We start from the raw sequence: 115343 nt of genomic DNA, 5'->3' as shown, positions 1-115343 counted from the left end.
CGGGATCAGCGCGGACTTCTTGCGCGGATACCGGGCGATGATCTCACGCGCCAGCGCGACGTTGGTGTCGTTGAGACGGCTCATCGGTCGACTCCACCGAGGACCGGGTCGACCGACGAGATGACGGCGACCGCGTCGGCGACGAGGCCGCCGCGCATCATGTGCGGCAGGCACTGGATGTTGGTGAACGATGCGTCGCGCATGTGCATCCGATACGGGGTCGGGGAGCCGTCGCTGGCGATGTAGCAGCCGACCTCGCCGCGGGGGCTTTCGATGCCGACGTACACCTCGCCTTCGGGCACCTTGAAGCCTTCGGTGAAGATCTTGAAATGGTGGATCAGCGCTTCCATCGACTCGTCGATGCGAGCGCGCGGCGGAGGCGTGACCTTCTTGTCCTGGATCCGGTAGTCGCCCTCTGGCATCAGATCGACGATCTGTCGAACGATCTTCATCGATTCACGGATCTCCGCGAGGCGGATCGCATAGCGGTCGAACGCGTCGCCGTACGACCCGACGATGACGTCGAAGTCGACCTGCTCGTACTCGAGGTACGGCATGTCGCGACGGAGGTCCCATTCGACGCCGGTCGACCGCACGATCGGCCCGGTCGCACCGAGCGCCAACGCCTCGTTCGGCGTGATGACACCGACGCCCTGGAGACGCTCGCGCCAGATCGGCTGGCCGGTCATCAAGATGTCGTACTCGTCGAGGCGAGGCGGCAGCATCTCGAGCAGGTCGAGCACGCCGTCGCGCCAGCCCGCCGGCAGGTCGGCGGCGACGCCACCCGGGCGGATGTAGTTGTGGTTCATCCGCAGGCCGGTGACCTCCTGGAAGAACCGCAGCACCTCTTCGCGTTCGCGCCAGCCGTAGATCATCATCGAGACCGCGCCGAGGTCCATGCCGTTGGTGGCCATGAACAGCAGGTGGCTGGCGATGCGGTTCATCTCGACCATCAGCATGCGGATCCACGTCGCCCGCTCGGGGATGTCGTCGGTGATGTCGAGCAGCCGCTCGGTCGCCATCGAGAAGACGAGCTCGTTGTTGAGCGGGCTCAGATAGTCCATGCGCGTCACGTTCGTGCCGCCCTGCATGAAGGTGAGCGACTCGGCGGTCTTCTCCATGCCGGTGTGCAGGTAGCCGATGATCGGCTTGCAACGCAGGACCTGCTCACCTTGCAGCTCGAGCATGAGCCGCAACACGCCGTGCGTGGAAGGGTGCTGCGGACCCATGTTGATGATCATCGTCTGATCTTCTTCGGGGTCGTCGGGAAGGTCGCCGAGCTTGGCAGCGTCGGCTTCCGACATCCGTAACACCGACCCGACCTCGCGCATCAACTCGCGCGCGGTCGTCTCGCTGCGCGGCTTGAGGAGCTGCGCGCCTTCGTAGGTGTTCGGGATGAACACCGCAAAACTCTCGGCTGGCGGCTCGACTGTCTCGTCGGTCGCTTCGACCAGTTCGTCTTCGGTGGTGCTCACGCGTGGGCCTCCTTGAACTGGACCGGGATCCGGCCGATCTCGTAGTCCTTGCGCAACGGATGACCGACCCAGTCTTCGGGCATCAGGATGCGGGTGAGGTCAGGATGCCCGTCGAAGACGATGCCGAACATGTCGTAGGTTTCGCGCTCGGGCGCTTCGGTGCCGGGGTGGAGATCGAACAGTGACGCGACCGTCGGATCGCCCTCGGGCACCTGGACTCGGATGCGGGTGCGGCGGCGGTTGCCGATGTCGAGCAGGTTGACCACCACCTCGAAGCGCTCGGGCACGATGCCGTCCGGCAGGGGACGCTGAAGGTAGTCGAGGTAGTCGACCCCGCACAGGTCGACGCAGATCGTGTAGCCCTCGTCGGCGAGTGCCTTGACGACGTCGACGTACTGCTCGCGCGTCGGGTGGATCACTTCCTGGCCGTGCGAGTCGGTGACCGGGCAACCGTGGATGACCGTCATCAGCGCTTCGCTCCCAGCAGGACCGGCGTCGTTCGTGCGTCGATTTCTTGCACGTGGACGTTCGCACCGCCGCCGTTCTCGGCGCGACGCTTCATGATCTCCTGCGTCTCGATCAAGCCGTGCAGCTGCTCGATCGCATGAATGAGCGTCTCGGGCGTCGGCGGGCAGCCGGGGGCGTACACGTCGACCGGCACCACCTGGTCGACGCCTTGCACGATCGCGTAGTTGTTGAACATGCCGCCCGAGCTGGCGCACACGCCCATCGAGATGACCCACTTCGGCTCCATCATCTGGTCATAGACCTGCCGCAGCACCGGTGCCATCTTCTGACTCACCCGGCCGGCGACGATCATGATGTCGGCCTGACGCGGGCTGGCTCGGAACACCTCCATGCCGAAACGAGAGATGTCATAGTGCGCGCCACCAGTTGCCATCATCTCGATCGCGCAACAGGCGAGACCGAACGACGCCGGCCACGACGAGCGCGACCGAGCCCAGTTGACGAGATCTTCGAGCTTGCCGGTGATGACGTTGTGCGTGAGACCGCCCATTCCGTCGTCGAGCACATCGTTGACGATGCCCATGATGATGACTCCTTAGGCTGCTGCGGTGTCGGTCGAGTCGCCAGGCGACTCAGCGAGGCGCCCTTCGGTCCCGACGCGACGCACGGTGGTGGTCAGGGTCCGCTCGGGGCTGATCATCGACGCTTCACGCTCGAGGCTCCGGTACTGCTGCAACGGGCCCCAGTCGAGGCCACCACGGGCGACCTCGTACACGAACGTGAGGAAGAAGATGACCGAGAAGATCAGCACTGCCCAGAACCCGTACGCGCCGAGTTCACCGCGTGACACGGCGTAGGGGTAGATGAAGATGATCTCGATGTCGAACATGATGAACAGCATCGCGACGATGTAGAAGCTCACCGGGAACCGTTCCGGAGGCTCGCGAGTGGGGACGATGCCGCACTCGTAGGGCGCCTCTTTGGCGGCCGACGGGCGGCGAGGTGCCAGCAGCTTCGAGGCCAGAAAACTGAGTACACCAAAGACGATGCCGAGCGCCAACAAGACCACGATGGGGAGGTACTGACCCATCAGGCGGTAGCGACTGCCTTGCTCGTCGACAAGTTCTCACGGAGGATCTGCTCACGGCGATGCAGCAGGTAACACAGTGCCAGGAAGATGGCGCCACCACCCAGCGTCAGCACGACGGCGGGCTGACGGCGGGCGCCGAGATCGCGGATCATGTAGACGTACTGGCGCTGCCGGGTGTCGTCGACCGACGGCGGCACCGGCGCTCGGCCCGGCTCGGTGCGCACCTGGATGATCGGTGCCGCTTCGGCCACCACGTAGTGCGGGGTGTGCCAGAACGCGAGGAAGTCGAGCTCCTCGCGGCCAGCGATCAGCGGGAACCGCTCACCACCGATGTCGAACACTTCGATGATCTGATATTCACCCGGGCCGAACGCGCCCTGTTCCTCGATGTAGACCGAGGCGGACGCCTGGGCCTGACCGAAGGCGGGAGACGCCGGGTCGAGGACGATGTAGCCCTCGTCGACGAACTGCTGAGCGACGAGCTGAGCTTCCTCCACGACGGTTGCGTCGTCGGGGACCTGGGGGAGTTGCTCGAGCGCTCCACCAGAACGGAGCGCCTCGGTGTCTTGCAGCACCGTGGCGCCGGGCACCGGCTGCCAACTCGGGTCGGGTCCGCGGAGACCGATGCCGTAGATCCACCACGTGGCGCCCATGAGCACCATCCAGCCGGCGAGGCCGGTGAGTGCGACGAGGAACGCCAGGCGTGAGCCCATGTTCGTCGCCATGATCATGTAGATCGATCCGCAGAGGATCACCACGGAGATGACGACCGTGAGCAGGCCGCGAAGTTCCGGCTCCCAGCCGATTGCCAACAGATTCATTTCAGATCACAGACTCCGTACGTATTCGACCACAGCGCGGATTTGGTCATCGGTGAGTACCGATCCGAACCCAGGCATGCGGCCGCTGCCCTGGGCATTGAGACCATACTGCCTGCCGAACTCCGAACCGTTCTTGATGAAGTTGACGAGGTCGTCTTCACTGGCGAAGTGCGCGTTGGCGGCGCCACCGGTCAGGTTCCAGCCGTAGGCACCCTGCCCGGGGACTCCGGGGTTGTCGTAGCTCCAGCCGAGCGTGTGGCAGCGAGCGCAGCTGTAGGCGCCGGCACCGAGTTCGAGGTTGTAGATCGCCTCACCCTCGGAGATTCCCTCGGCTTCCATCGCCTGCGTGATCGCCGTCTGGATGTCGTCCTTGTCCGCTTGCGGCAGGGTTCCCGAGCCGCACATCTGGACGTCGAAGAACTCGTCCCCGCCGAGTTCGTCCTCGGCGCAACCCTCGCGCGGGATCTGGATGCTCTTCAGGTACTCGATGAGCGTGTCGATCTGCTGTGTGGTCATCGGGCCACCGCCGACGGTACCCCACGGCGACATCGGCGAGAACGGGCGGCCGTAGTTCAAGATGAACTCGACCTCGGACTCGTCGAACTTGTAGAACACCGTGTCGAGCGCCGGCGCTTTCCAGTTGACAGCACTCACCTGGTTGGTGACCGGGTCGGTGACCGTGAACGGAGCTTCGCCTCCCGTTGCGGCCATACCGCCGTGGCAGCCGGCGCAGTTGAAGCCGCCGTCGGCGGTCGATGCGAACAACTGTGAGCCCCACGAGGCGAACCGGCGATCCCAGCCTTCTTGGGCCCCTGCCTGGCGACCTGGCTCGAAGATCCAGTAGAGCGGCAACCCGATCGTGATCACGATCAGCATCAACACGCCCATCAGCTGCAGGCGTTCGAGACGCGGGCCTTCGAGTTCTTCGTCGTCGACGTACTTCTTGCGGTTCGCGGCAAGCTCGATCTCCGAGCCGACTTCGGCGCGTCCACCCACGACGTTGAACGTCGCGTAGATCACGAAGAAGACGCAGATGATGACGAGCGCGATGACAGCGATCGCGGTCGTGGTGAGAGCGATCATCAGTGAGTGCCCTCGCTCGTGCAGTTCGGGCCTTCAGCTTCCTGGCCGGTCGTGTTGACGCCGATCGCCGGACCCGGCACGGTCACGCCGGTATCGATGACGACGTCGCCGCTCCCCGAGATCGTGGCGGGGTGACGGTCCATACCGCGCGGTGCGGGCCCACCCTTCTTCTCCCCGACCCGGTTGTACTGCGAGCCGTGGCACTGGCACTCGAACCACTGACTGGTCGAGCACTCCGGAATTCGGCAACCGAGGTGTGGGCACTTCTGGCTGAGGATGACGATCCCGTTCTCCATCGCTTCGAGCAGGTTCGCCGGGTAGATCGTGCGAGCAACGGGCAGCGCTTCTGCGGGGTACTCGGTGATCCACGAACGGGCGTCGGGTGCGTAGAAGAAGCCACCGCCGCTCTTGATGCCGGCCTTGATGGCCTCGAGCTTGCCGACCGGCACGGCTCCGCCGAACCCGCCGGTGCCGGACGGCCAGAGGAAGGCGACGAACGAGGCCGCCGCGAACGTGCCGATGCTCGCCGTCATCAACGTGACCGTGGCGCGGTTGAAGAACTGGCGGCGCGACACGCCGATCACTTCGGGGTCGGGCGCGGTCCAGGGAACGAGCGCGACGTCGTCGTCGACGGTGGCGAGCGCCGTTCCCGAGCCGCGGGCAGCGGTGCCCTCGGCCTCGGCGACGGCGGCGGTGCGCGAGCTGGTCTCCGCGGCCTCGAAGGCCTTGGAGTCCTTTCGCGCGTCCTTGTCGCGACTCAACGTCTCGTTGGACAACGCACCGGCGCCGCGTACGTCGCTGCGTCGGGCGAGCGTCAGGAAACTGACGGCGCCCAACACGACGACCACGGCGATGGCGATGGCGATGACTGCTGCGGTACTCATGATGTGTAGTGCTCCTTTGCTCGCTCAGAGCTCGAAGAACAGGCCCTCCACCCAGGGGAAGACGAAGTTGAAACCAGGGCCTCGGAAGAACGAACCGATGATGACCAGAACCGCCCAGAACATCAGGTGCACCGTCATGATCGACGTGGCGAACTTGCGATCCTCGGGCTTGTTCGACGGATTGCGGTCGAGGTAGGGCGTGAGCACCAGGGCGATCAGGCCGACACCCGGCAGCGTGACGCCGGCCACCATCGGGTGGAAGTAGACGAGCAACTCCTGCAGTCCGAGGAAGTACCACGGCGCCTTGGAGGGGTTGGGGGTCTGGTTCGGGTCGGCCAGCTCGAGCAGCGGTGCGTGCACGAAGATCGAGAAGATGAAGACGAACGCCGTCATCGCCAGCGCGGCGACGAACTCGGCGGCGAGCAGGTGCGGCCACGTGTGGACCTTGTCGACCGGTGTCGCCTTGACGTCTTGGATCGTGCCGGACTTGACGACGGTCAGCAACCGTTGCGTATGTCCACCCGGCCCGGCACCGACAGGCACACCGCCACCCGCAGGAGCGGCGGCGACCACGGCGCCGACCTTCTCGGCCACGGCGACGGCGCCGCCACCACCGGCCTCGGCTGCATCGGTCTTGGACTTGGCGGCCTTGCTGCGCTGCAACAGGTGCTCGGGGATGCGCGAGTCGCCAGCGGGCGCGGCAGCCTCGGCAGCCGGCTCTGGTTCGGCCTTCGCCTTGTCGCGTGCTGCAGCTGCTCGCTTCAGCAGGTGCTCTGGGATTTCAGTCATCGGACAGCCCCTTCGATCTTTCTTCGTTGCCAGTCATGCACCCGGATCACAACGGACCCGAGATACCGCCGTCTTTACGAACTCGCCAGAAGTGGATCGCCATGAAGATCACGATCACGAACGGCAGGAACAACACGTGGAGGACATACCATCGCAGCAAGGTCTCGGCGCCGATCTCGGCACCGCCGAGCAAGACGAATCTGACCTCCTCGCCGAACACGGGCGTGTACCCCATCATGTTGGTACCCACGGTGACCGCCCACAGTGCCAACTGATCCCACGGCAGCAAGTAGCCGGTGAACGAGAGCAGCAGGGTGAGGGTGAGCAGGATCACGCCGATCACCCAGTTGAACTCACGCGGCGGCTTGTAGGCGCCGTGGTAGAAGACGCGGGCCATGTGCAAGAACACGGCGAGCACCATCAGGTGCGCTCCCCATCGGTGCATGTTTCTGACCAGCAACCCGAAGGTCACCGACGTCTGAAGATTGTTGATGTCGTTCCACGCTGCGGTGGTCTCGGGCCGGTAGAAGAACATCAAGAAGATGCCGGTCACCGTCAGCAAGATGAACAAGAAGAAGCTGAGGCCGCCCAGGCACAGCGTGTAGCTGACCTTGACCGCGTGCCGCTTCACCTTGACCGGGTGCAGGTGGTACAGCACCGAGTTCATGATGACGTAGCTGCGGTTACGAGGGCTGTCGGTGTAGCCCTTGCGGAAGATCGAACCGGGCCGGAAGATGGAGCTCCACGCTTGGCTGCCCTGGGTCGCGTCGACTGCCTGGTTGACGCGATCCTTGATGGTCGGGCGTGGTTTGTCGTCGATGATCTTTGCCATTGTTCAGAGTTGCCTTACTCAGAGCCTCATGCCATAGCCGTAGCCGTGGTTGTTGGTTCGGGTGTGGGAATCGCCGACCGCCGTGGCGGTACCGGCCTTGCCGAGAATGATGACGCCGGTCGGGCAGCGGTCGACACAGAGCGCACAGCGCGTGCAGATGTCGTCGTCGATGGTGAACATGAACGCATCCGACGGGTCGGTGCCGGGCTGCTCGGTGCCGATCGAATCGGAGATCGCGTCGAGCGACACCATGTGGATGCACTTCCACGGGCAGATGTCGACGCAGCCTTCGCACGAGATGCATTCCGACTGGTCGATGTGGATGAACTGCTTCGGCTTGACGGCCTTGGTCAGGTAGTCCGCGTCGACTTCCACCAACGTGTAGTCGTCGGTGTAGGGCATCAACGGGGGGTTGGCGTCGGTACGTGCCATTCGATCAGGCCTTCTTCACCAGCGGACGGCCGTAGGTGGACGTGGGGAGCTCCTTCGCCTTGACGTCGCCGCGCTTCTGCCACCAGACGGCCAAGAAGATGTGCAGACCGAAGAAGAGTGCGTGAAGGAGCACGACCACGGTGTCACGGACCGCCTCGTACTGCAGCGTGAGCGGCAACCATCCGCCTTCGGCCTCCGGCTTCAAGATGCCGCCAGGTCCGAAGATCAGCTTGTCTTTCGACCACCCGAGGTTCTTGTCGGCGTGGTCGATGAACTGGTGCGGCATGATGCCGTACGCCAGGAACAGCACCCAGAACAAGTACGTGGCGCCGAGCATTGCCTCGCCCCAGGAGAACGGCGCACCGACCGGGCGGCGCTTGCCGTAGGGGATGATGGCCAGCGAGAGCAGCAGCGACGCGATGAACGACGCGATGAACGCCTGGTTGAATCCAGGCCATTCGAGGATGTCGATGCCGATCATTCGGTGGTGAGTCTCTCTCGGTCGGGGAACGGGACGGGAGCCACCAGACTAGTGGTCTCCCGACAGGTGAATGAAGTTTGGCAGAGAGGCTCGCAACGCGCGCCAGGTTGTGCACAAGTTCTCAGACCGTTCCCACGAGTCACAGGAGAGCCACACGGCGGGTGTGCCGAGATATCCCGCCGAGAAATTCCTCATCGGGGCGTTCGGCATCTATCCTCGGCCGGGTGACTGAGATCCCCGAGCATCTGCTGAAGCGGTCGCGCGAGCGGCGCGCCGCCATCGGGCAAGGCGGCGACGAGGGCGCCGACGCGTCGAGCCCCGCCGAGTCGGGCGCGGCGAAGGTACCTGCGACCACCGCGGCCGCGAGCCCCGCACCTGCCGCTGCCACCGGCCCGGCGGGTCGCTCCCCAGCCGCCGCTCCCGACGCTCCACCGCCACCGAAGCCCGATCCGCACTACGTGGTCGCCGCCAAGCAGCGGCGCAAGGTGCCGTGGTGGGCGATGGCGACGTTGTCGCTCATGCCGGTGTGGGGCTTCATGTACGTCCGGGCGGTCACCGAGCCGCCCGAAACGGTCGAAGGTCCGCTCGGCATCGGTTCCGAGGTCTACAACAGCTGCGCGAGCTGTCACGGCGCCGGCGGTGGCGGCGGCGTCGGTTATGCGTTCTCCGGCGGCGAAGTCCTCGCCACGTTCCCGAACATCGAGGATCAGCTCCGCTACGTCGAGTACGGCACCGAGGGCTACAACCTCGCCGGCATCGAGATCTACGGCAATCCCGACCGAGAGGGTGGCCCCCACCTCACCGGTGGCCTCGGCAACATGCCGGGCTTCGGCGGGCAGCTCACCGGCTACGAGATCCTCGGCGTCGTGTGTCACGAGCGCTACACGCTCGGCGGCGCCGATCCGACGAGCGAGGACTACGTCGAAGAGTACGAACGCTGGTGTTCACCCGAGTCGCCGATCTTCGTCGGCCTCCAGGCGGGTGAGGTCGGCCTCACCGACGACGAGTTCGGGCCCTTCGTCGACGCCGCCGGCGAGACCTTCGAGGTCATGCCCATCGGATCTGAGCCGATCCCCGGATCACCCTGATCCGAGGCGCCATGGGTCGCCTCGCTACCGATACGACCCGACACACCGACGTGCTGGTCGTGGGCGGCGGCCCCGCTGGCGCGTCAGCTGCCATTCGTCTCGCTCGAGCTGGCCATGCCGTCACGCTCGTCGAACGACGGACGGGACGCTCGCCGTTCACACGCGGCGACCTGCTCGATCCGACCGCGGTACGCGAGCTCGGCGATGTCGGGCTCGCGCCGGTCGAGCTCGGTGCGCATCCGTTACTCGGGCTGAGGATGTGGGCTGGAGATCGATCGGTCGCCGTTCGGTGGCCGAACGGCGGATCGCATCACACGCCCGGGGTGGCCTGGCGGCGCTCCGACCTCAACCGCGTGCTCCTCGACACGGCCACCGCCGCCGGCGTCGACGTGATCCTCGGCTACGAGGCGACGACGCCGATCGTCGAACGCGGTTTCGTGCGCGGGGCCGTGGTGGTGCCCACCGATGCCGACGCGTCCGACATGGCGGCAGACAGCGCGTCGATCAACTGCCGGTTCCTCGTCGTGGCCGATGGAGCGAACAGCCGATTCGGGCGAGGTCTCGGCACCACCCGCGACCGCCAATGGCCCTACGCGATCTCGACGAGTGCGTACTTCGACAGCGAGCGCAGCGGCGACTCCTGGGTCGATGCCGTACTCGGACTCCCCGACCGCAACGGCAACCCGATCACCGGGCACGGCTGGGTCGCCCCGGTCGGCGACGGCACGGTCAACGTCGGGGTCACGGTGCTGTCGACCTACCGAGACGTGCTCGGCGTCAACGCACTCAAGCTCCTCGATTCCTTCGTCGACGAGGTGGCAGCGCGCTGGCACGTCGACCCGGCGTCGCGCCTCACCGACCCGGTCCGGCGGCGCACACCGCTCGGCGGATCGGTCCGACCGGTGATGGGCCCGACCTTCCTGGTCGCCGGCGACGCAGCCGGCATGGCCAACCCGTTCAACAGTCACGGCGTCGGCGCCGCGCTGATGACGGGCCGGGTGACCGCCGAAGTGCTCGACGAAGCACTCACGGTCGGCAACTCCACCACCCTGCAGCGCTACCCGGCTCGCCTCGACGAAGAAATCGGTCGCTATCACAAGGTCGGCCGGCTGAGCATGCGGTTCCTCGGCCGCCCGCGCCTGATGCGCGTCGCTCTGCGATCCGGTATCCGCAGCGAAGACGCCATGGGCGCGGCGCTGCGAATCGCGTCGAACGACCTACGCGACGACGGCGCCGGTGGGGCCGAACGGGCCTATCGAATGGCCCGCATGATGACCCGTTTCGCGCCGAGCTGGTGATCGGTCACGTCTCCGAACGGTGGCGGGCGGAGCGACTCAGGCGAGGCAGCCGCAAGGTGATCACCGACAGCGCCAGGATCACCGGATAGATCTCGAGACGACCGAGCAGCATCTGCACCATCGCGATGGCGCGTCCGAGAGCGGGGATCGCACGGAAATCACCCGCGTGATCGAGATCACCCAGCCCCGGGCCGACGTTGCCGAACGCAGTGGCCGACGCAGAGAACGAGGTGATCAGATCGGGGCCCGTCGCCGCGATCATGATCGATCCGCCACCGAAGATGACCAAGGCGAGCAACAAGAAGCCGACGACCTTGCCGGCGACGTCGTCGGGCAGCAGTCCGTTGCCGACACGGATCGGGCGAACCAACCTCGGGTGCAGGTGCTTGAGCGCTTCACGGTGCGCGAAGCTCGATACGGCGAGCACTCGGATGAGTTTCACGCCACCGGCCGTCGACCCGGCCATCGCCCCGATCGGCAAGGCGACGAGCAACAACGACTGCGCGGTCTGGCTCCACAACCCGTACTCCGCGGTCACGTAGCCGGTCGTCGTGACCGTCGACACCGTGGTGAACAGCGAATCGCGAAATCCCGAGGCCTGGCCGCCCCCGTTGCCGGAGGTGACGTACGCCCACAGTGCGATGGCAGCGACGACGAGCCCGTAGACGCGGAACTCGGTCGATCGCAGCAGCGGTGCAGGGTCTCGTCGTAGCGCTCGGTAGTACAGGGTGAAGCTGCCACCGGCGAGGAACATCCCGACGATCGCGACCCACTCGATGACCGCGGAGTCGAAGTGGCCAAGCGACGCCTGATACGGCGAGAACCCGCCGGTCGACACCGTCGTGAAACTGTGGCTCACACCGTCGTAGAGGCTCATCCCGGCGACGCAATAGACGGCAGCGAGCACGACGGTGAACCCGATGTACACCGCCCAGAGCCGCCGGGCCGTCTCGCGGACGCGAGGGGTGAGCCGCTCGCCGGTCGGCCCGGGCGCTTCGGCTTGCAGCAGGCTCATCCCACCCGAGCCCACGGTCGGGAGGACCGCGACGACGAGCACGATGACGCCCATCCCGCCGATCCATTGCGTCGTCGAACGCCAGAAGAGCAGACCGCGTGACGTCGCTTCGATGTCGGCGGTGACCGTCGCGCCGGTCGTGGTGAACCCCGAGATGGCCTCGAACAGTGCGTCGTCGACACGTCCGAAGTGCCCCGTCAGGAGGTACGGGATGGCGCCGACGAGCGCCATCACGATCCACGTCACCGTGACCGCGGTGAACACGTCGAGCACACGGATCTGCTTGGGAGCGATCGTGGTGCGCCAGAGTGCGGAGCCGAGAACGGTCGCGACGACGCCAGAGACGAGCAACTCCCACACGTCGGGTCCGCCGTCGAACAACTCGACCACACCCGAGAGCGTGATCCCGACGCCGATGACCGCGACCGTGAGGCCCACGATGTGGCCGGTCAGCGTCGGCCGACGGCGCTCGGCGAGCAGGCGTTCGCCGCGCCGACCGAACACGCTCGTGCGAGCACTGACCAGCCCGTGCGGGTCGGCGTGGCGAAGAGAGCGTTGGCGTTGTCGATCCTCGCTGCTCACGGCGAGAACGCTCTGCGGAGTGCCGGGATCGAGTCGGGACGAGCGAAGACCACGACGTTGTCGCCAGCGTGCAACGTGGTGTTGCCGCGCACGATCTTGCCGGGAGACCCAGGCCGGATCACGGCGCCGAGCACGATCGAGTGCGGGAGGTGCAGATCGGCGACGCGGACCCCGTCGGCGGGGGCGCCCGCTTCGAGCAGGAACTCGTCGACCTCGATGTCGCTCTCGAGGAACGTGGCGACCGACGCCGTGCCGCCGCGCACGTGCCGGAGCACGGCGTTGGCCGACGCCGTGCGAGGGCTGAGCGCCGCGTCGATGCCGAACTGGCGAACGAGCGGCAACAGCGCGAGGCGGTGGAGCACGGCGACGGTGAACGCGGTGTTGCCCGCCGCGGCGACGGCGCACGCCAGGACGTTGGCCGCGTCGTCGCCGGTCGCCGCGATGACGAGGTCCATCCGGGTGATCGACTCCTCGGTCAGCAGGTCGACGTCCTCGATGTCACCGTTGACGATCGTGACGCGGGGCAGCCGTTCGCTGAGCACTCGGGCACGCTCGGCATCTCGTTCGATCAGCACGACTTCGGCACCCTCTGCGGTGAGTCGTTCGGCCACGCGCGATCCGACGGCACCGCCACCGAGCACCATGACCCGCTTGGCTCGACGGTGAGCGGCTCCGAGCAACTCGAGGATCTCCCGGCGCGCCGACCGCGAGGTGAGCACCCGGACGTGATCGCCGGCTTCGAGGCGTTGATCGCCGCGCGGGATGACGGTTTCACCATGCCGGGTGAGCGCGCCGAACAGGAACCGCCAATCGGGTTCGTAGAGCGCCCCGATCTCGCTGAGCGTGCTGCCGGCGAGGGGCGAACCCTCGGCGATCACGGCGCCGATCACGAGCAGGTCGCCGTCCGACATCGGATAGACCTCGTCGGCACCCGAGACGTGGGCGAGTTCCATGATCTCGTCGGCGGTGTCGGCGTCGGGGTCGATGATCAAGTCGGCGCGCATCGCGTCGAGCAGCGGTTTGCCCGCCGGACCGCGCAGTTCCTCGGTCTGGATTCGTACGACGGTCTGCGCGACGCCGGCTTCCTTGGCGAGCAGCGACGCGACCAGATTCACCTCGTCGTTCTGCGTGACACCCGCGAGCAGATCCGCCTTGTCGATCCCCGCCGACCGCAACGTCGACGGCACCGTGGCACTCCCGATGACCACCTGGACGTCGAGTTCGTCACCGATCGCCGCAGCGATCGCTGCGTTCTGCTCGACGACCACGACGTCGTTGCCCTCGGCGCCGAGCCGCTGAGCCAGATAGCGGCCGACTTCCCCGGCCCCGACGATGATGACGTGCATTCAGACCAGCATGCCCGATGGAGTGGCGGACGGCGACGATCGGCAGGTCAGGCCGACACGGACACGCTGGCGAGCAGCGCGCCGGGAGCCGACCGCAACGCCGCCGTGGCCGGCGTGTCGGGAAAGCCATCACATGCAGCGACGGCTCGCTCGACGTAGTCGTTGGCGGTCTCGATCGACGAGGCGACGCCCTCGTTGGAGCGCACGATCGACAGCGCCTTGTCTTGCTGGGCCGCATCGAGCGGCGCGCCGAGCAGATCGCGGAGTTCGTCGGCGGCCGAGGAGTCGAGCGCCAGCGTTCGCAGCACCGGCAGCGTGTAGACGCCTTCCACGAGGTCGTGTCCGGCCGGCTTGCCGAGCTGCGCTTCGGTGGATGTCGCGTCGAGGATGTCGTCGACGATCTGGAACACCATCCCGAACGCGTTGCCGAACTCCGTCAAGGACTCGATGGTGTCGAGATCGTGCCTGCCGACGATGCCGCCGATGCGAGCCGCGGTGCCGTACAGCGACGCCGTCTTACCGTGGATCGAGGCGTAGTAGCTCTCCTCGGTCCGGGCGACGTCGTAGGTGTAGCGCAGCTCCTCGATCTGGCCTTCGCACAACCAGCCGATCGTGCTGGCGAGCAGCCCGGCGACATCGGTTCCGAGCGACGCGGCGATGCCCGAAGCGCGGGCGAGCAGGAAGTCGCCGGCAAGAATCGCCTGCAGATTGCCCCACTTCGCGTTGACGGTTTCGACGCCGCGTCGAGTGTCGGCCTCATCCATGACGTCGTCGTGGTAGAGCGATCCGAGGTGGACCAATTCGCACGAGACGCCGCCACGCACCACGTCATCGGTGGCTGGCGCGCCGTGGATCTGGGCTGCGACCGTCGAGAGCACCGGGCGCAGGCGCTTGCCGCCCGCCACGATGAGATGTGAGGCGATCTCGGTGAGGTACGCGTCGGAGGTGACCACGGCCTCGAGCATCGCGGCGTCGATCCGCTCGCGGTCGGCGGCACTCGACGGGACCGCAAACAACGGCGACGCCTGTGAGTTCGACGTCACGTTCTCCAGTGGCACCTCGACAGGCTAGGCCGATATCACGAGCGGGGCATCACACAGCATCGATGAGCAAGGCAACGAGCGCCCGACCGACCGTGTCGCCGTACAACGTCTCTCCCGACCGGTTCGGGTGGATGCCGTCGTCGGGCCACCCCTCGACTCTGGTGTCGTAGTCGACGAAAAACGACAATTCGCCCGATCCGTCGCCATCGGCGTCGAGGCCGGGGAACCCGTCGACGAGCAGGAACAGGTCGCTGTCACGGAGCGCGTCGCCGAGCGCTCGCAGTCGTGCGCTGAGTCCGTAGCGCTTGGGCTCGTCGACGAAGGTGTTCTTCACCTCGTCGTAGAGCTCGTCGTTGACGCCGAACGGCGCGACGAAGGCGACCGGCGCCCCGACTGCAGCGAACAGGTCACGCCACCGTCGAAGCTCGTCGACGATCTCGGTCAACAGCTCCTGCGATGGCAACGGTTCGTCGTCCATCATCACGATCACGTCGATGGTGCTCACCGCGAGCACGACCAGATCTCCAGGTCGGACGAGCTCGGCCAGCAACACGGGCAGGTAGTCGGCGAGCGTGTCGAGGTATTGGTTCACATTCGGGTTGATCGCATGCTTCACCGCCAACCCCGGCAGGGCGGCGTTGCGCACCTCGACCGCGCCGAGCCCGGGTGTCGCCGCGAGATGCCGGGCGATCGTCGGAACGATCTCGTTCGGGCGCCCGCCCGACAGGTCGCGCCCATCGAACAGCAGCGAGTCGCCGACGACGATCACCCGCTCGATCGGCTGCGAGAGCTCGTCCGTCTCGACGATCGGCTCGGGCGGGGTCGTCGTGGTCGTCGTCGTCGTCGTCGTGGTGGTCGTCGTCGTGGTGGTCGTCGTGGTGGGGGCCGCCTCGGCGGGCCACGTCTGGACGACGCTGTGCTCGCTCGCGCACGCGGCAAGGCAGCACACCGCCGCGACCGTTGCCGCCAGCGTCCGACCCCCCGACCGCACGGCGGGACGCTACTTCGCGGACGGCGAGAACGCGACAACGATCGTCGCCCACTAGGTTCTGCGAGCGTGAGCGACATCTCGATCGACGAGCCGACGGCCGACACCCCATCGAACACGACACTCGACCTCGATGGTGTCGAGTCCGATCTCGACGGCGTCGAAGCAGCGCTCGCTCGCCTCGCCGACGACACGTACTGGACGGACGAGGTGACCGGTGAGCCGATCGCCGACGACGTGCTCGCCGCCGATCCCCTCACCCGTCGTACTCCGAGCGGCACCGCACAGGACACCTGACGTGCAGAAGAAGGCCGTCGCGTCCCTCGCCTCGATCGCAGCGCTCGCCGCGGGCCTGGCAGCTGCGGCCCAACGCGCCAAGGCGTCGCCGCTGACCAGCCGGTTCACCCGGTCGGCAAAGGTCTGGAAGCTCTCGGCACGCAACTCGGCGCGCTTCGCGGTGTCTCGCGCTCGCGGCATCGGGAGCGCCGCCGAGCGACGAGCCGAACTCGACGAGCAGTTCGCGATCCGCACGGCCGAAGACGTGGCGAAGGAACTCGGCGAGATGAAGGGGGTACTGATGAAGGCCGGCCAACTCATCAGCTTCATCTTCGAGGCCCTCCCCGACGAGGCCCAGGATGCCCTCGCCACCCTGCAGGCAGACGCCGCGCCGATGGCGCCGAGCCTGGCGGCCGGCGTCGTCACCGACGACCTCGGCCGGCCACCCGAACGGATCTTCCTCGACTGGACCGATCTCCCCGTCGCCGCCGCGTCGATCGGCCAGGTGCACCGCGCCGTCACCCACGACGGACGCGACGTCGCGGTCAAGGTCCAGTATCCGGGCGTGCACGAAGCGATCGAGAGCGACCTCGACGCAGCCGAGGTCATGTACGCCATGTTCTCGGCGATGATGCTCAAAGGCCTCGACGCCAAAGGTCTCGTCGACGAACTCCGATCGCGGATGCGCGAAGAGCTCGATTACCGGCTCGAGGCGCGCAACGTGGCCGACTTCGAGGAACGCTTCGCCGGGCATCCATGGGTACGGATCCCCAAGCTCGTGCCCGAGTACTCGACGGCGCACCTGCTCACGACCGAGTGGATCGACGGCATGAGTTTCGACGAGTTCCGGCGCACTGAGAGCGCCGAGACCAAGCAGCGGGCAGGTGAGGTCATCTGGCGGTTCGCGCAGAACGCAATCCACCGTCACGGCATCTTCAACGGCGACCCGCACCCGGGCAACTACCGGTTCCATCACGACGGCAGCGTGTCGTTCCTCGACTACGGGCTGGTCAAGCGGTGGTCACCCGGCGAGTGGGACACGCTCAAGCCGGCGATGGACGCGATCATCGTCGATCGCGATCCGGAACTGCTCGTTCGTCGGATGGAAGCATCCGGCTTCTTGCGAGCCGGACACGAGCTCGACGCTCAACTCGTCTACGACTACGTCTCGAGCCCGTACACGCCGTATCTCACCGACGAGTTCACGTTCACCCGCGACTGGATGCGCGACACGCTGGCCACGATCTTCGACGTCCAAGGTCCGCATGCCCCGGTCATCGAACAGTTGAACATGCCGCCCAGCTTCGTCATCCTCGATCGCGTGATCTGGGGGGTCAGTGCGATTCTCGGCAAACTCGAAGCGCACGGCCCGTGGCGCTCGATGCTCCTCGAATACACCAACGACGGAGCACCCGCCACCGATCTCGGTGCCGCCGAGGCAGCCTGGGCACAGAGCCGCTCCGCTCGCTGAGCACGCGTCCGGCGCCGCGTGGGAGAATGGGTCGAGGCGACGAGCATGATGAGCGGTCTTCGATGACAGGAACGGGGCGGGATGGAGCGGCCGTGACGGCGCGGGTCGACGTGGTGCCGCGACACCGGCTCGTCGAACGTCTGAACGGCCGGTTCACCCACCGGGTGACGACCGTCATCGCCGAGGCCGGATTCGGCAAGACCACGACGCTCGCGCTCGCCGTCGAGAGCAACCGACTCGATCCGATCGGGCGTGACGCCTGGCTTCGGGTCGGTTCTGCCGATCGAGTCCCCGAACGATTCATCGGTTCACTCGCGAAAGCGCTCGACGTCGAGGCCGGCGCGTTCGACGAACGCACCGTCGACCGCCTCGTCGACTCGATGTGGTCGGCGGCGCCCGACGACATCGCGCTGATCGTCGACGACGCGCACGAACTCGTCGGGTCGGAGGCGACGAAGGTGCTCGAGGAACTCCTCGGGCGCTTTCCGACCAACGCCCACCTGGTACTCGTCGGCCGGCGGCCGCTCGATCTCCCGCTGGCTCGGCTTCGAGCCCACGGCGAGGTGCTCTCGATCGACGACCGCGACCTTGCGCTCGACGACGACGAACTCGACGCGCTCCGACAGCTTCGCGGCTCCGAGACCGTCGACGTGTCGTTGCCGCGTCACGCTGCGACCGCCGACCTGCGGCTCGCCGCGGGCACCGACGCGAGCTCCGAGTTCCTCTGGGAGGAGGTCCTCGCCCGGTACCCGTCCGACCGCCTTGCGCATCTGCGTCGCATCGCCGTGCTCGACGTCGTCGACGACGAACTCGTCGACGTCATGACCGATGGCGCGTTCGACACCTCGTCACTGCTCGACCGGACACCTCTCGTCGACCGAAGCGACGACGGCACCGCGCGGCTCCACGACATCTTGCGCGAGGCTCTCGTCAAACGCCTCGAGCCGGGCGAGCGCCGCAAGGCGCTGGCGATCGCCGCCGATGCCGAGCGGCATCGGTTCCGGTTGCCACGGGCAGTCGAGCTGTACCGAGAGGCCGGTGACAACATCGGAGCGCTCGAAACCGCTCGACAGTTCGCTCTCATCCCCACCATGTTGCAGACCTACGAGTCCGTGCTCGCCGTCCGTCGCACCGTCGCTCAGATCGACCCAGACTCGACCGTGCACCGCATCTTGGATGCGACGACCCATCTCGCCGGACTCGAAGGGCAGGTGGCCGAGATGTTCCTACGGGCCGCCGACGCCGCGGTCGCCGACCACGACGACGACCTTGAGATCTTGGCGTTGTACCGCGCTGCGCAGTCGCAACTCCTCCATCACGATCACGGGTACTACGCCACGTTCGAGCGATTGAGGCCGCTCGTCGAACGCAACCGGTTCGCGGCGGGCGTGCACGCCTATCTCAGTTCGATTTCCCATCAGTTCCGGGGGGAAGCAGCAGAAGGACTCGCAGTATTGGACGGGCTCGACCAGCTCGAACGGCCCATGGAGTTGGTGGCCAGGGCCGAGCGGCTCTACGACCTCGGTCGTCCGGAACGAGTTGCGGTGGGGATGACGATCGACGACTTCGTCGCGCTGCCCCAGGGGGCCGATGCCTTCATCGGGCTCGCCATGTGGCGCCGCGGCGATGCGTCACCGGACGACGCCCTCCTCGCGGTCGAGTCGTCGGTCCAGCGTTCGCTCCGACAGGGCTTCACACACCCGAGCGTGAGCACGCTCGGGTCGGCGGCGCTGATCGCGTTGGCGGCCGGCGAGAACGAACTCGCGCGACGCTTCGCAGAACACGCTCACGATCTCACGCGAAGCGGCGTCGGTGTCATCGTCGCCGAGATGGCAACGATTGCCCGCGCTGCGGTCGCGGCCGTCACCGACGGCGACGACGCAGCCGCCGGGATCCTCGCGGCCGCGACCGAGCCGACCGCGTTCTCGGAGGACGCGACGGCGTTTCCGTCGCGTGCTCAACTCGGCTCGATGACGATGGTGTACGTGTGTGACCCGTCGACGCGAGCGATGCTCGACGGCGTCGACGTCGGCCCCACACTGCGAACGGCGATCGCTGCCGGTCAGGCGATCGTCGCATTGCGCGACCTCGACGATGCGACCGGCGCCGCTGCGTTGCCGTGGCATCAGCCCAACGCGCTTCGCGCCAACGTGCTCCCTCCACATCTCGCGGAGTTGGCCGCGGCCGCTACGTCGCTCGGCAACACGGCTGCTCGCGAGCTCCTCGACGCGCTCCCTCATCGCCATCGACTGCTTCAGCGCGTGGCGACCGGCCCGTCCAGGATCGCTGCCCGGGCAGCGGTCGACCTGCTCGGCGCGATGCCACGGATCGAGCCGTTCACGCTCGAGGTGCGGATGCTCGGACCGCTGCAAATCGTGCGCAACGGGGAGCGCGTCGACACCGGCCAGATCGCGAAGCGGCCCAAGATCCGCGAGCTCCTCGGCCTCCTGCTCGAGCGAGGTCGGATGGACCGACGAGACATCGTCGCACAGCTGTGGCCCGACCACGACGACGACGACCGAGCCCTCGGCAACCTCCGCACGGCGCTGTCGACACTCAACGACGTCCTCGAACCGAACCGAGCCAAGGGTGCCTCGGCATTTCATCTCCTGGTCGAAGGTGACGCCATCGCACTCGACGAGCGCGTGACCGACGACGTGTCGGCGTTCGAACGGTTGACCACCGACGCGCAGCGTGACGACAGGTCGGGCTTGCCGGCGCGAGCACTCGATGCCTACATGGAAGCGGCGTCGCTGTACCGAGGCGAGTACCTCGCCGGACTCGACGCCCCCTGGCTCGTGCTCCCTCGACTGCGACTCCAATCGCTTGCCGTCGGGACGATGTGTCGCATCTCTGAACTCGTCGCAGCGCGCGGCGAACCCGAAACCGCCGCTCGCTGGGCAGGCGATGCACGTGCGATCGACCCCCTCAACCAACGTGCCGGCCGACTTTTCGTGGCCGCGCTCGATGCGATGGGCGCCAGGTCCGCAGCGGTCACGGCGATCGTCGACCTCCTCGACGTCTTGACAGCCGACGGCATCGAGCCGGAACCAGCCACCGAACGGCTCGCGCAGCGCCTGCTCGCCCCGTCGGCCGGGCAGCGATGACCGGCGGCGACCGAACATCGAAGACGGGGCTGATTCATCGGCCGCGCCTCGATCGTCTGCTCGTCGGACGGTTCGAGCACCGCCTGACCACCATCGTCGCCCCGGCAGGCGCCGGCAAGACCTCCGCCCTCTCACTGGCGATGGAGAACAACCGCCTCGACCCCCGAGGGGTCGACATCATGATCGAGCTCTCGAAGGCGCACGACTCGCGGCTCCGTCTGATCGCCGAACTCCTCGAGGCCGTCGACGTGGCCTACGAGCCGGAGCACACCGATGAGCAGTCCCTCCGACGTCTCGTCGATGCGGTGTGGACCCGCGCTCCCGACGAGGTGGCCCTGGTCCTCGACGACGTCCAGTTCCTGAGCGACCCCGATGCGATGGCGGTAGTGCGCGACCTGCTCGAGCTCCTGCCACGAAACGGCCACCTCGTGTTGGCGTCGCGACGCGCGGTCGACGTCCCCTCAGCCCGGCTGCAGGCACACGCGCAAGTGCTCGAGATCTCCAGCCACGACCTCGAGTTCGACGACGACGAACTCCACGAACTCCGCGAAATCCGGGCACGACCCGAGAGCACCGACCTTCCCCGGCACGCCGCGACCGCTGATCTCCGACTCGCCGCAGGGTCGAGCGCGAGTACCGGCTTCTTGCGCGAGGAGGTGCTGGCGGGCCTCCCGGCCGACCGACTCGAACAACTCAGGCGGGTCTCGTTGCTCGACGAGATCGACGACGACATCGTGCGTGAGCTCTCGGGCGGCGAGTTCGATGCCGAGATGCTGATCGGCTTGTTGCCGTTGGTCGAGCGACGCGCCGGCGGCACGTTCAGACTGCACGCGCTGTTGCGCGAGGCGCTCGCCGCAGACCACGAGGAGACGGAACGCCGGAAGGCCGCCACGATCTCCGCCGACCTGATGCTGCGACGTGGCGAGCACGCCGAGGCCATGCGATTGCACCTGTTGGCCGGCAACGAGGTCTTCGCGCGTGACATCGCCCGGGCGTTCGTCAGCGAACCGACCGTGAGCCAATCGACCGTACGCATCGCCGAGGTCGCCCGCCTGGTCGAGTCGTTCGACTCCCACGGTCCGCTCCTCGAGATGCTCCAGACCTCCCGACGATTCAACGGCCTGGTCGAAGGTCTCGTCGAACCGATCTTCCAGGTCGCTGCGTCGGCGCGTGCCTGCAATGACGCGCAGATGGAGGCGGTCGCGCTCCATCGCGGTTTTCAAGCGTTGTTCTTCAACATGATGCTGGAGCGCGTCGAGGGACCCGAGCTCGATCGGCTCGCCGAACTCGCGTCCATCGTGCCGTTCGCCCGGGCCTCGCATGCGCACGTGATCTCGCAGCTCGAGCAGCGGCGCGGGAACTCGGCGGGCGCGCTCGCCGCGCTCGCCGACTACGTCCACTTCGGGCCCGAGCACGCGACGATCGTGATCAATCAACGACTGACCGATCTCGGCCGTGTCGAAGAGGTCGGCGACGGGCTGAGCCCCGACGACCTCGCCAACCTGCCGGAGGGCGCCGAGATCTTCATCGCATACGCGATGTGGCTCCGTGGCGAGGGATCTCCGGAGTTCGCCAACGAGTTCGTGTCGGGCCTGCTGATCGACATGGAACATCGCGGCATCCGAGATGCTGTGGAGTCCGCACTCGGTGTCGCCACGTCCATCGCTCTCGCCGCCGGCGACGTCGTCGAGGCAACTCGACGGGTGCAGCGAGCCCGAGATCTCTCGCGGATGGGCACGCCGCGCCTCGCCAGCCTCTTCGCCAGCGTCGCGGCTGCGTCGTTGGCGGCGGAGCAACAGTCTGACGAGGCGGCCGCCGCGCTGCTCAGTGACGAAGCCACCGGCGCCGCGTTCGGGTTGTGGCCGCATCGGGCACACCTGCTCGCCATGCCGCTGCTGTACCTGTGCCGACCCGACACCCGGCCCACGCTCGATCGCATCGAGTTCGGTCCGTCGCTCACGACCGCTGTCGCTGCCGGTCGTGCGCTCGTCGCGCTCCGCGACGACGACGACCCGGTTCCGGCCGCAGAGCTGCCGTGGACACAGCTCCACATCCTTCGGGTCCACCTCCTCCCCCATCACCTCACCGAACTCGCGTGCGCGGCGGCGGCTCGCGGCGTCGCAGCCGCGATCGACGCCCTCCGCGAGATCCCGAACCTCGATCGCCACCTCGCGAGAACCGTCGGGACGGGTGGCCCGGCAGCAGCCCACGCGGCAGTCCTCCTCGGCAGCCGACCGGTGACGGCACCACACGCCTTGCGACTCGACCTGCTCGGGCCGATTTGCCTGTGGCTCGACGACGAGCTGGTGGTCGCCGACGACTGGACCCGCCGCGTCCGGCTCCGTGAGCTCCTCGCGCTCTTGGCCGAACGGCGCCGACTCAGCCGGAGCGACGTCATCGGGTTGATGTGGTCGGATCACCCCGACGACGCGAAGGCGAGCGCGAACCTGCGAGCGAACCTCTCGCGACTGCAGCGCGTCCTCGAACCCGATCGCGGACAGGGCGACGGGTACTTCCTGACGACCGACGGCGACGTGTTGAGCCTGCACGACGACGTCGCCACCGACGTGGAGCTCTTCGAGCAGGCGATCGAGACCGCTCGGCAGGCCGATGCTGCGGGGGCTCCGCTCCGAGCGCTCGAAGCGTTCGGGCACGCGATCGATCTGTATCGCGGTGACTATTTGATGGATCTCGATGTCGGTTGGGCGGTACTCACACGACTTCGGTTGCGGTCGCTTGCCGTCGGCGCGATGTGCCGCGTCGGCGAGCTCGTTGCAGCGCGCGGCGAGCCCGAGCAGGCTGCGCAGTGGGCAGAGCGTGCGCAACGGCTCGATCCCTTGAGCGAACGAGCCGCAGCGATCTTCGTGTCCGCGTTGGGGGCCATCGGCGACCGGACCGCAGCGCGCACCGCGGCCGAGACGATCACCTCCCGCTTCGAGGTAGCCGGGTTGGGCCTCGGTCGCTCCACCGCGCGAGCGTTCGAGCGGTTCCTCTGAGGCTGCGCCGGTTAGCGTCGTCGAGCATGGCTGACGAACACGACACGACCGAGTCCCCCGCCTCGACGGCGCGAGCCCCGTTCGCCCCGTGGGACCGGCGCGAGTTGCCCGGCTCGTTCGACGTCGCGGAAACGGCACGTCGCGTCGGCAACTACAAGTGGACCGAGATGAAGTTGTTCGAGGCGCTCGGCGGCTGGGTTGCGACCGTGCCCGAACTCGACGTGAAGATGCGTCTCGGCACCCACTGCTATCACCACGCGTGGCACGCCGAGTTGTGGCACAAGCGCCTCCCGGAGCTGCGCGAGATGAAGCCCGAACGGCTCACGGTTCCGGCGAACGAGGCAATGGAACGCTTCATCGCAGCGATGACCGAGCCCGAGGCCCCGGAGCTGACGATCGAGAAGCTGGTGGGCGTCTACCGGGTACTGATCCCGCGCTTCGTCGCCGCGTACACGTACCACATGAACCACACGAGCGAGATCACCGACGCTCCGACGATCCGTTCGCTGAAGCACGCGCTCGCCGACGAGTACGACGACTGGCGCGACGGTGAGATGATGCTCCAGTCGCTCATCACGACGCCCGAGCACGTCGAGCGGGCGGCTCGCCATCAGGCAACGCTCGAATCGCTGATGGTCGAAGCCGGCGGCATCACCGGCCCCGGCTCCATCGGCTGAGGTCACGGTGCCAGGCACCATGACCTTTGGGGCTACGGTGGGAGAGGGCTTCTTCAGGGGGTAGTCATGCGACAGTTCTTGCCGGTTCAGGATCTCGCTCGAGACGAGCGCTTCGTCCAGACCAACATGGCCGCGCGGATGGCCGACAAGCGTTCGCCGATCAAGGTGCGAGACGACGACGGTGCGCCACGCGCATCGTCCAAGAGTCGCGGTGCGACCAACCGACTCACCCCGCAGCGACGTGACGCGTCCGATGCCGCTCGAGGACTGATGCACGGCATCATGGTCGGTGAGATCCAGGCACTCGAAGGAGCCGGCCGCACCGCCCACGATTTCCCGGCCGGCGACGGCTCCGGCGACACGATTCCCTTCGAGTTGAAGCTCGACATGGCTCGCCAAGCGTGGGACGAGGCTCGACACGTCGAGATCAGTGCGAAGCTGGGCGACTGGATGGGCACCGAACTCGGTGAGTTCGCCGAGAACACGGTGCTGTTCGAAGCCGCCTGCTCGAACGATCCCGTGCTTCGCCTGGCCGGCGTCAACCGAGCGCTCGAGGGCCTCGCGATCGACGTCTTCACGCAGATGAAGGAGTTCGGTCAGCTCGCCGGCGACCCGTTCCTCGAGTTCTGTGAAGACTGGATGCTCGCCGACGAGGTGACCCACGTGAAGATGGGATCCGACTGGCTCCGCAAGGTGACCGAGAAAGATCCGGAGCGACGCACGAAGGCACTCGAGTTCCAACAGGTCGTCGACAAGCTGTTCAGCTTCGGTGGCGCTCGCAGCGACAGCGACGAGAGTTCGTTCCAGCTCGCACGGCGCTTCCGCGAACTCGCCGGGTTCACCGACGACGAGGTCGCGTCGATCGCCGAGATGGATCTCGTCGCCCTCGAAGAACGCAAGGCGGCGATCCGCCGACTGCAAGACGCAGCGAGCGCGCCAGCTTGAGCGCCGAGATCTCGATGACGAAGGTCTCCGTCACGCCGGAGGTGTTCTCGTTCGTCAGCTACGACTCGGGTGAGATCGCGGCGGTCGTTCGGGATCTCGCCGAACGGCTCGTTGTCGCGAATCCGATCATCGTCGCGGTCGACGAGACCACGCCGCTGTCGCGAATGTCAGCCATGCTGCTCGACGCCGACGGCGACGCGACGATCAGCATCCGGGTGCAGAGCGGGGCGCTCGAAGACACCCGGCGCTTCACCAACTTCAGCGCGACCAACGCTGCCTTGTCGCTCGGCCGGATGCTGCTGCGCGCCCGCGATCGTCTGCGCGACGATTTCGTCGACGCCCCGGCCGACAGCGACCTCAGCCTGGCCGAGAACGCGGCGTGGGACGCCTACTGCGCAGGCCGCCTCGAACGGGTCGGTCTGGCACCGAACGAGCAGCGGTTCCGCTACAACTTCCGCAACCGGTTCGGCTTCGCCGACGATGTCGATACGACCTTCGATCGCCTGTGGGCCGCCGACGACCTCGGCTGGCACGATCTCCCGCGCCCCACCTCTGACCTGGACTGACGCGCACGCAGAAAATCACAAGCGGGCAATGTGGTACTCCTGGAGATGTCGACCCACGACATCACACGACCAGGAGGAACCATGACCACCATCGACACCACCATCGCCCACGACGATTCGAGTGACCGCATCGCCGAACTCGAGGCCAAGATCGAGGCACTCACGCAGCGCCTGACGGCACTCGCCGACCCGGCCCCCTCCGCCGCCGTCGAGCCGGCGGTGGATCACCCGCCCGAGGTCAGCGGCTCGCGTCGCAACCTGTTCAAGCTCGCGGCAGGTGCCGCGGCGGGCGGCACGGCCCTGGCGCTCGCCACGACCTCCGGACGCGTCGCCGCCGCCGACGGCGATCCGCTCAGGGCCGGCCAGAGCACCACCCAAGGCGACGGCGGTCGCACGTCGACCGTGCTCTCGTACACGAACAGCGAGGCGCCACAGGTGCCCAACTTCCTCATCGGCGGGGACCCACTCGACGCGAACATCATGACGGTGCGCGACACGCCGGGCGGCATCATCATCTTCCAGTCGAGTTCGTCGTCGTATCCCGCCGCACTCGGCGGCTACGGCTACGACAAGGTGCCGAACGGGGTCTACGGCTACAGCAGCAACGACGGCTTCGGCGTCGTCGGCTGGGGCTCGGGAGGGGCAGGGGCCGGTGTACTCGCACGAGGCACCCGCGCCAACATCGAGATGTACGCCGACGGCGACGCTCCCGCGGCCCGCACGGACGCGCACGTCGTCGGCGAACTCCTCACCGACGCCAACGGCGACCTCTGGTACTGCGTCGTCGCCGGATCACCGGGACGGTGGCAGAAGATCGGCGGCGCCGACACCGCGGGATCGTTCCATGCCGTCACCCCGTTCCGTGTGTACGACAGCCGCGAGGTCGGCAGCGACGGACTCGCCGGCAGCACCGACATCACCGTGTCGGTGAAAGATGCACGCGACGTCGAGACGTATGCGGTGACGACCGCCGACGCCGTGCCCGACGGTGCCACTGCGATCTCTGCGAACGTCGTCGCGATCAATGCCGTCGGCAACGGCTTCGCCACGGTCAACCCGGGTGGCGACACCTCCGTCGGTGCGGCCGCACTGAACTGGAAAGCGGGTCAGACCATCGGCAACGCGGGGATCTTCCGAGTCAGCTCGTCACGAGAGCTGTCCGTGCTGATCCGCGGCGCCACCAACATCGACCTCACGATCGACGTCACCGGCTACTGGCGCTGACCGCTGTCACGTCGACCGCTCACCGCTACATGTCAGCAGCGGCTTCATGGATGGGATGATCGTTCGCGAGACGAAGCAGTCCCGCCTCGTCCCACACCATCTTGCCGAGGTCAACGAGACGGTTCACGAGGGACGAGCACAATGGCTCCAGCACCAGTTGCTCCAGTTCCGAGAGTCGGGCCGTGCCATCCAACCACACCGCCATCTCGAGGATGCGAGCCGTCGACGACATCGACGTCCAGTCGTGCTCCCAGACGAAACGAAGTGCTTGGAGCCGATCGGCGGTTCGTGCCGCGCCTGCTATCGACGCTTCGACAGCGAACTCCATGAACGGGGCGGTATCGATGCAATCACTGCGGTAGCGCCCGGTTGATGCGGACTGCGTCTGCTTGAGTGCTGAGACGTACCGAGGACGAGCGTCGGCCCAGATTTCCAGCGAGCCCCAGTCGACACGCGCCGGAACCTCGGACCCGGCAATGAGGTGGAAGAGCAGGCGTGCGGTACGCCCGTTGCCATCCACGAACGGGTGAATCGCCAGCAACGCCGCACACATCCACCCCGCACGAGCGATGGCGGACATCGGCGCGTCATTCGCAACGCCGACGGTTGCATCGAGCAAGCGCTGGCACTCCGTTCCGTCCGGAGGGCGGAAATCGGACTCCGTCGGGTCGAATCCCGCATCGGTCGAACGGACCAGGCCGGGGTTCGTCTCTCGACGACCCGGGTCGTTGCTCTCGGCCAGCGCATGCACGACCATCGGCGTGTCGGGGCCGACGAGCGCGTCGAGGTGGCCATCGCGCCACATGGCCGATCTCGAGTCGACGTGCCGGAACGCCACCGAACAGCCGCGCACTCGCAGTTCCATTGACGGCGACACGAACCTACGCCGGCGAGGTGCTCGCCGACCGTCGAACACCGGCCTGATGTTCGCCACCGACTCGACGAGCACGCGCCGCTGAACGTACCGGAACAGGTCGCGCACCTCCCCAGGCGCCTGTTCGAACCCTGCAGCGAACGATTCGTGAGCTGCCGCGTGCTGCGCCAGCAGATCGTCCGCGAGCGGCGGAAGTAGCGGCACCGCGAGGTCTGGCCGCGTCACTCCGGCACCTTCGCGAACATCAGTGCGACGTCGAAGCCGAGAATCCCCGCAGCCACCTCCGGCGGGACGAACGACCGCCCATCGGGATGCGGTTGCGTGCTGACGCCAGCTGCGTGCTGACGTTCGACGACCTCAGCGAAATCGCCCACCGCCGTTCCGAACACGAGTTGGGTGACCCGAGGTGTGCGATCCGCCAGGATCGAGGGACCACTGTCGGCAGGCTGGAGGAGCGTGACGGCAACCGCGCCCGCATCGATGACCGCCGTCTCGCCGGGGACCTCCTGCGCGGGGCCCCGATAGATCAACTCGAATCCCAGGACATCGACGAAGTAGGAGACCGCCGTGGTTATTTCGCTCACGAGAATCTCTACTCCGATTATGGTCACTCCTGCAGGCATCGGTCTGTCGTATCACAGGAGGCCAAAGAACATGAGCAACGGCGAAACGAACGAAGAAACAACACCGGAGTCGCCGAGCGCGTCGCGCCGAGCGATCTTGTCGAAGGGTGCGATCGCCGCTGCGGTCGGCGCAGCGGCCGGGATCGCGATGAGCGATCGAACTTCCGCCATCGACGGCGACGTCATGAACGTTGGAGCGACGGAGTTTGGCACGTCCAGAACCACGCTCACCGGCGGCTCGACCTTCGCCGTGCTCGGCGGTGGCCTCAGCGACGCATCGAACGCCTCGATCTATGGCCAAACGGCGAGCACCTTCGGCGATTACGGCGTGCGCGGCACCTACCAGGGGTCCTCGACGCAGCGAGGCGCCGGCGTGTACGGCGACTCCAACGGTGAACAATCCCCCGGCGTCTACGGCATCCATACCAGCTCCACGACATCCAGCCCCGGTGTGCGGGGCGAGTCGCAGAACGGTGCTGGCGTCTATGGCGTGAACACCGACACGCTCAGTGGCGGAATCGGCGTTCACGGTGTCACGGGTGGCACGTCGGGCGGCAACGGTGTCCGGGGCGAAGCTCAAGGCACCGACAGCATCGGCGTCTATGGCATCTCGACCGGCACCCGGTCGAGCGGCGTCGAAGGCAAGACCTCGTCTCAGGGATCATCGGGTGTCGTGGGTCGTCATGAGAAGAATCTCGACGGCGACACCGGAAGCGGCGTGACGGGTATCTCCGACAACGGCGCTGGTGTTCAAGGCAGCGGTACCAGTTCCGACTTCGTCGCTGCGGGATCCGGCATCATCCGAATCTCGGCGACGGTCACGCCGGCCATCGCTGCCACCACCACCGGCAGCGCTGGGTCGATCGCACGTAGCACCGATGGGACGCTCTGGTACTGCTACGAGCCGGACAAGTGGCAGCGCATCGGTGGCGCGGCAACGGCGGGTGGCTTCACAGCCGTCACGCCGTTCCGTGTGTACGACAGCCGCCAGGAGACCGACGGACGCTTCGCCGGCGGCACGAACCGGACGATCTCGGTCGCCGACTCCAAGGACGTCGACACCTATGCGACCGTCACCGCCAACGCAGTGCCCGCTGGCGCGACCGCGGTCACGGCCAACGTCGTCGCCATCGGCACCACCACCACCGGGTTCTTGTCGATCAACCCTGGCGGCATCACGGCCATCTCCGCGGCGACGGTCAACTGGGGCCCCGGCCTCAACATCGGTAACGCCGGCACGTTCGCCCTCAACGCAGCACGCGAACTCGAAGCGGTCTTCGGTCCTGGCGGCGGCGCCCACATGACCATCGACATCACCGGCTACTACCTGTAAGCCACGAGTACGCGACGATGGGCCGATGAGCGAATCATCGGCCCATCGTCGCGTCACGACCTCGTCCGATTTCGGCGGCATCGAGCTGGCCGTCATCGACGCCGGCCCCAGCGACGGACCGGTCGTCGTGCTCGCGCACGGCTTCCCGGAGTCGTCGCACTCTTGGCGTCATCAGATCGAACCGCTCGCTGCCGCCGGCTATCGCGTCCTCGTGCCCGACCAGCGCGGGTACGGCTTTTCCTCAGCCCCGCGTGACGTGGCCGCCTATCGATCCGATCATCTCGGCAACGACCTCCTGGCGCTGCTCGACGACGTCGAGGCGGAAGACGCGCTGTTCGTCGGCCACGACTGGGGCGCGCTGTTGACGTGGGATCTCGCTCGCGACCATCCCGAACGCGTCCGTGGGCTCGTCAACGTGAGCGTGCCGTACACGCCGTGGCCGATCGCACCGACCGAGCTACTCGGGCAGACGTACGGCGACCGGTTCTTCTACATCCTGTACTTCCAGACGGTCGGGCCGCCCGAGGCCGAGTTCGAGGCCGACGTCCGCGAGTCGATGCGACGCTGGATCTGGGTCGGCAGCGCCGAGGGCTACCGCGACCCACCGGCGATCGACGCGATCGTCCCCGCAGCGGGCAACGGGTTCTTCGATGCGGTGCTCGCGCACGGCGCGCTGGCGGAGGGCATCCCGCCGTGGCTCGAACCCGCCGATCTCGATCGCTACACCGAGCAGTACGAAGCGTCGGGGTTCTTCGGGCCGATCAGCTGGTACCGCAACCTCGACGCCAACTGGGAACGCACCAAGGACCTGGCCGCGCCGGCGATGCCGACCGCGTTCATCGGCGGCGACCGCGACATGGTGATCGCGCATCGGATGGATTACGTCGACTCGATGCAGGTGTCGCTGCCGAACTACCGGGGCGCCACGATCATCCCCGGTGCCGGCCATTGGACCCAGCAGGAGAAGCCCGCCGAGTTCAACGCCGCGCTGCTCGACGCCCTCGTCGCCGTGACGCCGTGACGCCCGTTCACACCGAGCCGAACACGTCGACGGCCAGGTGACTGCCACCGCTCTGGAACACGCAGACCGTGCCGGTCGGTGACAGCTTCGCGAAGACGAGGTTCGGCACCGTCTGACGGGCCACGAAGTTCAGGTTCGCCGCCAGCGGGCGTTCGCCACACGGGAAGACCGTCACGAAGCCGACCCCGGCTCCGTTGATCACCGCGACGTTGAGCACCACCGCCTCGGCGTCGACGGGTACACCGCCGCGCCCGGCGACATCGAGTTCGTACGTCGACCCGGCCGGGCGGGCTCCCTGGGCCAGCGACCGACCGTCGATCGTCGAGATGCCGAGGCCGCTCCGAGTGTCGAGCAAGCGGGCCGGAATCAACGGCGTGTAGGCGGTGTCGGGCTCCACGGCACCGAGCACGTCGAGGATCAGTTCCGTCGAGCCCCGCACGAAGAGGCAGACCTCTCCTGCATCGGAGAGGCTGACGATCGACAGGTTGGTCCGGCGACGACCCGCCGCGAAGTTGAGGTTGGCCGTCGTCGGTTGCTCGGCGTCGCACGGCCAGGCCGTCGCGAACCCGGTGGCAACGCTGCCGGTCGACGAGATGTTGAGCACGGCCGCCGTCGCACCGGCGGGCACTCCGGCCCGCCCGGCGACGAGCACACGCCGCACCTCTCCATCCTCGAACGGCCCGGTGGCAGCGTCGATGCCGTCGTTCGTCACGCCAGCGGGACGTGTATCGAGCAGGCGGGCCGGCTCGAGCGCCACGTAGGTGCTGTCGCCGGGTGCCAGGCCGTTCACGTCGACGGTCAGATGGGTCTCGGCGAACGTGTAGATGCACACGTCCCCACCGACCACCCCGGCGACCGCGAGGTTCGGGTTGACCTCGCGTTCCTGATACGTGAGCGTCGCCGCGTTCGGAATCGGGGTGTCGCATTCGTAGACGGTCAAGAATCCGGTGCCGCTCGGATTGATCGCCGTGACGTTGATGACGACCGCGGTCGCGTCCGTGTCGATGCCCCCGCGACCTGACACCGCGAGTCGCAGCGTCGAGTCGGCGGGCACTCGTCCCTCCCCGGCGAATCGGCCGTCGACCGTCTTCTCTCCGGGACGGGTGTCGAGGAGTCGAGCGGGCTCGAGCGGCACGAGCGTCGGCGCGTCGGTCGGAAGCGGGGTCACCGTCACGCGGTCGTCGGTCGGGTCACAGGCGTCACCGATCCCGTCATCGTCGACATCCGACTGCGTCGGGTTCGCGTCGCGGATGCAGTTGTCACTGCCGTCGAGCACACCGTCACCGTCGTCGTCTGGGTCGCAGGCATCGCCATCACCGTCACCATCGGTGTCGACTTGATCGGGGTTCGCGACGACCCGACAGTTGTCGTCGTCGTCGAGCACCCCGTCGTCGTCATCATCTGGGTCGCAGGCGTCGCCCTCGCCGTTGAAGTCGGAGTTCTGCTGGTCGGGGTTCGGGACGGTCGGACAATTGTCGTCCGCATCGGACACGTTGTCGCCGTCGCTGTCGAGGCCTTCGAACGCTCCGAGGTCGACGGCCGAGCCGGTGATGCGGCGGCCGAAACCGATGGGGGGAGTTGGTTCGACGAGGTTCGAGTCGGAGTCCACGTCGATCGAGTCGGCCGGCACCGCAACGTCATCACCGGCTTCGGCGCCGGGAGAACCGGCACGCAGGCGCCACGTCGCATCGAGCAGCGGAGGTGCGTCGAGGTTGCCGCCGAGGTCGGTCCCGTACGCCGTGTCCCACGCTCCGGAGCCGCCCGAGCCGTCCACCAGGTTGTGGCGCCATGTCGGAGGGCCGAACAGGTTGGTCTGCACGACGGGATCATCACCACCGTCGACGATCGAGTTCGCAATCGCCGGCGCCGAGTTCACGAGGTTCAACTGATCACCGGCACCCGACGCCGTGTTGTCGACGATCGTGCTGTTGACGATCGTCCCGTCGAACGACGCCAGGTCGAGCCCACCGCCGGCGACCGCCGTGTTGTCGGCGACGACCGAGTTGACGATGTCGACGGCCGTCTCGTCGATCCAGATGCCGCCGCCCTCGTCGGTGGCCGTGTTGTCGCGGACGATGGAGTTCGCCAGCGTCGGTGTCGCGGCCCCGACGAACGCGAGGCCCGCACCATCGTTCGCCTGATTGTCGCGAACCACGAGATTGACGAGTTCGACCGAGCCTTCGTCGACGTACACACCTGCACCCCGACTCCGCGAACCGGTCCCATCGGCGACACCGGACGTGATCGTGAACCCGTCGAGCCGGCCCGACGAGATCGCACTGGCCCGCACGACGTGATAGGAGTTGTCACCGGGAATGTTGCCGCTCAGCACCGTCGGGTGGAGCCCCAACGTCCGCTGCGCGATGCTGGTCTCGTCGCCTTCGAATCCGCCGTAGATGCGGACCCCGTCGAGCAGATCGAACGTCGCCGTGCGATCCGCCGTCTCGGTGGGGAAGTACGTGCCCTCGGCGACCCAGATCTCGGGCGGGCTGTCGCAGGTCGGAGCTTGCGCGAGCGCGTCGGTGAGTTCGCCGAGGGCATCGCCCCACGACCCCCCGAGTCCGGTACCGCCCTGCTGCACGTAGAGACGCGTCGCACCGACGGGGCAACGAATCCCCTCGTAGGCACCGGCGTCGACCTCGGCGCCCTGCACTCGTGCGAACCCGTCGAGATCGACGGGCAATCGCTCCGCCACGTTCAGATCGTCGTCGAGATCGAGGACATCGAGCGGAAGGGCCGTCTGATCGCCGACGTCGATCGCCGCCGACCCGGGGCGGAGGCGGTAGTCGGCGTTCGTTCCCGTCCCCGACAGACCGAGGACGAAATCCGGGTCCGCGTCGATGTTGCCACCTTGGTCGAGCCCGAGGTCGGTGTCCCACGAGCCTGAGCCCCCCGAGGTGCCGACGATGCTGTGGTTCCAGGCGAGCACCGACGGCTCCGGGATGTCCACGACCGGCACGTCGGACCCGCACGGGACGTCTTGGTTCCAGAGGATCGAGTTGGAGAAGCTCATCGACGAGAGCACGGCACCGCCGCCGACGCCACCGGTCCGGTTCGTCGTGTCACCGGGTATGCCGAGCACCTCGAGCGCCTGCGCACACGGGAACCCGTCGCGTGCGTTGTACGCGATCGTCACGTTGTGACCGATCAGATCGGCGCGGACGTTCCCGACGGAGCGTCCCGTCACCGTGATCGCGGGATGGTCGTTCGAACTCAACTCGGTCGAGTTGTTCGCGACGATGGTGTTGGTCATGGTCGCGGTCGTGGTGACTGCCCCGCTGTCGACGCGCAGCGCGCCGTAGCCGGCGTTGCCCACCACACGCGACTGCGCGATGGCGAGGTTTCCGGCGCTGAAGAACACGCCGTAGGTGTTGAGCCCGCCGTCGTTGTCGACCACGTCGGTTCCGACCAGCGTGAGGCTGGAGTTCCAGCGGATGCCACCGACACGATTCGGCCCGATCGTGGAGTCACGAATCGTGAGCGGGTTGCCGCCGACGTTGGACTGGATCGCGTGGACGGTGGGATCGAGATCGGGCACCGCTGCGGTGGGATCCCCGTTGTCGGTGATGAGCGATCCGATGATGATCACATCGTCGGCCGCCGAACCACGAAAGATCGCGGCGCCACCCGACACTGCGACGTTCGACCGGACGATCACGTTCCGCAACGTGAAGGGCGACCCGCGCACGAGGAGGATCCCACCGCCCACTCCGCTGTCGGCATCGCCGGTGCCGTCGGCGTAGCCATCACGAATGGTGAGCCCATCCAGCGACGTCGGCGGCCGAGAGACCGGCTGGGGCGTCCCGTTCGTCTGTCTGACGACGTGATAGGAGTTATCGGTCGGGTCACCGAACTGTCCGAGGTTTCCGGACAGGATCGTCGGATGAGCGGCCGGGTCACGTTGTGCGGCGACCTGCCCGTTCCGGAATCCGCCGAGCACGTCGACGCCCATCGGAATGACGAAGCTGATCGACCGGTCGAAGGTCGTCGTCGGCACGTAGGTGCCCTCCGCGACCCAGATGTCGTCGCCGTCGACCGCAAGAGCGAGCGCCGCCTGAAGATCCGTGAACGGCGACGCCCACGACGACCCGTCTCCGCCAGGGAGTGCAGCTTGATCGACGAAGTACGTCGCGCCCGCCGCGTCGACGACCGCCGTGTCGCCGAGCGTCTCGATGACGGTCGGCGCGAACGCGCAAGACAGGGCCAGAACGAGGCCGAGGGCCAGGTGACGTCGCATCCAGCCGACTCAACCAGTCGCCTGTGATCCAGTGGTGAACCATCACCCCCGCGATGAGCAACGTCCTGTCACCGCAGGGTTTCGCTCATCGGGGGCGGACGATGGCGAGCGGGCGACAGCAGGGGCGTCGCCAGCCGAAGTCGGCGACCTTGCCCTTCGGCGGCCAATAGTCGTCACGGCTGTACGCCCACCATTCGAACGGGTTGAGGAAGTACGCCGACGACTCGACGACCTCGGTGAAGCGGTCGCTGCGACGTGCCACCAACCAGATCACCGCACCGCCGACACCGCCGACGACCATCCAGCCGACATACAACGCCGGGAAGAGGGGGCCGAACCAACGAGCCTGCCAGCAGTGAACGTCTTCGTGATCGGTGATCAGCCGAGCCCGCCGGGGTCGCTCGACGTCACCGGCACCACTGATGACGTTGCCGAGCGTGATCGCAAAGCCCTTGCGCGGCATGAAACCTCGCCGGTAGACGTGCCGGTTCTGGCGTTCGGACAAGTCGGGGACGTACCCCGAGTTCGGATGAACCAGCCCGACCGTGTTGGCCACCAGTCCGGCCGTGGTCATCGGCAGACTCCAGGTGGAGTCGAGCGTGAAGGCGATCAGCCCACGGCTACAGCCCCACTCGTAGATGCCGCGCCAACCGGAGATCGCTCCGTTGACACCTCCGACGACCGCAAGCGGCACGGTGGCGCCAACGATCGAGCCGACCGCGCCGGCGAACAACGCGCCGCCAGCAGCGACGCCGAGGGCCTCCGCGAAGCGGCGTCGCCGCATCGATCAGCGCTGCTGGAGCTTCGAGAGCAGACGGAGCAGTTCGAGGTACAGCCACACGATGGTGACGACGAGACCGAGCGCTGCCACCCATTCGTACGCCTTCGGCATCCCCTCCTTCGAGCCTCGTTCGATGAGGTCGAAGTCGAGCGCGAGGTTCATCGCCGCCAGTCCGCAGACGAACAGCGAGAAGCCGATACCCAACAGGCTCGGGCTGTTGAGGAACGCGACGTCGCCGCCGAAGATGTTGATGGCGAACGACACCAGGTACAGCAACATGATGCCCATCGTCGCCCCGATGACGATGCGTCGGAAGCGGTCGGTCACCTTGATGATGCGAGTGCGGTACAGCACGAGCATCGCGAACACGACCGCAACCGTGGCGCCGGCCGCCTGGATGACGATGCCGTTCTGGAACGTCTCGTAACCGTGCGAGATCGCACCGACCGCGAAGCCATAACAGAGGGCGTAGATCGGGCCGAGGAACTTGGCCCACATCGGCTTGAAGGCCGAGACGATGACGGCGACGAAACCGACCACGATGCCCACCATGGCGATGCCGGGGAAGGTGTAGGTCTCCTGGCCGTTTTCGAGGGTGGGGCCCTCGGAGGCGAACCAGCCGAAGGTGGCGGAGATGAGGAGCAGGATGAACAGCGACGCGGTGGCGGTGATGGTGCCGTTGACGGTCATCACGCCCTTCTGCCACGGCGTGACCGGGCCGTCGTTGAATGGCGTCCCCGTTGCGGGCAAGGAGGGATCGGTGACGGTTTGACCGACGATCGGCGATGCCCAGCCGGCCCGGTCGGCTTCCATCCGCTTCTCGTTGAACAGTGGATTCGACATGCGCAGATGATATCGCCGCCCACTATCACAGAGGGCCGAACACACGCGAATTCGACGGTGATCGCTGCAGCGTGAACTGGGCTGATCCGCGCCTCAGGCGAGGTCGTGCGCCGAGGTGCCGTCCCACAGATCGATGTCGGGTGGTGCAGCGAGCAAACCGTCACAACTCTGCGCCATCTCGATCATGAGATCGGAGTCGAAGTGCGCCCGCTGCGCCGCGGAGTCGTCCCACTTCTGGATCACGAGGTGCCTGCCCGGCACGGTGACGCTTGCGCACAGGTCGACGTTGCGACAGCCAGCGACCATACGCGTCATCACCACGTACTTCGACAACACGGCCAACAGCGCTGCATCATCGGCCGAATCGAAGCGCATCGTGACAACAGCCAACTCGATCTCATCGCCTTCGGCAGCGGGTTGTTCCAGCTCAGCGACGAGATCCGACCCATCTGTCGCACCGATGTTGTCATCTGTCATTGTGATAGCTCCGCTCTGATCATCTCAACAAGCGATACGCGCGAGCCGAGGTGTGTTCGCGAGTTGGTCGCACCTGTCGCGTCGGTATCGTGACGCTTGTCTCCGGCGGGATGCTCTACGGCAGCCAGACGAGGCGCCCATAGCTCTCGCTGACATCATTGCACTTCTGCGCTTCGCAGCCCGCGATGGTTTGGCCAAACTGAAGGAGTTGCGATGGCAAAAGATCGAGTCGAACGTGACGACGAGGACCTCGTCCGTCTCTACCTCACCGACATCGGCCAGTACACCCTGCTGACCAAAGAAGACGAGGTTCGGCTCGCAAAAGCCATCGAAGCTGGCAACGAAGCGATCGAACTCCTCGACGCCGGCGGCAAAGATCTCTCGCCCGCCAAGAAGCGCGAGTATCGCCGCGTCGCTCGCAAGGGCGAAGAGGCCGAGCGTCAGTTCGTCCAGTCGAACCTGCGGCTCGTGGTCTCGATCGCCAAGAAGTACCAGGCGTCCGGGCTCCCGCTCCTCGACCTGATCCAAGAGGGCAACCTCGGCCTGATGCACGCCGTCGAGAAGTTCGACTGGCGCAAGGGCTTCAAGTTCTCCACCTACGCCACGTGGTGGATCCGCCAGGCCATCACCCGCGGCATCGCCAACACCGGCCGCACGATCCGGCTCCCGGTCCACGCCGGCGACACGCTCGCCCGACTGCAGAAGGCTCGCTCGCGACTCGAGCTCAAGTACGGCCGACCGGCCACGCTCTCGGAGCTGGCCAAGGAAGTCGAGATGCCGGAAGACAAGGTGACCGAAGCGCTGCGCTTCGCAGCCGAGCCGCTCTCGCTCTCGGAGCCGCTGCGCGAAGACGGCGATGCCGAACTCGGTGACGTCGTCGAAGACCGCTCCGCCGAGTCGCCCTTCGAGGTCGCCGCCACGGCTCTCCTGCCCGAGGAGATCACGCGGTTGCTGGCCCCGCTCGACGAGCGCGAGCGCGAGATCTTGAAGCTCCGCTTCGGACTCGATCGCGGTGAGCCGCGCACGCTCGAAGAGGTCGGCGACCACTTCAGCCTCACCCGTGAGCGCATCCGCCAGATCGAAGCACGAGCGATGAGCAAGCTGCGCCACCCCTCGAGCGACACTGGCGCTCGCGACCTGCTCGCCGTCTGAGCGGCAGCGCGCCAGCTCAAGTTCTGCGCATCGTCAACCGATACTCGGTTGATGATCTCCGTGCGACGAGCCGATCTCGACGACCTCGAGGTGATGGTTGCCGTCTACACGGCTGCCTGGCGTGAAGGCTTCAAGCACATGTTCTCCGCTGCGGTGTTCGCTCGCGCCGACTTCGATGCCGAGCGCCGAGCCGAGTGTCTCGACACGGTCCTGCGCGATGACGCCGACACCTTCATCGCGTTGCACGGCGAGCGCGTCGTCGGGTTCTCGGTCTCTCGGCGTGCGAACCGAACCGTCGAGGTCGACGACATCTGGGTCCACCCCTCGTCATGGGGCACGGGCGCGGCGGCCGCATTGGTCGCTCGCATCGAAGACGACCTGCGGGCCCAAGGCGGTCAGCAGATGGTGGCCTGGGTGCCCGAAGACAGCCCGCGTGGCCGGCACTTCTTCGACAAGATCGGCTGGAAACCCACCGGCGACATCGACGTGCTCACCGTGTACCCGAGCGACCACAACCGCATGCTCGAGTACTCACGCGAACCCCGCACGATCGACTACACCCGCGGGCTCCCCCGCCCGAGCCTGCCCGCCGGCCTGCTTCGCTGACGCCGGCGACGGTCACCCTGCGATCGTCAGCGATTCGAGCAACAGGGCCAGATCAGCATCGAAGTCACGATCGCTGTCCCACCAGGTTCGCAGCGTCACGTGCAGCAGTCGGTTCTCGTCGAGTGGCGCCACCAGGTTCGCCTCTCGGGCGACCGCCCCCGACGAGGCCGCAGCGCGATCCGTGATCACCAGGCGAGCCGACCCACCGGCCCACGACACGTCTTGTTCGCTCACGAAACTCCAGTCGTCACCGGGGTCGAGGAGTTCGGCGGATCGTTCGTCGACATCACCGGCGAAACGGGCGGCGACCGTGAGGATCGTGAGATCGCCGTCGCCGTCGAGATCGACAACCTGGCTGGTGCTGCCGTCATCGATCCGTCCGACGCTCCAGCCGGTTGCCGCCAACTGGACGACGTGCGCCGGGAGCTCGCGATCGGGCGGCACGCTGAGCGTGACGGTCACCCCGTCGTAGCTCGACGGAGGGAGGGCTTCGACCGGGGCGTCTGCTTCGACCTCGGCATCTGCTTCCACCGGGGCGTCTGCCGCAGACGCAGCGAACACGCCCAGGTCGGTGCACACCGCCGACGGCTCCGGCGGCGGCGAGGTCACGCTCCACGGCCCGACGACGACCGACTCGACGACACAGCGGGCGAGTTCGGCGACCGACTCGTCGGTCGGCACGCGCCCGTCCTCGGAGGTGACCCGACCACGAAGCCTCAACAGCCGCTCGTCGTCGAGGACGACCGCGCCACCGAACTCGTAGGAGTCAGCCGTCGCAGCGACGAACCATTCCGACCGCTCTGCGCCGGCTGCGCCCGACTCTCGGGCGATCTCCCGACCGCTCGGATCCTCGACGGTCACTGCGGCCTCGAACCGCTCGTCGAGCAGGGACGGCGGCATGGCGCTGGAGGAGACCTCGAACCAGGCCTCGCGGAACCCGGACGCCCCGGGCCACTCGAACTCGATCTCCTGACCGTTGGTGCGGGGCGGGTTGACGCCGACGGTCCACTCTGGTGTTGCGACCGCGACGGCGAGTGGCGGGAGACCGTCGATGGTCGCCGGGACCACCATCTGCAGCACGCCGTCGGCATGGGTGGCCGCGACCACGGTCGCTTCCTGGAGCGAGGCCCCGTCGGGGCAGATGACCGTCGCTTCGCTCCACGGCGGCAGCGACGGGTCGCCACCCGATTGCACGACGAGATCGTCGACGATCGCACAGATGGGGAGTTGGAACTCGACGGGAGCGCAGTCGCGCTCGATCGCTGCTCGCTCGACGGCGTTCATCGCATGCATACGGTCGAGGTGGACGAACTCGGGATCAGCCAGCTGTGCATCGACCTGGGCGACGTACTGCTCGGCCAGCACACCGCACGGTGCGGCGGGGTCGACGGCGACCGGCTCGGGCCCCACCACGCGTAGTTCGACGAGCGAGTCGACGGCGACGGTGCTTCTGTTGCCCAACACGAGGTCGCCGTCGAACGCGTACTCGTAGACGTTCACACCATCGACCGGCGCGAGCGGCAAGTCGACCACCCGGTCGACGTTGAAGACCGCCACGTCACTGAACTCGACTTGTTCGTCGTCGGGGTCGAAGCCGGTCAGCGCCTGGAATCGGCGGCGATCCTCGATCAAGGTCGTCGCCGAGACCGGCCGAGCGACGTCGATGCGCACGACGATCTCGCCCCCATCCGGGCCGATGTCCGCGCCGACGTCGAACGTCCCGTCGACGTAGTACATCCCGCGTTCGGGCCCGACGTTGCTGCGGCCGCTCTCGATCAGGTCGCCGTTGACGGTCGCGGTTCGACGCCCCTCGACGGCCACGTCGCCGACGTCGCCGGTCGCATCGAAACGCAGCTCCCAGCGCAGACCCGCATCGAAGCGAGTTCGTTCGATCGGCTCGACGTAGGAGAACTCGCCGCCGACCGGTTCACCGTCGATCGCCCAGACCAGTTGCGCGCTGGTCAACGACGCCGTTGCCGCCGCGTCGCCACTGGGCTCGGCGGACTCGACGACATCGGCATTCACCAAGGCGTCGCCGTCATCATCATCGCCACCGCACGCGACCGTCAGAAGAACAGCGCCGATGGACGCGGCAACGAATCGTGATCGTGGTCGCACCTGCATGGATGCGACCGTACGGGTCGGCCGTGAACCAGTCGCGAACCGGTGCGCCGATCAGGCGGGGCCGGAGAAGACGCCGTCTTTGACCTTGCTCTCGCTGGCCAGGTAGGTCTCCTTCGGGTTGTAGGTGGCAGCCTTCTCCTCGCCGTCACCGACTTCCTTGCGGCCCACGACCATCCAGTGCACCTCGTCGGGGCCGTCGGCCAGACGCAGCGTGCGCTGGCTCGCGTACATGTCGGCGAGCGGCGTCCACTGGGACACGCCGGTGGCGCCGTGCATCTGGATCGCCTGATCGATGATCTCGCACACGCGGATCGGCACCATCGCCTTGACGGCCGACACCCACACGCGGGCTTCGGCGTTGCCGAGTTCGTCCATCGCCTTGGCGGCGGTGAGCACCATGCGGCGCATCGACTCGATCTCGATGCGGGCCTTGGCGATCATCTCGGTGTTGCCGCCGAGCTTGGCGAGCGGCTTGCCGAACGCGTCACGGGTGAGGCCGCGAGACACCATCATCTCGAGCGCCTTCTCGGCTTGGCCGATCGAACGCATGCAGTGATGGATGCGACCGGGGCCGAGGCGGACCTGGCTGATCTCGAAGCCGCGGCCTTCGCCGAGCAGCACGTTCTCGTACGGCACGCGCACGTCGTTGAACGCGATGTGCATGTGGCCGTGCGGCGCATCGTCCTTGCCGAAGACGTGCATCGGGCCGAGGATCTCGACGCCGGGCGTGTCGATCGGAACGAGGATCTGCGACTGACGCTGATGCGGCGGGCCGTCCGGGCTCGTCTGCACCATCGTGATCATGATCTTGCAGCGCGGGTCGCCGGCACCGGAGATGTAGTACTTCTCCCCGTTGATGACCCACTCGTCGCCGTCACGCACCGCCTCGCAGCGAACGTTCTTCGCGTCGGACGAGGCCACGTCAGGCTCGGTCATCGCGTACGCCGAGCGGATCTCGCCGCGCAGCAGCGGGTCGAGCCACTCACGCTTCTGAGCTTCGGTGCCGACGCGCTCGAGCACTTCCATGTTGCCCGTATCGGGGGCCGCGCAGTTCATCGACTCCGACGCGAGCGGATTCTTGCCGAGCTCGATCGCGATGTACGCGTAGTCCAGGTTCGACAGGCCTTCGCCGGTCTCGGCGTCGGGCAGGAAGAAGTTCCACAGGCCGTTCTCCTTGGCCTTGTTCTTCACGCCATCGAGCAGTTCGAGCTGACCCGGCGCGTACGACCACGGGTCGGCGCGGCCGTGACCCAGTCGGAAGAACTCCTCCGTCATCGGCTCGACCTCATCTCGGATGAAGGCTTTGACCTTCTCGTAGAGCGGACGAACGCCTTCCGACATCCGGAGATCGAACATGTCAACGGTGGATTCAAGAGCAGCCATGGCCCGAACTTAGTGACCATCGGCCGGCATGTTCCCATCCGGCCTACCCGGCTCGCGTCACACTCAGGGGGTGCGATGCCAGGGGCGGTCGGGGTCGAACAGGTGCATCTCGAACTCGGCGGACAGTTCCTCGAACACACGCAGCCCTCTGACGCTGTTGCCGATCGGGTCGAGGCGGGGCGAGAACGCCGCGAGGCCACCCGCCCCGGGCAGCATGCCGACGATGCCACCGCCCACGCCGCTCTTGGCCGGGATGCCGACCGAGTAGGCCCACTCCCCCGCGTAGTTGTACATCCCGCACGTGAGCGCGATCGTGAGCAGGTCGCGGGTGACTTCGCGCGCGACGACCTGCGCACCGGTCACCGGATGCACGCCGTGGTTGGCGATGATCGCGCCGATCGTCGCGAGATCGACGACGTCGACGAGCACCGAGCACTGCGCGAAGTAGAGATCGAGCGTCGACTCGACGTCCGGGCCGATGATGCCTCGGCTGAGCATCAGGTAGGCGATCGCCCGGTTGCGGTTGCCGGTCTCGCGCTCGGATGCCCAGACGTCGGGATCGATCTCGGGGCGGCGTCCGAGATATCGCTCGTACATCGCTCGCATCGACTCCACCGGGTCGTCGACACCCGGGCCGCTGAGCAGGTCGGCGATCGCGATCGCACCGGCGTTGACCATCGGGTTCGGCGCGCGGTTCGTCGCGTCGTCGAGCACGATCGCATTGAAACGATCGCCGGTCGGGGCGACGCCGACCCGTTCCAGCACTCGGTCGCGGCCGTGGACTTCCAGGGCGAGACCGTACGCGAGCAGCTTGGAGATCGACTGGATCGTGAACGTCTGCTCCACGTCGCCCACGGCGACGCGCGTCCCGTCGAGGGTCACCGCGGCGATCGCGAACCTGTCGGGGTCGACAGTCGCGAGTTCGGGGATGTACGTCGCGACGTGACCGTCGGTGTCGGCCGAGTGCTTGCGATGCAGGTCGTCGCAGAGTTGCGCGAACCATCGCTGCTGGCGCTCGCGCTCGTCGGCGTGGTCCTGCGGGGCGACGTTCATCGCCACGACGGTAGGCGCTGGGGATCGCCCTTCGGCGCCGAAATCCGGCGTGGGTCGACCGTCGCGATCTGTGATCGTTGCGCATGGCACACCCGATCTGGCCGCTGTTCGATCTCGAGGTCCGTACGCCTCGTCTCACGCTGCGATACGTCACCGACGAGTTGGCGACCGACCTCGCCGAGCTCGCGGCAGGCGGAATCCACGACACGGCGACGATGCCGTTCTCGGTTCCCTGGAGCGATGTGGCGCCACCCGAACTCGGTCACAACACGATGCAGTACATCTGGCGCCGGCGCGCGCAGACGACGCCATCGGCATGGACGATCGAGTTCGCCGTGGTCGTCGACGATGTCACGATCGGCACATCGGGGCTCTCCGGTACCGACTTCGCTCGGCTGCGCCAAACGACGACCGACTCGTGGCTGGGACGCGAGTTCCAAGGCCAGGGGTTCGGCAAGGAGATGCGGTTGGCGATGCTCGCCCTCGCGTTCGACGGCTTCGACGCCGACCGCGCGATCACCAGTGCGTGGCACGACAACGCGGCGTCGATCGGTGTGACCACCTCGCTCGGCTACACCGAGACGGGCCGACGGTGGATGCTGCGTCGCGAGCAGCCCGACGTGCTCGTCGAGTTCGAGATGCCACGCGAGCATTTTGCGTCCCTGCGCCGCGACGACATCACGCTGCACGGCGTCGATGCCGCTCGCGAACTGCTGCAGACCGAACGCGTCAGGTCGGTCAGCGGATCTGTCCCACCACCGAGTTCGGCGTGATCGTTGCGAGCAGCCGGCGCTCGGCGACCATCGCTTGGCGGTACTCGTCCCAGTCGGGGTGCGCCTCGCCGGTCACGCCCTCGTAGTACTCGACGAGTGCGTCGCTGGTCGCGTCGCCCGGCCTGGTGGTCACCGCCGACAACTCGGCGATGCCGTCGATCGACACGTACGACCACGCTCCGGGATCTGACAGGTGGAGCACGACCCTCGGATCGGCGGCGATGTTGCGGGTCTTCGCTCGCGTCTCGGTGAGCGAGATGACGATCTGGCCGTCGTGGATCCGATACGCGATGTCGGACGACTGCGGTCGGCCGTCGCTGCGAATCGTGATCAAGGTGGCGACCGTGCGCTGCGCGATCCAGTCGAGTGCGATGTCGAGGTGCATGTCGCTCGAACTCACGCGCTCGCCGGTGCCGCGTCGGTCGTCACGACGGTGAGCGTTGCCAGGGCCGTACGAAGCGCCTCGTCGAGTTCGGTGTTGCGCAAGGCCCGGCTCTCGACCTCGAAGTTCTCCGGGAAGCTCGGGATCGCCAGGCTCGCCAGCACGTCGTAGCCGAAGAACTGACCCGAGGCGACCGCCGTGGCCAACACGTTGCGCCCACCACCGGGGCCCATCGAGGTCGACAGCAGCACGGCCGGCTTGTCTCGATACACCCGCATGTCGATGCGCGACGTCCAGTCGAACAGGTTCTTGTAGGCCGCGGTGTAGAAGCCGTTGTGCTCGGCGAAGGAGATCAGCACGGCGTCGGCCGCACCGATCTTGTCGTAGAAGTCGTGTGCCTGGGGCGGGATGCCCGATTCGTTCTGGCGGTCGATGCTGTAGATCGGCATCTCGTAGTCGTTCAGGTCGATCGTGTCGACCTCGAGGTCGACGTGTGTCTCGGCGAGCACGCGCACGGAGTAGTCGACCAGTTGCCGGTTGATGGACTGACGGCTGTTCGAGGCGGCGAAGGCGAGGAGTTTCATCGTGAGAGCTTTCTGTTGTGATCGCAAGTGATTGTTTGACTCGTCAACATACAGGACGATGCTTGATTCGTCAACTGATACCGTGGGCGTCGTGAACGACGTTCGCTGGCTCGACGACACCCAGCAACAGGCGTGGCGGGCACTGCTCGCCTTCGTCAACCGCGGGCTTCCCCGGATCGACCGGACGCTCAAAGCGCACGGCCTGCTCGGGGTCCACTACTCGATCCTCGTCGGGTTGTCGGCGGCGCCCGGCGACACCATGCGGCTCACCGACCTCGCCGACGCTGCCAACCTTTCGCCGAGCCGGCTCACGCATCGCCTCAAGACGATGATCGAGAGCGGCCACGTCGAGATCAGCGACGACGAGATCGACCGGCGCAGCAAGCACGCCACGCTCACCGCCGACGGGCGCGCCTTCCTCGAACGCCTCGCACCAATCCACGTCGAGGACGTCCGCCGACTCGTCTTCGATCACCTCGACCCGGACGAGACCATCGCATTCGCCAACGCGATGTCGAAGATCGCCTCACCCCTGTGCGATCACGACTTCGCGCCGCCCGCCCGCTGAGGGTTCGGCGGGCGCGGCGGCTCAGTTCGCGGTGATCGGGAGTGCGAGTTCGCCGAGCAGTGCGATGCGCTCGGTCTTGTGGCCGTTGGCGGGCAGGTTGAGCGTCAGGCCGTCGATACCGGCGTCCATGCACGCCTGGAGTCGTTCACCGACCGTGTCCGGATCGCCGAACACGAGGATCCCCTTGGCCATCTCGACGATCTCGGCGCTCCAGCCCTTGACGGCGGCGAGTTCGGCGAGGTCGGCTTCGGCCTCCTCCATCGTCGGGGCGACACAGACCATCTGCATCGCGGTCACCGTGATCTCGCTGCGGTTGCGCCCGAGACGTTCACAGTGGGCCGCAAGCGCATCGAGCTTGCGGGGCATCTCGTGCGCCGGCGTCCCGACGAGGTTCGACTCGTCGCCGTACTGGGCGACCATGCGGAGAGTCTTCTTCTCGCCCGACCCGCCGATCATGATCGGGATGCTCGATACCGGGGCCGGGACGTTGCACGCTTCGGTGACCTGATAGTGCTTGCCGTCAAGGGTGACCCGTTCGCCGCGGAGCAACGGGATGATGATCTGCAACGCCTCTTCGAGCTTCTCGAAGCGGTCGGTGAAGGTGCCGAACCCGAAGCCGAGAGACTGGTGCTCGAGCTCGAACCAGCCGGCGCCGATCCCCAGCGTCGCCCGCCCTCCGGACACGTGGTCGAGCGCGGTGATCGTCTTCGCGAGGAGTGCAGGGTTCCGGTAGGTGTTGCCGGTGACCAGCGCGGACAGACGAACCTTCCGGGTGTGTTGTGCCAAGGCCGACAGCATCGTGTAGCACTCGAACATCGGCTCATCCGGCGCCCCGATCCCCGGCAGTTGGTAGAAGTGATCCATCACGAAGACCCGGTCGAAGCCGGCCGCCTCGGCAGCCTGTGCCTGTTCGACGACGTTGGCGAAGATGTCGCCCTCGGGCACGCCAGGGTAGGTGAAGTTCGGGATCTGGTAGCCGAGTCGAGTCATGGGAGGCTCCTGCGTGCGCTTGGGGACGGAGCTGACAATTCTGTTCGAATTCGTCAGTGGGGGCAGACTGACATATTCGGCCGAATGTGTCAAGCTGGTCGGATGACGGCAGACGAATCGAGCGATGATCGACCCGGCCGACGCGGCGACCTGCAACGTCGCATCATCCACGCTGCAGCGATCGCCCAGTTCTCCGAGCGCGGGTTCTCGGCGACGTCGATGGCCAACATCGCCGACGCCGCAGGCATGTCCCGGCCTGCGCTCTACCAGTACTTCCGCAACAAGGGCGACATCTTCGCGTCGGCCTTCGTGGCCCTCTTCGACGACCACGTCGACCGCGCGCTCCAGGCGCTGGACGACGACGGGACGACCGCGCAACGCCTCGACGGCTACCTCCAGCGTTTCGAAGGCGACCTGTGGGAGCAGATGGCGGCCTCCGAGCACTCCGAGGAGATCATGAGCGCCAAGACCGCCGACACCGCCGAAGAGATCCAACGGGTGGTCGCACGACTTCGCCGTGGGCTCGCTGCGTTTCTCGCCACGGCACACCCCGGACGCAGCGAGGCCGTGCGCGCTCGACGAGCGGAATGGGCCGACGTGCTCGAACTCTCACCCAAGGGCTTCAAGTTCGACCAGCCGAGCGTGGCGGTCTACCGGCGCCGCCTCACCACGCTCGCCCGAGGAGTCGCCGCCGACATCGACGGGTGATGTCGCGACGCAGCGCGAGCTGGCGCACGTCAGCCCGCGCAGAGGTCGGGCATGACGAAGGTGTCGATGTCGTCGATGTGGACCCGGATGTGCACCAATTGCTCTCCGGGGTCGTCAGCAGCGGCGCGGCGCTCGAGGTAGGCCTGGTGGGCGGCACCGATCGGATCGGTCGGATCGGTGAGATCGAGAAAGTCCGGGGGCGGGCGCCCGACCGGAAGGACGACCGTGCCGTCGGGTCGTATCACGTACGCCCGCCGGTTCCGCCCACGTCGGACGGTGAGCCGTCGGGCGTGTTTGAACCGGTTGTGTTTCCCGCAGCCCACCGCCGCGTTCCAGAGGTCGGTGTGACCATGATCGCGTTCCCATTCGGCCATGTGGTCGATCTCGCACACCGCCGACGACAACCCACAGCCCGGATGCTCGCACCACGACGCGAGCAACTGCGCCGCCTTGCGAGCGGGACCGGTGAACAAGCGGCGCTGTCGCCCGTAGTCGATCGGGATCGACGCCGCGTCGAGCACCACTCGACCGACCTGCCCCGCCAACGCAGCTTGCAGGAGATCTCGCGGGTGCACCGCGATCCCCGTCGAGGTGACGCATCGCTGGCCGACGAGGTCGTCGGCATCGACCAACAGGTCGGTGACGAGGTCCCGACCGTCCAGCCCGGTATCGGGCAGCCAGCCGGCGCCCCGAAGCGTTCGCGTGAAGGTCTCGACGTCGCCGAGGATCGTGACCAACGGCTCCGGACGCTTTCCCTCACCCGCCAACGCCATCGCCGCGTGCACGAAGATCTCGTGGAGCGCATCGAAGCGGCGCTGCCGAGCGTCTCGCGCCAAGGGTTGGGTCGCAGCGTCGTCGCCGTGCTCGGCGGCCCGTCGCGCGACGTCACGCTCGAACTCGCGGTCGACGAAGCGACGGAACACCTCGATCATCTCCGCGGTCCGGACCGGGTCGCCACCACGCGCCGCCAGATGCACCGTGCCGTCCACCTCGGTCAGCGTCGCATCACGACGAGACGCCACGGCTTCACGCTCGTCGAACGCCAACGTCGCTCCCGCCTCCAACAGATGACCTGCGAACTCCGCGATGCGGTGACCGCACCGCTGATTCGCCCGCAACCGGGCGAGTTCGTCGGCCTGCGCCACGCCGAGCGCGCCCGACATCAACGCCTCACCCACACCGTCGACCGAGTCGACGAGTCGCGCCAACCGGCAGCGTCGCGTCGCCTCTCCACGTGACACCTCGGCGGTACCGCGCACGTAGTTGAAGACGCCACGGTGGCCGTCCGCGACGTCGGCCTGACGCTGATCGATCAACGCCGTCACCGCGGCGAGTCGAGCGTCGGTCTCCCGACGCAGCAACTCCAACCGCCGGAACTCGGCATCCAACCCGGCCGAGTCGAACTCCACCAGTTGATCGACGTATCCGGCGAGCATGAGCTCATACATAGCGAACCTGTGTTCGTTTTCACAACATCCTTGCAGATGATTTCTCGTGCGGAGTCGCCCGGGAGGGAACTCACCGAGCGAGGGTCAACCGCATTGCACTTCTGCGGGAGGGCTCGGGCGGTAGGTCGCGACGACGCCGACACCTTCGATGGAGAAGCGGATCGTGTCGGTGGCGGTCATCTCGATTCGACCGAAGAGGTAGCCGTCGGGCCCGTCGGAGGTTCCGGGCCGCTCGGGCCGCTCGGGCCGGTACGGCCAGTGCGGCGGCAGCGGGTCCGGCAGTGCGGTCTCGGGTTCCCAGAGCGAGTCGTTGATGTACATGCCGCCACAGAAGCCGGTCGGCAAGACGTAGCGGAACTCATCGCCGACGACGAGCGAGTCGCTCGGATCGAACAACTCGAGCGGCCTCGACGGGGGCGAGTAGCTCGGAGGATCGACGAGGTCGGGAGGCTGCGGCGACGACCACCGGTACGTATCGAGCGCTCCCTCGTCCTGCACCGCCGTCCAGAGCACGATCGACCCATCGTCCGCTGCGACCAGGCCCGGCTGCCCCCAGTACAGGGGGAGATCGAGGCCATCCACGTCGAACCACGCCGCGGGTTCGGTCGCAGCGGCCAGCACCATCTCGAGCTGTTGGCAGGTCGCCGCCTCGTCGTAGCAGTGGTGCGCGCTGGCGCGAAGCTCTCGGCCCAACACGACGTACGTCGAGCCGTCCGCGGCGCTCGCGAACGCTGCGTGTTCCGAGCCGCCGTCACCGAACTGGCCGACGTCGGGCTCGGTCGACACCCAGTCGGCTCCCGCCGCGAGGACGTCGAATCCCCGCGGTTCGGCGTCACGCGGCTCGAGACCAGAGCGCGACGGAAGCACCACCAAGGCGCCGTCGACCACGAGTCGGTCTCCTGCGATGTCCGGAATCGGTGGACGCTGCTCGAAGGTTCGTCCGCCGTCGCTCGACGACCACACCGCCACCGAACCCGCACCGCCCGACGGATCCTCGACGTACACCATTGCGAAGATCGACGACTCGTCCGCCACCAGGCCCGGCCACGCTGCCGGCTCGCTGCCGGGGAACTCGATCTCTTCCCACTCCACCAGATCCGACGTCCGGAACACCTTCGACTCGAAGCCGACGTCGGCGTCCTCGTCGACCAGTTGGACGATGACGCTGTCGCCGACGACCAGTACGGCATCGACACGATCCGCTTGCGACGCGAACGCCGGAAGTTCCGCATCGACCCACGTCGCGCCTGCGTCGTCAGAGCGCAGCACGGCACCGAAGGGCCGTTCGGACACGCCGTCACGCCCATTGCCGCCCACCAGCAGTGTCCCCTCGAAGTCCGCGATCGCTGTCGGATACACGGAGCGCTCGCAACACACCTCGTTGTACAGCGGCGTGAATTCCAGGAAGTCATCCGAACCCCAGATGGCGAGCGCGCCCGCATACACACCGGCAGCGACGAAACCCGACGACGAAGCGCCGACCAGCACGACCTCGGGAATGGCCGGCTCACCGCTCTGGGTCTCCATCCCGGCCGTCACGATCTCGACGCGATCGTTCTGCCAGCCAGACGTCGTCGCCTCGAACGGAGCGTCGGAACTCGCGGCACTCGCCGGCTCGGTCGACTCGGCCGCGGGCTCGGTCGAGTCGTCGATCTCGGTCGGCTCGGCTTCGCCCGCCGACCCTCCGCATGCCGCCAACCCGACGACCAGCGCACGAGAAGCGATCCTGGCGACTCGAGCAACCGAGCATCGAGACATGACCGGAGCATGTCACGATCGCGAACTCGTTTCCGCAGGCGACCGTGGCCCGTGGATGCATCAGCGGAGGTGGACGGGAATCCGCTCGGTTCTGAATCGCACCTGGTAGAGGACCTGCAGAGCCAAACATTCGTCCGTTTGAGAGTAACCGTGAGACTAACCGCCGTCTGATGGCTCCCGTTTTACTCAACGGTGGTCGCCGACAGCATCGCTCCGTCGACCGCGAATATCGAGCGCCCGATTACCCACATATTGCCGGCTATGTGCGGCTCGGTTCTGTACCTCGGCGGGAGATATCGGGCGGGCGGGGGCCGATGCGGGTGTGACGTTGAGTCTTGTGGTCCGTCGGGCGCAAATCAGAGTCTGAACCCCCGAGGCCGTCAGTTTGCATGAGAGGACGTTGGTCGCTGCCCGTTGAGGCCCGCGTCGTAGTCTGGAGCCTTGAGTGGTCTTGGACAGCTTTCACGGGAAGTCACAGTGATTGCCGCGCGAGGCGAGGTGGCCCTTCTCGCAGTCCGGCTATCGCTCGTCGTGTGTCCAGCGAGACGCAAGGCGGCACTTCGTTGAACCTCAAGCAAGCCGCGCATCGCCTTTCCGTCCACTACCAGACCGCGTATCGGTGGGTTCGTGACGGTCAGCTCGCCGCGGTGAAGATCGGCAATCGCTACGAGGTCAGCGAGGCAGCGATCGAGCAGTTCTTGAGTCAGCGGGCCAGCCTGGCATCGGTGCCGCTCGGGCCGGCGAGCGAGACCGTCCCCGAGGCAGCCGCTACGACCGGAGCAGCATTGTCGGAGATCCGTGTGCTGTCCCGTCAGACTCGAATGACCGCACAACCGTGTTTCGATGCAGCAACGGTCCTCGCAGGCAGCATCGTCGGAGACGCGGCCGTCCTGCGCCTGCTCGACGGTGCCGGTCGCGAGCTGTTGCCGGTCTCCTCGTTCGCGGTCTCGCCGGAGATCCGTGCATCGGTGGTCGGCGCTGTGGCCGCGGCCGGCAGCTTCCCTCGCGACACCCCTCACTGGTGGGCGGCCGAGCGCTCCGCCGAGGTCCACGTCGCGCATCATATGCCCAGAGACACGATGCGCGAGCTGTTCGGTGAAGAGGGCCGCTTCGTCGGACGCGGGGTTCCGGTCTTGGCGGCCGCAGTCGCTCCCATGTTCGTGGCCGGCGAGTACGTCGGCGGTCTGCTGGCGGTGAAGTCGCTGTCCTACGCGCCGTTCAGCGACGAGGAGACCGACCTGTTGCGAGAAGCGGCCGAGCTGTGTGCGACGAGCCATCGTCGGGCCGTGGTGTTCGGGCGTGCGTGGCGATCGAACGCGGAGCTGAACGAGCGAGTCGCATCGCAGCTCGCGGCCGGTACTGACCTGGCGGAGGTCGCACGCGACGTTCGCCTCCGGTCATCCGATCGGGCACACGCGCTGATCGCACCGGACGGATCGATGCTCGAATCCAGCAGTTCGTTCGACGATGCCGTGTCGGCGGCATCGTCTGGTTCGCGTCCGTCGGCGGTGCTCGACGGTCTGCTCGACGACGCGCAGGTCCGTGCCGTGATCGAGGGGATCTCGAACATGGTCGACGTCGAGGCCGTGGTGCCCGGTGGCCCCGGCGCGATCGTCTCCGCCGTCAGAGGAGCTGACGTTCAGTTGCGCGTGCTGGTGGTCGACCTCCTCATGTCGTGACGCCTGGAGCGACGCGTCAGGACGTCATGCCGCCGAGGCCCACGAGGCCGCGAGCGAGTTCGATCTCTCCCATGTGCCGCATCCCGTGCTGGTACCACCAGCACTCGATGGCGTCCAGAACGGTGACCCCGGCCTCCCCGGCGACGCGGGCGCTGAACGTGTTCTGCACCATCGGCGGAAACGGCCGCGGAACGACGACTCGGTGGAGTTCGGCGCGATCGAGATCACCCAGCCACGTCTCCGTCCGTTGAAACACGGTTCGCATGTACTCCTTGAAGGCCTCGTAGTCGCCCACGCGTTGGTGGATCATCTCGTCGACGCCACGTTCCTTGCCGTGATCGTCGACGGCCATCTGCACCCTGGATTGCCAGTCGTCGTTCCACGTGGGCTCAACACCGGCGAGCAGGCCGAACGTCACGTCTTGCATGTTCGGGTAGTGGAAGAGCGAGAACGCGATCGGAACAACGCCGTCGCGCTCGAAGTGGTTCACGTGCTCCGGGCCCATGGTGTCGACGGCGTCGTACCAGAGGGTATGCATGGCTGCCATGCGGCGCCGGAGCGAGTCGAGGAGGAGTGTGTCGGTCACTTCAGAATCCTGTTCTGTCATCGGAGTTCGGGGAGGACGTCGGAGGCGAGTCGCGCCATGCTCGCAACGAGTTCGTTCCGATCCGCATCGCGCGATCCAGGCACGAGCACGAGCCGATCAGCGCCGGCTTCGATCAGTTCGGACAGGCGCTCCACGCAGTGTTCGGATGATCCGGCCACGGCGAAACGGTCGATGAACTCGTCGGGCAACGCGGCTGCGTGTGCCGACCCGGCGGAGGCGTGGCCGGCCATGTCGTAGTCGGCGCCGAGCGACTCGTACACCGCCGCGTCGGAGGAGGACGCAGTCGGTGCGCCGTCCATACCGGAGAAGTGGGCGAACGTCGCCGTGCTCCCGCGAGCGAGTTCGCGAGCCACGTCGGCGTCGGGGTGTGCGACCGCGTTGACGTAGGCGCCGACGGAGATGCTGCTCGGGTCGAGTCCGGCCGCCTCTCGTTCCTTGCGGACCAGGGTGATGGCGTCTCGGAGGCGGGCCGGGTCGGCGCCGACGGCGAACGTGACCCGATCGGCGAGCCGGGCGGCGATCGCCGTCACCTTCGGGCCGGTGGCTGCGATGTCGATGGGAACCGGCGGCAGATCCTGCTCCGCGATCCACATGTTGCGGCTCGTGGCGTCGCCCAGGTCCACCTCCTCGCCGTGCAGGTACCCACGCACCCGTGTCACGTAGGCCTCGAAGTCGGCGACCTTCGCCGGCTTCCGCCCGAGGTACCCCAGCGACGAGTCACCGCGCCCGATGCCGAGGACAGCGCGACCCCTCGATGCCGCGTGGACCGCTGCGATCGATGATGCCGTGACCGCGGGGTGACGGGTGACCGGGTTGGTGACCCCGGTCGCGAGCGTCATCCGATCGGTCGACGCGGCAGCGAGTGCGAGCGACACATGAACGTCGGCAGCGAGGTTCTGCGTGTCGGCCATGTACAAGCCGTCCCAGCCGGCATCTTCGAACATCTTGGCGACGGCACCCGCACTCCCGGGCTGGGGGAAGGTGAGGATGTTGATCTCGGGTTTCATGGTGCGCTGTTTCCTCTCGCAGAAGTGGATCGAGGCTCGGGCCCCGCAGTGCGCACGGTAAGGACGACGGCTCCCTCTGTCATCCCCTTTGAGCCGATTCGTTTTACATGCTTTCAGCGCGCCCTCGACTTGTGCCCGGTCGATCACCACAATCGGGGCATGGACCAGTACCTCGTCTACGGCCTGACCCGCTCGTACTTCACTCGGAAGATCACGGGGTACCTCGACTACACCCAGCGGCCCTGGCTCCTCGAGCCCGGAATCAACAACCATCCGGCCGCAACCGAGGCAGGTTGGAACGGGGGGATCCCGGTGGTGACGAGCCCGGCGGGGGAGTTCCTCTGGGATTCGACCTCGATCATCGAACACCTGGAGAACTCGGCACCCGACGACGCCTCGGTCCTGCCCGCAGACCCGACGCTTCGGTTCTTGGCGTACCTGCTCGATGACTTCTCCGACGAGTGGTTCTACCGCCCGGCCGTGGGGAGCCGCTGGAGCTACCCGGCGAACACGATCACCGCCGGATGGCAGACGACTGAAGAGCTGTCGTCCGGGATGCCGGTCCCTGCTGCATTCCTTCGCGAGCAGGTCGTGGAGACGATGCAGGGCAGCCTCGCCAAGCTCGGTGTCAACGACGACAACATGGACGCGTGGATGAGCGAGGTGCTCGTCCCCTGGATGCAGGCGCTCGAGTCCCACTTAGGTTCGTCGGGGTACCTGCTCGGCGAGCGGCCGTGCATCGCGGACTTCGCCGTGTTCGGTGCGAACGCCGCTCACTTCATCGCTGATCCGTATTGCCGCGACCTGGCCGACGAGCACGGGCCGGGAGTCGTTGCGCACACCTATCGGCTGCTGCTGCCGCACCGGCAGAGCTTCGGGCCGTGGCTGCAGAGCGAGGCGCTGCCGGACTCACTGATCGCCGTGATCGCCCAGGCCGGCCGGCACTACCTGCCGTGGGTCGCGCAGGCGACGGTCGAGGGTTCGGCCTCCGTCGAACTGGCCGACGGGATCACCGCCGACATCGCCTCGACGCCCTTCCTCGATACCGCACGGGGGGTGATGCTCGCTCGATATGTCGCGGCCCGTACTCCTGAGCTCGATGCGATCCTCGAACGCGCCGGCGTGCTGCGCTACTTCGCCGACCACGTCGATCAGGCGACGAGTGTTCCCGACCTCGTTGCCGCCGCCCGACCCGCCGACAACCGGCCGTACGCGATCAACTGACCGCCGGGCCACATCCAGCCGTTCACTCACCAGCCGTTCACTCACCAGCAGGGACAACCACATGACACTCGAGCAATTTCCTGAGTACGCCGACGAATTCGGTCTGATCGGTGTGGTTCCGACCAGCCACGGAATCCGCCAACCGCTCGACCACGATGCGCCAACCGGTCCAGCGATCGGCGCGCGGCTTCCCGATTTCACTCTGCCGGCCGCGTCGGGCAGAACGATCTCGTTCCACAGCGATCGCGACCGCAGCAAGGCCGCGGTGGTGTTCTTCCGGTCGGCGGTGTGGTGACCACCGTGCATGACGCAACTGGTCGAGTTGCAAGCAGCACTTCCTAAGTTCGCCGAGGCAGGCATCAAGATCTATGCCATCTCCTACGACGAACTCGGCGCCCTCGAGGACTTCGCCGAGCATCACGACATCACCTACCCCTTGCTCGCCGACCAGGGGTCACAGGTCATTCGTGAGTTCGGCATCCTCAACCACCACGTGACCGAGGAACAGGTGCCCTACCACGGCATCCCGTTCCCCGGCACCTATCTCGTGGACGAAGACGGTGTCGTCACGGCGAAGGCATTCCACCGCTCCGTGGCCCAACGCGAGAGCGCCGAGGGCCTGATCGATGCCGCCCTCGGCGAGATCCTGCTTCGCTCGGAGGACCCGGCCACGACGATGTCGGACCAATCCGGCATCGAACTGTCGATGACCTACCACGGTGGCGGAGGAGTGATCCGAGGTGGAACGATGCGGCGACTCGTCGTCCGCTTCGACCTTCCCGAGGGGCTCCACGTCTACGACGAACCGGTCCCCACCGGCATGGTTGCGACGTCGTTCACGCTCGTCGGCCCCGACGGCCTGCGCAGCCTGCCGGTCGAGAAACCGCCGACGCAACCATTCGAACTGCCCGGTGTCGGTCAGCTCCAGGTGTGGAGTGGTCGCGTCGACTTCGAGATTCCGGTCTGGGCGACCGACGAGATTGCCAGCCTCGTGCGATCTGACAGCCCGGACCGGGTCACGATCGAACTCGACGTGGCCTATCAGGCCTGTGACGACGAAGTGTGCCGACTCCCACGAACCGAGCGTCTCGAACTCGACGTTCCGGTGGATTCCTACGTCGGTCCGGCGCTGCGAGGCGGTGGGATGGCCGGAGCGACGGCGACGTCGATGGACACATCGAAATGGTTGGGCGAAATGGTGACCCGTGGCCTCGACGCCGCGCCCGACCGGGACGCAGCGCTCGACTATCTTGCGCGGGCGGCGGAGGGCGTCGCTGCTGGTCCACTGAGTGACGAAGGAGATCAGGCAACACCGACGGCCTGACCCAGGCTGGTTTTCCGGCGAGGAGTGTCTGGCTCGTACGACACTCGTACAACGCGACCATCATCGCACACGAGACCAGCGCACCACTGAGCTGCACGCGGCCTCGGATCAGAGCGACAGCCGCCCTCTACCGCCGCCGACTCGCCAATATCTACATCTCCCGACGGGCCCGTGGGACCGTCCGAGATCGGCACGTCCGATCGGTCGCACCCGCTCGTAGACTCGCGGTCCAGCAACCTGACACGCGACCGGGCGGAAGGCGCTCTCCGCTGCCGGCTCTGCGCGGGCGAAGACTGTGGAGCCGCCGCGAATATCGCGCACCGGGACTGGGGTCGCGCAGCACTGTCGCTTCTGCGGTGGAGGCTCTGAGCGATCGATTCGGCAGGCCTCTTGACGCCAGTCTCTGGCAAGGCTCCCTGGTCATACGGGAGTCGCGGCGAAGATCACTCGTTCGATGGCGGTTCGGGCCTGGGTGAGGACAGTGGGGTCGTCGTGGAGGATGAACGCGGTGTTTGCCGCGATCACCAATGCGTTGAGCTCGAACACGAGCGTCGCCACATCGGTGTCACTGCGCACCTCATTGCGGGCAACAGCCTCGTTCGCCGCTGCGGTGAGCAGGCCGACCCAGTCCTTCTGGTTTGCTGCGACGCGTTCACGCAGCGGACCGGGCCGGCCTCCGAGTTCCGCAGCTGCGGCCGCGAAAAAGCAACCGCCCGGCAGGGTCCGGTTCTCGACGTAGGTCAAGAACGATTCGCACAGGGCCCGGAGACGGTCGAGCCCAACGAACTCCAGGACGGGCGCGACGACCACGTCGATGAACAGGGCGCGGGCACTGTCGATTGTGGCGAGCTGCAGCGCGGCTTTCGAGTCGAAATGCGCATAGACGCCGCTCTTGCTGAGTTGAGTGGCGTGGGCGAGTGTGCCGATGCTCAGCCCATCGAGCCCTTCGACGGTGGCCAGGCGTACCGCCGCATCGAGGATCAGCCGCTTCGTCCGGTCGCCGTCGGCGCGGGTCCGGCGTTCGGCAGAGGCTGCAACGTCATTCATCGCTTGACAAGTTAGCACGATCGGTCGTACTTTGATGATATAGCACGACCGATCGTGCTTTCTAAGGAGCCACTGATGACCGAGACAACGACGACCCTCCCGACCGATGCGGCGCACCGGGACAAGTGGATCGAGGCCGGCCGCGGCTGGGGCGCACGAGCCCAGGAATGGGCGTACCTGTTCGAGCCGTACGCGCTCCCAGCCAATCAACTGGTGTTCGACCAGTTGGGCGTCGGCGTAGGCAGTCGCTATCTCGATGTCGCCTGCGGATCGGGCTTCGCGGCCAACATCGCCCATCGTCGCGGGGCGAGCGTCAGCGGGCTTGACGCCTCTGAAGACTTGATCGACATTGCGCGGGCCCGGACACCCGACGGCGACTTCCGCGTCGGCGACATGTTCGCACTGCCGTTCGATGCGGGGTCCTTCGACGTGGTGACGAGCTTCAACGGCATCTGGAATCGATGCGACGACGCGCTCGATCAGGTGCGCACTGCGCTCACTGACGACGGACTGCTCGGGTTGACGTATTGGGGCGCGCACCAACGCATGGGCCTCATGCCGTACTTCATCACCGTCATCCAGCACTCACCACAAAGCCACCAAGCAGCGACCATGGAGCTCGGCGAGACCAGCAACGTGATGGCAGACATGCTCAGCGAAGCCGGCTTCGAACTGCTCGACCAGGGGACTGTCGAGGTGGTCAACGAGTGGCCCGACGTCGACACCGCAGTTCGGGCGATGGCCGCCGCCGGTCCCTCGGTCCCCGCAATCGATGCGGTTGGCTACGACAACTTCTGTGAGGCGCTACGCGAGGTCATCGCCCCGATGCGCGATGAGGGCCGCAACGTCGGCGTGCGCATCTCGTCGGAGTTGGGATGGGTGACAGCCCGCCCGACCTGATCAGGCAAACCGGGCCGTTCGCTCAGATCGCCGGTGTGTCGAGAGCGCGAGCCCCGCTCGCTATCGGCACGTATCCGCTCGGCCACCCGCTCCTGATTGTGCGGCAGCCAGCGGCGCTGCGAAGTGGAGTTCGGCAGTGATCGCGTCGACGGTACGGGCACGAGTCGGTTTGATTCTGGCTGCGAGAGTGATGATCGGCTGTGCTGGGATGGGGCCGTGGGACGAAGCGGTGTTCGATGCGAATGGGTCGATGTGCCCGTCCACATCCGAGCCGAAGTCGAACACCTCCTGGGGGCGAGCATCGTGGCCGCTCGCAACATCGATGGCGGTTTCTCTCCCGGTCCGGCGGCTCGTTGCGATCTCGACGACGGCCGCGTCGTCTTCGTCAAGGCCGCCGGGAAGGCGCTCAACCCGATCAGCCCGGCGGTGCATCGCAGAGAAGCCGAGGTGTTGGCCGTGCTGCCACCCGAGCTTCCTGCCCCTCAACTGATCGGCGTCGTCGATGACGGGGACTGGGTCGCGATCGTGACCACGTGGATCGACGGCACGATGCCTACTGCACCCCTGAGCGGGACCGACGTCTCGCGCGTTCTGCGGGTTGCCGACCGTCTTGCCGAACGAGGGCGTGGAGTCGGACGCGATGCGCTGGAACCGGCGGCAGTTGTTCACGCGGACCTGGCGGGTCATTGGCGGCACGTAATCGACGAACCCGTTGCGGGGCTCGATTCTTGGACGTCGGCGCACCTCGGCGATCTCGCCTCGCTTGAATCGGACTTCGCGAGCGTGGTCGAGGGCGACCATGTCGTTCATTTCGATCTGCGGATCGACAACATCGTGCTCGGCGCGACCGATGATGATGACGTTGTTGTCGACTGGCCCAATGCGTGCATCGGAGCGGGTTGGCTCGACCTCGTCGCGATGTTGCCGTCGTTGCGTCTCGACGGAGGACCCGAGCCGGAGGAAGCGCTGAGACGGAGCGCTGTTGGCAGCGCTGCAGCGCCCGCAGCGGTCGATGTGTTCTTGGCATCGATTGCCGGGTACTTCACTCGGATGTCGCTCCTTGCGTCGCCACCGGGGTTGCCGACGGTGCGCCAGTTCCAAGCCGCTCAAGGCGACATCGCTCGCACATGGCTACGGCAACGACTTGGTGCGAACTGAGACCGGCCGCTGAGATTCGACCCGCTCAGATCAACGCCGAACTTCGACACCCCGGCGGGGCAGTCACCCAGAGTCCCTCACCACCACTGAAAGCGGCGAGGATTACCCACATATCCTCACGTCCGCGCTCGGCCGGGTGCGCCATATCGTGCTCGGTCGGTGGACGGAGAAGTGCTCGATCGCCGCTGGCGTACTGTGTTCGGATGGGAAGGCCGAGCGACGGGGATCGCGTCGAGGCTCTGCGTCGGTTCCTTGTGGGGCTCGGGCGTGGTGATGATGCGAACCAGCTGGTCGCGGACATCGCTGATCTGCATGTGCGGCACGACACGTTCCCGGGCGAAGTGTTCATGGGACTCGCCGCCGATGCCCTCGCTGTCGCTGGCGTTGAGCGCGAACCCGGTGTCGTGTACCGGGAGCTGTTGTCGACGTATCTGCCCGAGGTCGTCCTTCGGGGCAAGGAACATCGGCGGATCCAGTACGCGATCCTGACTGCGTACGCGGTGCATGGCGGTCTCGAACCCGACTCGCTCGACGAGGTCACGTACTGGATCGAGCAGTACTGGACCTACGCCCTGCACGCCGCTGTGGCCATCGTCCGAGCGTCCGCACACCGTGCGGACATCCCGCTCGAATCGATGCTCGCTGAGTTGGCCGCCAAGCACGGCATCGACATCGCCTGACCGGCACGCCGACGCCGACAGTGTTCTGCGGGCTCGGTGGAGGTCATCGTCCCAGGCCTTGAGAGGGTCGGCGCGACGGATGTTGGAGTCGTCGCATGGCCGCGGCGGCGGCATGATCCGGGGGTTGCGCGACCGCGGGACTGTCGTGCTGCTCGGAACGCTCATGGGCGTCCTCTCTGAGTTGTCGGCGACGCCCGAGTGCGCTCAGCTGGTCGGGGTGTCGTCGAAGTGCTCGCGTCACGGCGTCCGTCGGTGTCCATTGCTCGGCGGTGTCAGTCGGCCCGTGTTGCTCGAGGTCGACCGCCGGCGGCGCCGCATGGACGTGGTTCGCGTCGCGGCCGCGCGTCATGGCGACGTACAACTGCTTGGAGTTGGTGCGCTCGTCGACGATCACGTGAGCCTCATCGACGGTCGCACCCTGCGCCCGGTTGATCGTGGACGCATAGTCGACACTCAGGTGTCCTGCCTCGACGTACTCGGCTGGCAGAGCCTGATGATCGCCCATCTCTCGATGCCGCAGATACAGCTCATCGCTCGTGCCGGCGAGGACGGTCCAACGGTCGCCGTTGCGCACCCACTCCCTCTCATCGGGCCCGTGGGTGAGCCGGCGGTCGTTCGCTCGGGTCGCGACCGGCTGACCAACGAAGAATCTGCAGCCTCCGATGTCGATCGCGTCGACCGGGTCGAGCTGGTCGGCAGCGAGGAGCCGTTCAGTCATCGCCTCGTTGATCTGCTCGACGACCCGGTTGGTCGGCGCCATCACGAGCACATCGCGACCCCCGACGTTGCCAACGAACGCGGCGTCGATGACTGCGTCAATCGCCGTGTGCTCGTCGGCGTACCCGTGGACGCGGTCATGACCCTCGTAGGCATCGACTGCTGAGTTCTTGCCGTCACGAAGCAGCAACGAGGTGTCGGCTTCCCACTGGTGTTCGAAGCGGTGGAGGGTGTCGAGTTCGACGGTGAGTACGTCGGTGTGTTCGACGAATTCGGCGAACATGCCACCGGCGTCGACCGAGTCGAGCTGACGATGATCGCCCACGAGCACGGTGCGCCAGTTCTTCCGTTGTGCCATCTGTGCGTAGGTGTGGAGGAGTCGGGTGTCGACCATTCCGGCTTCGTCGATGATCACGACCGATCCCGCTGGCAACCACCAGCGCCGATCTGGCGACTCGCGCCGTTCGATCCATTTCGTGTGGTGTTCGTGGACGAGTTTGTGGAGCGTGTCCGCAGACGTTCCGGCCCCGTCGGCGAGTTGCTGCGCCGATGATGCCGACGGCCCGACCCCGAACACCTCGACGCCAGCCTGTCGCCATGAGTCGACAGCGGCGGCGAGCATCCGTGTCTTGCCCGCACCCGCCGGACCGACCACCGCCACGACCGGACGCGTCGTGCCCAGCATTGCGGTCACTGCTTCGGCCTGGCTTGCATCGAGACCCGCCAGCGCATCGCCTTTCGGCTCGCGTCGCTGATGGCCTGCCATTGCCGGACGTGTTGCCCACTCGACCAGATCAATCTCGCGCTGGAGATGACCGCTGGTCGTGTACCGCACCGCCGACGGCGCCAGGGCGACCGAGCGACCATCCGACGCACGAACGACCTCACCCGGTCCCGCCTCCGGGCACAAGTCCACGACACCGGCCGAACCCATCGCATCAGCACGAACCGATTCGATCGTGTCCGCGATCGTGCGCGCATCGGGGCCGGTCGTGCGCATCGCGATCTGCTCGATCAGCTGCGCCTCGGACCACTCGCCATGTCGTGTCTCCACCGCTTCCAACACGACCTCGACGCTCGGACGCACGATCACCCCAGGTGAGACAGGGTGTGCGAGGACACGATCGAGGACACGATCCACATCGACGACCCAATCGGCCCGTGCACGCCACCCGGCACGCAACGTCGCCGTCGCCAGACCGGCCTCGTCGGGTTTGGCTGGTCGTGTGGCCAAGGTGATCGTCTTGTGCGCCTTGCCGAACTCAGCCGGAGTCGGGTTGCGGCCCTCGCGTTTCAGGAACCCGGCCGTCCACTCCCCCAACGCCGCCTCGATGTCGACGCCCCGAGTCGAGAACTCCTCCAGCAACTCCCGATCGATGCCGACGATGTCGGCCTGACCATTTGCGTCGACCTCCTCGAACTCGACACCCAGCCGGGCAGTCAGCTCCGAGCGGAGGAACGTCTGGAACTCGACACCCGCCGCCTTCGCATTCCGATACAAACCGCGGGCGTCGAGCGTGCGCCACACACCATCCGACACCGTGCGAACCGCATTCGAGACCAACACATGGTCATGCAGTTGCGGATCCAACGCCCGACTCGTGCGATGCCGATACCGCACACCGAACACACCCTCGGCATCCACCACTGATGTACCGGCATGGCCGGTACGGGTGTAGCCGATCCGAGACGAGATCGATGCGATCGCCTGCTCCACCGCAGCCGTCTGCGCAGCGTCGACCGCAGCCGCCACCACGGGTCCGCCCAGAGCGTGGAGCAGACTGACCGACTTCGGAGCCGAGAACGTCAGATCGAATGCCGTCACCGACCGCTCCGACACCGTCGTCTTCCCGAGCCGTGTCCCGTCGGGCGCGCACTTCGCTTCGAGCAACAGCTTGGAGTCAACGGCAGTCGCCAGACTACCGGCGACAGCACCCACCATGTCGGCTCGACCAACCCACACACCCGGTGCGTCACCGTCGCCTGCGTAGTAGTCCTCCACACCGGCCACGACTGCCGACTGGTAGTAGTCGGCGTTGCCGGGGAGGACCTTGCCGACCGTCAACACGACCCGACCCGCGCACGATCACCTTGGTGCAAATGTCTGAACTGCTCTCCCACACCGACCCTGCGGGCGGCCCGGCCTGGCGGGCGAGCCCACCCAACGACCGCCAACCGGCAACCCGGGCCGCGACGCGCCGGAGCGAAGACGCGCAACGACGACGGCGCCAGGAGGCCGGCGCCACAACAGCGACGACCCCGGCGGCCGACGGGCGGGCGACAAGCACTGGCACGAGAGACCAGCGACCACGACGCCGCGCCGGCCGGGCCGTCGGAGAGGGAGACCGACACGCTCAACGAGGCAGCCGAACGGCGTGCAAGCGCCGACCTGACAGCGGTGCCATGACACGCCGGAAGCTCGGCGACCGCGTCTCGACCGACACAGCCGGTTGTTTGCGATGACTCTCCCACCACCGAGGTAAAGGCACCGGCTGCCGAGAAGCGGGACATCGCACGGGCTCACTGCAACGACGTTCTTCGAGCTCCGAGTACGGCTCGGCCCGCTCGGCGAAGGGTCAACCCGTCCGTGCTCCGGCTGATGTCTCAACCCGCGGACCGGCGTCCTCGACGAGCACGAGGCCAGACACGACGCTCTACACGATCGTGTTCGGTACGAGACGGTGTGCCGATGTCCCCCTTCGTCCGGCTCGCCGCCCTTACACCGATATGAGCACAACACTCCCGAACGTCGAGCCAGCCACCGAGGACCGGATCGGATGCGCACGGCCCCTCCTCGTGAGCGTCGTCCAGGCCGCCGAAATGCTCTCGCTCAGTCGATCATCGATCTACCAACTGATCTGGAGCGACGAACTCACCCCGATCCGCATCGGACGATGTGTCCGGTTCTCGGTCGAGCACCTGGAAGCCTTCGTCGCCGATCGATCGGCCGGCCTCTGACGATCGCCGCGCAACCGCAGATCAGTGCCCTTGCGTCAGCCCGATCGCTTGCCGTCTACCGACAATCGACGGGATCACAGTATTATTTCGATCTCGCAAGTAATATGTGAGTGTGGCAAATGAGGCGATCACCACCGCGGAAGCATCCGAACGCCTCGGCGTGAGCGCTCAACGGCTGCGACAGCTGATCACGTCGGGCGACATCCATGCCGAACGGCATGGTCACGTGTGGGCCATCGATCCACGATCAGTCAGCGACTACGACCGTCGACGTCGGCCGACGGCCGGACGAAGCCTGTCGCCCACGATGGCGTGGGCTGCGATGCTGAGCGACTTCGGCACCGCCATCGACGACGAACTCGCCGTTGCGTTCGACTTGCACGGAACCGAACGTTCACGACTGGAGACGCTGCGCGACCGGCAGCCCGGTGACTGGCGGTGGCTCGCACACCGACGAGCGACGACCGAACGGTTCAACACCTTCGATGCATACCTCGATCGCATCGCATCACGAGGCGATGTCGTGCGGACCGGCGTGACCGCGCTCTCCGATCACGACGTCGATCTGATCGCCCACGAACGACACCTCGACGTCTACGTGCCGACCAGCGTGGCCAGTCAACTCACCAGGACGATGCGACTCGAACCGCGTTCCATGGGAAATCTGACGCTCCGTGCGGTCCCGGACCTGGACGAAGCGGACTTCATCATGCGACGCGACGTGATGCCCCGGTCCGTCGTCGCCGTCGATCTCCTCGATGACGCCGACGAACGGACCGCACGAGCTGGCGCCGACCTGATTCAGGACATCCTCGATGGACGCTGACCAACCGAGCGCAAGCCTGCGTCGATCCGACGCCGCCGAATGGAAGCTCTGGTCACTCGTGGCGGAACTGGCGAACCGTCTCGATCCGCAATCGTGGGTCCTCATCGGCGGACAGATGGTGGCATTGCACGTCCACCTCGCAGGAGGAACACCGCGCCGCACGACCACCGATGTCGACATCGTTGCCGACATCCTGACCGATCGAAACGCCTTCCATGCGTGCAAGACGGTTGCGATCGACATGGGCCTCGAAGCACAGCCCTCGATCACCGCCAAGTTCCTCCATCGATTCAGCGGGCCAGCGGGCCACCTCGATCTGATGGTGCCGGATCATCTCCCGACAAACCTGACGCGCCAGTTCCCGAGGCCGTTGCCGGTTTCTGTTGCCGGCGGACAGCGAGCACTCGACCGGCGAACGTTCGTGCACATCGACACCGAGGCCGGGCCAGCCTCGATTCCACTCCCCGACCTCGTCGGCGCAATCGTGATCAAAGCGAGAGCCGCAACTTCCGACACGCGAGACCGCGATCGTCACCACACCGACATCGCTCAACTCGCAGCGATCGTCAACGACCCGATCGAACTGCGCGACAGCCTCGACGCCAAGGAGAAGCGCTACCTCCGCCGCACTCGGCTTCCGGACGACCTCACGAAGTCACCCTGGCTCGAACTCGGTGAGCAGACCCGGCAGCGAGCCATCGACGCATGGCTCACGCTCATCGACGAGTAGCCGAACTCAATCATCCGAAGCCTCGGCAACTGACCAGTTGGGGTCGAGAAGTTCGAGGGCTTTCACGCTGATCTGACGCGGTCGGTCCCCTTCGTGCTGGACGTAGCCGCGGGTCGTTGCCGTGTCGGTGTGGCCGACGAAGCGGGCGACGTCTTCGAGGTCGAGTGACCCGGATGCGAACAGGTTCGTCACGACTGACCGTCGACCTGCGTGCGTGCCGAGACCTTTCGGGTCGACGCCCGCTTTCTCGGCGGCGGTTCGGATCGCCTTGTCGACCTTCTGTCGGAGCATCGGGTTGCCATTCGCCGCGGTGAACACGAGATCGAGTTGCTCACCGTCGTACTCGATGGTCGGCCAGGCGGCACCGAGCTTGTCGCGGTCCTCGTCCTGCACCTTGCGGCGCGCTTCGAGGAGGGCAATCACGGTCGGGCCGAGCATCTGCACGCCAGCGGTCCGTTCGGTCTTGGTCGGTCCGAGCACCATGCCAACGCCGTCGGCGTACGTGGCTCCGCGCCGGAGCCGAACCGAGCCCGTACCGAGGTCGATGTCCTGCCACGCCAGGCCGAGCGCTTCGCTCACTCGCCAGCCCTGGACGTAACACAGCGCGATCGCCGCAGCGAAGCGGGGGTCGGACGCCAGGAGGAGCTGGCGCGTCTCGTCGGGGGTGACCGTGCGCCGCTTCACCTTCGGCACCTTCGGCGTCCTCACTCGCTTCGCGACGTTCTCGGTGGCGAGCCCGAGTTCGACCGCCTGGTCCATCACCTGGACGAGCAGTGTCCGGATGTTGCGTGCCCGCGAGGCCGACCCTCGGTCGATGAGGTCGGAGACGAAGCCGGCGATCTGCTCGGGCCTGAGTTCGCGCGCCGGGATCGAACCGAGGCCTTCGTCGACCAACCGAAGCTGCTTGCGGTAGGTGGCGAACGTGGTTGCACGAACCCGATGCCGGGCGACGTTCTGGAGCCACCATCCGGTCAGCTCGGCGACGGTCGACTCGGCGGTGAAGCCACCGGCGAGCGACGAGGCGAACTTGGCATCGTCGGCCAGCTTGGCGATGTGTCGATCACGCGACGCGATGGCCAATGCGCGGGTCCGTCCGGTGGGTCGACCGACCTTGCCGTCGGGCTTTCGCCACGGCGCGACCCACACCTTGCGCGTCTTGTCGAAGTACGGCTCCGCCTCGCCGTTCGGCGCCTTGTTCACGACCGTGAACGCACCGGTTCCGGCGTCGACAACTCGCTTCCCTCTCGGGGATTTCGGCATCGGATCGGCCTCCTTGCGTCACTCTCAAGCTCCCTTTGAGAGTAACCCTGAGAGTAACGCTCCGGGAACACGACCGAACGTCAAAAGACAGATTCGGACATCATCCCTGTTCAGAGGACTTTCAGGACACATCCACGAACAGTCGTGGACGTATCAGCGGAGGTGGACGGGAATCGAACCCGCCGGATGGGGATCGCCCATCCCAACCGCTTTGAAGGCGGCGGAGCCCACCAGGTACCCAGACACCTCCCGGTAGCGCAGCGCCGACCCTACTGCGAACGTGGCCGATGTCGCCGTTCGTCGCGACGATGTTGTCGTTCCGGCGATCGTCGCTACCGTCCTCGGCCCGACTCCCTCCCAGCCATCACCGCCCGACACGGGCTCCACCTGGGGGACTTCATGCTCACGCTCTGCTACAGCGCCAAAGGCGGCAGCGGCACCACGGTCGTGGTCGCGCTCGCTGGCATGGCCTGCGACCGGCCCACCTTGTTGGTCGACCTCGACGACGAACTCGATGTCGCCCTCGGACTCGCTCCGCACGATCGTCCCGGTGTCGCCGACTGGGTGACGAGCGCTGCGCCCAGCGCACATCTCGACGACTTGCTGATCACCCTGAACACCTCGACGACCCTGCTGACCAGCCGAACCACGCGAGCCGGGCGGCCACGAGGCGGGCCGCTGCCCAGCGGCGGCGAACTCCACGCGCGATGGGAAGCGTTCGCCGAATGGAGCCGCTCCTGGGCGTCTGCCAACGGCGGCGTCGTGCTGCTCGATGCCGGCACGCAGCCGGTACCGGCGCCGCTCGCCGCCGTCCTCGACGAGCGATGGATGATCACACGACCGTGCTATCTCTCACTGCAGCGCGCGACTCGACTCCCGATGCGTCCGACCGGCGTCGTGCTGATCACCGAGCCGGGCCGGTCGCTCGTGGCCAGCAACGTCGAAGCCGCAGTCGGAGCACCGGTCATCGCCTCGACGCCATGGGATCCAGCGGTCGCTCGCGCCGTCGACGCAGGGCTCCTGGCGGGCGGGCGAGTACCACGCTCGATCGGCCGGGACCTCGCCCGCCTCATGCGAGCGCCACGAGCGTCGCGCGCCGCATGAGTGCAGCTCCCGACGCGGCGCTGGTCGATCTGGTCTGCGCATCGGTCGGCCACCAGCACGGCGACCTCGAACGACTCGTCGCCGACGAAGTCCGTCGGCGCGCCCCGCTCGCGACCAGCGACGAGCGCGCACGACTCCATCGATCGGCTGTCGCCCGGATGACCGGGCTCAGCGAACTCGACGTCCTCGTGAGCGATCCCACCATCGACGAGGTGATCGTCAACGACACCGAGATCTGGGTCGACCGCCACGGCGAACTCCGACGGGTCGGTACGTTGCACGCAACCTCGACCGAGCAGTTGATCGAACGCATCCTGGCGCCGATCGGGCGACGGGTCGACCGGACCTCGCCGATCGTCGACGCTCGGCTCCTCGACGGAGCCCGGGTGTGCGCTGTCGTGCCGCCGGTGGCGACCACCGGAGCACTGCTGTCGATCCGTCGATTTCCGAACGCGACACGCACCCTCGACGAGTTCACCGACGACGTCGGCATCGAGGTCTTGCGCAACGTGGTGGCTGCGGGATGCAACGCCGTCGTCACCGGCGCCACGTCGTCGGGCAAGACCTCACTGTTGGCCGCGCTGCTCGGCGAGGTCGACGACGACGAGCGCATCATCGTGCTCGAAGACACCGCCGAACTGCCGTGTCATGCGCCCCACCTCGTTCGCATGGAGGCGCGGCCCGCATCGATCGACGGACTGGCCGCGATCACGTTGGAGCAACTGGTCAAGACGGCGCTTCGGCTCCGACCCGACCGGTTGGTCGTCGGCGAGGTTCGCGGTGACGAAGTCGTCGCGCTGACCCAGGCGATGAACACCGGCCACGACGGCTCGTTCTCGACGTGCCACGCGAACAGTCCCCTCGACGCGCTGCTCCGACTCGAATCGTTGGTGCTGCGTGCCGCTCCACAGTGGCCGCTCGCCGCGATCCGCCAGCAGATCTCACGCTCGATCGACGTGGTCGTCCACGTCGAGCGACGCGGCTCGCAGCGCCGTGTCACCGCAATCGCCGAGGTGAGCGACGAACCCGCCGACCGCGACGGATCCCCATCGGTACGAGACCTCGCCGTCGCAGGAGCCAGCGGCGAGTTGGTTCGCCGCGCCGAGTTGACGAGGCGTCGCCGATGACGCTGACCTCGCCATCGGTGATCGGTGCGACGGTGTGCCTCGTCGTGCTACTGGCGGCACGCGCAGCACCGACGCTGGAACGACGCGTGACCGGCGACGAGATGCAGACGGATCGGAGCGCTCCGCGGAGCCGGATGCATCGTGCGACATCGACGCTGGGCCGCGTCCGCCAGTGGTCGAGATGGCGACGGCGAGGCGCCACGGTGTTCCCTGGAGCGGTCGCCGCGTATGGCGACGACCTCGCTCGTTCGATCCGTCGCGGTATCACCCTTCGCCAGTCAGTCCTCGACGTCAACGCCGCCGACGGTCCGCTCGACGCTGCGGTCGAGCGGCTGCGTTTCCGGCTCGAACGCGGAGAGGCACTGAGTCACGCGTGCACACGTTGGGTCGCCAGCATCGAGCGGGCCGGCCCGGGGAGTCGCCACCTGGTGGCGCTCGGCTCGGTCATCGCGGTCGCTGCATCGGTCGGAGGTCGCGCCGGTGAGCCGCTCGATCGGCTGGCGGCGACGATGCGCCAGTTCGCGGCCGACGATCTCGAGCGGGCCGCGCAGAGTGCGCAGGCGCGAGTCTCGGCACGAGTGCTGACCGTGCTGCCACTCGGCGTCCTCGCCGTGCTGGGGCTCTCCGACGACGACGTACGCGCCGTCGTTGCCTCACGCGCTGGAGCTGCGCTGGTCGGGCTTGGCCTCACGCTCAACGTCATCGGCGCGCTGTGGATGCGATCGATCGTCCAGCGAGGCGCGGTGACATGAACGGGCTCCATCCGAGTCTGGTCGCGCTGAGCGCAGTCGTCGTCAGCGGTGTCGGTGCGCGTCGACTCGTCTGCGGACCTCCACGACCGGTTCCGGCATGGAACCCCATGCGCGTCAACGCCGATACCGACGGGCCGGTCGCGTCATCGACGCATCGGATCCGGATGCTCGCGGCCGTATCGGTGACACTGCTCGTGATCGTCGGGCTGGTCGTCGACCTGCTCCTGACCCTGCTCGGGCTGGCGGCCGCGATCATGAGGCGACCACTCGCCAACCTGATGAGGTATCGACGCCAGCAGGCCGAGATCGAGCAGGCGATACCGGATGCGATCGAGCAGCTCGTGCTCGTCGTCCACGCCGGACTCACCCCGCACCAGGCGGTCAGGAGCCTGGCCTCCACGGCACCGCCAGCCACCCGATCCGGATTCGGCGACGTCGTACATCGACTCGATCGTGGCGACGCGCTCGCTGAAGCGCTCGTCGCGCTGCCCGGCCGGCTCGGGCCGTCGATGGCGATCGTGGCCGACACGCTCGCCATCGCCGAACGGCACGGCACACCCATCGGCGAGGCACTCGTCCAACTCTCCGCCGACGTCCGCTTGCGGAGACGCCGACTGGCGGAGGCAGAGGCTCGCAAGCTGCCCGTTCGACTCTCGTTTCCGCTCGTGTGCTGCACGCTGCCGTCGTTCGTCCTCGTGGCGATCGCCCCCGCTGTCATGGCCGCCCTCTCGTCGCTCGGCGATCGCGCCTGGTGACCATTCGACGTCACCGACGTCTCGAACCGTTCACGCTTCAGGAGGCCCTCATGTCCCATCCCACTGCCCACGTGATCCGCACCGCGCAACCATCGCTGTACGTGATGCTCGCGCTCTGGCTCCACCGATGCGCGCTGTCGATCGAGCGCGCGGCGGTCGACGCCGTGCGTTCGCTCGTCGAACGTCGCCGAGATGACCGCGGTCAGGCGACCACCGAATACGCGCTCGTTCTGCTGGCCGCAGCGCTCGTCGCGCTCCTCGTGGTGGCCTGGGCGACAGCCGGTGGCGGCGCCGCCAAGATCAGTCGCCTCTTCAACCGGGTGATCGACTCGGTCGTCGACCGAGTCTGACGATGCCGACGCCGACACGCCGGTCCGTTGATCGACCCGGTGAACATCCCAGTGAACGACGTGACCAACGCGGACAGGCAGCCGTCGAGTTCGCAGTGGCGCTGCCGCTCATCGTGATCGTGCTGCTGGCGATCACACAGGTCGGCGTGTCGGTGCGCAACGAAATCGCCGTCGAGACCGCCGCCCGCGAGGGCGCCCGCGCCGCGGCGGTGTCGGCCGACCCGGCGGGCGCAGCCACGGCCGCAGCGCGCCGGGCCGTGTCGCTCCCCATCGAGGTCGCCACGAGCACGAGCGGCGGCGCGGTCACGGTGATCGTCACGTACGTCGATCCGACCGACGTCGCGATCATCGGTGCAGCGATCGGGCCAATCACCCACACCGCCTCTGCGACGATGGCGCTCGAACCCCCGTAGACGCTCGTCGTCGCGCCGACATCGACGCTGGAGTTGCCTCGTCGCCCGATCTCGGAGACGATCACAGACGTGCAGACCGTCTGGGTGTTCGGTGATCAACTCAACCGTCGAATCGGCGCGCTCGCCGATGCCGACCCGGCGACGCATCGCATCCTGCTCGTCGAAAGCACGGCGAAGCTGGTCTCGAGACGCTGGCATCGACAGCGCGCTCACTTCGTGCTGGCCTCCATGCGACGATTCGCGAACGAACTCCGCGACGCTGGGTTCGAGGTCGACGTGCGCCGTGCTGCGACGCTGCGCGCCGGCTTCGACGCGCACGTCGCTGCACATGATCCCGACGAGGTGATCGTCACCGAGCCGGCGAGCTGGGATGGGCTCGAAGTGCTCCGGGCCCTCGATGTCACGGTCGTGCGATCGAATCAGTTCCTGTGTCACTACGACGAGTTCGCCGGCTGGGCAGGCGACCGCAAACAACTCAAGATGGAGGACTTCTACCGCTGGCAACGCCGTCGCCTCGGCTACTTGATGGAACCCGACGGCGAGCCGACCGGTGGGCGCTGGAACTTCGACGACGAAAACCGTCAACCACCGCCGAAGGGAAACGCGAACCCGTGGGCGCCACCCCAGAGGTCCGAGCTCGACGACCTCGACCGCGAGGTGCTCGCCGATCTCGACGCGCTCGGTGTCGACACCTGGGGCGCCGACCCCGACGGCACCTGGGCCACCTCGCGCCGCGCCGCGCTCAGCCGCCTTCGACACTTCGTCGATCACGTCCTGCCCCAGTTCGGTCCCCACGAGGATGCGATGGTGGAACGGTCATGGCACCTCGCTCACTCGGTGCTCTCGCCGTACATGAACATCGGACTGCTGCTGGTCGGCGAAGTCTGTGATGCGGTGCAGGAGGCGTACGAGCGCGGCGACGTGCCCATCAACTCGGCAGAGGGATTCATCCGCCAGGTGATCGGCTGGCGTGAGTACGTGTGGGGCACCTACTGGCTGTGGATGCCCGACTACCGATCCCGCAATGCACTCGGTGCCGATCGAGCGCTCCCCCCGGTGCTGCGAGGCGACGCCGACACCGACATGAACTGTGTCGCGAACTGCATGGCGACCTTGCACGACCACGCCTACAACCACCACATCCAACGGCTGATGGTGCTCGGCAACCTGACGATGCTGCACGGGGTCGACCCGTGGGAGGTGACCGAGTGGATGTGGTCGAGCTTCATCGACGGGGCCGAGTGGGTGATGCTGCCGAACGTGATCGGGATGAGCCAGTGGGCCGACGGCGGAATGATGGCGACCAAGCCCTACGCCGCGGGTGGCAACTACATCGACAAGATGAGCGACTACTGCGCGGGGTGCCGCTACGACCGAAAGGCACGCGTAGGCGACGATGCGTGCCCGTTCACGACGCTCTACTGGGACTTCCTCTCGCGCCACCACGATCGCTTCGTGAAGAACCCGCGAATCGCTCGGCAGGTGCGGGCGGCCGAGCAGCTCGGCGACCTTCTCGCGGTGCGCGAACGTGCCACGACCGTGCGAGTGCTCCTCGACGACGGCAAGCTCTGACCCGTGACCGACCGCTCCGCACCCCTTGTCGATGCTCCCCTTTTTCATGCAGCGCTGCCCGACGACTGGGCCGCCGCGTTCGAGCACGGCGTCTACACGATGTCGACTCGTGGCAAGACACTCGCGGAGGAGGGGTTCATCCACGCATCGACGCGAGCACAAGTCGAAGGGGTCGCCAACCGCTTCTACGCCGACGTCGACCAACTCGTCCTGCTCACGATCGACCCGCTCAAGGTCGGCGCCGAGGTCAAGTGGGAACCGCCCGCCCCGGGTGTCGACGAACACTTTCCGCACATCTACGGCCCGTTACCGATCGCCGCTGTGGTGATGACGAACTACTGGTTCCGCACGATCGACGGACAGGGAGCCGGCTGGCGCCTGAGCGACGTCATCTGAATCGCGTCACTGAATCGCGTCACCGAATCGCGTCACCGAATCGCGTCACCGAGCAGCGACGACGCCGTCGCCCACGCGGCCGAGAGATCTCGCCGACCGTTGATGCCGAAGCGCTGCGACAGGCGGTAGAGATGATTGTCGACCGTTCGCGGCGACACGCCAAGCCGGCGAGCGACCTCCTTCGATGCAAGACCGACCGCCGCGAGCAGCGCCACGTCCGATTCTCGCGGCGTGAGGTACTCGGCCGTCGCACCGGCGGAGAACACCGCGGACGGATCGGCTCGGCGGGCGGCATCGGCGTGGGCCAACAACGCGGCGAGCGAACCGGCCGAGTCACCGACACGACCGAGTTCGACGGCTGCAGCCCCGAAGGCGTCGGCTGCGCTCGCATCCCACTGCTGCGCGGAGAACACCGACCCCGCGCGCAGCAGCGAACTCGGCTCTCGTGTCGCCACACCGATGGCGTGATCACACATCGCGCCGAGCACTGCAGAATCGGTCTCCGCCGCGGCCACCTCGTCGAACAGTTCGATCACCGCGTTGTCGGGGCCACAACGCAGCAGATGATGTGCGATGGTGGCGCCGGTTGCCCATGACGCTGAGGCCAGATGCCGACGGGCGAGTTCGCTGGCCATGTCGAGTCGCTCCGTGTCACCGACCAGCGTGCCGTCGGTCATCGCCACCGCGACCGACGCAGCATCGACCCAGCGCGTCCAGACCCCACGGAGACGAGGGCCGAAGGCCGCCGATTCGCCGGGCGCGGCCGGCAACGCCTCCTCGTCGGTCGCGAGGATTCGCACCAGCGAGCCCAATTCGTCGAACCCAGCGCCCACGGGATAGTCGGTCGCCTGCAACCGGCGTGCGATCGCGCGAGCGTCGGCGACGGCCCCGCGCACCGCCGACCGCACCATCTCCGCCACCAGCTCCTGGGGTCCGAGGTCAGGCGTCTCGACTCCTTCGGCACCATCGCGCCGAACGTCCCACACCGCTCGATCTCGGTCGAAGAGCTCGGCGAGGGCACCGGCCAAGCCGACCACGCGAGCATCGCGAGACGCCGGAGCGGTGACGGACCGAGCAGCGATGCGCGCCCGCCGAGCCGTCGCCCGGGAGTCAGCCAGTTCCGCGCCCACCGCCACGTCGACCATGCGCCATGCAGCTGCGCCGTTGCGATCGAGCGATCGAGAATCGAACGACTGGAGCGTCGCACGCGCCACGGCAGGCTCGCCACTCAACCATGCCACCTGCGAGAGCGCGAGCGCGACCCGAGCCCGTTCGCGATCGCCTCGACAACGGTCCCGCTTGAACTCGACCAGCTCCGACGCTCCATCGATGGGAAGGTGACCGCGTCGCACCATGGCGATGACCGCATCGAGTACATCAGCACCGTCGTCGAACATCTGGACACGGCCCGAACCGTCGACCGGCTCGTCAGCGAGCATTCGGGTCAGTTGGGCAAGGGCCCGCTCGGGGTCGGCGGCGACGCCGATCTCGATCGAAACCAGTTCGAGGGCGCGCTGCGTCGACGCCAACGGTGTCGACGCAGCCGACGCGGCCCGATGCAGCTGTACAGCAGCCTCGGCGAGACCGGCGTCGAGCGCCCAGCGCGTCGCGGCGAGGTAGCGCGCTGCCGGGAAGGTCCGGGTCCCGAGCGAATCCCACGTCGCCAGATGGAAGAGTTCGACATCGATCGCCGAGCTCACGTCGCCGAACCGAGCGACCATGACCGAGTACAGCGCCCAACGGCGACGTTCGGTGAGTGACGCTGCGGTCACCTCGCCGACGAGCGGGATCGAGAGCCACACGGTCGACCCATCGCTCGCGACGACGCCGCGTCGCTCCAGCCCCGCGATCACCGACTCGTAGGAGGTCAGCAGCCGTGCGGGCACGCGACCGACGAACGACAGGAACTCGACGACCGTCTGCTCACCGGAGTTCAAGGCCCCGGTGACGCGTTCGACGGCATGTCGCAATCGAGGAGCATCGAGCCCCTTCGATGCCGAGCCGCCGGTCGTCGCCCGCTGCGCTTCGACCAGCTCGTGGACGAGCAGCGCCAGCCCACCGGTTCGTTCGTGGAGCCGCAGCGCCGCGTCTCGGTCGACCCGGGCCATGGTCTGGATCTGTTCCGCTCGCATCGGGGGCAGCCGCATCACCTCGGCGAGATCCGAACGCCACAGTTCCGCCAACCGATTCGTCACCGGGGCCCGCTCATCGAGCGTGAGCACCCACGAGACATCGACACCAGAACGCGCCAACACCGCATGAACCACCTCGATCGACACGTCGTCGAGCAGGTGCGCGTCGTCGATCACGATCACTCCGCCTCCGCCCCGGAAGCGACGCTCCAACGACGCCGCACTGCGCAACACGATGTCGTTGGTCGCCTCGGCGTCGGCTGGTGATGCCGGGAGCAGCGAAGCGAGCGCACCGAGCGCGACACCGGACAGCGCGCCTGACGCAACCGTCGTCGCGACGGTCGCGCGCGCATCGCGTGCGATCACCTGGCCGAGCTCTCGAACGAAACGGGATCGGCCCGAGCCGGGATCGGCCGAAACGATCAAGCAGCGGGCGCGAACGAGCAGCTCCGACGCGACGCCGAGTTCTTCGTCGCGTCCTGACCACGCCCACCGCACACCTCGTACCTTGTCAGACCGAGCGCGTCGGAGGTACCGGATTGTCGCAGGCCGTCACGAAGCCGGCGCGGCACCGACGTTGCGCAGCGTCACCAGAACAGCGTGCCGGGCGCGCCCTTGAACGGCCCGGTCACATTGGCGGTGATCCAACCGCCGTAGAAATCGCCGTCGTTCGCGGCGACGCGTTCGTCATCGACCCAACACTCGTCGACGGCCTGCGCGTAGAACGCCCAGTGCCCTCGGATCGGATCGAAGGCGGGCGTCGGCTCCCGGTACGACCAACACGCATCCGACGCTCCCCCATCGGTCCCGACCGCCACGTCGGCGTAGATCGCGGTCCCCTTCCACTCACACCTCGAACGCCGGATCGCCGGCTGCAACCGTTCGAGGTCCACCCACTCCGGCGCCACGTAGTACGCAGGCGCCTGGCTCGTCTCGAGCACACGGACCGCCGACGGTGCGTCGACGATCGTCAACCCGGCGTGCACCACCCGAATCCGCCAACCAACAGGTTCGACCGTTGGTGGCCGGGGGAAGTCCCACACCGACTCGACGGGTTTACCATTGGCGGCGATCGCACCACGGCCGCCCGCAGCTTCGAGTTCGGCCTCCCCACGACGCTGATCTCGGCTCATGACTCGAAGGTAGGCGACCGATGTCGCCGTGTCGCATCGTCCGCGATCAGGCGTCGGTGTCGTTGCGCATGCCGTCGTACTCGTCGGCGTCGGGTGCTCGCGTCTTGCCGCCCGAGCGACGGTCGGCCGCCTTGTCGCGCGCCCGCTGCTCCTCTTCGAGCGCTGCCTCTTCCTCGATGAGTCGCTCGAGGCTGGTGAGACGAATCGGATCGAGCGTTGCGTCGGCGATGGCCCGCTGCACCGCGCAGCCCGGCTCGCGATGGTGCTTGCAGTCGCGGAAGCGACAGTGGTCCATCAGGTCGAACACGTCCGAGAACGCCCGCTCGATGCCGTTACCCGACAGCCACAAGCTGACGGCACGGACGCCGGGCGTGTCGATCATCCAGCCTTCGCCTTCCAGGGGCACCAACTCGGCAGCCACCGTCGTGTGCCGACCCCGTTGATCGCCTTCGCGCACGGCAGAGGTCGCCTGCACCTCGACACCGACCAGCGCGTTGACCAGCGTCGACTTGCCGACTCCACTCGCGCCGAGGAACGCCAGCGTGCGATTGCCAGCGGCGAACTCGCGAATCGCCTCGATGCCGTCGCCGGTGATCCCGCTCGCGAGCAACACCGGGACGCCGAGCGCGACGTCACGCAGCGCGAGGCGGGCCGGTTCGGGATCGTCGACGAGGTCGGTCTTGGTGAGCACGACGACCGGGTCGGCCCCGGAGTCGTAGGCGAGCACCAGTTCGCGTTCGAGTCGTCGGGGGCTCGGCGGCGCGCCGAGTGCGTGGACGAGGAACACGACGTCGATGTTGGCCGCGAGCGTGTGCGACACGGCGCGCATCCCGTCGAAGGACGCTCGACGGGTGAATGCCGAACGACGCTCGAGCACGTGCTCGACCCGCTCGCCGTCAGCGCTCGGAACGATCCAATCGCCGACGGCGACATCGGCGCCGATGTTGCGAAGGCGAACCGGTTCGTCGTTGCCGAGCGCCTCGTTCAGCGTGCGCGCCGCCGTGCTCCATCCTCGGTCGAGTCGCGTCACTCGGGCGGGGGCACCAGGGCGGCCGAGTTCATCCCAGGCATCCTCGAACACCGACGACCACCCCAGACGGGTGAGGGAAGCGACGGAGTCGGACACGGCATCGACGGTACTCCGCACGTCGAGCATCGAGTGAGTGAGCTGCGGCAGGTCGGGCTCCTCGCAGCTCAACTCGCGGCGCCGTAAGCGACGACGTCGTGGCCGGCACCGCGGCCAGCATCGCGTGGCTCGACGCGCACGACGTACCCATCGCCGATCGTCGCCGGGGTCGCGTCGGGCAGCGCCCACATCTCCTCGCCGTCGAGATCGAGCGCGGCGAGCCGAGCACCCGATTCGGAGAACCGTCGAAGCACGAACCCGTTCCCGGCGAAGCGCAACCGCTCGCCGAAGCCAGGGGTGACCGAGACCGCGGCGATCGTCATGCCTGTTCGACCGTCGATGATCTCTTGTGCGGCACCGCCTCGCGACCCGACGAGGAGCACGACGCCACGTCGGGTCGGATGGAGGGAAAACAGCACACCTCGGCGATCCCAGACCGTTCGGAGATCAGCGCCGTCCAATTCGGCGCCGACGATCGATCCGGCGCCGCCGATGACCATCGCTGACGCCACCATCGGCAGGAGTGCGTCGACCACACCGGGCACGGGCGGCCCCTCGTTGGCGAGACGGACCACGTCGGCAACCGGCGTGTCCGTTCGCTCGCTCGCCGTTCGGAGTTCGCCACCGACGGCGACGAGCGGCAATCGCTTCACGGCACCAGCGACCGCGGCGTCCAGCCCGGCGGTCGAGCCGATCACCACCGACGACGCCTCGTCGCCGGCCAGGTCGTACTCGACGATCCGATCACCGTCGAGCGCGTACCAGTGGCCGAGGTGGTCGTCGGACAGCACCCGCCCGCGCATCGTGATCGCCTCGAACCCGACGCCAGGGTCGAACACGACCGTCGGGTCGCGGTCATCGACCGGGCGCCGCGCGACGAAACGCGTGCCGTGAAGTACCTCGAAGGCACGAACGGGTTCGGGGCGCACGTCGGCCTCGATCCGCCAGACGTTGGCACCGTCGTCGTCGTCGAGTCCGACGGCCGCGACGCCGAGTTCGGAACGCGTCTCGAGCACGATCGACCCGCGTGCGGCCCCGACGAAGCGAACCGTGTCGATCGCCGCGGCGATCGCGGTGCTCCACCGCCCGCGACCCGAGTCGGCATCGACGGCGGTGATCCGTGTCGTGGTCGGTCCGTCTGGCGCGGCGACGATCACGAGGCCGGCTCCGGCCGCATGGGCCCACACCGGCTCGCGCCCCGCCTCGCTCCGCCGCCAGCGCTCCTCGGCATCGGCGGGCAGACGCTCGCGTCGGGAACCGGCGAACGTTGCGCCGGTGCCTTGCAACGGATCGAGCACTCGGGCGGCTCGTGTCGACGCGCTCGTTCGATCGATGGCCGTCACCGATGCCGAGATCGACGAGGCAGCACGGCTGCGCACCGCGACACCGCCCACGACGACGGCAGCGGCGGCACCGACCGCCGCGGTCAGCAGTGAGCGCCGCGACGGGCGATCGGGATCGGAGGGACCAGCGAGACCCGACGGCTCCTCGACGACGTCGTCCGCCCAGGGCTGGGCCGTGGCCCGTTCGGGTTCGGGCCCGTCGTAGCCGGGCTTCCACATCTCGTGGTCGTCACTCGCCACCTCGCGACCCTACGCCAAGGTTTCTCGCCACGGTTCTCAGCACGATTCACGAGCGCACCTACACCGATGACATGTGGAAACGGCCAGGATCCGGCACACTCTCCCCCGTACCGGTCGTGCCGATCGGCTTGACAACCGTCCGCTCATCACCTAGCGAAAGGCCCTGATGCCAAAGCCACTCGTCGTCGTCGAGTCGCCCGCAAAGGCGAAAACCCTGTCGAAGTTCCTCGGCAGCGACTACGACGTGCGCGCCTCCGTCGGCCACGTCGCCGACCTCCCGTCCAAGGGTCTCAACATCGACACCGACAACGGGTTCAAGCCGACCTATGAGCTCACCGAGCGGGGCAAGACCGTCGTGAAGGAACTTCGGGCGGCGATGAAGGACGCCTCCGAGCTCTATCTCGCAACCGACGAGGACCGCGAGGGCGAAGCCATCGCGTGGCACCTCCTCGAGTACCTGAAGCCGAAGGTGCCGGTGAAGCGGATGGTGTTCCACGAGATCACCAAGGCGGCGATCGACCACGCGGTCAACAACCCCCGCCAGATCGACTACGGCCTGGTCGATGCTGCCGAGACGCGCCGTCTACTCGACCGGCTCTACGGCTACGAGGTGTCGCCGGTGCTGTGGCGCCGCGTCAACCGCGGGCTGTCGGCAGGACGCGTCCAGAGTCCGACCGTCCGCCTGATCGTCCAACGCGAACGCGAGCGGATCGCATACGTCACCGCCGACTACTGGGACATCGACATCGTCACGGCCACCGACCCCGCGTTCGGTGCCAAGCTGATCTCGCTGTCCGATCAGCGCATCGCGACCGGCAAGGACTTCGACGAGAAGGGTCAGCTCAAGCAGGGCGTCGTCGCGCTCGGCGAGCCGCGCACCCGCGGGCTCGCCGACAGCTTGGCGGAGTCGACGTTCACGGTGAAGTCGGTCGAAGACAAGCCGTACAAGTCGTCGCCGAAGCCACCGTTCATGACCTCGACGCTGCAGCAAGAAGGTGGCCGCAAGCTGCGCCTCTCGTCGTCGCAGGTGATGCGTGTCGCACAGGGTCTGTACGAACGCGGCTTCATCACCTACATGCGTACCGACAACGTCATCCTCTCCGACGAGGCGATGCAGGCCACCCGCGATGCCGTTGCCAAGGAGTACGGATCCAAGTATCTCAATGCGGCGCCGAAGCAGTACTCGACGAAGGCGAAGAACAGCCAGGAAGCGCACGAAGCAATCCGTCCCACTACGCCGTATCGCTCGCCCGGCGCCGTGTCCGCCGAGCTCAACAGCCAAGAGTTGGCGCTGTACCGGCTCATCTGGCAACGCACGCTGGCATCGCAGATGGCCGACGCCGTCGGTGTCACGGTGAGCGTGCGACTCGTCGCCCCAGCCACCGATCGCACGACCGGCGAAATCGTCGAGTGCGAGTTCGCTGCGTCCGGCACCACGATCACGTTTCCCGGCTACCGGGCCGTGTACGTGGCGTCGAAAGAGGAACGGGGCGACGACGACGCCGACCGCGAAGCACTGCTGCCACAGCTCAGCGTCGGTGATGTGGTTCCCGTGGCATCGATCGAACCCAACGGACACACCACGTCGCCGCCGGCCCGCTTCACCGAGGCGTCGCTCGTCAAGCGACTCGAGGAGCTGGAGATCGGCCGTCCGTCGACGTGGGCGTCGATCATCCAGACGGTCCAAGACCGCGGGTACGTCTGGAAGAAGGGGCAGGCCCTCGTTCCGACCTGGACCGCGTTCGCCGTGATCCGACTGCTCGAAGAGCACTTCGACGCGCTGGTCGATTACGAGTTCACGGCATCGATCGACACCGATCTCGATGCGATCGCCCGCGGCGAGCGTCGCAAGGAACAGTGGCTGGAGCGCTTCTACCACGGCCAGACCGATGACTCGACGATCCCGCCGATCACCGCCGAGGCGGGCGTCGGCGACGACGCCCTGCTCGGGTTGAAGCGTCTCGTCGAGGAAAACCTCGACGAGATCGACGCGGCGGAGATCAACACCTTCCCCCTGGGCCACGACGACAACGGCGAACTGATCGTCGTCAAGCCCGGCCGCTACGGCCCCTACGTCAAGCGCGGCGACGACACCGCCGGACTCCCCGACAACCTGCCGCCGGACGAACTCGACGTGACGAAGGCGATCGAGTTGTTGGCAGCGCCGAAGGGCGACGACCCCATCGGCGAGCTCGACGGGCTGCCGGTCTACGCGAAAAACGGTCGCTACGGCCCCTACGTGCAGTGGGGCGACCATGACAACCCGCCGCCGGGCCTCGACAAGCCCAAGATGTCGAGCCTGTTCCAGACGATGGTGCTCGAACGGATCACGCTCGATGAGGCCGAGAAGCTCCTGTCGCTGCCGCGCCACGTCGGCGACGACCCCTCCGACGGTGTGCCGATCTTCGCGAACAACGGTCGCTATGGGCCGTACGTACAGAAGGAAAAGGACTTCCGCAACATCGACTCCGAGGATCGCATCTTCGAGATCACGCTCGATGAGGCGTTGAAGATCTACAGCGAGCCGAAGGTCTACAAGCGGGGCAACCGCAACATGGCGGCGCAGGGTCCGCTCAAGGAATTCGGGCCCGACCCGGTCAGCGAGAAGAACGTGACCGCGAAAGACGGCCGCTTCGGCGTCTACGTCACCGACGGAGAGACCAATGCGTCGCTGGGCAAGGGCGACCGCCTCGAGGAGATGAGCCCCGAGCGAGCGTTCGAGCTGCTCGCTATCCGACGCGAAGCGGTGATCGCCAAGGGCGGGGCCCCAGCGAAGAAGGCCAAGGCCACGAAGAAGAAGGCCGCCGCCAAGAAGAAGTCCGCTGCGAAGAAGAAGTCCACTGCCAAGAAGACCGCGACGAAGAAGACCGCGACGAAGAAGACGGCAGCCAAGAAAAGCGCGGCGGCAGACGCCGACATCGTCATCACCGACCTGAACGACTGAGATCGGGCTCGTGTCGGCGTCGTACATCGCGTTCGAGGGGCCCGAGGGGAGCGGCAAATCGACGCAGGCCGCTCGCCTGGCCGACGCGCTCAGCGCGATCCTCACGCGCGAAACCGGCGGCACGGCGATCGGGGCACGGCTGCGTGAAATCCTTCATGACACGACGGTGCACGACATGTCCCCGCGTGCCGAGGCGCTGATCGCCGCCGCAGATCGGGCGCAGCACCTCGACGAGATCGTCCGACCCGCGCTCGCCGCTGGGCGCACGGTGGTGAGCGACCGATCGATCTACTCGACGCTCGCCTACCAGGGGTTCGGCCGAGAGCTCGACGTCGACGAGTTGCGCACGATCAACGCGTGGGCGACCGGCGGCACCTGGCCCGACCTGGTCGTGCTCATCGATCCGCCCGACGACGTCATCGCGCAGCGCATGTCGGAACGCGAACTCGACCGCTTCGAAGCTGCTGGCGCCGCCTTCCACGATCGGGTGATCGCGGGGTTCCGGACGATGGCGGCTGGCGACCCCGACCGCTGGATCGTCGTCGAGGGGCTCGGCTCGATCGATGAGGTCGGCGACGACATCGCAGCGCGACTCGCGCAGCGCGGCGTACGCATCGAGGGTGGCCGACGATGACCGTCGACACCGGCCAACCCGGCACGATCTGGAACGACGTGGTCGGGCAGGCCCGGGCGATCGAGCAGTTGCGCTCGGCGGCCGACCATGGCCCGGTGCATGCGTACCTGTTCGTCGGACCTGCCGGATCCACCATGCTGCAGGCGGCGCGGGCGTTCGCCGCGCGACTGATCTCGGGTGGCGAAGACGCCGACCAGCGCGACGCCCGTCTCGCCTTGCGCGGCGAGCATCCCGACGTTCGCGAAGTCCGCCGCAGCGGCGCGTCGATCTCCGCCGACCAGGCTCGAGAGATCGTCCGGGTGTCGTCGCTCGCTCCGTCGGAGGGCAGCCGCAAGGTGTTGATCCTCGACGAGTTCCATCTGCTCGCGCCCGCTGGCGCCGCGTTGATGCTGAAGACGATCGAGGAACCGCCGGAGTCGACGATTTTCATCATCCTCTGCGAGTTCGTCCCGCACGACCTCATCACGATCTCGTCGCGTTGTGCCCGCATCGACTTCCGCACGATCTCGACCGACGTGGTCGCCGCCCGACTGCTCGTCGAAGGCGTCGGCCCGGTCGAAGCTCAAGCAGCGGCGAAAGCGTCGCTCGGCGACCTCGATCGCGCCCGGCTGCTCGCCACCGACCCGACCCTGGCCGCGCGCCGCAAACTGTTCCAGAGCGCGGTGCGCGAACTCGACGGTTCGGGGACCGTCGCGATGCGGGTGGCCGCCGCACTCATCGCCGCCGTCGATGAGTCCGCCGAAGCGGTCAAGGCGCGCCATGAGCTCGAAGTCGAAGAGCTCGATGCGCGCATCAAGGAGTCGGGCGAGCGTGGCAGCGGACGCAAGCAACTCGACGACCGCCACAAGCGCGAGCTCCGCCGCGCGCGCACCGACGAACTGCGCGCCGGGCTCGCCACGATGGCCGGCACGTATCGCGACGCGCTCATCTCCAACGAACGCTCCCGCGACGTCGACGAACTCGCGGCAGGCGTTCACGCCATTCACGCAGCGCTCGAGGCGCTCGACCGAAACCCCAACGAGCGTCTCCTCCTCGAAAACCTGATCTGGTCGCTCCCCGCCCTCTGACCCGTAGTGGTTCGTGTCTGACGCAAACCGTTACGGACTGCGGTCGGGGTGGGGGTGCCTGCTTCCCCTTCGACACACATGCTCCGGCGGTCGCTCGACTCGTCGGAATCTGGTGGGGTGATCGGTATGCGCAACCGAACCGCCCCGACGACTCGACTGATCACCGCGGCGATGATCCTGGGCCTCGCGATCACGTCCATGCTCGTGTCCATCGCAGCGCCGACAGGCGTGGCCGACGCCGCCGACGACGGCTTCGTCGCGATCACGCCAACGCGCATGCTCGACACCCGAGATGGCACGGGCGGACGGGAAGGCCCTCTCGGTGCCGGCGAGTCGATGACCGTGCGGATCTCGGACACGACCGTGGTGCCGAGCAACGCGACGGCGGTCGTGATCAACGTGACCTCGACGCAGGCGACGGCCGAGTCGTTCGTGACGATCTGGCCGAGCGGGCTCGATCAACCCGTCGCGGCGAGCCTGAACCTCGACCCGGGCCAGGACACACCGAACCTCGTGATCGTCGGGCTGGAAAACCAGTCGATCGACATCTACAACCACATCGGAACCACGCACCTCGTCGGTGACGTCACCGGGTACTTCCTGTTCGGCTCCGACTTCACACCGCTCGCACCGGCTCGACTGCTCGACACTCGTGACGGCACCGGCGGCACGACCGGCCCCGTCGCGGGCGATTCCACGGTCACGCTGCAGGTTCGCAACGTCGCGGGCGTGCCTGAAACCGCCAGCGCCGTCGTCGTCAACGTGACCGCCGTCCGCGCGACATCGCCGGCGTTCGTGACGGTGTATCCGACCGGTTCCCAACGGCCGCTCGCCGCATCACTCAACACCGAGCCCGGCCAGAACTCGCCGAACCTCGTCATCGCCCGACTCGGCAGCGGCGGACAGATCGACCTGTATCTCAGCGCCGGGGCGTCCCACCTGACCGCGGACGTCATGGGCTACTACGGCAGCGGCGACGAGTTCGTCCCGGCGACACCGACGCGCATCCTCGACACTCGCGAGGGGGTCGGGGCACCACTCGCCCCGCTCGGCGAAGGCGAAGAGCTCGAACTGGCGGTGGCCGGGGTCGGTCCGATCCCCGACGACGCCGTCGCTGTCGTGATCAACATCACCTCGATTCGGGCGACGTCTCGGTCGTTCGTGACGGCGTGGCCCGCTGACGAGTTGCGACCGCTCGCCGCGTCGCTCAACACCGAGCCCGGCCAGAACACGCCGAACCTCGCCGTGCTGAAGCTCGGCGGCAACGGCGCCTTGAAGATCTTCAACAGCCGCGGTACCACCCATCTGACGGCGGACGTCGCCGGTTGGTTCGTCGACGCACCACCGGAGCCACGCGTGCTCGACCTCACCGACCGATCCCAGGCGACCCTCAGCGGAACCGGCTTCGTCGAGGACAGCTTCGGTTTCGCCGGCGGCAACTACACCTGGAACACCACCACGCGCCGTCTCGAGGTCGAGGCCGGAGCGTCTGCCTTCACGGTGGCGCAGGACTTCGACGCAGTCTCCCGGCTCCGCGCCGACTTCGCCCCCTACACGCCGACGGCGACGTTCGACATCGACATCGACTGGTGGGGCACGATGACATCCTTCGCTGGAGTCTCGGCAGCTGCCGAGATGACCTTGCTGGTACGACTGATCAAGCGCACCGGATCCGGCGCAGGCAGTTCCGTGTGGCAACACACGTTCGTCAGCGACGGCATCGGCTCCGGTCTCAAGGCGCTCGAAGTCCTCAAGATCGAGGACCGAGAGATCCGCACGTTCGATCTCCCCACGCTCGACCCGGACGAGTCCTACAGGATGGAGGTCGAGGTCCGTTGTCGGGCCAAAGTCGTGTTCAGCATCGGCGCCACGACGTGCGACGTCCGTACCGGTGACCGTGACGTCGTCGTCAACGACTGGTCGCTCACCTTCACCGAGTGACCCGTAACGGTTTGTGTCTGACACAAACCGTTACGGTCGGTCCGTCAGGTGGGGGCAGCGTTTGCGGCCTAGCCTGGGATCATGACGGATCTCGCCGCTGCAATCGAGCCTGCGACGCTGCCGAAGGCGAACGACGCCTGCTGGTGTGGGAGCGGTCGCAAGTACAAGCGTTGTCACAAGAAGCTCGAGGGTCGCGTGCTCCAAGGAACCGTCACCCCGATGCGATCGGTTCCCGACCACATCGCTCGGCCGCCGTACGCCGACACCGGCGAGTACGAAGCGTGGGACGAAGGCCGAGTCAAGAAGCCCGAGATCATCGACGCGATGCGCCACTCGGGCAAGGTCGCCGCCGAGGTGTTGCGCCTCGCGGGCGAGATGGTCAAGCCCGGGGTGACCACCGAGGAGATCGACATCTTCGTCCACGACGCATTCATCGAACGCGGCGCGTACCCGTCGACGATCAACTATCACGGGTACCCCAAGGCCTGCTGCACGTCGATCAACGAAGTGATCTGCCACGGCATCCCCGACTCACGGCCCCTGCAAGACGGCGACATCTGCAACATCGACGTGACCGGATGGATTCGCGGCGTCCACGGCGACACCAACGCGACGTTCTTCGTCGGTGACGTCGACCCCGAGAGCAAACAACTCGTCAAGGTGACCGAGGAATGCATGTGGCTCGGCATCGAGTCGGCGAAAGCCGGCCGGCCGCTGTCCGACATCGGTCGCGCGATCGAAGATCACGCCAAGCAGTACCGCTACGGCGTCGTCAAGGCGTTCGTCGGACACGGGATCGGCGAGCAGTTCCACACCGACATCCAGGTGTTGCACTACTACGACAGCCGGGCGAGCGTGATCATGCGGCCCGGCATGACCTTCACCATCGAGCCGATGATCACCCTCGGCACGATCAACTATCGGATCTGGGACGACGAGTGGACCGCGGTCACCGCCGACGGCAAACGCACCGCCCAGTTCGAGCACACGATCCTCATCACCGAAGGCGAGCCCGAGGTGCTCACCGGCGGCGAAGGTGCGGTCAGCCCGACCGCTCCGTGGAAGCGCTGAACACGAAGTCCCTCACTCCTGCTGTGCGGACAGTTCGTTGATGTACGCAACGATGTCGAGCACATCGGCTTCGGGCAGATTGTTGACCGGCATCCGCAGCGAGTAGCCGGGGCGGATCTCCGCTGCCGGATCCACGATCGCCCGGATCAGGTAAGCGTCATCGGCGACGACCGTGGTGCCGTCTTCGAGTTCGACCTCGCTCCCGGCCAGCCCTTCCCATCCCGGCCCGACGCCGCCTTGACCGTCGGAGCCGTGGCAGGACGCGCAGCCGTTGCTGATCGAGATCTGCTTGCCCCGCGCTGCCTGTTCGGACAGACCGGTCGTGTCGGCGTCACCGCCGCAGGCGGTGGCTGCCACCGCGATGGCGACGGTGGCGACCGTGGAGAACGTGAAGTGGAGCAGCCGGCTGGAAGTCATCTCGCACATTCTCGCAGTCGCCGCGAGCGGTCGAAGGGCCGTTCGGCCCGGTTTCGCGGGTGTCACGCGGCACGCCCGACTCACGCGCGTGTCATCAGCGGTCGGCGCGGTCGGCGCGGTCGGCGACTCGCTCGAGAATCGGGCGCCACCATCGTTGCATCGCTGCGGCCTCGTCGACGTCGACGCCGTAGGCCGCGTCGACCAGTTCGGAGCAGCCGACGACGTCGCCGGCACGCAGCACAGCGACCGCAGCGTCGAGCGGCCCGGTCGGCCAGGGAAGGGCGGCGAGCATGACCGGCCCGACGCGGATCGTGTCGGCCGACAAACCGGTTCCGCCGCGCTGATGCCACGCCCAGACCGACGCGCTGGCCGAGGTCAGCACGGCGGCGATCTCCCACGCGACCGCCGCCGCGTCCGGCCCGGTCGGGTAGATCGACACGACCGGCACGCCCGGCAGGCAGACGCCGTCGGGGTCGCACACCGCCTCGAGGATCGGCGTCTGATTCGCCACCATCACTTTCGGAACCAGGCGCTTCGCCGCCCACGCTCGCATCTTCGGGTCGAGCCGGTCGACGTCGATGCGCGGCGCCGCGAACTTCTGCTTCGCGAACCGGACGGGCCGACGTCCCCAGTGGTTGACACCGGGATCGATGAGTCCGCTGGTGATCAGCGCGGGACCGACGCCGTGATCTCCGACGGCGGACACCATCCCGTAATACTCGTCACGGAAGTTGGCGTTCAGCCAGGCTCGGTCACCGAGGGTGGAGACGGGCGCACCTTCGAGCACCGTCGGTACGGGCGGGACACCGAGCCGCTCGGTGACGACTCGTGCCCACGACCCGGTGCGTCCGTCGCCGGATGACGGCGACGCGTTCGACGAGAATTCGAAGACCAGCGCGCACGTCAGCACCTGAGCGTCGAATTCTCGCTCGCCGGTCCACGACGACCAGATCATCGCGGCCCGTTCGTCGACCTGTCGCCGGATCGGTTGGGCATCGCGGGCCGACAAGATCGACTGCGGAAGTACGAAGGCGACCCGCCCGCCGTCGGGACGTACGACGTCGGCGGCGAGCGCGACGAACTCGACCGCTGCATCGGCATACGGTCCGCCGCCGTGGCGACTCGCGCTCCCTCGCGTCGTCGCTGCCGCCATCTGCGACAGGAACGGTGGGTTGCCGATCACCACGTCATAGGCGAGCTCCGTATCGCCCCCGACGACACCGTGCGAGCCGAGCGCGTCCGCCACGACGAGATCGGCATCGCCGAGTCGCTCGCGAGCCTCGGTGATCGCATCGGGATCGATGTCGAACCCGGTCAGGTGCGCAGCACCACCGAACGCTTCGATCCGCGTTCTCGCTGCGTGCAGAAACCGGCCGTCGCCGCACGCCGGATCGAGCACCCTGATCGCACGTCCCGCGACACCGCTGGCGTTGCACCTCTCGAGGAACGCCGCATCGATCGCTGCGTCGACCAGCGTGGCCACGAGCTCCGGCGGTGTATACCAGGCACCACGCCGCTTGCGCTCGCTGATCGCCACCGACCCGAACCTACCCGAGCGGCGATCGGGAGTGCGCAGGGCGCGGGGTCTAACGTCGACGTCGTGGACCATGAACCCGATCGGCGGAGCGTGGGGGTCGGCGCGATCAGCGAGCAACTCTCCGATCCGACCTCGATGTCGAGATACCTGAGCTTCAGTCGTGACGACTGGGCCGAGCTCCGCGCCGCGACGCCGATGACGTTGCGCGAGCCCGAACTCGATCGGCTTCGTGGCATCAACGAGCGCATCGACATGGACGAGGTCGCCGCGGTGTACCTGCCACTCAGTCGACTCCTCAACCTGTACGTCAGCGCGACCCAGGATCTCCACAAGGTGTCGGCGACGTTCCTCGGCGCGATCGCCCCCAAGGTGCCGTACGTGATCGGCGTCGCCGGCTCGGTCGCCGTCGGCAAGAGCACCTTCGCCCGCCTGCTGCAGGCGTTGCTGGCACAGTGGCCCGACCATCCCAAGGTCGATCTCGTCACCACCGACGGCTTCCTCCACCCGAACCACGTGCTCGAGGAACGCGGGATCATGCATCGGAAGGGATTTCCCGAGTCGTACGACACGCGTTCGTTGATCCGAGTGCTCAGAGAGATCAAGAGCGGCCAGTCCCACGTCGAAGCCCCGGTGTACAGCCACGTCGTGTACGACATCGTCGATGGCGAACACGTGGTGATCGAGCAGCCCGACATCGTCATCATCGAGGGGCTCAACGTCTTGCAGACCGGAGGGACCGCGACGGAGTTCGTGAGCGACTTCTTCGACTTCTCGATCTACATCGACGCTTCCGAATCCGACATCGAGCAGTGGTACGTCGAGCGGTTCTTGACGCTGCGCGAGTCGGTGTTCCAAGACCCCGACAGCTTCTTCCAGTTCTACGCCGAACTGTCCGATGACGAAGCGATCGACACGGCGCGCGGTATCTGGCGCGCGATCAACGGCCTCAACCTGCGCGAGAACATCGCGCCGACGCGCGACCGGGCGTCACTGATCATCCGCAAGCGCAAGGACCACCGCGTCGACCGAGTGCAACTCCGCCGCCTCTGACGACGAAGACGCCGTCAGTCGAGGCCGAGCCAGGCCGGAACGTCGGCGATCGACCCGAGCTCGGTCACGTCGTCGTCGTGATCGTCGACGATCTCGAGCTCCCACGTCAGGTGATACGGGATGTGCACGGCGTGACCACCGATCGCGAGCACCGGCAACACGTCGCTCTTCACCGAGTTGCCGATCATGCAGAAGCGGTCGGCACTGACGCCGAGGCGCTGCAGGACTCGTTCGTAGGTCGACGGATCCTTTTCGAGGACGATCTCGACGTCGACGAAGTGATGTTCGAGGCCCGACGTCGTCACCTTGCGCGTCTGATGCACGAGGTCGCCTTTGGTGACGAGCGCCAAACGCGTCTCGCGTCCGACGCGATCGAGCACTTCGGGAACGTGGTCGAGCAGATGGACCGGGGCGACGAGCATCGACGCCCCGATCTCGACGATCTGTCCGATGACCGCGGTCGGAACCTCGGCGTTGGTCATCGAGATCGCAGCTCGCACCATCGAGAGCGTGAACGCCTTGACGCCATAGCCCTGCGAGGCGATGTCGAGTCGCTCGACGGCGTGCAACGCATCGAGCACGTCGATACCCCGCGGCGTGTAGGGCTCGACCAGTTCGGCGAAGCGTGCCTCGGCGGCCTGGAAGTGGTCTTCGCTCTCCCAGAGCGTGTCGTCGGCGTCGAACGCGACGACGTCGAAGTCGTCGACGCGACGACTCATCGCCGCATCGTTTCGAGGTCAGCGATGAATGGCATTCAGATAGTTGTACACGGTGATCCGGCTCACGCCCATTGCGTCGGCGACGTCTTCGACCGCTCGACGCAGGATGAACGCGCCGCGCTCGTCGAGCAACCGGATCGCTCGCTGCTTCTGTTCACGCGGCAGGAGTGGCAGCGAATTGCCGAGTTCGGCTTCCACCGAGGCGATCAACCGGTCGAGCGCGCCGTGGAGGGGCGGCAGGCGGACGGCGCCGACCACCTCGCCGTCCCACATGAGCGGAACGTCGGACGGCTCGGCAGATGACGCCTCGACGATCCGAGCACCGACAGCGTCGGCAACCGGTCGCACTGCGTCGACGAGAGGATGCGACGGTGGCAGAGCGGCGGACGGCACGGGCTGATCTTAGGAGTCCGCTCGACCTGCGCGCCGACGTCTCGCTCCGCCACGTCTGCCGCCCTGTCCGTCACCCGGTCCGTCGCGCCGAGTCAGCCCAACGCGATCCTCGCTCCCTCGGCGCGCTGCTCGCAGTCGGTGCCCGCCATCTGGAAGGCCTCGGTCAGACGAGCGAGCGCCGACTTGAAGTTGCCGTTCCACTCCTCGGCGAACTTCTCCTTCGCCGGCCCGGTCCAGGCGATCGATCCGAGGGGGTTGTCGACCGAGGTGATGATCCCGTTGACCACGTCGATCTGTGCCTTGAGCGTGCCGCCCAGTCGTGCGAGTTCATCCGGCGTGACGGCGTGAGTTCCAGCCATGGTTGCTCCTTCATGATGTTGATGTGGTTGGTGTCGTGCTTCGAGGTACCAGCGGGTGTCCAGATCGCCGAAGGGGAACGCCGACGACGTTCGATCCGCACGCGGCCGGGCGGTACTCTCGGCCCATGACGACGGTCCCCACACCTCACGGCAGCGAACGAAATGCGGATGAGACCGATCCGCAGATCGCGTCGATCCGCGAGCACGCGACCGAGTACCTCGACCGTGCGATCGCGATGCGCCGCCAACTGCATCAGTGGCCCGAGTTGGGCAACGACCTGCCGATCACACGCGACACGGTGCTCGCCGACATCGAAGACCTCGGGCTCGACATCACGCTGCACGAGTCGACGAGCGGTATCGCCGCGATGCTCGAAGGCTCCACGCCGGGGCCGACGATCTTGTTGCGCGGCGACATGGATGCGCTCGAGATGCCCGAAGACACCGGCCTCGACTTCTCGTCACGCGTCGACGGCTGCATGCACGCCTGCGGGCACGACACACATACGGCGATGCTGGCGACCGCCGCGCGTGTGCTGTCGGAGCGCAAGGACGAGATCGCCGGGCGCGTGTTGTTCATGTTCCAGCCCGGCGAGGAGGGTCACCACGGCGCGAAGTACATGCTCGAAGAAGGCCTGCTCGACGTCGGGCCGATGAGCGACGGCACGGAGTCACCGGTCGATGCGGCGTTCGCGATCCACGCGACGTCGTCGCTGCCGACCGGGTTCGTGTCGACCAAGGGTGGTCCGGTCATGGCCTCGGCCGACCGGCTGGTCATTCGTGTGGTCGGTCGAGGCGGACACGCGAGCGAGCCCTTCCGCGCCATCGATCCGATTCCGGTGGCGTGCGAGATCGTGACCGCCCTGCAGTCGATGATCACCCGCTCGATCGACGTGTTCGACCCGGCCGTGCTCACGGTCGGGCGGATCACCGCCGGCACGACGAACAACGTGATCCCGGAAACCGCCGAGATCGAAGGCACCATTCGCGCCGTGTCGGAGTCGACTCGCTCGAAGGTGCACGACGGCCTCAAACGCGTCGCCGAAGGGATCGCTGCGGCCCACGGATGCGGCGCCGACGTCACCATCGACTACGGCTATCCCGTCACGACCAACCACGACGAGTTCGCCGCGTTCTCGCTCGGTCTCGCCGCCGAGGTCGCCGGGCGAAACGCGACGGTACGGCTCCCCAACCCGGTGATGGGCGCAGAAGACTTCAGCTACGTGCTCCAGCAGCGGCCCGGCGCGATGGTGTTTCTCGGGGCCACGCCACACACGACGAAGCTGTCGACTGCGGCGCCGAACCACTCGAACCGCGTGTTCTTCGAAGAGGACGCGATGACCACCGGCATCGCGCTCTACACCGCCGCCGCACTCCGACACCTGCGCCCGGCCGGCTGACCGCGCTCGTCGACCGACCGACGCGTCAGCGGCCGTCGAAGTCGGAGGCCGCGAAGCGCAGCCGCAAGGTGACCAATTCGAACGGGCGCAGCGGGGTCGACACGACGCCGTCGCCCACCTCCTCGCCGCGTTCGGGCTCTTCGAGCAGGTTGCACCTCCACGCCATCGCGAGGCGACGACGACCTCGCAATGCGAGTCGGCACCGATCGCCGACCGCCTCGTGGAGCCGAACGATCAGATCCCCCGACCCGTCGTCGGCCAACTTGACCGCGTCGACCTCGACGCCGGACTCGCCTGTCCGATCGCTCGACACCGTGATGATCGGCTCGTGCAGGCCTTCCTCGTGCAGGATCGATTCGGTCGCCATCGTGTTCGAGCCCCACTCGACCACGCGCACCGGACGATTCAGCCGAGCTGCGGCGGCTCGCACGTCGGCGAGATCTCCGTCGTGCGGGCGCAACGCGAGGCTGACGCGGTGGCGCCCCTGATCGGCATCGGGATCGGGATACTTCGCCGCGCGGGCGAGGCTCACGCTGATCGCGCCGTCGAACACCGCGTGGCCGTAGCGGCCGTCGTTGATCACGGCAGCTCCGAACGACGGCTCGGCGACGCTGACGTACCGATGCGCGCACACCTCGAACTTCGCCGCGTCCCACGGCGACGACGGATGCGTGGGCCGGTGGGTCACTCCGAACTGCACGTCGCACGCGGCGGTGTCAGCTCGGACGTCGAGCGGGAACGTCATCGACAGCAGGTGCTCGTCGTGATGCCAGTCGAGGTGGACGTGAACGAGGAGTTGGCGCGAGCCAGCGTGGAGTTCGTACGTCACCGTCGCCGTCGACGCCCCGAACGAACGGGCAACGGTCGCACGGCCGACGAGCGGCCCACTGTCGTCGACGGTGACCGATCCTGCACCGACCGGGGTCGAGTTCGGGCGGGTCCACGACTCGAGATCCCACGCGTCGTACTCGACCGGTCGGTCGCGTCCGAGCATCAGCACGGCCGCCAACTCACCCTCGGGGATCAACTCGCGTCGCGTCGCCAGGTCGATGACCGACGTCAGTTCGCCCGTGCGACCCCAGCGGACCGCGAGATGGCCGTTGGCCATCGACGAATCGGAGACCACGACGCGATCGGTCGGCGGGCACAACCGAAGCGCTGTGACCGCGAGCGGCGGTGCGGCCAACCGCGCCGCCACCGAACCGTCGGAGAGCACCTGGATCGACGCCGGCTCGGCTCCGTCGAGCACCCGGCGATGCTCGACGGGCAGGACCACGACGCCGTCGACGAGAGCGTCGGCCGGATTCGCGATCGCGTGGCCCCCGACCGATTCGGCCAGCTCGGCCAGCGAGTTGGAGATCCTGGATTCGAGATCGTCACCGACTCGCTCGAACACCTCCTCCGCGTCGCGGTGGACCCAGGCGATCGACGAACCCGGCAGGATGTCGTGGAACTGTTGCGTCAGCACCTCGGTCCACAGCTCGTCGACGTCGGCCGGGTGACCGAGCGTCGCCGCCCACAGCTCGGCTTCGACGAGGAGCCGTTCGCAGCGACGGTTGCCGAGCTTCGTTCGGAGCTGGCTCGTCAACGTGCCGCGGTGCATCTCGAAGTACAACTCGCCCCGCCAGACCGGCACGGGAGCGCCGAGCGTCGCTTCACGTTCGATCGCGGTGAACACGTCGGCGGCGGAACCGATCTCGAGCACGGCTCGATGGTCGAGGTCGACGAGACGAGCGGCCCGTTCGAGCATCTCACGCGTCGGGCCGCCCCCGCCGTCGCCGTGCCCGAACGGCATCAGCGACACGCCACTCCATGCGTGATCCTGGAATCGTTCGATCGAACGCGCGATCTCCTCCGGCGTGATCTCGGCGTTGTAGGTGTCGACGGGCGGGAAGTGGGTCAACACCCTCGAGCCGTCGAGGCCCTCCCACCAGAACGTGTGATGCGGAAAGCGGTTCTGCTTGTTCCACGACAGCTTCTGGGTGACGAAGCGGTCCATGCCACCAGCGCGGAACAACTGCGGCAGACCAGCCGGGTAGCCGAACACGTCGGGGATCCAGACCTCGCGACAGCGCTTGCCGAATCGACTCTCGAAGTACCGCTGACCGAACACGATCTGCCGGGCGAGGCTCTCGCCTGACGGGAGGTTCATGTCGGCCTCGACCCACATCCCGCCGACCGGCACCCACTGGCCGCGCTCGACGCGCTCGCGGATGCGGCCGAACAGGCCAGGGTGCCGCTCCTCGATCCAGGCGTACTGCTGAGCCTGCGAGCAACTGAACACATAGGACGGGTCGTCGTCCATCAGCGCCGTCGCCGACGCGAACGTGCGCGTGCACTTGCGGATCGTTTCTCGGATCGGCCACAGCCATGCGGTGTCGATGTGCGCGTGGCCGGTGGCGACGATGCGGTGTCGACCCGGGCCCGCGGCGCCGGTCACCGATGGTTCGAGGAACGGACGTAGGGGTCGTCGCGCCACCGTGACGTCGACGACCGTGGCGACACTCGCATCGGGGATCGCGTCGAGCGCGGTGACGATCGCCTGGCGAATCCGCGCGCGGCGCGGCTCCGACGGCGGCAGTGTGCGCATGTGCCCGTCAAGGACGTCGAGGTCGTGCGACAGCGATTCCATCGCCAGGTCGACGAGGACGAGATCGGCGGTGCGGAAGCGGTACAGCGCTCGGTCGACGGCCGTGTCGAGGAGCCCGTCGGGCGACGGAGAGAACTGCGGGAACGTGGGGTTGGACGCCGCCTCGACCAGCACGGTCGCCGTGCCGTCGGAGGCGATGCGGTCCGGATGGATGACGAAGCCGGTCCGCCTCGGGTGGATGCCCTGCAGGGCGACGACCGTGCCGTCGGCGGCCATCCGCTCGCGATCGACGACGAGCCCCTCCGCCTGGAATCCGGCCGGTGAGCGCGTGAACCCCAGGTCGATGACCACTTCGATGCGCGTGCCCGATCGATGCAGCCACTGTTCTGGCACCTCGGCGGTCAGCTCGAACCAGGTGGTCTGCCACGGTCGGCCCCACTCGGCGCCGACCTCGAACGGCGCGAGCGCGTCAGGAGACGGACCCGCCGAGATCGAGCACCTGCGCCGGTCGAGATGAACCAGCGGCAGCACACGTTCCCAGAGCTCGCGATCGATCCGTCGCTCGATCAACTCGCAGTCGTCATGCACACCTGCGAAGGTACCCGACAGGCGTGGCGGCGTTCTCGATCAGTTCGATCGAGGAGCGGCCGCGATCAACGGATGCGGACGTCGAACGCTTCGAGGCCGTTGCGGCCCTCACGCACGCCGAACGACACCGCTGCGCCGGCATCGAGGGTCTTGAAGCCGTCGCTCACGATGTTGGAGAAGTGCACGAAGAGCTCGTCGCGTCCGTTGTCACGTACCAGGAACCCGTAGCCGCGGCCAGCGTTGAAGAACTTCACCGACCCCGACTCGTGGCCCTCGGGAACGGGCGACGTCGACGCGACGGCCTGCTTCGAACGATCCGATCGCTCGGCGCGAACCGGCGACGCGGATGGCGTCACTGCCGGCGCGGCGGGCGCGGTGGGCGCGATCTCGGCGAGGAGCGCGGCGACTTCGAGGTCGTCGAGATCCGGCGGGGTCACCTCGACCTGGATGCCGACTTCCTTCTGGAGCTTGCGCACGTCTTTGGACGTCCCAGGCTCGACGAACGACACGACCGTGCCGGTGGCACCGGCGCGAGCGGTCCGGCCCGAACGATGGTGATACGTCGCGCCGTCGGCCGGTGGGTCGTAGTGGATGACCGCCGACACGCCGTTGACGTGGATGCCGCGGGCGGCGACGTCGGTCGCGATGAGTGCATCGGCGCTGCCGTCCTTGAACGCAGCGAGCGCCCGATCACGCTGCCCCTGGCTGCGGCCACCGTGAATCGGCTGCGCGTTGACGCCGAGCTTGGCGAGTTGGCGAGCGACGCGATCGGCGCCGTGGCGGGTGCGGGTGAACACGATCGTCGGGCCGCATCGGTCGATGACACCTGCTGTGACGTTGTTGCGATCGGCGCGGTCGGTGTTCCAGAACACGTGATGGGCCGCGTGGATGTCGGGGCCCTTCGGCCCGACTTCGTGGCGGGCCGGGTCGTTCTGGAAATCCTTGACGAGCTTGGCCACCGGGCCGTCGAGGGTCGCGGAGAACAGCAACACCTGGCGGTTCGGCGAGGTGGCATCGACGATGCGGCGCACGGCGGGAAGGAATCCCATGTCGGCCATCTGATCGGCTTCGTCGACGACGACGGTGACGACGTCGCGCAGGCTGATCGCGCCCATCTGGATCAGGTCTTCGAGGCGGCCCGGGCAGGCGACGACGAGTTCGACACCGCGATTGAGCGCGTTCTTCTGATTGCCGTAGCCGACGCCACCGTAGATGGAGGTCGCCGCGTGGCCGACGGCCTTCGTGAACGGCACGAGTTCGGCCATGATCTGCTCGGCGAGCTCGCGTGTCGGTGCGAGGACGAGCGCGACGGGGCGCTTCGGCTTGGCGTCGGTCAGCTTGGCGACGACCGGCAGGCCGAATCCGAGGGTCTTACCCGACCCGGTCGGGGCACGGCCGGCGATGTCGCGCCCGGCGAGCGCATCAGGGATCACAGCGGCTTGGATGGCGAACGGCGACGACATGTTGCGCCGGTCGAGTTGCTCGATGATCGAGGCGGGGAGGCCGAGTTCGGCGAAGGTGACGTCGACGGAATGATCGGACGCGTCGCGCACGTCGACAGAGAGGGTGGTCATGGGGGGACTGCTTTCGATTCTGCTTCAGACAGCGCTACGGCCGGAGCAGAATTCCGATCAGCGCCCATCGGTCGAAACGACCAACGAAACGACCACGGTAGCGGCGTCTTCGCAAAACCGTCGCGAAGCGTGGTCGCGGCGACCCGCTGCGTCGCCTCCGGGCCGACTGCGGCAGGTCAGGGCGCGGTGCCGTCGGGATGCAGCATGTCCATCACCACGTCGAGGTTCGGACCGCGGCGGAGATGATGGCCGCCGTCGGCGCTGATGCACGTACCGGTGATCCACGCGCTCTCCGGGCCGGCGAGGAAGCGAACGAGTGCGCCGATCTCCGCGGGCTCGCCCGGCCGACCGAGCGGCATCTGGGCGGTGTAGTCATCGACGATCGCCGGAATCGACATCATCCCGGCCGTCGCGTCGGTCGGCACGAGCCCGGGCCGCACCGCATTGGCGCGGATCCCGGATGGTCCCAGCTCATCGGCGACCTGCTTCACCAGCATCTCCAGGCCCGCCTTCGACACCGTGTACGGCGTCATGAACCGATGCGTCTCGACACCGGCGATCGACGACACCGCGACGATCGACCCACCACCACCGCGCACCAGATGCCCGACGGCGGCGCGCATCGTGAGGAACGCGCCCGTGAGATTGGTGGCGATGATCCCGTTCCATTCGTCGAGCGAGGTCAAGTGGAACGGCGCCGCCGACCCATAGCCGGCGTTGGCGACGACGACCGAGAGGCGGCCGAGCTCGGCTGCGTGGTCGACTGCTGCGGTCACGCTCGCCTCGTCCGTGACGTCACACGCGACCGTCGAGACCGATGCGTCGGGAAGTGACGCACGGAGTCCATCGGCCGCCTCGTTCAGGCGGTCGAGGTTGCGAGCGGCGAGTACGACGTGAGCACCATCGACCGCCAGAGCACGTGCGCACGCGAGTCCGATTCCCGTGCCACCCCCGGTCACCAGCGCGACTTGTCCTGCGAACACACCATCGTTGTCGTCCATCGCTCCAGTCTCGTCCCTCCCCCGCCCTGCGGACGATCCCGGTTCTCCACTCGCACGCCGGGGACCTCGTTTCGCCGAGGGCGCGCCATCTGCGACACGATGGGCGGGTGAGCGCTCCTCTCGACGGCATCCGAGTACTCGACTTCACCCGCGTGCTCTCCGGCCCGCATTGCACCCGCATGCTGGCCGACCTCGGGGCGGAGGTCATCAAGGTGGAGCCACCGGCGGGGGATCTCACGCGCTTCTCGACGCCACGCCGCAACGGCGTCGCCACCTACTTCGCGCAGCAGAACACCGGCAAGCGCAACCTCAGCATCGACCTCGCCGCCGACGACGGGGCAGCGATCGTCCGGGAGCTGTGCGACCACGTCGACGTCGTCGTCGAGAACTACCGGCCCGGCGTGATGGCCCGGCTCGGACTCGGCCCCGCCGAGATGCTCGAACGCAACCCGCGCCTCGTCATCGCGTCGATCTCCGGCTACGGACAAGACGGCCCGTGGGTCTCGCGACGTGCTTACGCACCGGTGGTCGAAGCCGAGACGGGGATCATCGCGTCGCAAGGCAACGCTCGCGGCGGCGACCTCCGCAAAGACCCGCACAGCCACGCCGACGTGTACACCGCGCTCGAAGCCGCCTCGGCCGTGCTCGCTGCGCTCTTCCAGCGAGAGCGGACCGGGCGAGGGCAACTCGTCGACATCTCGATGGCCGAGACGATGATGTACGTCAACGAACACCTCCACGACGCGCTGTGGGACGGAGAGTCCGACCCCGAGTGGATCCGTTCGTTCCGCCCCGGCGACTACGTCGTGATGACGGTGGCGAACGGCGAGTCGTTGATCGTCAGCGGACACCCGGCCGAACGCGGCACGTTCGATCTGTTCATCGCGGCGATGCAGCGCACCGACCTCGCCGACGATCCACGATTCGCGAGCGTCGCGTCTCGCCTCGAGCACTACGACGAGTTACGCACGATCATCCTCGACTTCGCTGCCTCGGTGCCCGATCCGGACGAGTTCGAACGCATCTTCGCCCAGCACGGCCTCGCCGTCGGACGGGTTCGCCAACCGGGTGAACTGGCAGCGACCGAGTGGGCGAGGGCGCGCAACGCCACCGTCCAGATCGACGACCGATCGGGTTCGACCATCACCGTGCCGAACGCGCCGTGGCACTTCTCCGACGGGCCCGATGTCGGCGTGTCGGGAGTGCCCAAGTTCCGCGGGGAGGACAACCGGGCGATTCTCGGCGAACTGCTCGGGTACGACGACGAACGGCTCGACGCGCTCGAAGCCGACGGCGTGCTCTCGAGTCGCGTGCCCACGTGAGCGCGATCGAGCGGTCCACAGCGGAGGAACTCGATGCCGGCGATGCGCTTGCGCACTGGCGTGACGAGTTCGTCGTCGTCGATCCGGACCTGATCTATCTCGACGGCAACTCTCTCGGGATGGCGCCGAAGCGTTCGATCGCTGCGGTGCGCGACGCTATGGAACACGCCTGGGCGGGCGACCTGATCACCTCCTGGTGGGAGCACGAGTGGCTCGATCTCCCGCTCGCGGTCGGCGACCGGTTGGCTCCGGTGATCGGCGCTCGACCCGGTGAGGTGGCGGTCCACGACTCGACGACGGTGTGCCTGTTCCAGCTCGTCAACATCGCCATCGAACTCGCCGTCGAGCGCCGCGGCGTCGCAGCAGCGGAGTCACGTCCGGCGGTGGTCGCCGTGTCGGCCACGGAGTTTCCGACCGACCGTTACGTCGTCGACGGCATCGCCCGCTTGCGCACCGCGCCGGGCGGTTCCGACCGACCGGTGGTCGTGCGCCGCGGACTCGACGACCTCGACGGGGCCGACGTGGTGGTTCGCTCGCTCGTCGACTATCGCACGGCGAGCGTCGCGCCATTGGCCGAGGAAACGGCTCGGGCCGCCGCGCACGGAGCCGTCACGGTCTGGGACCTGTCGCACGCCGCCGGGGTCGTCGCGCTCGACCTGGAGGGCGCCGGCGTCGAGTTCGCCGCCGGGTGCACCTACAAGTTCCTCAATGGTGGGCCCGGGTCCCCGGCGTTCACCTATGTGCGCTCGTCGTTGCAGGCCGACATCCGACAGCCGATCTGGGGCTGGTTCGGACAGACGAATCAGTTCGCGATGGACAACGACTTCGACCCTCGCGTCGGGATCGGGCGGTTGCTCCACGGCACCCCCGCGGTGCTCGGCCTCGTGGCCGCCGACGCCGGAATCTCGGTGACCGCCGATGCCGGGATCGCAGCGATCGCTGCGAAGGCTCACCGGCTCGGGACGTTCGCCATCGACGTCGCTGCCTCGCTGGGATTGCGGTGCACGACCGAACGTCCGCCGGCATCCAGCGGTGGCCACGTCTCGATCACGCATCCCGATGCGGCCGCCCTGCAGCAGGCCCTCGTCGAGCGCAAGGTGATCGTCGACAAGCGCGACCGCGACATTCTCCGCATCGGTCTCTCACCACTCACCACCCGCTTCGTCGACGTCCACGATGGACTCAGCACCCTGGCCGCCCTGGCCCACTGACCCACTCCACGCTGCCGCGTCAATCGGGTGGTCAGTCTGGTGTCAGACACCACGTTGACGTCAGTCTGGTGTCAGACACCACGTTGACGCCACGCTGCGTGGTCGATCCGGCCGCCGGAGGGTCCTGTTGGTCGGCTGTTACCGGGTGCTCCGTACGTTGCGGAGCATGTTCGATCGCCAGCACCCGCTTCTTCGTCTCGCGCTCGTCGCCACACTGGCGGCCACCGGAGTGATCGTCACCGCCGGCGGGTCGTCGCCAGCGAGCGCGGCGGGCGGGTTCGAGTCGCTGGCGTCACCGCAGCGGATCGCCGACACGCGGCCGAGCGGCGACACCGTCGACGGCCTGTTCGAGAAGACGGGTCCCGTCGGTCAGGGGATGACGCTCCAGCTGCAGGTCGCCGGGCGGGCAGGCATCCCCGCTGACGCCGACGCCGCCGTACTCAACGTCACGGTGGCCAACAGCACCCGGCGCGGGTTCATCACCGCGTACCCCTGCGACCAACCTCAGCCGAACGCTGCGAACCTCAACTACGCGCAGGGGCAGATCATCGCCAACGCGGTCTTCGCCAAACTCGATCCGGAGGGCAAGACGTGCTTGTTCACGTCGTCGCAGACGAACCTGATCGTCGACGCGACCGGCTCGCTGCCCGATGGCGCGTTCGATGCGCTGGCCTCGCCGCAGCGCATCGCCGACACTCGACCGACCGGCGAGACCGTCGACGATCTGCTCCAGAAGTCCGGCCCCAACGCTGCGGGAACCGCGCTGAAGGTGCAGGTGACGGGCCGAGCCGGTGTGCCCGACGGTGCCGAGGTCGCCGTGTTGAACATCACCGTCATCAACCCCGAGCGACGCGGCTTCGTCACGCTCTACCCGTGCGACCAGGACCTCCCCTTGGCCGCGAACCTCAACCACGACGCCGGCGACGTCGTGGCCAACAGCGTCGTCGCGAGACTCGACCCGAGCGGAGCGACGTGCGTCCACACGTCCGCCCGCACGAACATCGTCGTCGACGTGACCGGCACCCTGCCGACGGAGACCTTCGTCGCGCTCGACGCACCGCAGCGACTCGCCGAGACGCGAGTCGGGCAAGACACGGCAGATGGCATCGCCGAGGGCATCGAGTTCCGCCGCGCCGGATTGACGCTGGAACTCCCCGTCGCCGGACGCGTCGCCATCCCGGACGATGCGAGCGCCGTCGTCCTCAACATCACCACCCTGGGGTCGGCATCGAACGGCTTCGTCACCGCCCACCCACGCAACTCCGACCGGCCCAACGCCGCGAACCTGAACTACGCGCCCGGTCAGGTGATCGCGAACACGGTCGTCGCGAAGCTCGGTGGTGACGGCAAGGTCTGTCTGTTCACGTCGTCCGACGTCGAGATGATCGTCGACGTCTCGGGATACCTCGTCGGCGACGCACCGGTCGACGACGGCACCCGGTGCCCGCTCGAGATCCGGCCGACCGACACGTTCCCGTCGGCGTCGTATCCGGTCGGACAGTTCCAGGTTCCGCCCGGCCGTTACATCAAGGCTGCGACGGACGGCGGTGTCTGCGACATCGACCGACGCGAGAACGCACCCCCGGGTCGCCCCGTCGACTTCCGCGAGACCTTTGCGACCACCGGCACGTTCTCCGGCGGCCAGACCATCATGGACATCCTCCCCGGCGACGCGTACATGGCGTTCGAAGGCTCCGAGAGTTGCGGGCTCCTGGTCCCCTACGTCCCGCCGACAACGCCGCCGTCGAGCTTCCCGTCGACGTTCGAGCAAGGTGACTACGTGGTCGGGCACCACGTCGCGCCCGGTACCTACACCGCCAACGTCGGGTTCGGTCAGATCTGCGTGGCGCTACGAGTTCGACACTGGGAGGGGTTCTTCAGCGCCGAGGGGGTCAACGGCATGATCGTCGAGCGGGTCGAACGCCTGTCGGAAGGTCCGGTGTCGATCACCGTGCAGCCCAGCGACCTGGGCGTGCGTTTCGGCGGCTGCGTCTGGAACCGGAGCTGACCCCTCGAGTGGCGTAACGGTTTGTGTCTGACACAAACCGTTACGGTTCGCGCGACGTGGCGGCGACGGCTCACGCTGGCATGCTGGAGCCATGAGTGTCGTCAAGATCAATGCCATCACGATTCCCGAGGGCATGGGCCCACAGCTCGAAGGTCGCTTCGCCGGTCGCGCCAAAATGGTCGAGGGCTTCGACGGATTCGAAGACTTCCAGCTGCTCCGCCCGACCCCCGGCCAGGAGGGTGGCGAAAGCCGCTACTTCGTCTACACCCGGTGGGCGTCGGAGGAGCACTTCCAGGCCTGGATGAACAGCCAGGACTTCGCTCACGGCCACGGCTCCGGCCAGGCCGACGGCAACACGACGCCCGAAGGCGAACAGGCCCGCAAGCCGGTCGCGCAGGGCGCGGACCTCATGTCGTTCGAGGTCGTCGAACACGTCGTCAAGGGCGGCTGATTCTCGCGCGACCGGCGATGAACCCACGCGGGTGCCGGCCCTACCGCGCCGCTAACCTCTCCTACCCGTGGCACTGATCGTTCAGAAGTACGGCGGCACCTCGGTGGCCGATCCCGATCGCATCCGCGCCGTCGCCGACAACGTCGCGATCACCAAGCGACGCGGCAACGACGTCATCGTCGTCGTCTCGGCGATGGGCAAGGCCACCGACAACCTGATCGCCCTGGCCAACCAGGTCGCCACCAAGCAACCCGGCCGCGAGATGGACATGCTGCTGACCACCGGCGAGCGACAGACCGCGGCGCTGCTCACGATGGCCCTCGCCGATCGCGGTGTCGACGCGATCAGCTACACCGGCAGCCAGGTCGGCATCATCACCGACACCGCGCATCGCAAGGCGAAGATCATCGAGGTCAGAGGCGACCGTGTCCGCCAGTCACTCGACGAGGGACGCGTCTGTGTCATCGCCGGGTTCCAGGGCGTCAGCACCGACAAGGAGATCACGACCATGGGTCGTGGCGCCTCCGACCTCACCGCCTCTGCGCTCGCTCAGGCGATGGGTGCCGACGCCTGCGAGATCTACACCGACGTGACCGGTGTGTTCACCGCCGACCCGCGCATCGTGCCGCAGGCCCGCAAGCTGCAAAAGGTCCACTTCGACGAGATGCTCGAGATGGCCGGCGCCGGCTCGAAGGTGCTCGCCATGCGCTCGGTCGAGTTCGCCCGCAATCACGACGTCCCACTTCACGTGCGATCGGCTTTCACCTGGGAGCCCGGCACGATCGTCAGCAACGAGGAGCCCTCCGTGGAAGATCCGATCATCTCCGGTGTCGTCACCGACATGTCCGAAGCCAAGGTCACGGTGCTCGGCGTTCCCGACCGACCCGGCATCTCCGCCGCGTTGTTCGAGCCGTTGGCAGAGGCCAACGTCAATGTCGACATGATCGTGCAGAACACGTCGACCGAAGGCAAGACCGACATCAGCTTCACGATGCCGATGGCCGACCTCCACGAGGCCGAGTCGATCGTGCAGCGCGTCGCGGAGGACATCGGCGCCGAGAACGTCACCCACGACGACGACATCGCCAAGGTGTCGCTCGTCGGCGCCGGCATGAAGTCGTCGCCGGGTATCGCCGCGAAGATGTTCCGCGTGCTCGCTGACGAGGGCATCAACATCCAGATGATCTCCACGTCGACCATTCGCGTGTCGATCATCATGAAAGCCGGCGACATGGAGCGTGCCGCCCGAGCGCTCCACACCGCGTTCGGTCTCGATTCGGGAGCGGACTACTCCGCGCCCCTCCCCATCCGCACGTGAGCGCGTCAACACCCAGGGTCTGACCCCAGGCGTTCAACACGTAGGGTCTGACCCCAGGCGTTCAACACGTAGGGTCTGACCCCAGGTGTTGAACGTTCGGTTGGTCTGATCAGTCCCCGAGCGAGCCGCCGTAGATCTGCCAGGCCAGCACGGACTTCGCCACCAGGCTCAGCACGAGGTACGTCTTCTCGCCGAAGAGATAGTTCGACCACTTGCCGACCTTGCGGTATTGCAGCCACTGGTTCAAGCCGAAGCTGAAGAAGAACACGAACTCGGCGACGACGATGCCGTAGACGAATCCCGGCACTTCCTCGGCCGTGATCACGTTGAACCAGATCGCGATCCACGGCGCCAGGCCGACGATCGTCCCGAACCAGAACGGCAGCATCGTCGTCTCGGTGCGACCGGGCGGATTGAACTTCTCCTGGAGCCAACCGAAGAGGATCATGGCGACGTTCGCTCCGGCGATGGCGATGACGGCGGTGATCTCGGTGATTCCCGAGTAGGAGGCGATGAGCAGCACCATCAACGTGGCGCTGATCGAGTACTCGATCCATCGGAAACGGTTGATGCCTCGTCGCAGATCCGACTCGTAGGCACCACGGCCGACGGTTGCCGTCACAAGGTGGTCGATGGCCGCCAAGGCGAGGAACACCGCAACCGCGGCACCGATTCGGACGTCCACCAACGTCTCGGCGTCGGGCAGCCGACTGCCGGGCGGCCCGGTCGGCGGCGCCGTGGTCAGCGAGATCGCGAAGTCGCTGGCGAGGATCAGGATCGCGACAGCCTGCACCGCGTGCAGCACGGTGAGACCGAGATTCCAGTTGCGGAGGTTCGTCGAGCGGGATTCATCGAGTTCGATCACACCCGACGTTGTACCCCCTGAAACGCCGACTGAACCCCTCGTGCTCACACTGAGGTCACCAGACGGCGGTCTCGTCGAGTTCGATCACCTTGCGAAGGTCGCGCCAGAGGTCGTCGAATCCATCACTGCGCAGGCGGCGATCGCCCCGATCGCCGACCGACTCCTGCCCGACGTCGGCAAGACCCCACCGTGTGAGGTCGCCCCGGATCGCCAGTTCCCATGCTTCGGCGAGTCGCTCACTCGAAGCGGTCGCAACGCCCTCGGCGAGGGCCGCCGACTCCCCGCCGGCCGGGGTCCAGAGCCGCCGAGCGATCGGGATGAGCCGCTCGATCGAGGCGAGAAGCTGTGGCGGGCGGCTGGCGGCGACTCGCGACATGAACTGCTCGGCGTGGCTCAGATGAAAGCTCTCCTCGCGCAGCGATCGGCGAGCGATCGCGGCGACGCGCTCGTCGGAGGAGTCGACCAGTGCATTCCAACGCAACTGCTCAGCTCGGTCGTAGAGCCAGTGCCGCACGAGCGAATCGTTCCAGTCGCTGCAGGCCATCTCGGCGAGTTCACAGCTTCGATACTCGCTCGGGTCGCGCAGCAACGCGAACGAGTCGAGTTCGTCGGTGGAACGTCCGTCGTCGACGAGCAGCAGTTCGTAGAGCGCGATCGCATGGCCGAGTTCATCCTGAGCGATCGAACAGAATGCGAGATCCTCTTCGAGAAACGGCCCGAGACCGATCCACGCCGTGTGGCGGGCGCCGACGACGTGCTCGTCGTCGGCCAACGCGAGCAGGTAGTCGCGGGCGCCTTGCGACAGACTCATCGATTCTCCGCCGCGCTGGCGGCGGCCATCGACTTCTCGCCACCCGATCTCAGTGACTTGCGCCGAGCGGCGACCGCGGTGCCGTCGTTGTGGCGGTGCGGCTGCTCGGCGGTGACGACGAGGTGCGCCTCGTCACCGACCAGGACGTGACGTCGATCGACCAACCACATCTCCGTGCCCTCACCGCGCCGACTATGGGTCTCGCGGGCGAGCAACAGCGCCATCTCGTCGTCGGGAGCGTCGAGCGAGCCGGCGTGACGGAACTCGTCACGACCCGCTTTCTTGAGGAAGACCTCGTAGGTGTTCATCGAGCCATCTCCAACCCTTGACGCGTCTCGTCGGATCGGCCGACTCGGACCTCGACGGAGGTCCAGGCGCCAGTGTCGCCGTCGACGCGCATCACCTCGATCGGGTTCCGACAGTCGGGGCACCAGGCGACCGATCGGCAGCGAGTCGGGCCGGCCATCGACTGGTCGACCACTGCGTGGCCGCCGCAGACGGGGCAGGTCAGCTCGCCGTCGCTGCGGCGAACGACCACGGTGTAGTCGTCGGCCAGCCTCCGGGCGGCAGACGAACTGATCCGATCGGTCGACCATGCCGGGGCGGACAGCCATTCGACCTCGCACCGCTCGATTCCCGGGACGGCCTCGACAGCGTTGCGAACGTCGTCGGCGATCATCTGCAACGCCGGGCATCCCGAGAAGGTCGGAATCAGGCCGATGGTCGCGACGGATCCGGTGACGGTCACACGTTCGAGCAAGCCGAGGTCGACGATCGAGACGTCGGGATACTCCGGATCGTTGACCGACGCCACGGCTCGTACGACGTCGCGTTCGACACCTGGTGCCTGACCCTGGGCGTTCTGCGGGGTCATGCGAGTGCCTCGCGGACCCAGGCGGTGTCGGCCCAGTTGGCGGCAGCGGTCGCGATGCGGCGCGCCGAGTCGGGGCCACCTTGTCGCATCGTCGCCTTCAAGGGCTCCCAGTCGATGTCGCTGGTCACCCACCTCCCGTCGCCGTCGAGATGCAGTCCGTCGTCGGGGATGTCGAAGCCGTAGCTGTGCAGCAGTGGCACGTATTTCTGTACGTACGCGTCACGCAGGACCTCGTTGCGTTCCGACTTGATCCTCCACCGCAGCAAGGGGTCGAGTTCACCCGGCGGCGAATCCGGCCCGAACAGTTGCACCGCCGGCCACCACCACCGCTCGAGCGCATCTTGGAACATGTCGTGCTGGATTGCGGTCCCGGTCGCGAGTCGAAGCAGCATCTCCTCCCCGTGACGCATGTGGAAGCCTTCCTCGGCGACGATGCGCTTCAGGATTCGTTTGTACGGCCCATAGCTGCACTCGGCGAACACCGCACGCTGGCTCGCGAATGCGGCGGCGTCGACGAGGAACGCGATCGCGACCTGATCGGCCCACGTGACCGCCTGGTAGTGGAACACGTTGTGGAATCGCGACCGACCGGCGAAGAGATCTTCGAGCATCTCGGTGCGCGACTTGACCCCCATGTCGGCCGCCACCATGTACAGCAGGTGCGCATGGCCGATCTCGTCTTGGGTCTTGGCGAGGAAGATCTGTTTGAGGCGGAGCCCTGGTGCGTGCGGAATCCAGTCGCGCTCGGTGAGCCCGCCCATCAACTCCGAGTTCGCGTGGAACTCGATGAAGCGGAACACCTCGTCGCGGAACTCGGTGGGCATGTCGTCGCTCGGCTCGACCATCCCGCCGTCGTCGATGAACCGTTGGAAATCGTCCAGATCGGTCCAGGTCCGTCCCCCCGACGGCGGAGCAGCAAGCGTCCTCATCGAGCCATGATCGCGCCGCGCACGAAGATCGTCAAGGCCTTAACGATTCTGGTTCAGCGCCGATCGCTCTTCACTCGTGCGAGGCGAAACCCTCGATCGGCGCAGCCAACAGGCGCCGCAGCGTCGAGGTGAACCGTTCGAGTTCGGCGGCGTCGAGCCCGGCGAAGATCTCGCGCTCGCGGCGGTTCTGCGCTCGATACGCCTCGGCGACCGTCGCCCGTCCCGAGTCGGTCAACGTGACGGTGACGAGACGGCCATCGGCCTGGTCTCGCCGCTTGCGGACGAAACCGTCGCGCTCCAACGTGTTCAGCACGCCCGACACCGCCGCACGCGACACTCCCGAGAGCGTCGCGATCCGGCGCGGTTCGAGCGCGTCGAACACCCACACCGTGAACAGCACGCGGAACCCGGCCGTCGAGAGGCCCACCGACCGATGGACCGACGCCTCCAGTTCGCCGATGATCCGCGACGACGCGCGGAACAGATCGAACATCGCGGCGAACGTGGTCAGGTCGATGTCGTCGCCGAGTTCCCGGACGCGATCGGCCGCTGCCGACTCGAAGGCGTCGGGTGGGACGCTGTCGGTGACCGCGTGCGAGTTCGCGTCAGCGTTCGAGGACATGGCGCTCAGCCCTCCTGGGTGACACGCCCGCCGAGCGTCAAGGTCTGCCCGCGGACGAGCGCCACCGTGTCGCCCGCCTCGTTGGTCACCACGATGTCGTGAATCGTGTTGCGGCCGCGCCGCTCGACCACTGCGCTCACGGCACGGAGCCGCTCGCCGACCATCGCTGGGCGAATCCACTCGATCGACGCCGTGGTCGACAACGTCCGCTCGTCACCGGCGTTGGACGCATGCGCCATCGCCGTGTCGGCCAGAGTGAACAAGACCCCACCGTGACAGACGCCCAGCCCATTGAGCATCTCGTCGGCCACCGTCATGCTCACCGTCGCCGACCCGACCGCCACAGCGTCGATCGCCATTCCCATCGCGTGCGCCACACGATCTCGACCATGCATCGACGCCGACACCGTCCGTGCGTCTCGAATCTCGTCGGTCATCGTGCGAACCATATGCGACCGGGCGAACGCCTCCTAGTGTGCGGTCATGCCCGATCTGGCGAAACAGAAATGGCGGAGCCGGCTCGAAGCGTGGTTGCTCGATGCCGGCGCCTCGGCCATCCACGAAGCGCTCGGCGACCGCAAAGCGGACGTGATCGGGTCGATGTCGGGCACTGTCGTCGAGTTCGGACCCGGCACCGGCTCGAACATGCGCTACTACGCGCCGGGAACCAAGGTCATCGCCATCGAGCCGAACCCGGTCATGCACGAACGGCTGCATGCACATGCCGAGGAATTCGGCGTCGACCTCGAGGTTCGCACGATCTACGGCGAGTCGGTCGACGTCGACAGCGAGTCGGCCGACGGTGTCGTCGGCACGCTCCTGCTCTGTGGCGTCGCCGACCCGAGCGCCGTCGTCGGAGAGATCCACCGCGTCCTGAAACCCGGTGGCACCTACTTCTTCCACGAGCACGTCGTCGCCCCCGAACCCGGTCGCACGCGCACGATGCAACGCGTCGTACGACGACCCCACTTCTGGCTGTTCAACGGATGCCGTGTCGATCAGGACACTGGCGACATCTTGCGCAATGGCCCGTTCGACGACATCGAGATCGACGAGATCGACCGGCGCTCGATCGACTACATCCGCTATCAGATCGTCGGCACGGCCCGAAAGGCGAGCGCTCACGCGACCGAGTGACCCGTCGGGTGAATCACCACCGCGTGGGTTGGGTCACAATGGGCCGATGAGTGATTGGCCCGAGGTCCCCCAGTTCGGAGCGCTGCTGCGCCAGCACATCGCCAGCGTCCCCGACGCAGCGCGCCCCGCATTCCTCGCTGGGCTCGAACGCTCAGCCGCCGCCCGCTATCGAGCGTGGGCCGAGGAGGCGCCGGAGCACGCGGAGGCCCTTATCGGCTGCGCCGATCGGGAAGACGAGATCGCCAGGTTGGTCGCCGACCTCTTTCCGATCTCCGCCGAGCTGCAGGCCGAAGTCGACGCGGCGCTTCCCGCCGCCGTCGCTCTGTACTACGACGTGTTCGCGCCCCACCCGGTGACCCACCAGCTGTACCTGCAGTCGGAGGCCGAACTCCAGGGCGCGATGGCGTGGGTCAACATGGCGGGCGTCGTCGACGACCCCGCCACCCGCAAGATCCTCGACCGCTGCACGTCGCTCGAACGGGAGAGTTCCGTCGTGGTCAAAGACCTGCTCGACGCGATGACGATCGACGCCTGAGCTCACATGATCTCCGTTGCCTCACTGAGGTCAGTGGCGTCCACGGGCTCGGTGCAGTCGATCGCCTCGACGGGCTCGATCGCCTCGATCGGCTCGGTCGGCTCGATGCTGTCGATCGGTTCAGCCGGGTCGATCCTCTCACTCGGTTCAGCCGGGTCGATCCTGTCGATCGGTTCGGCCGGGTCGATCCTGTCGATCGGTTCGGCCGGGTCGATCCTCAGCGCGAACAGCACCGGCAAGATCCTCTGCATCGACGAACGGCGGATGACGTCGAGCGACGTCCGACGTCACGTCGCGACGATCACGGCCGTCGTCGTCTCCGTCGGCCTGGTCGCAGGGCTGGTCACCGGGCTCGCTGCCCGCGTGCTCAGCTCTGCCGATCGAAGGTCGCGTTGAACCCACCCGGCGGCGCGTCGGGCAGATCGAGCACCAAGATGCTCAGCACGTCACCCTCGCAGGTGTAGGTGCCGTTTCCGGCGATCGCGTCGGTGCCCACCGTCTGCGTGCCGCCGATCGGCAGATCCTGCAACTGGCCGCCGACCTCGATCTGTAGGCGGACCGTTGCATCGCCACCTTCATCGGTGACGCTGATCTGGTTGCCGTCGACGCTGTAGGTGCCCGGGTCGTCGCTGTCGATCGTGGTGACGAGCGCGCCCTCGGGCGTGGCGATCCGATGCGTCCAGGCGATGCGCTGCCCGCGTGTCGATCCGTCGGCCCCCAACGTGATGAGGTACTCGCCGGACACGTAGTCCCAGTCGACGATCTGACCGCCAGTGAGATCGGCGGGCAACGAGGAGACGATCTCGTCGAGGAACTCCTGGCTGCGCAGACTCCACGTCCCGACGATGCAGTCGCCTGCGGCGGGAGGCTCCGTGGTGGTCGTCTCCGGTGGAACCGTGGTGGTCGTCTCGGGCGGCGCGGCCGTCGTTTCGGGAGCGTCGGTGGACGGCGCCACGCTGGAGGTGTCGGTCGAGGCGCCACCTTCCGCGATCGCCACGCTGGTGGTGCTGGTGCTGGTTTCGGCAACGCTGGTGGTTTCGGCAACGCTGGTCGTGGCGTCGGCCGGATCGGCCGCCGACCCGCCGTCGTCGGATCCGCAGGCTGTCAGCGTCAGCGCCGCTGCCGCCACCACGCCAGCAGCACGAGAGATCCGCCGACGTGAGCGCGTCGAAGCGGTCGTCTGGCGTGGGAAGGAGTCGTTCGCGAGCATGCAGCCCAGAGTAGGGGTCGAGCTTCGAACGATGCCGGGAAAAAGATGCCGGGCAAGAGATGTCGGGAAACCGAGCGGGGCGGCGACGAGCGACGGCGCTCAACCCACGGGTTGAGACTGCGGCGCACTCCACTGGGTCGGTGCCGGCATCGACGGCGGAGCGAATCCCGCCGACGGCGCGGCGGCTTGCGGAGCGGGTGTTGACCCCGGCGGAGCGGCGAAGGGTTCCGGGGACGCTGGTGTGGGAGCGGCCGACACCGCAGGCGCAGGCATCGCGGTCGGAGCGGGCGCGGGCATCACGGTCGGAGCCGGAGCCGCCATCGCCGCAGGAGCAGGCGCGGCCATCGCGGTCGGAGCCGGAGCGGCCAGTACCGCAGGAGCAGGCGCAGGCATCGCGGTCGGAGCCGGAGCCGCCATCGCCGCAGGAGCAGGCGTGGCCATCGCGGTCGGAGCGGGAGCGGCCATTGCCGCAGGCGCGGGCGCAGACATCACCGCAGCCGGGGCTCGTGGCGCGAGTGGCGTCGGAGACACCAGTGGCTGATCCGGGGCCGGGGCCGAAACTGCGACCGGTGTCGGCGGGGCGGGGCGCAGTTCGGTTGCAGGTGCCGCGGATCCGGCTTGGAACGCGGTGCCGCTGTGGGCGAGTCGCTTGTCGGCGTTCAACACGGAGATGACCGCCGGCCGTCCATCTGCAGGGGCGTGGAGTCGAGTCATCGCGAGGTACGCGATGCGTTTGGCTCGTTCGTCGGCACCGATACCCAGCACGATTGCTGGCGCCTCCCAGCCTTTGAAGCTGTGAACCGTGCATCCCTTCACCGCGGCCGCCCCGGGCCAAAAGCGATGCTTGCGTCGACGGCGCGGCGCGTCGGGGTCGCGGCTGAAGATGTGATGGACCGGAATCCCGGCCTCTTGGATCACGCGAACGGCGGCGACACCGTCATGGTGATAGTCGCAGAGGAACGCGACGTCACCGGGACGCAGTGTCGGGTTCTCGCGCAAGACCCGAACGACTTCGAGTCCGACGGCACGGCCGAGGTCGCTCACCCGCTCCACGTTCGTCCACCGCCGCACCGACGTCGACGAAGCGCCACCCGTCGTGAGTCCGAGTTCGTCGGGAGCCGGCATCGCTCTCAGCACCTCACCCTCGAGGTGTTCGGCAGCGAAGTCGTTGATCCATGGCGCGATGTCGTCCGGCAAGCGGAACGAGCCAGCGAGGTCGGTCCAGTCGCCGGAGAACCCGGCGCCGGCGATCGTGTCGTCGGCAGTCCACTCGAAGCGTCCGTAGACGTCCTGGGTGGGGTCGGCGACGACGAGTATCTCGCCGTCGGGCGCGACCACTCGCGAACGGAGCAGGTCCCACCAGGCGCGCTGGTAGTCCTGACCTTCGTCGATCAGCACGGCGTCGTACTGCTGACGGAATCCTTGGTCGAAGGCCTGCTCCACCTTCGCGACGATCGCGACAGTCCACGGTGCGCCGGGTGGTGATTGCAAGACATGCCCGGCCACTTCGGCGTCTTGCACGACCCGTGTACAGAACGTGTGAAAGTTCGAGCAGGTGATCCGCGTCGGGTTCGCACCGATCTCATGGCAACGCTCGGTTGCCATTTCTCGAAGGCGGTTCGGAAGCGTGACGTTGAACGACAGCAGCAGCACCTCTTTGCCCTCGGCAGCGAGGTGAGCAGCGCGCGCCGCGAGGGCGAACGACTTGCCCGACCCGACCGCGCCGCGGACACGTCGCGCACGCAAGCTGCGTGGGTTGGTCGCGATGTCGAGGACGCCAGCGCTCAGCGGCGCACGTTCGCTCTCGTGCATCGAGATCCGCTCGGAGGCGACGATGTGCTCGCGCAGCCGGGTGATCGACGGCGGAAACGGCGGCTGGCAGCCGAGCCCACGAACGACCTCGTCGATGCGTTCCAGCATGTCGCCGCCCCACACACCGATGAGTTGTTCGCCTTCGCTGATGCTCGGTCGTTCGAACAGATGCGTCGCCTGATCGGTCGTGAAGTACGGAAGGATGACCACGGCGCGAACGTCGCTGTTCGGACTCCCGCCATCTTCGGGCATCGCGAAGAACTGGTCGAACAGGGTCGAGCGATAGCGACTCGCCTCGAAACGCGGCTGCTGGGACGTCGGCGTCCATCCGTTCGCTTCGCTCGACAGCTCGAACTGGCCGGCGTCGTTCTTGCGTACGGCGTGCGGGAGCCAGGTCTTCACCTCGATCGCGCAGACGCCGTACCGATCGTGAATGGCGACGAAATCCGGGCGATCGAGGCCGATTCGCGGTTGCACGTAGACCGTCCAACCGTCGGCGAGCCGGCTCAGCGCTCGAGCCACCTGCGACTCGGCTTCGGTCAGCGGTTCGACGAGTTGGTCGAGGTCGCGCAGCGACGGGCGCAGCATCGTGTTCGGCGACCCCACGCCGCTACTCGGTGACTCCATGACCGGGTATCGGCACGTCACCCGTCGACCTTGACCCGGGAAAGACGACCCGGGAAAGGCGACCCGGGAACGACGCTCACGCCAGCCGTGGCGACATGTCGAGCGTCGAGTCAGCGCGGTGTGGCGACGATCCAGTAATGGTTCTTGTTGATCCCGTCGAACTCCTTGATGCTGGCCTGGTAGCCGGTCACCTTCGACTTGGGATTCCGCCAGACTTCGACGTCGCGCAGCAGTGGGGCGAGCGGCCCGATGATCTGGTCGGGACTCAATCGGTTCGCCTGCCAGCCGAGCCGAGCGAAGAACCGACGGCTCGCCAGCCAGCCGCCGAGCCCGGGCACACGGAACAGACCGCGTACGAGACCGCCGAGCGGCAGCACGATCACGTCGATGCTGCTGCGGCTCCGATAGTTGAGCACGATGCGTCCACCCGGCTTGGTGACGCGCACCGCTTCCGACGTGAGTTCGAGCGCGTCGTCGGGATCGCAATGCTGGAACGTGATGTAGCTGAACGCGACATCGACAGAATTCGGAGGCAGATCGAGCGAACGGCCGTCGGCGACATGCAGCGTGCGGAGTCGATCGATCTTGCCGAACTGCCCCACCGTTTCGTAACACCGCTCGAGGAACCCTGCATCGAGATCCGAGGCGACCACCGAGCCGTACTCGCGGGTGAATGCACAGGTCATCCGACCGATGCCGCACCCGATCTCGATCATCGACTGCTGCTCGGTGTCGGCATCGCGCAGCCCGAACACCGTGAGGTACGCCGGAACCTCCGAATCACCGGTCGCGACGAACTGCTCGAGCGTCAACGTCGACCCGGTCTCGTTGTTGAAGACCCATCCGGTGGTCTTGACGACCTCGTCGCCGCTCGTCTGGCGCTCGGTGATGCGACCCGCCGACTTCCAAGGAACGAGTTGACCGCGACGACCCACGACGTCGATTCTGCCAGTTCGCGACGTCGATCGCGCCAACAAGGGGCGCCAACACGTCGCGTCAGGAAGCAGCGGACGCTCATCGCGGCACGAAACCGCCGCCGTCGCGTTCGGGCGTCGCCGTTAGCCTGAACGC

The 115343-nt window shown here is 67.1% G+C and carries 107 protein-coding genes and 1 tRNA gene (1 of these 108 only partly in view); 50 read left to right on the top strand and 58 right to left on the bottom strand.

Going from position 1 to position 115343, the window contains the following annotated elements:
• The 12 genes in view from nuoE to ACE37B_RS13590 are tightly spaced (at most 46 nt apart) and all read right to left on the bottom strand, a layout consistent with a single transcriptional unit that may run on beyond the window.
• Window positions 1-84 carry the 5' portion of an NADH-quinone oxidoreductase subunit NuoE gene (gene nuoE, locus ACE37B_RS13645; RefSeq protein ID WP_409923877.1) on the bottom strand. Its footprint begins 540 nt before the window's first position, so 84 of the gene's 624 nt are visible here — the first part of the coding sequence; its start codon is at window positions 82-84; its stop codon lies off the left edge, out of view.
• Window positions 81-1475, bottom strand: a complete 1395-nt coding sequence (locus tag ACE37B_RS13640) for an NADH-quinone oxidoreductase subunit D (protein WP_409923876.1) — start codon at window positions 1473-1475, stop codon at window positions 81-83. The genes nuoE and ACE37B_RS13640 overlap by 4 nt, the downstream gene beginning before the upstream one ends.
• Window positions 1472-1942 carry an NADH-quinone oxidoreductase subunit C gene (locus ACE37B_RS13635; RefSeq protein ID WP_409923875.1) on the bottom strand — a complete coding sequence of 157 codons (471 nt, stop codon included), beginning with the start codon at window positions 1940-1942 and terminating at the stop codon, window positions 1472-1474. Before ACE37B_RS13635 ends, ACE37B_RS13640 begins: the two co-directional genes overlap by 4 nt.
• Window positions 1942-2526, bottom strand: a complete 585-nt coding sequence (locus ACE37B_RS13630; protein WP_409923874.1) for an NADH-quinone oxidoreductase subunit B — start codon at window positions 2524-2526, stop codon at window positions 1942-1944. The genes ACE37B_RS13635 and ACE37B_RS13630 overlap by 1 nt, the downstream gene beginning before the upstream one ends.
• 12 nt (window positions 2527-2538) lie before the next feature.
• On the bottom strand, window positions 2539-3033 hold the full coding sequence (locus ACE37B_RS13625) for an NADH-quinone oxidoreductase subunit A (protein ID WP_409923873.1): 495 nt from the start codon (window positions 3031-3033) through the stop codon (window positions 2539-2541).
• On the bottom strand, window positions 3033-3854 hold the full coding sequence (locus ACE37B_RS13620) for a hypothetical protein (RefSeq protein ID WP_409923872.1): 822 nt from the start codon (window positions 3852-3854) through the stop codon (window positions 3033-3035). Before ACE37B_RS13620 ends, ACE37B_RS13625 begins: the two co-directional genes overlap by 1 nt.
• 6 nt (window positions 3855-3860) lie before the next feature.
• Window positions 3861-4937, bottom strand: coding sequence for a c-type cytochrome (locus ACE37B_RS13615; protein WP_409923871.1), 1077 nt, complete (start codon window positions 4935-4937; stop codon window positions 3861-3863).
• The gene (locus tag ACE37B_RS13610) at window positions 4937-5821 is read right to left on the bottom strand and encodes a ubiquinol-cytochrome c reductase iron-sulfur subunit (RefSeq protein ID WP_409923870.1); all 885 of its coding nucleotides are present in this window, start codon (window positions 5819-5821) and stop codon (window positions 4937-4939) included. Before ACE37B_RS13610 ends, ACE37B_RS13615 begins: the two co-directional genes overlap by 1 nt.
• Window positions 5822-5845: 24 nt before the next feature.
• Window positions 5846-6610 (bottom strand): menaquinol-cytochrome c reductase cytochrome b subunit, encoded by a 765-nt coding sequence (locus ACE37B_RS13605; RefSeq protein WP_409923869.1) that lies wholly within the window; start codon window positions 6608-6610, stop codon window positions 5846-5848.
• A gap of 46 nt (window positions 6611-6656) precedes the next feature.
• Complete coding sequence (extP, locus tag ACE37B_RS13600) at window positions 6657-7442, bottom strand: selenite/tellurite reduction operon b-type cytochrome ExtP (RefSeq protein WP_409923868.1); 786 nt, start codon at window positions 7440-7442, stop codon at window positions 6657-6659.
• An 18-nt stretch (window positions 7443-7460) separates the two neighbouring features.
• Entirely contained in the window at window positions 7461-7874 is a 414-nt protein-coding gene (locus ACE37B_RS13595; RefSeq protein ID WP_409923867.1) for a ferredoxin family protein, read from the bottom strand.
• Window positions 7875-7878: 4 nt separating this feature from the next.
• Window positions 7879-8355, bottom strand: coding sequence for a hypothetical protein (locus ACE37B_RS13590; protein WP_409923866.1), 477 nt, complete (start codon window positions 8353-8355; stop codon window positions 7879-7881).
• Window positions 8356-8579: 224 nt separating this feature from the next.
• Between ACE37B_RS13590 and ACE37B_RS13585 the strand changes: the two genes are divergently transcribed.
• Both ACE37B_RS13585 and ACE37B_RS13580 read left to right on the top strand, forming a co-directional pair.
• Window positions 8580-9443, top strand: coding sequence for a hypothetical protein (locus ACE37B_RS13585; RefSeq protein ID WP_409923865.1), 864 nt, complete (start codon window positions 8580-8582; stop codon window positions 9441-9443).
• A gap of 11 nt (window positions 9444-9454) precedes the next feature.
• The gene (locus tag ACE37B_RS13580) at window positions 9455-10741 is read left to right on the top strand and encodes an NAD(P)/FAD-dependent oxidoreductase (protein WP_409923864.1); all 1287 of its coding nucleotides are present in this window, start codon (window positions 9455-9457) and stop codon (window positions 10739-10741) included.
• A 4-nt stretch (window positions 10742-10745) separates the two neighbouring features.
• Here the strand turns inward: ACE37B_RS13580 and ACE37B_RS13575 are convergent, their stop codons facing one another.
• The 4 genes from ACE37B_RS13575 to ACE37B_RS13560 are packed head-to-tail and all read right to left on the bottom strand — an operon-like array spanning window position 10746 to window position 15718.
• Window positions 10746-12338, bottom strand: coding sequence for a TrkH family potassium uptake protein (locus tag ACE37B_RS13575; RefSeq protein ID WP_409923863.1), 1593 nt, complete (start codon window positions 12336-12338; stop codon window positions 10746-10748).
• Window positions 12335-13684 (bottom strand): Trk system potassium transporter TrkA, encoded by a 1350-nt coding sequence (gene trkA / locus ACE37B_RS13570; RefSeq protein ID WP_409923862.1) that lies wholly within the window; start codon window positions 13682-13684, stop codon window positions 12335-12337. Before trkA ends, ACE37B_RS13575 begins: the two co-directional genes overlap by 4 nt.
• A gap of 47 nt (window positions 13685-13731) precedes the next feature.
• Window positions 13732-14742 (bottom strand): polyprenyl synthetase family protein, encoded by a 1011-nt coding sequence (locus ACE37B_RS13565; RefSeq protein WP_409923861.1) that lies wholly within the window; start codon window positions 14740-14742, stop codon window positions 13732-13734.
• A 34-nt stretch (window positions 14743-14776) separates the two neighbouring features.
• Window positions 14777-15718: an SGNH/GDSL hydrolase family protein gene (locus ACE37B_RS13560; protein ID WP_409923860.1), complete on the bottom strand. Its 942-nt coding sequence runs from the start codon at window positions 15716-15718 to the stop codon at window positions 14777-14779.
• Between the two features lie 66 nt (window positions 15719-15784).
• Here ACE37B_RS13560 and ACE37B_RS13555 point away from each other — a divergent pair, with 66 nt between their 5' ends.
• The 8 genes from ACE37B_RS13555 (at window position 15785) to ACE37B_RS13520 (ending at window position 26977) form a co-directional block, all read left to right on the top strand.
• Window positions 15785-16012, top strand: coding sequence for a hypothetical protein (locus tag ACE37B_RS13555; RefSeq protein ID WP_409923859.1), 228 nt, complete (start codon window positions 15785-15787; stop codon window positions 16010-16012).
• Between the two features lies 1 nt (window position 16013).
• Window positions 16014-17462 (top strand): ABC1 kinase family protein, encoded by a 1449-nt coding sequence (locus ACE37B_RS13550; RefSeq protein ID WP_409923858.1) that lies wholly within the window; start codon window positions 16014-16016, stop codon window positions 17460-17462.
• 92 nt (window positions 17463-17554) lie between these two features.
• On the top strand, window positions 17555-20569 hold the full coding sequence (locus ACE37B_RS13545; RefSeq protein WP_409923857.1) for a BTAD domain-containing putative transcriptional regulator: 3015 nt from the start codon (window positions 17555-17557) through the stop codon (window positions 20567-20569).
• On the top strand, window positions 20566-23565 hold the full coding sequence (locus ACE37B_RS13540) for a BTAD domain-containing putative transcriptional regulator (protein WP_409923856.1): 3000 nt from the start codon (window positions 20566-20568) through the stop codon (window positions 23563-23565). Before ACE37B_RS13545 ends, ACE37B_RS13540 begins: the two co-directional genes overlap by 4 nt.
• Before the next feature lie 26 nt (window positions 23566-23591).
• The gene (locus ACE37B_RS13535) at window positions 23592-24242 is read left to right on the top strand and encodes a hypothetical protein (protein WP_409923855.1); all 651 of its coding nucleotides are present in this window, start codon (window positions 23592-23594) and stop codon (window positions 24240-24242) included.
• 66 nt (window positions 24243-24308) lie between these two features.
• Window positions 24309-25187, top strand: a complete 879-nt coding sequence (locus tag ACE37B_RS13530) for a DUF455 family protein (RefSeq protein WP_409923854.1) — start codon at window positions 24309-24311, stop codon at window positions 25185-25187.
• A 14-nt stretch (window positions 25188-25201) separates the two neighbouring features.
• Window positions 25202-25753 carry a hypothetical protein gene (locus ACE37B_RS13525; protein ID WP_409923853.1) on the top strand — a complete coding sequence of 184 codons (552 nt, stop codon included), beginning with the start codon at window positions 25202-25204 and terminating at the stop codon, window positions 25751-25753.
• Between the two features lie 81 nt (window positions 25754-25834).
• Window positions 25835-26977: a hypothetical protein gene (locus ACE37B_RS13520; protein WP_409923852.1), complete on the top strand. Its 1143-nt coding sequence runs from the start codon at window positions 25835-25837 to the stop codon at window positions 26975-26977.
• Between the two features lie 25 nt (window positions 26978-27002).
• Here the strand turns inward: ACE37B_RS13520 and ACE37B_RS13515 are convergent, their stop codons facing one another.
• Entirely contained in the window at window positions 27003-28076 is a 1074-nt protein-coding gene (locus tag ACE37B_RS13515) for a Fic family protein (protein WP_409923851.1), read from the bottom strand.
• Window positions 28073-28435 (bottom strand): VOC family protein, encoded by a 363-nt coding sequence (locus ACE37B_RS13510; RefSeq protein WP_409923850.1) that lies wholly within the window; start codon window positions 28433-28435, stop codon window positions 28073-28075. The genes ACE37B_RS13515 and ACE37B_RS13510 overlap by 4 nt, the downstream gene beginning before the upstream one ends.
• Window positions 28436-28505: 70 nt before the next feature.
• On the opposite strand from ACE37B_RS13510, the gene ACE37B_RS13505 reads away from it, so the two are divergent.
• Complete coding sequence (locus tag ACE37B_RS13505) at window positions 28506-29807, top strand: hypothetical protein (protein WP_409923849.1); 1302 nt, start codon at window positions 28506-28508, stop codon at window positions 29805-29807.
• Between the two features lie 25 nt (window positions 29808-29832).
• Window positions 29833-30828, top strand: coding sequence for an alpha/beta fold hydrolase (locus ACE37B_RS13500; protein WP_409923848.1), 996 nt, complete (start codon window positions 29833-29835; stop codon window positions 30826-30828).
• Between the two features lie 7 nt (window positions 30829-30835).
• On the opposite strand, the gene ACE37B_RS13495 is transcribed toward ACE37B_RS13500, so the two are convergent.
• From ACE37B_RS13495 to ACE37B_RS13480, 4 genes are all read right to left on the bottom strand, one after another.
• On the bottom strand, window positions 30836-35065 hold the full coding sequence (locus tag ACE37B_RS13495) for a thrombospondin type 3 repeat-containing protein (RefSeq protein ID WP_409923847.1): 4230 nt from the start codon (window positions 35063-35065) through the stop codon (window positions 30836-30838).
• 85 nt (window positions 35066-35150) lie between these two features.
• A complete protein-coding gene (locus ACE37B_RS13490) occupies window positions 35151-35849 on the bottom strand; it encodes a hypothetical protein (protein WP_409923846.1) in 699 nt (232 codons plus the stop codon).
• 3 nt (window positions 35850-35852) lie between these two features.
• The gene (locus ACE37B_RS13485; RefSeq protein WP_409923845.1) at window positions 35853-36689 is read right to left on the bottom strand and encodes a Bax inhibitor-1/YccA family protein; all 837 of its coding nucleotides are present in this window, start codon (window positions 36687-36689) and stop codon (window positions 35853-35855) included.
• Window positions 36690-36782: 93 nt separating this feature from the next.
• The gene (locus tag ACE37B_RS13480; protein WP_409923844.1) at window positions 36783-37166 is read right to left on the bottom strand and encodes a putative quinol monooxygenase; all 384 of its coding nucleotides are present in this window, start codon (window positions 37164-37166) and stop codon (window positions 36783-36785) included.
• A 213-nt stretch (window positions 37167-37379) separates the two neighbouring features.
• Here ACE37B_RS13480 and ACE37B_RS13475 point away from each other — a divergent pair, with 213 nt between their 5' ends.
• Window positions 37380-38318 carry an RNA polymerase sigma factor RpoD/SigA gene (locus ACE37B_RS13475; RefSeq protein ID WP_409923843.1) on the top strand — a complete coding sequence of 313 codons (939 nt, stop codon included), beginning with the start codon at window positions 37380-37382 and terminating at the stop codon, window positions 38316-38318.
• A gap of 51 nt (window positions 38319-38369) precedes the next feature.
• Complete coding sequence (locus ACE37B_RS13470) at window positions 38370-38924, top strand: N-acetyltransferase family protein (RefSeq protein ID WP_409923842.1); 555 nt, start codon at window positions 38370-38372, stop codon at window positions 38922-38924.
• Between the two features lie 12 nt (window positions 38925-38936).
• Here ACE37B_RS13470 and ACE37B_RS13465 read toward each other — a convergent pair whose 3' ends face one another.
• From ACE37B_RS13465 to glsA, 3 genes are all read right to left on the bottom strand, one after another.
• The gene (locus tag ACE37B_RS13465; RefSeq protein ID WP_409923841.1) at window positions 38937-41048 is read right to left on the bottom strand and encodes a hypothetical protein; all 2112 of its coding nucleotides are present in this window, start codon (window positions 41046-41048) and stop codon (window positions 38937-38939) included.
• Between the two features lie 51 nt (window positions 41049-41099).
• Window positions 41100-42431, bottom strand: coding sequence for an acyl-CoA dehydrogenase family protein (locus ACE37B_RS13460; RefSeq protein WP_409923840.1), 1332 nt, complete (start codon window positions 42429-42431; stop codon window positions 41100-41102).
• 63 nt (window positions 42432-42494) lie between these two features.
• Window positions 42495-43484: a glutaminase A gene (glsA, locus tag ACE37B_RS13455; RefSeq protein ID WP_409923839.1), complete on the bottom strand. Its 990-nt coding sequence runs from the start codon at window positions 43482-43484 to the stop codon at window positions 42495-42497.
• Window positions 43485-43567: 83 nt separating this feature from the next.
• On the opposite strand from glsA, the gene ACE37B_RS13450 reads away from it, so the two are divergent.
• Complete coding sequence (locus ACE37B_RS13450) at window positions 43568-44257, top strand: GNAT family N-acetyltransferase (RefSeq protein WP_409923838.1); 690 nt, start codon at window positions 43568-43570, stop codon at window positions 44255-44257.
• Here ACE37B_RS13450 and ACE37B_RS13445 read toward each other — a convergent pair.
• Together ACE37B_RS13445 and ACE37B_RS13440 are read right to left on the bottom strand one after the other, a co-directional pair.
• Entirely contained in the window at window positions 44223-44657 is a 435-nt protein-coding gene (locus ACE37B_RS13445) for a PPOX class F420-dependent oxidoreductase (protein ID WP_409923837.1), read from the bottom strand. The genes ACE37B_RS13450 and ACE37B_RS13445 overlap by 35 nt on opposite strands.
• A complete protein-coding gene (locus ACE37B_RS13440; protein WP_409923836.1) occupies window positions 44654-45223 on the bottom strand; it encodes an NADPH-dependent FMN reductase in 570 nt (189 codons plus the stop codon). The genes ACE37B_RS13445 and ACE37B_RS13440 overlap by 4 nt, the downstream gene beginning before the upstream one ends.
• Window positions 45224-45314: 91 nt before the next feature.
• Between ACE37B_RS13440 and ACE37B_RS13435 the strand changes: the two genes are divergently transcribed.
• Window positions 45315-45791, top strand: coding sequence for a MarR family winged helix-turn-helix transcriptional regulator (locus ACE37B_RS13435; protein ID WP_409923835.1), 477 nt, complete (start codon window positions 45315-45317; stop codon window positions 45789-45791).
• A gap of 21 nt (window positions 45792-45812) precedes the next feature.
• Here the strand turns inward: ACE37B_RS13435 and ACE37B_RS13430 are convergent, their stop codons facing one another.
• Window positions 45813-46781: an LLM class F420-dependent oxidoreductase gene (locus tag ACE37B_RS13430; protein ID WP_409923834.1), complete on the bottom strand. Its 969-nt coding sequence runs from the start codon at window positions 46779-46781 to the stop codon at window positions 45813-45815.
• A 102-nt stretch (window positions 46782-46883) separates the two neighbouring features.
• On the opposite strand from ACE37B_RS13430, the gene ACE37B_RS13425 reads away from it, so the two are divergent.
• A complete protein-coding gene (locus ACE37B_RS13425) occupies window positions 46884-47489 on the top strand; it encodes a TetR/AcrR family transcriptional regulator (protein WP_409923833.1) in 606 nt (201 codons plus the stop codon).
• Between the two features lie 29 nt (window positions 47490-47518).
• Here the strand turns inward: ACE37B_RS13425 and ACE37B_RS13420 are convergent, their stop codons facing one another.
• Window positions 47519-48937, bottom strand: a complete 1419-nt coding sequence (locus tag ACE37B_RS13420) for an HNH endonuclease (protein WP_409923832.1) — start codon at window positions 48935-48937, stop codon at window positions 47519-47521.
• Between the two features lie 84 nt (window positions 48938-49021).
• The gene (locus tag ACE37B_RS13415; protein ID WP_409923831.1) at window positions 49022-50695 is read right to left on the bottom strand and encodes a WD40/YVTN/BNR-like repeat-containing protein; all 1674 of its coding nucleotides are present in this window, start codon (window positions 50693-50695) and stop codon (window positions 49022-49024) included.
• A 533-nt stretch (window positions 50696-51228) separates the two neighbouring features.
• Here ACE37B_RS13415 and ACE37B_RS13410 point away from each other — a divergent pair.
• The gene (locus tag ACE37B_RS13410; RefSeq protein ID WP_409923830.1) at window positions 51229-52374 is read left to right on the top strand and encodes a helix-turn-helix domain-containing protein; all 1146 of its coding nucleotides are present in this window, start codon (window positions 51229-51231) and stop codon (window positions 52372-52374) included.
• A gap of 16 nt (window positions 52375-52390) precedes the next feature.
• Here the strand turns inward: ACE37B_RS13410 and ACE37B_RS13405 are convergent, their stop codons facing one another.
• Window positions 52391-52960 (bottom strand): DinB family protein, encoded by a 570-nt coding sequence (locus tag ACE37B_RS13405; RefSeq protein WP_409923829.1) that lies wholly within the window; start codon window positions 52958-52960, stop codon window positions 52391-52393.
• 17 nt (window positions 52961-52977) lie between these two features.
• Window positions 52978-53988, bottom strand: coding sequence for an LLM class flavin-dependent oxidoreductase (locus ACE37B_RS13400; RefSeq protein ID WP_409923828.1), 1011 nt, complete (start codon window positions 53986-53988; stop codon window positions 52978-52980).
• A 159-nt stretch (window positions 53989-54147) separates the two neighbouring features.
• Here ACE37B_RS13400 and ACE37B_RS13395 point away from each other — a divergent pair, with 159 nt between their 5' ends.
• The 3 genes from ACE37B_RS13395 (at window position 54148) to ACE37B_RS13385 (ending at window position 56536) form a co-directional block, all read left to right on the top strand.
• Window positions 54148-55212: a glutathione S-transferase gene (locus tag ACE37B_RS13395; RefSeq protein WP_409923827.1), complete on the top strand. Its 1065-nt coding sequence runs from the start codon at window positions 54148-54150 to the stop codon at window positions 55210-55212.
• A 61-nt stretch (window positions 55213-55273) separates the two neighbouring features.
• A complete protein-coding gene (locus ACE37B_RS13390) occupies window positions 55274-55507 on the top strand; it encodes a hypothetical protein (protein WP_409923826.1) in 234 nt (77 codons plus the stop codon).
• A gap of 9 nt (window positions 55508-55516) precedes the next feature.
• Window positions 55517-56536, top strand: a complete 1020-nt coding sequence (locus tag ACE37B_RS13385; RefSeq protein WP_409923825.1) for a redoxin domain-containing protein — start codon at window positions 55517-55519, stop codon at window positions 56534-56536.
• A gap of 420 nt (window positions 56537-56956) precedes the next feature.
• Here ACE37B_RS13385 and ACE37B_RS13380 read toward each other — a convergent pair whose 3' ends face one another.
• A complete protein-coding gene (locus ACE37B_RS13380; RefSeq protein WP_409923824.1) occupies window positions 56957-57583 on the bottom strand; it encodes a TetR/AcrR family transcriptional regulator in 627 nt (208 codons plus the stop codon).
• A gap of 75 nt (window positions 57584-57658) precedes the next feature.
• On the opposite strand from ACE37B_RS13380, the gene ACE37B_RS13375 reads away from it, so the two are divergent.
• The 3 genes from ACE37B_RS13375 to ACE37B_RS13365 all read left to right on the top strand — a co-directional run bounded on the left by ACE37B_RS13375 (window position 57659) and on the right by ACE37B_RS13365 (window position 60321).
• Window positions 57659-58483 carry a class I SAM-dependent methyltransferase gene (locus ACE37B_RS13375; RefSeq protein ID WP_409923823.1) on the top strand — a complete coding sequence of 275 codons (825 nt, stop codon included), beginning with the start codon at window positions 57659-57661 and terminating at the stop codon, window positions 58481-58483.
• Window positions 58484-58699: 216 nt separating this feature from the next.
• Window positions 58700-59641 (top strand): phosphotransferase, encoded by a 942-nt coding sequence (locus ACE37B_RS13370; protein ID WP_409923822.1) that lies wholly within the window; start codon window positions 58700-58702, stop codon window positions 59639-59641.
• Between the two features lie 203 nt (window positions 59642-59844).
• Window positions 59845-60321 carry a hypothetical protein gene (locus ACE37B_RS13365; protein ID WP_409923821.1) on the top strand — a complete coding sequence of 159 codons (477 nt, stop codon included), beginning with the start codon at window positions 59845-59847 and terminating at the stop codon, window positions 60319-60321.
• 43 nt (window positions 60322-60364) lie between these two features.
• On the opposite strand, the gene mobF is transcribed toward ACE37B_RS13365, so the two are convergent.
• Window positions 60365-63106 (bottom strand): MobF family relaxase, encoded by a 2742-nt coding sequence (gene mobF, locus ACE37B_RS13360; protein WP_409923820.1) that lies wholly within the window; start codon window positions 63104-63106, stop codon window positions 60365-60367.
• A 659-nt stretch (window positions 63107-63765) separates the two neighbouring features.
• On the opposite strand from mobF, the gene ACE37B_RS13355 reads away from it, so the two are divergent.
• From ACE37B_RS13355 to ACE37B_RS13345, 3 genes are all read left to right on the top strand, one after another.
• The gene (locus tag ACE37B_RS13355; protein ID WP_409923819.1) at window positions 63766-63996 is read left to right on the top strand and encodes a helix-turn-helix domain-containing protein; all 231 of its coding nucleotides are present in this window, start codon (window positions 63766-63768) and stop codon (window positions 63994-63996) included.
• Between the two features lie 112 nt (window positions 63997-64108).
• The gene (locus tag ACE37B_RS13350; RefSeq protein WP_409923818.1) at window positions 64109-64822 is read left to right on the top strand and encodes a helix-turn-helix domain-containing protein; all 714 of its coding nucleotides are present in this window, start codon (window positions 64109-64111) and stop codon (window positions 64820-64822) included.
• Complete coding sequence (locus tag ACE37B_RS13345) at window positions 64812-65552, top strand: nucleotidyl transferase AbiEii/AbiGii toxin family protein (RefSeq protein ID WP_409923817.1); 741 nt, start codon at window positions 64812-64814, stop codon at window positions 65550-65552. Before ACE37B_RS13350 ends, ACE37B_RS13345 begins: the two co-directional genes overlap by 11 nt.
• 6 nt (window positions 65553-65558) lie before the next feature.
• Here the strand turns inward: ACE37B_RS13345 and ACE37B_RS13340 are convergent, their stop codons facing one another.
• Window positions 65559-66812 (bottom strand): tyrosine-type recombinase/integrase, encoded by a 1254-nt coding sequence (locus ACE37B_RS13340; RefSeq protein ID WP_409923816.1) that lies wholly within the window; start codon window positions 66810-66812, stop codon window positions 65559-65561.
• Window positions 66813-66968: 156 nt separating this feature from the next.
• Window positions 66969-67062 (bottom strand) — tRNA-Sec (locus ACE37B_RS13335).
• Window positions 67063-67211: 149 nt separating this feature from the next.
• Here ACE37B_RS13335 and ACE37B_RS13330 point away from each other — a divergent pair.
• The 8 genes from ACE37B_RS13330 (at window position 67212) to ACE37B_RS13295 (ending at window position 73281) form a co-directional block, all read left to right on the top strand.
• Window positions 67212-67916 (top strand): hypothetical protein, encoded by a 705-nt coding sequence (locus ACE37B_RS13330; RefSeq protein ID WP_409923815.1) that lies wholly within the window; start codon window positions 67212-67214, stop codon window positions 67914-67916.
• A complete protein-coding gene (locus ACE37B_RS13325; RefSeq protein ID WP_409923814.1) occupies window positions 67913-69043 on the top strand; it encodes a CpaF family protein in 1131 nt (376 codons plus the stop codon). The genes ACE37B_RS13330 and ACE37B_RS13325 overlap by 4 nt, the downstream gene beginning before the upstream one ends.
• Window positions 69040-69795 (top strand): type II secretion system F family protein, encoded by a 756-nt coding sequence (locus ACE37B_RS13320; RefSeq protein WP_409923813.1) that lies wholly within the window; start codon window positions 69040-69042, stop codon window positions 69793-69795. The genes ACE37B_RS13325 and ACE37B_RS13320 overlap by 4 nt, the downstream gene beginning before the upstream one ends.
• On the top strand, window positions 69792-70550 hold the full coding sequence (locus ACE37B_RS13315) for a type II secretion system F family protein (RefSeq protein ID WP_409923812.1): 759 nt from the start codon (window positions 69792-69794) through the stop codon (window positions 70548-70550). The genes ACE37B_RS13320 and ACE37B_RS13315 overlap by 4 nt, the downstream gene beginning before the upstream one ends.
• A gap of 50 nt (window positions 70551-70600) precedes the next feature.
• A complete protein-coding gene (locus ACE37B_RS13310) occupies window positions 70601-70900 on the top strand; it encodes a DUF4244 domain-containing protein (RefSeq protein ID WP_409923811.1) in 300 nt (99 codons plus the stop codon).
• 2 nt (window positions 70901-70902) lie between these two features.
• Window positions 70903-71313, top strand: a complete 411-nt coding sequence (locus ACE37B_RS13305) for a TadE/TadG family type IV pilus assembly protein (protein ID WP_409923810.1) — start codon at window positions 70903-70905, stop codon at window positions 71311-71313.
• A 69-nt stretch (window positions 71314-71382) separates the two neighbouring features.
• On the top strand, window positions 71383-72885 hold the full coding sequence (locus tag ACE37B_RS13300) for a cryptochrome/photolyase family protein (protein WP_409923809.1): 1503 nt from the start codon (window positions 71383-71385) through the stop codon (window positions 72883-72885).
• Between the two features lie 3 nt (window positions 72886-72888).
• Complete coding sequence (locus ACE37B_RS13295; RefSeq protein ID WP_409923808.1) at window positions 72889-73281, top strand: DUF952 domain-containing protein; 393 nt, start codon at window positions 72889-72891, stop codon at window positions 73279-73281.
• Between the two features lie 32 nt (window positions 73282-73313).
• On the opposite strand, the gene ACE37B_RS13290 is transcribed toward ACE37B_RS13295, so the two are convergent.
• The 4 genes from ACE37B_RS13290 to ACE37B_RS13275 all read right to left on the bottom strand — a co-directional run bounded on the left by ACE37B_RS13290 (window position 73314) and on the right by ACE37B_RS13275 (window position 79255).
• Window positions 73314-75911 carry a LuxR C-terminal-related transcriptional regulator gene (locus ACE37B_RS13290; protein ID WP_409923807.1) on the bottom strand — a complete coding sequence of 866 codons (2598 nt, stop codon included), beginning with the start codon at window positions 75909-75911 and terminating at the stop codon, window positions 73314-73316.
• A gap of 89 nt (window positions 75912-76000) precedes the next feature.
• A complete protein-coding gene (locus tag ACE37B_RS13285) occupies window positions 76001-76546 on the bottom strand; it encodes a DUF427 domain-containing protein (RefSeq protein ID WP_409923806.1) in 546 nt (181 codons plus the stop codon).
• A gap of 46 nt (window positions 76547-76592) precedes the next feature.
• Window positions 76593-77672, bottom strand: coding sequence for a ribosome small subunit-dependent GTPase A (gene rsgA, locus ACE37B_RS13280; protein ID WP_409923805.1), 1080 nt, complete (start codon window positions 77670-77672; stop codon window positions 76593-76595).
• Window positions 77673-77740: 68 nt separating this feature from the next.
• The gene (locus ACE37B_RS13275; RefSeq protein ID WP_409923804.1) at window positions 77741-79255 is read right to left on the bottom strand and encodes a hypothetical protein; all 1515 of its coding nucleotides are present in this window, start codon (window positions 79253-79255) and stop codon (window positions 77741-77743) included.
• Between the two features lie 166 nt (window positions 79256-79421).
• Here ACE37B_RS13275 and topA point away from each other — a divergent pair, with 166 nt between their 5' ends.
• From topA to map, 5 genes are all read left to right on the top strand, one after another.
• Window positions 79422-82199, top strand: a complete 2778-nt coding sequence (gene topA / locus ACE37B_RS13270) for a type I DNA topoisomerase (protein ID WP_409923803.1) — start codon at window positions 79422-79424, stop codon at window positions 82197-82199.
• 10 nt (window positions 82200-82209) lie between these two features.
• Window positions 82210-82833 carry a dTMP kinase gene (tmk, locus tag ACE37B_RS13265; RefSeq protein ID WP_409923802.1) on the top strand — a complete coding sequence of 208 codons (624 nt, stop codon included), beginning with the start codon at window positions 82210-82212 and terminating at the stop codon, window positions 82831-82833.
• Window positions 82830-83900, top strand: a complete 1071-nt coding sequence (locus ACE37B_RS13260; protein ID WP_409923801.1) for a hypothetical protein — start codon at window positions 82830-82832, stop codon at window positions 83898-83900. Before tmk ends, ACE37B_RS13260 begins: the two co-directional genes overlap by 4 nt.
• Window positions 83901-84026: 126 nt before the next feature.
• Window positions 84027-85841 (top strand): hypothetical protein, encoded by a 1815-nt coding sequence (locus tag ACE37B_RS13255; protein WP_409923800.1) that lies wholly within the window; start codon window positions 84027-84029, stop codon window positions 85839-85841.
• Window positions 85842-85922: 81 nt separating this feature from the next.
• Complete coding sequence (map, locus tag ACE37B_RS13250; protein WP_409923799.1) at window positions 85923-86912, top strand: type I methionyl aminopeptidase; 990 nt, start codon at window positions 85923-85925, stop codon at window positions 86910-86912.
• Window positions 86913-86924: 12 nt separating this feature from the next.
• On the opposite strand, the gene ACE37B_RS13245 is transcribed toward map, so the two are convergent.
• Both ACE37B_RS13245 and ACE37B_RS13240 read right to left on the bottom strand, forming a co-directional pair.
• Complete coding sequence (locus ACE37B_RS13245) at window positions 86925-87329, bottom strand: c-type cytochrome (RefSeq protein ID WP_409923798.1); 405 nt, start codon at window positions 87327-87329, stop codon at window positions 86925-86927.
• Between the two features lie 94 nt (window positions 87330-87423).
• Entirely contained in the window at window positions 87424-88866 is a 1443-nt protein-coding gene (locus ACE37B_RS13240) for an N-6 DNA methylase (RefSeq protein ID WP_409923797.1), read from the bottom strand.
• Between the two features lie 135 nt (window positions 88867-89001).
• Between ACE37B_RS13240 and coaA the strand changes: the two genes are divergently transcribed.
• The gene (gene coaA, locus ACE37B_RS13235) at window positions 89002-89916 is read left to right on the top strand and encodes a type I pantothenate kinase (protein ID WP_409924337.1); all 915 of its coding nucleotides are present in this window, start codon (window positions 89002-89004) and stop codon (window positions 89914-89916) included.
• 14 nt (window positions 89917-89930) lie between these two features.
• Here the strand turns inward: coaA and ACE37B_RS13230 are convergent, their stop codons facing one another.
• The 3 genes from ACE37B_RS13230 to ACE37B_RS13220 form a co-directional block, all read right to left on the bottom strand.
• A complete protein-coding gene (locus ACE37B_RS13230; RefSeq protein WP_409923796.1) occupies window positions 89931-90635 on the bottom strand; it encodes an HAD family hydrolase in 705 nt (234 codons plus the stop codon).
• An 18-nt stretch (window positions 90636-90653) separates the two neighbouring features.
• The gene (locus tag ACE37B_RS13225; RefSeq protein WP_409923795.1) at window positions 90654-91028 is read right to left on the bottom strand and encodes a helix-turn-helix domain-containing protein; all 375 of its coding nucleotides are present in this window, start codon (window positions 91026-91028) and stop codon (window positions 90654-90656) included.
• A gap of 92 nt (window positions 91029-91120) precedes the next feature.
• Window positions 91121-91387 carry a hypothetical protein gene (locus tag ACE37B_RS13220; protein ID WP_409923794.1) on the bottom strand — a complete coding sequence of 89 codons (267 nt, stop codon included), beginning with the start codon at window positions 91385-91387 and terminating at the stop codon, window positions 91121-91123.
• Window positions 91388-91512: 125 nt separating this feature from the next.
• Here ACE37B_RS13220 and ACE37B_RS13215 point away from each other — a divergent pair, with 125 nt between their 5' ends.
• Window positions 91513-92787 (top strand): M20 family metallopeptidase, encoded by a 1275-nt coding sequence (locus tag ACE37B_RS13215; RefSeq protein WP_409923793.1) that lies wholly within the window; start codon window positions 91513-91515, stop codon window positions 92785-92787.
• 25 nt (window positions 92788-92812) lie between these two features.
• On the opposite strand, the gene ACE37B_RS13210 is transcribed toward ACE37B_RS13215, so the two are convergent.
• The 3 genes from ACE37B_RS13210 to ACE37B_RS13200 all read right to left on the bottom strand — a co-directional run bounded on the left by ACE37B_RS13210 (window position 92813) and on the right by ACE37B_RS13200 (window position 98540).
• Complete coding sequence (locus ACE37B_RS13210; RefSeq protein WP_409923792.1) at window positions 92813-95965, bottom strand: glycoside hydrolase family 38 C-terminal domain-containing protein; 3153 nt, start codon at window positions 95963-95965, stop codon at window positions 92813-92815.
• 65 nt (window positions 95966-96030) lie between these two features.
• A complete protein-coding gene (locus ACE37B_RS13205) occupies window positions 96031-97539 on the bottom strand; it encodes a DEAD/DEAH box helicase (RefSeq protein ID WP_409923791.1) in 1509 nt (502 codons plus the stop codon).
• A 176-nt stretch (window positions 97540-97715) separates the two neighbouring features.
• A complete protein-coding gene (locus ACE37B_RS13200) occupies window positions 97716-98540 on the bottom strand; it encodes an SDR family NAD(P)-dependent oxidoreductase (protein WP_409923790.1) in 825 nt (274 codons plus the stop codon).
• 107 nt (window positions 98541-98647) lie between these two features.
• Between ACE37B_RS13200 and ACE37B_RS13195 the strand changes: the two genes are divergently transcribed.
• From ACE37B_RS13195 to ACE37B_RS13175, 5 genes are all read left to right on the top strand, one after another.
• The gene (locus ACE37B_RS13195; protein ID WP_409923789.1) at window positions 98648-99862 is read left to right on the top strand and encodes a CaiB/BaiF CoA transferase family protein; all 1215 of its coding nucleotides are present in this window, start codon (window positions 98648-98650) and stop codon (window positions 99860-99862) included.
• Window positions 99859-101073 (top strand): aminotransferase class V-fold PLP-dependent enzyme, encoded by a 1215-nt coding sequence (locus ACE37B_RS13190; protein WP_409923788.1) that lies wholly within the window; start codon window positions 99859-99861, stop codon window positions 101071-101073. The genes ACE37B_RS13195 and ACE37B_RS13190 overlap by 4 nt, the downstream gene beginning before the upstream one ends.
• A gap of 166 nt (window positions 101074-101239) precedes the next feature.
• Entirely contained in the window at window positions 101240-103081 is a 1842-nt protein-coding gene (locus ACE37B_RS13185; protein WP_409923787.1) for a hypothetical protein, read from the top strand.
• Between the two features lie 91 nt (window positions 103082-103172).
• Window positions 103173-103532 carry an antibiotic biosynthesis monooxygenase family protein gene (locus tag ACE37B_RS13180; protein ID WP_409923786.1) on the top strand — a complete coding sequence of 120 codons (360 nt, stop codon included), beginning with the start codon at window positions 103173-103175 and terminating at the stop codon, window positions 103530-103532.
• Between the two features lie 67 nt (window positions 103533-103599).
• On the top strand, window positions 103600-104850 hold the full coding sequence (locus ACE37B_RS13175; protein WP_409923785.1) for an aspartate kinase: 1251 nt from the start codon (window positions 103600-103602) through the stop codon (window positions 104848-104850).
• Between the two features lie 109 nt (window positions 104851-104959).
• Here the strand turns inward: ACE37B_RS13175 and heR are convergent, their stop codons facing one another.
• The 7 genes from heR to ACE37B_RS13140 all read right to left on the bottom strand — a co-directional run bounded on the left by heR (window position 104960) and on the right by ACE37B_RS13140 (window position 109388).
• On the bottom strand, window positions 104960-105715 hold the full coding sequence (gene heR / locus ACE37B_RS13170) for a heliorhodopsin HeR (RefSeq protein ID WP_409923784.1): 756 nt from the start codon (window positions 105713-105715) through the stop codon (window positions 104960-104962).
• Window positions 105716-105770: 55 nt separating this feature from the next.
• Window positions 105771-106526 (bottom strand): 1,2-phenylacetyl-CoA epoxidase subunit PaaC, encoded by a 756-nt coding sequence (paaC, locus tag ACE37B_RS13165; protein ID WP_409923783.1) that lies wholly within the window; start codon window positions 106524-106526, stop codon window positions 105771-105773.
• Entirely contained in the window at window positions 106523-106834 is a 312-nt protein-coding gene (locus ACE37B_RS13160; RefSeq protein WP_409923782.1) for a hypothetical protein, read from the bottom strand. The genes paaC and ACE37B_RS13160 overlap by 4 nt, the downstream gene beginning before the upstream one ends.
• The gene (gene paaD, locus ACE37B_RS13155; RefSeq protein WP_409923781.1) at window positions 106831-107400 is read right to left on the bottom strand and encodes a 1,2-phenylacetyl-CoA epoxidase subunit PaaD; all 570 of its coding nucleotides are present in this window, start codon (window positions 107398-107400) and stop codon (window positions 106831-106833) included. The genes ACE37B_RS13160 and paaD overlap by 4 nt, the downstream gene beginning before the upstream one ends.
• On the bottom strand, window positions 107397-108329 hold the full coding sequence (gene paaA / locus ACE37B_RS13150; RefSeq protein ID WP_409923780.1) for a 1,2-phenylacetyl-CoA epoxidase subunit PaaA: 933 nt from the start codon (window positions 108327-108329) through the stop codon (window positions 107397-107399). Before paaA ends, paaD begins: the two co-directional genes overlap by 4 nt.
• Window positions 108330-108399: 70 nt before the next feature.
• Window positions 108400-108951 (bottom strand): MarR family winged helix-turn-helix transcriptional regulator, encoded by a 552-nt coding sequence (locus ACE37B_RS13145; protein WP_409923779.1) that lies wholly within the window; start codon window positions 108949-108951, stop codon window positions 108400-108402.
• Window positions 108952-108956: 5 nt separating this feature from the next.
• Window positions 108957-109388 carry a hotdog fold thioesterase gene (locus tag ACE37B_RS13140; protein ID WP_409923778.1) on the bottom strand — a complete coding sequence of 144 codons (432 nt, stop codon included), beginning with the start codon at window positions 109386-109388 and terminating at the stop codon, window positions 108957-108959.
• 46 nt (window positions 109389-109434) lie between these two features.
• On the opposite strand from ACE37B_RS13140, the gene ACE37B_RS13135 reads away from it, so the two are divergent.
• The 3 genes from ACE37B_RS13135 to ACE37B_RS13125 are packed head-to-tail and all read left to right on the top strand — an operon-like array spanning window position 109435 to window position 111019.
• Window positions 109435-110088 carry a class I SAM-dependent methyltransferase gene (locus ACE37B_RS13135; protein ID WP_409923777.1) on the top strand — a complete coding sequence of 218 codons (654 nt, stop codon included), beginning with the start codon at window positions 109435-109437 and terminating at the stop codon, window positions 110086-110088.
• A 46-nt stretch (window positions 110089-110134) separates the two neighbouring features.
• Window positions 110135-110623 carry a hypothetical protein gene (locus tag ACE37B_RS13130; protein ID WP_409923776.1) on the top strand — a complete coding sequence of 163 codons (489 nt, stop codon included), beginning with the start codon at window positions 110135-110137 and terminating at the stop codon, window positions 110621-110623.
• A 33-nt stretch (window positions 110624-110656) separates the two neighbouring features.
• A complete protein-coding gene (locus ACE37B_RS13125) occupies window positions 110657-111019 on the top strand; it encodes a hypothetical protein (RefSeq protein ID WP_409923775.1) in 363 nt (120 codons plus the stop codon).
• On the opposite strand, the gene ACE37B_RS13120 is transcribed toward ACE37B_RS13125, so the two are convergent.
• From ACE37B_RS13120 to ACE37B_RS13110, 3 genes are all read right to left on the bottom strand, one after another.
• Window positions 110991-111833 carry a hypothetical protein gene (locus ACE37B_RS13120; RefSeq protein WP_409923774.1) on the bottom strand — a complete coding sequence of 281 codons (843 nt, stop codon included), beginning with the start codon at window positions 111831-111833 and terminating at the stop codon, window positions 110991-110993. The genes ACE37B_RS13125 and ACE37B_RS13120 overlap by 29 nt on opposite strands.
• Before the next feature lie 99 nt (window positions 111834-111932).
• Window positions 111933-114293 carry an NERD domain-containing protein gene (locus tag ACE37B_RS13115; RefSeq protein WP_409923773.1) on the bottom strand — a complete coding sequence of 787 codons (2361 nt, stop codon included), beginning with the start codon at window positions 114291-114293 and terminating at the stop codon, window positions 111933-111935.
• Window positions 114294-114382: 89 nt separating this feature from the next.
• The gene (locus ACE37B_RS13110; RefSeq protein ID WP_409923772.1) at window positions 114383-115207 is read right to left on the bottom strand and encodes a class I SAM-dependent methyltransferase; all 825 of its coding nucleotides are present in this window, start codon (window positions 115205-115207) and stop codon (window positions 114383-114385) included.
• Window positions 115208-115343 lie beyond the last annotated feature (136 nt).

This window comes from Ilumatobacter sp., assembly GCF_046290335.1.
GTDB lineage: Bacteria > Actinomycetota > Acidimicrobiia > Acidimicrobiales > Ilumatobacteraceae > Ilumatobacter_A.
This window is presented reverse-complemented; position numbering and strand designations above follow the sequence as displayed.

What these genes read in the sequence shown, in the direction of transcription:
- ACE37B_RS13635 (WP_409923875.1), bottom strand. Translation starts at nt 1,942, where the DNA reads ATGACGGTCATCCACGGTTGCCCGGTCACCGACTCGCACGGCCAGGAA.
- ACE37B_RS13630 (WP_409923874.1), bottom strand. Translation starts at nt 2,526, where the DNA reads ATGGGCATCGTCAACGATGTGCTCGACGACGGAATGGGCGGTCTCACG.
- ACE37B_RS13625 (WP_409923873.1), bottom strand. Translation starts at nt 3,033, where the DNA reads ATGGGTCAGTACCTCCCCATCGTGGTCTTGTTGGCGCTCGGCATCGTC.
- ACE37B_RS13620 (WP_409923872.1), bottom strand. Translation starts at nt 3,854, where the DNA reads ATGAATCTGTTGGCAATCGGCTGGGAGCCGGAACTTCGCGGCCTGCTC.
- ACE37B_RS13615 (WP_409923871.1), bottom strand. Translation starts at nt 4,937, where the DNA reads ATGATCGCTCTCACCACGACCGCGATCGCTGTCATCGCGCTCGTCATC.
- ACE37B_RS13610 (WP_409923870.1), bottom strand. Translation starts at nt 5,821, where the DNA reads ATGAGTACCGCAGCAGTCATCGCCATCGCCATCGCCGTGGTCGTCGTG.
- ACE37B_RS13605 (WP_409923869.1), bottom strand. Translation starts at nt 6,610, where the DNA reads ATGACTGAAATCCCAGAGCACCTGCTGAAGCGAGCAGCTGCAGCACGC.
- extP (WP_409923868.1), bottom strand. Translation starts at nt 7,442, where the DNA reads ATGGCAAAGATCATCGACGACAAACCACGCCCGACCATCAAGGATCGC.
- ACE37B_RS13595 (WP_409923867.1), bottom strand. Translation starts at nt 7,874, where the DNA reads ATGGCACGTACCGACGCCAACCCCCCGTTGATGCCCTACACCGACGAC.
- ACE37B_RS13590 (WP_409923866.1), bottom strand. Translation starts at nt 8,355, where the DNA reads ATGATCGGCATCGACATCCTCGAATGGCCTGGATTCAACCAGGCGTTC.
- ACE37B_RS13580 (WP_409923864.1), top strand. Translation starts at nt 9,455, where the DNA reads ATGGGTCGCCTCGCTACCGATACGACCCGACACACCGACGTGCTGGTC.
- trkA (WP_409923862.1), bottom strand. Translation starts at nt 13,684, where the DNA reads ATGCACGTCATCATCGTCGGGGCCGGGGAAGTCGGCCGCTATCTGGCT.
- ACE37B_RS13540 (WP_409923856.1), top strand. Translation starts at nt 20,566, where the DNA reads ATGACCGGCGGCGACCGAACATCGAAGACGGGGCTGATTCATCGGCCG.
- ACE37B_RS13535 (WP_409923855.1), top strand. Translation starts at nt 23,592, where the DNA reads ATGGCTGACGAACACGACACGACCGAGTCCCCCGCCTCGACGGCGCGA.
- ACE37B_RS13530 (WP_409923854.1), top strand. Translation starts at nt 24,309, where the DNA reads ATGCGACAGTTCTTGCCGGTTCAGGATCTCGCTCGAGACGAGCGCTTC.
- ACE37B_RS13525 (WP_409923853.1), top strand. Translation starts at nt 25,202, where the DNA reads ATGACGAAGGTCTCCGTCACGCCGGAGGTGTTCTCGTTCGTCAGCTAC.
- ACE37B_RS13520 (WP_409923852.1), top strand. Translation starts at nt 25,835, where the DNA reads ATGACCACCATCGACACCACCATCGCCCACGACGATTCGAGTGACCGC.
- ACE37B_RS13505 (WP_409923849.1), top strand. Translation starts at nt 28,506, where the DNA reads ATGAGCAACGGCGAAACGAACGAAGAAACAACACCGGAGTCGCCGAGC.
- ACE37B_RS13500 (WP_409923848.1), top strand. Translation starts at nt 29,833, where the DNA reads ATGAGCGAATCATCGGCCCATCGTCGCGTCACGACCTCGTCCGATTTC.
- ACE37B_RS13495 (WP_409923847.1), bottom strand. Translation starts at nt 35,065, where the DNA reads ATGCGACGTCACCTGGCCCTCGGCCTCGTTCTGGCCCTGTCTTGCGCG.
- ACE37B_RS13490 (WP_409923846.1), bottom strand. Translation starts at nt 35,849, where the DNA reads ATGCGGCGACGCCGCTTCGCGGAGGCCCTCGGCGTCGCTGCTGGCGGC.
- ACE37B_RS13485 (WP_409923845.1), bottom strand. Translation starts at nt 36,689, where the DNA reads ATGTCGAATCCACTGTTCAACGAGAAGCGGATGGAAGCCGACCGGGCC.
- ACE37B_RS13480 (WP_409923844.1), bottom strand. Translation starts at nt 37,166, where the DNA reads ATGACAGATGACAACATCGGTGCGACAGATGGGTCGGATCTCGTCGCT.
- ACE37B_RS13475 (WP_409923843.1), top strand. Translation starts at nt 37,380, where the DNA reads ATGGCAAAAGATCGAGTCGAACGTGACGACGAGGACCTCGTCCGTCTC.
- ACE37B_RS13470 (WP_409923842.1), top strand. Translation starts at nt 38,370, where the DNA reads ATGATCTCCGTGCGACGAGCCGATCTCGACGACCTCGAGGTGATGGTT.
- ACE37B_RS13465 (WP_409923841.1), bottom strand. Translation starts at nt 41,048, where the DNA reads ATGCAGGTGCGACCACGATCACGATTCGTTGCCGCGTCCATCGGCGCT.
- ACE37B_RS13460 (WP_409923840.1), bottom strand. Translation starts at nt 42,431, where the DNA reads ATGGCTGCTCTTGAATCCACCGTTGACATGTTCGATCTCCGGATGTCG.
- glsA (WP_409923839.1), bottom strand. Translation starts at nt 43,484, where the DNA reads ATGAACGTCGCCCCGCAGGACCACGCCGACGAGCGCGAGCGCCAGCAG.
- ACE37B_RS13450 (WP_409923838.1), top strand. Translation starts at nt 43,568, where the DNA reads ATGGCACACCCGATCTGGCCGCTGTTCGATCTCGAGGTCCGTACGCCT.
- ACE37B_RS13440 (WP_409923836.1), bottom strand. Translation starts at nt 45,223, where the DNA reads ATGAAACTCCTCGCCTTCGCCGCCTCGAACAGCCGTCAGTCCATCAAC.
- ACE37B_RS13430 (WP_409923834.1), bottom strand. Translation starts at nt 46,781, where the DNA reads ATGACTCGACTCGGCTACCAGATCCCGAACTTCACCTACCCTGGCGTG.
- ACE37B_RS13425 (WP_409923833.1), top strand. Translation starts at nt 46,884, where the DNA reads ATGACGGCAGACGAATCGAGCGATGATCGACCCGGCCGACGCGGCGAC.
- ACE37B_RS13420 (WP_409923832.1), bottom strand. Translation starts at nt 48,937, where the DNA reads ATGTATGAGCTCATGCTCGCCGGATACGTCGATCAACTGGTGGAGTTC.
- ACE37B_RS13415 (WP_409923831.1), bottom strand. Translation starts at nt 50,695, where the DNA reads ATGTCTCGATGCTCGGTTGCTCGAGTCGCCAGGATCGCTTCTCGTGCG.
- ACE37B_RS13400 (WP_409923828.1), bottom strand. Translation starts at nt 53,988, where the DNA reads ATGAAACCCGAGATCAACATCCTCACCTTCCCCCAGCCCGGGAGTGCG.
- ACE37B_RS13395 (WP_409923827.1), top strand. Translation starts at nt 54,148, where the DNA reads ATGGACCAGTACCTCGTCTACGGCCTGACCCGCTCGTACTTCACTCGG.
- ACE37B_RS13390 (WP_409923826.1), top strand. Translation starts at nt 55,274, where the DNA reads ATGACACTCGAGCAATTTCCTGAGTACGCCGACGAATTCGGTCTGATC.
- ACE37B_RS13385 (WP_409923825.1), top strand. Translation starts at nt 55,517, where the DNA reads ATGACGCAACTGGTCGAGTTGCAAGCAGCACTTCCTAAGTTCGCCGAG.
- ACE37B_RS13380 (WP_409923824.1), bottom strand. Translation starts at nt 57,583, where the DNA reads ATGAATGACGTTGCAGCCTCTGCCGAACGCCGGACCCGCGCCGACGGC.
- ACE37B_RS13375 (WP_409923823.1), top strand. Translation starts at nt 57,659, where the DNA reads ATGACCGAGACAACGACGACCCTCCCGACCGATGCGGCGCACCGGGAC.
- ACE37B_RS13365 (WP_409923821.1), top strand. Translation starts at nt 59,845, where the DNA reads ATGGGAAGGCCGAGCGACGGGGATCGCGTCGAGGCTCTGCGTCGGTTC.
- ACE37B_RS13355 (WP_409923819.1), top strand. Translation starts at nt 63,766, where the DNA reads ATGAGCACAACACTCCCGAACGTCGAGCCAGCCACCGAGGACCGGATC.
- ACE37B_RS13345 (WP_409923817.1), top strand. Translation starts at nt 64,812, where the DNA reads ATGGACGCTGACCAACCGAGCGCAAGCCTGCGTCGATCCGACGCCGCC.
- ACE37B_RS13340 (WP_409923816.1), bottom strand. Translation starts at nt 66,812, where the DNA reads ATGCCGAAATCCCCGAGAGGGAAGCGAGTTGTCGACGCCGGAACCGGT.
- ACE37B_RS13330 (WP_409923815.1), top strand. Translation starts at nt 67,212, where the DNA reads ATGCTCACGCTCTGCTACAGCGCCAAAGGCGGCAGCGGCACCACGGTC.
- ACE37B_RS13325 (WP_409923814.1), top strand. Translation starts at nt 67,913, where the DNA reads ATGAGTGCAGCTCCCGACGCGGCGCTGGTCGATCTGGTCTGCGCATCG.
- ACE37B_RS13320 (WP_409923813.1), top strand. Translation starts at nt 69,040, where the DNA reads ATGACGCTGACCTCGCCATCGGTGATCGGTGCGACGGTGTGCCTCGTC.
- ACE37B_RS13315 (WP_409923812.1), top strand. Translation starts at nt 69,792, where the DNA reads ATGAACGGGCTCCATCCGAGTCTGGTCGCGCTGAGCGCAGTCGTCGTC.
- ACE37B_RS13310 (WP_409923811.1), top strand. Translation starts at nt 70,601, where the DNA reads ATGTCCCATCCCACTGCCCACGTGATCCGCACCGCGCAACCATCGCTG.
- ACE37B_RS13305 (WP_409923810.1), top strand. Translation starts at nt 70,903, where the DNA reads ATGCCGACGCCGACACGCCGGTCCGTTGATCGACCCGGTGAACATCCC.
- ACE37B_RS13285 (WP_409923806.1), bottom strand. Translation starts at nt 76,546, where the DNA reads ATGAGCCGAGATCAGCGTCGTGGGGAGGCCGAACTCGAAGCTGCGGGC.
- topA (WP_409923803.1), top strand. Translation starts at nt 79,422, where the DNA reads ATGCCAAAGCCACTCGTCGTCGTCGAGTCGCCCGCAAAGGCGAAAACC.
- ACE37B_RS13260 (WP_409923801.1), top strand. Translation starts at nt 82,830, where the DNA reads ATGACCGTCGACACCGGCCAACCCGGCACGATCTGGAACGACGTGGTC.
- ACE37B_RS13255 (WP_409923800.1), top strand. Translation starts at nt 84,027, where the DNA reads ATGCGCAACCGAACCGCCCCGACGACTCGACTGATCACCGCGGCGATG.
- map (WP_409923799.1), top strand. Translation starts at nt 85,923, where the DNA reads ATGACGGATCTCGCCGCTGCAATCGAGCCTGCGACGCTGCCGAAGGCG.
- ACE37B_RS13245 (WP_409923798.1), bottom strand. Translation starts at nt 87,329, where the DNA reads ATGACTTCCAGCCGGCTGCTCCACTTCACGTTCTCCACGGTCGCCACC.
- coaA (WP_409924337.1), top strand. Translation starts at nt 89,002, where the DNA reads ATGTCGAGATACCTGAGCTTCAGTCGTGACGACTGGGCCGAGCTCCGC.
- ACE37B_RS13230 (WP_409923796.1), bottom strand. Translation starts at nt 90,635, where the DNA reads ATGAGTCGTCGCGTCGACGACTTCGACGTCGTCGCGTTCGACGCCGAC.
- ACE37B_RS13220 (WP_409923794.1), bottom strand. Translation starts at nt 91,387, where the DNA reads ATGGCTGGAACTCACGCCGTCACGCCGGATGAACTCGCACGACTGGGC.
- ACE37B_RS13215 (WP_409923793.1), top strand. Translation starts at nt 91,513, where the DNA reads ATGACGACGGTCCCCACACCTCACGGCAGCGAACGAAATGCGGATGAG.
- ACE37B_RS13205 (WP_409923791.1), bottom strand. Translation starts at nt 97,539, where the DNA reads ATGACCACCCTCTCTGTCGACGTGCGCGACGCGTCCGATCATTCCGTC.
- ACE37B_RS13200 (WP_409923790.1), bottom strand. Translation starts at nt 98,540, where the DNA reads ATGGACGACAACGATGGTGTGTTCGCAGGACAAGTCGCGCTGGTGACC.
- ACE37B_RS13185 (WP_409923787.1), top strand. Translation starts at nt 101,240, where the DNA reads ATGTTCGATCGCCAGCACCCGCTTCTTCGTCTCGCGCTCGTCGCCACA.
- ACE37B_RS13180 (WP_409923786.1), top strand. Translation starts at nt 103,173, where the DNA reads ATGAGTGTCGTCAAGATCAATGCCATCACGATTCCCGAGGGCATGGGC.
- paaC (WP_409923783.1), bottom strand. Translation starts at nt 106,526, where the DNA reads ATGAGTCTGTCGCAAGGCGCCCGCGACTACCTGCTCGCGTTGGCCGAC.
- ACE37B_RS13160 (WP_409923782.1), bottom strand. Translation starts at nt 106,834, where the DNA reads ATGAACACCTACGAGGTCTTCCTCAAGAAAGCGGGTCGTGACGAGTTC.
- paaD (WP_409923781.1), bottom strand. Translation starts at nt 107,400, where the DNA reads ATGACCCCGCAGAACGCCCAGGGTCAGGCACCAGGTGTCGAACGCGAC.
- paaA (WP_409923780.1), bottom strand. Translation starts at nt 108,329, where the DNA reads ATGAGGACGCTTGCTGCTCCGCCGTCGGGGGGACGGACCTGGACCGAT.
- ACE37B_RS13145 (WP_409923779.1), bottom strand. Translation starts at nt 108,951, where the DNA reads ATGTCCTCGAACGCTGACGCGAACTCGCACGCGGTCACCGACAGCGTC.
- ACE37B_RS13140 (WP_409923778.1), bottom strand. Translation starts at nt 109,388, where the DNA reads ATGACCGACGAGATTCGAGACGCACGGACGGTGTCGGCGTCGATGCAT.
- ACE37B_RS13135 (WP_409923777.1), top strand. Translation starts at nt 109,435, where the DNA reads ATGCCCGATCTGGCGAAACAGAAATGGCGGAGCCGGCTCGAAGCGTGG.
- ACE37B_RS13130 (WP_409923776.1), top strand. Translation starts at nt 110,135, where the DNA reads ATGAGTGATTGGCCCGAGGTCCCCCAGTTCGGAGCGCTGCTGCGCCAG.
- ACE37B_RS13120 (WP_409923774.1), bottom strand. Translation starts at nt 111,833, where the DNA reads ATGCTCGCGAACGACTCCTTCCCACGCCAGACGACCGCTTCGACGCGC.